100 protein-coding genes and 2 pseudogenes (2 of these 102 cut by a window edge) are annotated in these 114,304 nt (G+C 71.8%); 53 read left to right on the top strand and 49 right to left on the bottom strand.

All coding sequences use genetic code 11. From position 1 onward, the window contains the following. Both ACLJQZ_RS30580 and ACLJQZ_RS30575 read right to left on the bottom strand, forming a co-directional pair. A protein-coding gene (locus ACLJQZ_RS30580; RefSeq protein ID WP_410623309.1) for a GNAT family N-acetyltransferase crosses the window boundary here: on the bottom strand, positions 1-328 show its beginning. 887 nt of this gene lie to the left of the window's left edge; the window shows 328 of its 1,215 coding nt (coding positions 1-328); its start codon is at positions 326-328; its stop codon lies off the left edge, out of view. 98 nt (positions 329-426) lie between these two features. Next, positions 427-2,595, bottom strand: a complete 2,169-nt coding sequence (locus ACLJQZ_RS30575; protein WP_410623308.1) for a TerD family protein — start codon at positions 2,593-2,595, stop codon at positions 427-429. A gap of 428 nt (positions 2,596-3,023) precedes the next feature. Here ACLJQZ_RS30575 and ACLJQZ_RS30570 point away from each other — a divergent pair, with 428 nt between their 5' ends. From ACLJQZ_RS30570 to ACLJQZ_RS30550, 5 genes are read left to right on the top strand one after another with little or no spacing between them, the layout of a single operon-like run. Beyond that, a complete protein-coding gene (locus ACLJQZ_RS30570) occupies positions 3,024-6,914 on the top strand; it encodes a Pls/PosA family non-ribosomal peptide synthetase (RefSeq protein WP_410623307.1) in 3,891 nt (1,296 codons plus the stop codon). Then, positions 6,911-7,714 (top strand): dimethylarginine dimethylaminohydrolase family protein, encoded by an 804-nt coding sequence (locus tag ACLJQZ_RS30565; RefSeq protein WP_410623306.1) that lies wholly within the window; start codon positions 6,911-6,913, stop codon positions 7,712-7,714. Before ACLJQZ_RS30570 ends, ACLJQZ_RS30565 begins: the two co-directional genes overlap by 4 nt. Continuing rightward, on the top strand, positions 7,711-8,376 hold the full coding sequence (locus tag ACLJQZ_RS30560) for a BPL-N domain-containing protein (protein WP_410623305.1): 666 nt from the start codon (positions 7,711-7,713) through the stop codon (positions 8,374-8,376). Before ACLJQZ_RS30565 ends, ACLJQZ_RS30560 begins: the two co-directional genes overlap by 4 nt. After that, entirely contained in the window at positions 8,373-9,560 is a 1,188-nt protein-coding gene (locus ACLJQZ_RS30555; RefSeq protein WP_410623304.1) for a heparan-alpha-glucosaminide N-acetyltransferase domain-containing protein, read from the top strand. Before ACLJQZ_RS30560 ends, ACLJQZ_RS30555 begins: the two co-directional genes overlap by 4 nt. Continuing rightward, positions 9,557-10,291 carry a BPL-N domain-containing protein gene (locus ACLJQZ_RS30550; RefSeq protein ID WP_410623303.1) on the top strand — a complete coding sequence of 245 codons (735 nt, stop codon included), beginning with the start codon at positions 9,557-9,559 and terminating at the stop codon, positions 10,289-10,291. Before ACLJQZ_RS30555 ends, ACLJQZ_RS30550 begins: the two co-directional genes overlap by 4 nt. On the opposite strand, the gene ACLJQZ_RS30545 is transcribed toward ACLJQZ_RS30550, so the two are convergent. Continuing rightward, positions 10,281-10,712 (bottom strand): MerR family transcriptional regulator, encoded by a 432-nt coding sequence (locus tag ACLJQZ_RS30545; RefSeq protein WP_326947198.1) that lies wholly within the window; start codon positions 10,710-10,712, stop codon positions 10,281-10,283. The genes ACLJQZ_RS30550 and ACLJQZ_RS30545 overlap by 11 nt on opposite strands. A 25-nt stretch (positions 10,713-10,737) precedes the next feature. Between ACLJQZ_RS30545 and ACLJQZ_RS30540 the strand changes: the two genes are divergently transcribed. Then, positions 10,738-12,090, top strand: a complete 1,353-nt coding sequence (locus ACLJQZ_RS30540) for a DHA2 family efflux MFS transporter permease subunit (RefSeq protein WP_410623302.1) — start codon at positions 10,738-10,740, stop codon at positions 12,088-12,090. 122 nt (positions 12,091-12,212) lie between these two features. Then, positions 12,213-12,593, top strand: coding sequence for a YciI family protein (locus ACLJQZ_RS30535; protein ID WP_410623301.1), 381 nt, complete (start codon positions 12,213-12,215; stop codon positions 12,591-12,593). 90 nt (positions 12,594-12,683) lie between these two features. Here the strand turns inward: ACLJQZ_RS30535 and ACLJQZ_RS30530 are convergent, their stop codons facing one another. Next, entirely contained in the window at positions 12,684-12,878 is a 195-nt protein-coding gene (locus ACLJQZ_RS30530; RefSeq protein ID WP_410623300.1) for a hypothetical protein, read from the bottom strand. Positions 12,879-13,195: 317 nt separating this feature from the next. On the opposite strand from ACLJQZ_RS30530, the gene ACLJQZ_RS30525 reads away from it, so the two are divergent. The 3 genes from ACLJQZ_RS30525 to ACLJQZ_RS30515 all read left to right on the top strand — a co-directional run bounded on the left by ACLJQZ_RS30525 (position 13,196) and on the right by ACLJQZ_RS30515 (position 15,775). Next, entirely contained in the window at positions 13,196-14,077 is an 882-nt protein-coding gene (locus tag ACLJQZ_RS30525) for a M48 family metalloprotease (RefSeq protein WP_410623299.1), read from the top strand. A 100-nt stretch (positions 14,078-14,177) separates the two neighbouring features. After that, positions 14,178-14,528, top strand: coding sequence for a YciI family protein (locus tag ACLJQZ_RS30520; RefSeq protein WP_410623298.1), 351 nt, complete (start codon positions 14,178-14,180; stop codon positions 14,526-14,528). Positions 14,529-14,551: 23 nt separating this feature from the next. After that, positions 14,552-15,775: an RNA polymerase sigma factor gene (locus tag ACLJQZ_RS30515; protein ID WP_410623355.1), complete on the top strand. Its 1,224-nt coding sequence runs from the start codon at positions 14,552-14,554 to the stop codon at positions 15,773-15,775. Positions 15,776-15,890: 115 nt separating this feature from the next. On the opposite strand, the gene ACLJQZ_RS30510 is transcribed toward ACLJQZ_RS30515, so the two are convergent. Then, positions 15,891-16,508 carry an enoyl-CoA hydratase/isomerase family protein gene (locus tag ACLJQZ_RS30510; protein WP_410623297.1) on the bottom strand — a complete coding sequence of 206 codons (618 nt, stop codon included), beginning with the start codon at positions 16,506-16,508 and terminating at the stop codon, positions 15,891-15,893. Further along, the gene (locus tag ACLJQZ_RS30505; RefSeq protein ID WP_410623296.1) at positions 16,505-17,098 is read right to left on the bottom strand and encodes a TetR/AcrR family transcriptional regulator; all 594 of its coding nucleotides are present in this window, start codon (positions 17,096-17,098) and stop codon (positions 16,505-16,507) included. Before ACLJQZ_RS30505 ends, ACLJQZ_RS30510 begins: the two co-directional genes overlap by 4 nt. Positions 17,099-17,151: 53 nt before the next feature. Here ACLJQZ_RS30505 and ACLJQZ_RS30500 point away from each other — a divergent pair, with 53 nt between their 5' ends. Then, on the top strand, positions 17,152-17,505 hold the full coding sequence (locus ACLJQZ_RS30500; RefSeq protein ID WP_410623295.1) for an arsenate reductase family protein: 354 nt from the start codon (positions 17,152-17,154) through the stop codon (positions 17,503-17,505). On the opposite strand, the gene ACLJQZ_RS30495 is transcribed toward ACLJQZ_RS30500, so the two are convergent. Next, on the bottom strand, positions 17,502-18,713 hold the full coding sequence (locus tag ACLJQZ_RS30495) for a threonine synthase (protein WP_410623294.1): 1,212 nt from the start codon (positions 18,711-18,713) through the stop codon (positions 17,502-17,504). The genes ACLJQZ_RS30500 and ACLJQZ_RS30495 overlap by 4 nt on opposite strands. A 16-nt stretch (positions 18,714-18,729) precedes the next feature. Beyond that, positions 18,730-19,221 carry an EXPERA domain-containing protein gene (locus ACLJQZ_RS30490; protein ID WP_410623293.1) on the bottom strand — a complete coding sequence of 164 codons (492 nt, stop codon included), beginning with the start codon at positions 19,219-19,221 and terminating at the stop codon, positions 18,730-18,732. A gap of 30 nt (positions 19,222-19,251) precedes the next feature. On the opposite strand from ACLJQZ_RS30490, the gene ACLJQZ_RS30485 reads away from it, so the two are divergent. Both ACLJQZ_RS30485 and ACLJQZ_RS30480 read left to right on the top strand, forming a co-directional pair. Next, positions 19,252-20,046 carry a DUF1295 domain-containing protein gene (locus ACLJQZ_RS30485; protein WP_410623292.1) on the top strand — a complete coding sequence of 265 codons (795 nt, stop codon included), beginning with the start codon at positions 19,252-19,254 and terminating at the stop codon, positions 20,044-20,046. After that, positions 20,043-20,864 carry a carbon-nitrogen hydrolase family protein gene (locus ACLJQZ_RS30480; RefSeq protein ID WP_410623291.1) on the top strand — a complete coding sequence of 274 codons (822 nt, stop codon included), beginning with the start codon at positions 20,043-20,045 and terminating at the stop codon, positions 20,862-20,864. Before ACLJQZ_RS30485 ends, ACLJQZ_RS30480 begins: the two co-directional genes overlap by 4 nt. 17 nt (positions 20,865-20,881) lie before the next feature. On the opposite strand, the gene ACLJQZ_RS30475 is transcribed toward ACLJQZ_RS30480, so the two are convergent. The 3 genes from ACLJQZ_RS30475 to ACLJQZ_RS30465 all read right to left on the bottom strand — a co-directional run bounded on the left by ACLJQZ_RS30475 (position 20,882) and on the right by ACLJQZ_RS30465 (position 23,889). After that, a complete protein-coding gene (locus tag ACLJQZ_RS30475; protein WP_410623290.1) occupies positions 20,882-21,628 on the bottom strand; it encodes an SDR family NAD(P)-dependent oxidoreductase in 747 nt (248 codons plus the stop codon). A 96-nt stretch (positions 21,629-21,724) separates the two neighbouring features. Beyond that, entirely contained in the window at positions 21,725-22,627 is a 903-nt protein-coding gene (locus ACLJQZ_RS30470) for a LysR family transcriptional regulator (protein WP_410623289.1), read from the bottom strand. Beyond that, entirely contained in the window at positions 22,627-23,889 is a 1,263-nt protein-coding gene (locus tag ACLJQZ_RS30465; protein ID WP_410623288.1) for a cytochrome P450, read from the bottom strand. Before ACLJQZ_RS30465 ends, ACLJQZ_RS30470 begins: the two co-directional genes overlap by 1 nt. A 46-nt stretch (positions 23,890-23,935) precedes the next feature. On the opposite strand from ACLJQZ_RS30465, the gene ACLJQZ_RS30460 reads away from it, so the two are divergent. After that, positions 23,936-24,664: an alpha/beta fold hydrolase gene (locus ACLJQZ_RS30460; RefSeq protein WP_410623287.1), complete on the top strand. Its 729-nt coding sequence runs from the start codon at positions 23,936-23,938 to the stop codon at positions 24,662-24,664. A gap of 243 nt (positions 24,665-24,907) precedes the next feature. Further along, positions 24,908-28,174 (top strand): tetratricopeptide repeat protein, encoded by a 3,267-nt coding sequence (locus ACLJQZ_RS30455; RefSeq protein WP_410623286.1) that lies wholly within the window; start codon positions 24,908-24,910, stop codon positions 28,172-28,174. Here the strand turns inward: ACLJQZ_RS30455 and ACLJQZ_RS30450 are convergent. Both ACLJQZ_RS30450 and ACLJQZ_RS30445 read right to left on the bottom strand, forming a co-directional pair. Then, on the bottom strand, positions 28,147-28,338 hold the full coding sequence (locus ACLJQZ_RS30450) for a hypothetical protein (protein ID WP_326947216.1): 192 nt from the start codon (positions 28,336-28,338) through the stop codon (positions 28,147-28,149). The two genes, ACLJQZ_RS30455 and ACLJQZ_RS30450, sit on opposite strands and share 28 nt — an antisense overlap. Beyond that, positions 28,335-29,135, bottom strand: a complete 801-nt coding sequence (locus ACLJQZ_RS30445) for a methyltransferase (RefSeq protein WP_410623285.1) — start codon at positions 29,133-29,135, stop codon at positions 28,335-28,337. Before ACLJQZ_RS30445 ends, ACLJQZ_RS30450 begins: the two co-directional genes overlap by 4 nt. A gap of 28 nt (positions 29,136-29,163) precedes the next feature. Between ACLJQZ_RS30445 and ACLJQZ_RS30440 the strand changes: the two genes are divergently transcribed. From ACLJQZ_RS30440 to ACLJQZ_RS30420, 5 genes are all read left to right on the top strand, one after another. Continuing rightward, positions 29,164-30,624, top strand: a complete 1,461-nt coding sequence (locus ACLJQZ_RS30440) for a PLP-dependent aminotransferase family protein (protein ID WP_410623284.1) — start codon at positions 29,164-29,166, stop codon at positions 30,622-30,624. 167 nt (positions 30,625-30,791) lie between these two features. Further along, on the top strand, positions 30,792-32,561 hold the full coding sequence (locus ACLJQZ_RS30435; protein WP_410623283.1) for an MFS transporter: 1,770 nt from the start codon (positions 30,792-30,794) through the stop codon (positions 32,559-32,561). A gap of 316 nt (positions 32,562-32,877) precedes the next feature. Next, positions 32,878-34,818 (top strand): tachylectin-related carbohydrate-binding protein, encoded by a 1,941-nt coding sequence (locus ACLJQZ_RS30430; protein WP_410623282.1) that lies wholly within the window; start codon positions 32,878-32,880, stop codon positions 34,816-34,818. Positions 34,819-34,920: 102 nt separating this feature from the next. Beyond that, positions 34,921-44,058: a DNRLRE domain-containing protein gene (locus ACLJQZ_RS30425; protein WP_410623281.1), complete on the top strand. Its 9,138-nt coding sequence runs from the start codon at positions 34,921-34,923 to the stop codon at positions 44,056-44,058. 6 nt (positions 44,059-44,064) lie between these two features. Continuing rightward, positions 44,065-44,331 (top strand): DUF6959 family protein, encoded by a 267-nt coding sequence (locus ACLJQZ_RS30420; protein ID WP_410623280.1) that lies wholly within the window; start codon positions 44,065-44,067, stop codon positions 44,329-44,331. Positions 44,332-44,485: 154 nt separating this feature from the next. Here the strand turns inward: ACLJQZ_RS30420 and ACLJQZ_RS30415 are convergent, their stop codons facing one another. Next, a complete protein-coding gene (locus tag ACLJQZ_RS30415) occupies positions 44,486-45,148 on the bottom strand; it encodes a peptidylprolyl isomerase (protein WP_410623279.1) in 663 nt (220 codons plus the stop codon). Positions 45,149-45,174: 26 nt separating this feature from the next. Further along, a complete protein-coding gene (locus tag ACLJQZ_RS30410; RefSeq protein ID WP_247062457.1) occupies positions 45,175-45,429 on the bottom strand; it encodes a DUF2631 domain-containing protein in 255 nt (84 codons plus the stop codon). A 265-nt stretch (positions 45,430-45,694) separates the two neighbouring features. Here ACLJQZ_RS30410 and dxr point away from each other — a divergent pair, with 265 nt between their 5' ends. The 3 genes from dxr to ispG all read left to right on the top strand — a co-directional run bounded on the left by dxr (position 45,695) and on the right by ispG (position 49,385). Further along, positions 45,695-46,897, top strand: a complete 1,203-nt coding sequence (dxr, locus tag ACLJQZ_RS30405) for a 1-deoxy-D-xylulose-5-phosphate reductoisomerase (protein ID WP_410623278.1) — start codon at positions 45,695-45,697, stop codon at positions 46,895-46,897. 3 nt (positions 46,898-46,900) lie between these two features. After that, entirely contained in the window at positions 46,901-48,115 is a 1,215-nt protein-coding gene (locus ACLJQZ_RS30400; RefSeq protein ID WP_410623277.1) for a M50 family metallopeptidase, read from the top strand. A 118-nt stretch (positions 48,116-48,233) separates the two neighbouring features. Continuing rightward, positions 48,234-49,385 (top strand): flavodoxin-dependent (E)-4-hydroxy-3-methylbut-2-enyl-diphosphate synthase, encoded by a 1,152-nt coding sequence (gene ispG, locus ACLJQZ_RS30395; protein ID WP_247062463.1) that lies wholly within the window; start codon positions 48,234-48,236, stop codon positions 49,383-49,385. A 5-nt stretch (positions 49,386-49,390) separates the two neighbouring features. Here ispG and ACLJQZ_RS30390 read toward each other — a convergent pair whose 3' ends face one another. Further along, positions 49,391-49,645, bottom strand: coding sequence for a hypothetical protein (locus ACLJQZ_RS30390; protein WP_410623276.1), 255 nt, complete (start codon positions 49,643-49,645; stop codon positions 49,391-49,393). A gap of 83 nt (positions 49,646-49,728) precedes the next feature. Between ACLJQZ_RS30390 and ACLJQZ_RS30385 the strand changes: the two genes are divergently transcribed. Both ACLJQZ_RS30385 and ACLJQZ_RS30380 read left to right on the top strand, forming a co-directional pair. Continuing rightward, a complete protein-coding gene (locus ACLJQZ_RS30385) occupies positions 49,729-50,535 on the top strand; it encodes a helix-turn-helix domain-containing protein (protein WP_410623275.1) in 807 nt (268 codons plus the stop codon). Then, the gene (locus ACLJQZ_RS30380) at positions 50,532-50,921 is read left to right on the top strand and encodes a VOC family protein (protein WP_410623274.1); all 390 of its coding nucleotides are present in this window, start codon (positions 50,532-50,534) and stop codon (positions 50,919-50,921) included. The genes ACLJQZ_RS30385 and ACLJQZ_RS30380 overlap by 4 nt, the downstream gene beginning before the upstream one ends. Before the next feature lie 307 nt (positions 50,922-51,228). Here ACLJQZ_RS30380 and ACLJQZ_RS30375 read toward each other — a convergent pair whose 3' ends face one another. Beyond that, entirely contained in the window at positions 51,229-51,435 is a 207-nt protein-coding gene (locus ACLJQZ_RS30375) for a DUF4177 domain-containing protein (protein WP_247062471.1), read from the bottom strand. Positions 51,436-51,535: 100 nt separating this feature from the next. Between ACLJQZ_RS30375 and ACLJQZ_RS30370 the strand changes: the two genes are divergently transcribed. From ACLJQZ_RS30370 to map, 3 genes are all read left to right on the top strand, one after another. Further along, positions 51,536-52,390: a GNAT family N-acetyltransferase gene (locus ACLJQZ_RS30370; RefSeq protein ID WP_410623273.1), complete on the top strand. Its 855-nt coding sequence runs from the start codon at positions 51,536-51,538 to the stop codon at positions 52,388-52,390. 61 nt (positions 52,391-52,451) lie between these two features. Next, entirely contained in the window at positions 52,452-54,248 is a 1,797-nt protein-coding gene (locus ACLJQZ_RS30365) for a penicillin-binding transpeptidase domain-containing protein (RefSeq protein WP_410623272.1), read from the top strand. A gap of 23 nt (positions 54,249-54,271) precedes the next feature. Then, positions 54,272-55,129 carry a type I methionyl aminopeptidase gene (gene map / locus ACLJQZ_RS30360; protein WP_410623271.1) on the top strand — a complete coding sequence of 286 codons (858 nt, stop codon included), beginning with the start codon at positions 54,272-54,274 and terminating at the stop codon, positions 55,127-55,129. A 57-nt stretch (positions 55,130-55,186) separates the two neighbouring features. On the opposite strand, the gene ACLJQZ_RS30355 is transcribed toward map, so the two are convergent. From ACLJQZ_RS30355 to ACLJQZ_RS30335, 5 genes are all read right to left on the bottom strand, one after another. Continuing rightward, entirely contained in the window at positions 55,187-55,990 is an 804-nt protein-coding gene (locus ACLJQZ_RS30355; protein ID WP_247062480.1) for an ABC transporter permease, read from the bottom strand. Continuing rightward, entirely contained in the window at positions 55,990-56,964 is a 975-nt protein-coding gene (locus ACLJQZ_RS30350; RefSeq protein ID WP_410623270.1) for an ATP-binding cassette domain-containing protein, read from the bottom strand. The genes ACLJQZ_RS30355 and ACLJQZ_RS30350 overlap by 1 nt, the downstream gene beginning before the upstream one ends. Before the next feature lie 28 nt (positions 56,965-56,992). Further along, the gene (locus tag ACLJQZ_RS30345; RefSeq protein WP_247062484.1) at positions 56,993-57,835 is read right to left on the bottom strand and encodes a DUF4097 family beta strand repeat-containing protein; all 843 of its coding nucleotides are present in this window, start codon (positions 57,833-57,835) and stop codon (positions 56,993-56,995) included. A gap of 67 nt (positions 57,836-57,902) precedes the next feature. Further along, entirely contained in the window at positions 57,903-58,391 is a 489-nt protein-coding gene (locus tag ACLJQZ_RS30340) for a hypothetical protein (RefSeq protein ID WP_326947230.1), read from the bottom strand. Between the two features lie 92 nt (positions 58,392-58,483). Beyond that, a complete protein-coding gene (locus tag ACLJQZ_RS30335) occupies positions 58,484-59,167 on the bottom strand; it encodes a FadR/GntR family transcriptional regulator (protein WP_410623269.1) in 684 nt (227 codons plus the stop codon). A 49-nt stretch (positions 59,168-59,216) separates the two neighbouring features. Between ACLJQZ_RS30335 and ACLJQZ_RS30330 the strand changes: the two genes are divergently transcribed. The 3 genes from ACLJQZ_RS30330 (at position 59,217) to ACLJQZ_RS30320 (ending at position 63,310) form a co-directional block, all read left to right on the top strand. Continuing rightward, positions 59,217-60,446 carry a CynX/NimT family MFS transporter gene (locus tag ACLJQZ_RS30330; protein ID WP_410623268.1) on the top strand — a complete coding sequence of 410 codons (1,230 nt, stop codon included), beginning with the start codon at positions 59,217-59,219 and terminating at the stop codon, positions 60,444-60,446. Between the two features lie 51 nt (positions 60,447-60,497). Next, on the top strand, positions 60,498-61,406 hold the full coding sequence (locus tag ACLJQZ_RS30325; protein WP_410623267.1) for an XRE family transcriptional regulator: 909 nt from the start codon (positions 60,498-60,500) through the stop codon (positions 61,404-61,406). Between the two features lie 83 nt (positions 61,407-61,489). Next, positions 61,490-63,310, top strand: a complete 1,821-nt coding sequence (locus ACLJQZ_RS30320) for a proprotein convertase P-domain-containing protein (RefSeq protein ID WP_410623266.1) — start codon at positions 61,490-61,492, stop codon at positions 63,308-63,310. A 76-nt stretch (positions 63,311-63,386) separates the two neighbouring features. Here ACLJQZ_RS30320 and ACLJQZ_RS30315 read toward each other — a convergent pair whose 3' ends face one another. Together ACLJQZ_RS30315 and ACLJQZ_RS30310 are read right to left on the bottom strand one after the other, a co-directional pair. Next, on the bottom strand, positions 63,387-64,781 hold the full coding sequence (locus ACLJQZ_RS30315; protein ID WP_410623265.1) for a mycothione reductase: 1,395 nt from the start codon (positions 64,779-64,781) through the stop codon (positions 63,387-63,389). A 108-nt stretch (positions 64,782-64,889) separates the two neighbouring features. Then, on the bottom strand, positions 64,890-65,762 hold the full coding sequence (locus tag ACLJQZ_RS30310) for a M15 family metallopeptidase (RefSeq protein WP_410623264.1): 873 nt from the start codon (positions 65,760-65,762) through the stop codon (positions 64,890-64,892). Positions 65,763-65,931: 169 nt separating this feature from the next. Here ACLJQZ_RS30310 and ACLJQZ_RS30305 point away from each other — a divergent pair, with 169 nt between their 5' ends. Both ACLJQZ_RS30305 and ACLJQZ_RS30300 read left to right on the top strand, forming a co-directional pair. Then, positions 65,932-66,747: a S1 family peptidase gene (locus ACLJQZ_RS30305; protein ID WP_410623263.1), complete on the top strand. Its 816-nt coding sequence runs from the start codon at positions 65,932-65,934 to the stop codon at positions 66,745-66,747. 17 nt (positions 66,748-66,764) lie between these two features. Then, the gene (locus ACLJQZ_RS30300; protein WP_410623262.1) at positions 66,765-67,196 is read left to right on the top strand and encodes a GNAT family N-acetyltransferase; all 432 of its coding nucleotides are present in this window, start codon (positions 66,765-66,767) and stop codon (positions 67,194-67,196) included. A 70-nt stretch (positions 67,197-67,266) separates the two neighbouring features. Here the strand turns inward: ACLJQZ_RS30300 and ACLJQZ_RS30295 are convergent, their stop codons facing one another. The 3 genes from ACLJQZ_RS30295 to ACLJQZ_RS30285 all read right to left on the bottom strand — a co-directional run bounded on the left by ACLJQZ_RS30295 (position 67,267) and on the right by ACLJQZ_RS30285 (position 71,327). Continuing rightward, complete coding sequence (locus ACLJQZ_RS30295) at positions 67,267-68,442, bottom strand: 8-amino-7-oxononanoate synthase (protein ID WP_410623261.1); 1,176 nt, start codon at positions 68,440-68,442, stop codon at positions 67,267-67,269. Between the two features lie 102 nt (positions 68,443-68,544). Beyond that, positions 68,545-70,155: a DEAD/DEAH box helicase gene (locus ACLJQZ_RS30290; RefSeq protein ID WP_410623260.1), complete on the bottom strand. Its 1,611-nt coding sequence runs from the start codon at positions 70,153-70,155 to the stop codon at positions 68,545-68,547. A 326-nt stretch (positions 70,156-70,481) separates the two neighbouring features. After that, positions 70,482-71,327: a serine protein kinase RIO gene (locus ACLJQZ_RS30285; RefSeq protein WP_410623354.1), complete on the bottom strand. Its 846-nt coding sequence runs from the start codon at positions 71,325-71,327 to the stop codon at positions 70,482-70,484. A 628-nt stretch (positions 71,328-71,955) separates the two neighbouring features. On the opposite strand from ACLJQZ_RS30285, the gene ACLJQZ_RS30280 reads away from it, so the two are divergent. After that, positions 71,956-73,491 carry a phytoene desaturase family protein gene (locus ACLJQZ_RS30280; RefSeq protein WP_410623259.1) on the top strand — a complete coding sequence of 512 codons (1,536 nt, stop codon included), beginning with the start codon at positions 71,956-71,958 and terminating at the stop codon, positions 73,489-73,491. Between the two features lie 30 nt (positions 73,492-73,521). On the opposite strand, the gene ACLJQZ_RS30275 is transcribed toward ACLJQZ_RS30280, so the two are convergent. Continuing rightward, positions 73,522-74,076, bottom strand: a complete 555-nt coding sequence (locus tag ACLJQZ_RS30275) for a suppressor of fused domain protein (RefSeq protein ID WP_410623258.1) — start codon at positions 74,074-74,076, stop codon at positions 73,522-73,524. A gap of 84 nt (positions 74,077-74,160) precedes the next feature. Here ACLJQZ_RS30275 and ACLJQZ_RS30270 point away from each other — a divergent pair, with 84 nt between their 5' ends. Continuing rightward, positions 74,161-75,243 (top strand): NAD(P)/FAD-dependent oxidoreductase, encoded by a 1,083-nt coding sequence (locus tag ACLJQZ_RS30270; RefSeq protein WP_410623257.1) that lies wholly within the window; start codon positions 74,161-74,163, stop codon positions 75,241-75,243. Positions 75,244-75,594: 351 nt separating this feature from the next. Here the strand turns inward: ACLJQZ_RS30270 and yaaA are convergent, their stop codons facing one another. After that, entirely contained in the window at positions 75,595-76,341 is a 747-nt protein-coding gene (gene yaaA, locus ACLJQZ_RS30265; RefSeq protein WP_247062505.1) for a peroxide stress protein YaaA, read from the bottom strand. A 55-nt stretch (positions 76,342-76,396) separates the two neighbouring features. Here yaaA and ACLJQZ_RS30260 point away from each other — a divergent pair, with 55 nt between their 5' ends. Next, on the top strand, positions 76,397-77,362 hold the full coding sequence (locus tag ACLJQZ_RS30260) for a GNAT family N-acetyltransferase (protein WP_410623256.1): 966 nt from the start codon (positions 76,397-76,399) through the stop codon (positions 77,360-77,362). On the opposite strand, the gene ACLJQZ_RS30255 is transcribed toward ACLJQZ_RS30260, so the two are convergent. Then, entirely contained in the window at positions 77,340-78,245 is a 906-nt protein-coding gene (locus tag ACLJQZ_RS30255) for a 2-hydroxyacid dehydrogenase (RefSeq protein WP_410623255.1), read from the bottom strand. The two genes, ACLJQZ_RS30260 and ACLJQZ_RS30255, sit on opposite strands and share 23 nt — an antisense overlap. A gap of 65 nt (positions 78,246-78,310) precedes the next feature. Beyond that, positions 78,311-78,529: pseudogene (locus ACLJQZ_RS30250) on the bottom strand (VOC family protein); the annotation flags it as partial. Positions 78,530-78,668: 139 nt separating this feature from the next. On the opposite strand from ACLJQZ_RS30250, the gene ACLJQZ_RS30245 reads away from it, so the two are divergent. Together ACLJQZ_RS30245 and ACLJQZ_RS30240 are read left to right on the top strand one after the other, a co-directional pair. Then, positions 78,669-80,417, top strand: coding sequence for a proline--tRNA ligase (locus tag ACLJQZ_RS30245; protein ID WP_410623254.1), 1,749 nt, complete (start codon positions 78,669-78,671; stop codon positions 80,415-80,417). Further along, positions 80,417-81,415, top strand: a complete 999-nt coding sequence (locus ACLJQZ_RS30240; RefSeq protein ID WP_410623253.1) for a hypothetical protein — start codon at positions 80,417-80,419, stop codon at positions 81,413-81,415. Before ACLJQZ_RS30245 ends, ACLJQZ_RS30240 begins: the two co-directional genes overlap by 1 nt. A gap of 196 nt (positions 81,416-81,611) precedes the next feature. Here ACLJQZ_RS30240 and ACLJQZ_RS30235 read toward each other — a convergent pair whose 3' ends face one another. Beyond that, complete coding sequence (locus ACLJQZ_RS30235) at positions 81,612-83,738, bottom strand: bifunctional lysylphosphatidylglycerol flippase/synthetase MprF (RefSeq protein ID WP_410623252.1); 2,127 nt, start codon at positions 83,736-83,738, stop codon at positions 81,612-81,614. Between the two features lie 123 nt (positions 83,739-83,861). After that, entirely contained in the window at positions 83,862-84,557 is a 696-nt protein-coding gene (locus ACLJQZ_RS30230) for a haloacid dehalogenase-like hydrolase (RefSeq protein WP_410623251.1), read from the bottom strand. A 205-nt stretch (positions 84,558-84,762) separates the two neighbouring features. Here ACLJQZ_RS30230 and ACLJQZ_RS30225 point away from each other — a divergent pair. Next, a pseudogene (locus tag ACLJQZ_RS30225) lies at positions 84,763-85,296 on the top strand (ABC transporter permease); the annotation flags it as partial. Here the strand turns inward: ACLJQZ_RS30225 and ACLJQZ_RS30220 are convergent. From ACLJQZ_RS30220 to ACLJQZ_RS30210, 3 genes are read right to left on the bottom strand one after another with little or no spacing between them, the layout of a single operon-like run. Further along, a complete protein-coding gene (locus tag ACLJQZ_RS30220; protein ID WP_410623250.1) occupies positions 85,234-85,644 on the bottom strand; it encodes a secondary thiamine-phosphate synthase enzyme YjbQ in 411 nt (136 codons plus the stop codon). The pseudogene ACLJQZ_RS30225 and the gene ACLJQZ_RS30220 overlap by 63 nt on opposite strands. Positions 85,645-85,654: 10 nt before the next feature. Continuing rightward, positions 85,655-86,875, bottom strand: a complete 1,221-nt coding sequence (locus tag ACLJQZ_RS30215; RefSeq protein WP_410623249.1) for an MFS transporter — start codon at positions 86,873-86,875, stop codon at positions 85,655-85,657. Further along, on the bottom strand, positions 86,872-87,264 hold the full coding sequence (locus ACLJQZ_RS30210; protein WP_410623248.1) for a cupin domain-containing protein: 393 nt from the start codon (positions 87,262-87,264) through the stop codon (positions 86,872-86,874). The genes ACLJQZ_RS30215 and ACLJQZ_RS30210 overlap by 4 nt, the downstream gene beginning before the upstream one ends. A gap of 53 nt (positions 87,265-87,317) precedes the next feature. Between ACLJQZ_RS30210 and ACLJQZ_RS30205 the strand changes: the two genes are divergently transcribed. Then, on the top strand, positions 87,318-87,968 hold the full coding sequence (locus tag ACLJQZ_RS30205) for a TetR/AcrR family transcriptional regulator (RefSeq protein ID WP_410623247.1): 651 nt from the start codon (positions 87,318-87,320) through the stop codon (positions 87,966-87,968). On the opposite strand, the gene ACLJQZ_RS30200 is transcribed toward ACLJQZ_RS30205, so the two are convergent. The 5 genes from ACLJQZ_RS30200 to ACLJQZ_RS30180 all read right to left on the bottom strand — a co-directional run bounded on the left by ACLJQZ_RS30200 (position 87,953) and on the right by ACLJQZ_RS30180 (position 92,538). Beyond that, positions 87,953-88,597, bottom strand: a complete 645-nt coding sequence (locus ACLJQZ_RS30200) for a response regulator transcription factor (RefSeq protein WP_326947256.1) — start codon at positions 88,595-88,597, stop codon at positions 87,953-87,955. The genes ACLJQZ_RS30205 and ACLJQZ_RS30200 overlap by 16 nt on opposite strands. A 10-nt stretch (positions 88,598-88,607) precedes the next feature. After that, the gene (locus ACLJQZ_RS30195; protein ID WP_410623246.1) at positions 88,608-89,918 is read right to left on the bottom strand and encodes a sensor histidine kinase; all 1,311 of its coding nucleotides are present in this window, start codon (positions 89,916-89,918) and stop codon (positions 88,608-88,610) included. 199 nt (positions 89,919-90,117) lie between these two features. Further along, positions 90,118-90,327: a hypothetical protein gene (locus ACLJQZ_RS30190; protein ID WP_410623245.1), complete on the bottom strand. Its 210-nt coding sequence runs from the start codon at positions 90,325-90,327 to the stop codon at positions 90,118-90,120. Positions 90,328-90,340: 13 nt separating this feature from the next. Then, entirely contained in the window at positions 90,341-91,456 is a 1,116-nt protein-coding gene (locus ACLJQZ_RS30185) for a fatty acid desaturase family protein (protein WP_247062532.1), read from the bottom strand. A gap of 11 nt (positions 91,457-91,467) precedes the next feature. Beyond that, positions 91,468-92,538, bottom strand: a complete 1,071-nt coding sequence (locus ACLJQZ_RS30180) for a ferredoxin reductase (RefSeq protein WP_410623244.1) — start codon at positions 92,536-92,538, stop codon at positions 91,468-91,470. A gap of 91 nt (positions 92,539-92,629) precedes the next feature. On the opposite strand from ACLJQZ_RS30180, the gene ACLJQZ_RS30175 reads away from it, so the two are divergent. The 5 genes from ACLJQZ_RS30175 to ACLJQZ_RS30155 all read left to right on the top strand — a co-directional run bounded on the left by ACLJQZ_RS30175 (position 92,630) and on the right by ACLJQZ_RS30155 (position 97,001). Then, positions 92,630-93,283, top strand: a complete 654-nt coding sequence (locus ACLJQZ_RS30175) for a TetR family transcriptional regulator (protein ID WP_326947260.1) — start codon at positions 92,630-92,632, stop codon at positions 93,281-93,283. Between the two features lie 121 nt (positions 93,284-93,404). Then, positions 93,405-94,517: a Re/Si-specific NAD(P)(+) transhydrogenase subunit alpha gene (locus tag ACLJQZ_RS30170; RefSeq protein ID WP_410623243.1), complete on the top strand. Its 1,113-nt coding sequence runs from the start codon at positions 93,405-93,407 to the stop codon at positions 94,515-94,517. Beyond that, positions 94,514-94,828, top strand: coding sequence for an NAD(P) transhydrogenase subunit alpha (locus ACLJQZ_RS30165; protein WP_247062553.1), 315 nt, complete (start codon positions 94,514-94,516; stop codon positions 94,826-94,828). The genes ACLJQZ_RS30170 and ACLJQZ_RS30165 overlap by 4 nt, the downstream gene beginning before the upstream one ends. Beyond that, a complete protein-coding gene (locus tag ACLJQZ_RS30160; RefSeq protein WP_410623242.1) occupies positions 94,825-96,213 on the top strand; it encodes an NAD(P)(+) transhydrogenase (Re/Si-specific) subunit beta in 1,389 nt (462 codons plus the stop codon). Before ACLJQZ_RS30165 ends, ACLJQZ_RS30160 begins: the two co-directional genes overlap by 4 nt. Beyond that, complete coding sequence (locus ACLJQZ_RS30155) at positions 96,210-97,001, top strand: lipoate--protein ligase family protein (protein WP_410623241.1); 792 nt, start codon at positions 96,210-96,212, stop codon at positions 96,999-97,001. The genes ACLJQZ_RS30160 and ACLJQZ_RS30155 overlap by 4 nt, the downstream gene beginning before the upstream one ends. A 32-nt stretch (positions 97,002-97,033) precedes the next feature. Here the strand turns inward: ACLJQZ_RS30155 and ACLJQZ_RS30150 are convergent, their stop codons facing one another. Next, the gene (locus tag ACLJQZ_RS30150; RefSeq protein WP_410623240.1) at positions 97,034-97,522 is read right to left on the bottom strand and encodes a histone-like nucleoid-structuring protein Lsr2; all 489 of its coding nucleotides are present in this window, start codon (positions 97,520-97,522) and stop codon (positions 97,034-97,036) included. Positions 97,523-97,661: 139 nt separating this feature from the next. On the opposite strand from ACLJQZ_RS30150, the gene ACLJQZ_RS30145 reads away from it, so the two are divergent. Continuing rightward, positions 97,662-99,056: a dihydrolipoyl dehydrogenase family protein gene (locus tag ACLJQZ_RS30145; protein ID WP_410623239.1), complete on the top strand. Its 1,395-nt coding sequence runs from the start codon at positions 97,662-97,664 to the stop codon at positions 99,054-99,056. Position 99,057: 1 nt separating this feature from the next. Here the strand turns inward: ACLJQZ_RS30145 and ACLJQZ_RS30140 are convergent, their stop codons facing one another. Beyond that, a complete protein-coding gene (locus tag ACLJQZ_RS30140) occupies positions 99,058-101,511 on the bottom strand; it encodes a hypothetical protein (RefSeq protein ID WP_410623238.1) in 2,454 nt (817 codons plus the stop codon). A 265-nt stretch (positions 101,512-101,776) separates the two neighbouring features. Between ACLJQZ_RS30140 and ACLJQZ_RS30135 the strand changes: the two genes are divergently transcribed. Continuing rightward, positions 101,777-102,280, top strand: coding sequence for a DUF3145 domain-containing protein (locus ACLJQZ_RS30135; RefSeq protein WP_247062565.1), 504 nt, complete (start codon positions 101,777-101,779; stop codon positions 102,278-102,280). A gap of 52 nt (positions 102,281-102,332) precedes the next feature. Further along, the gene (locus tag ACLJQZ_RS30130; protein WP_410623237.1) at positions 102,333-102,926 is read left to right on the top strand and encodes a hypothetical protein; all 594 of its coding nucleotides are present in this window, start codon (positions 102,333-102,335) and stop codon (positions 102,924-102,926) included. A gap of 51 nt (positions 102,927-102,977) precedes the next feature. Here the strand turns inward: ACLJQZ_RS30130 and ACLJQZ_RS30125 are convergent, their stop codons facing one another. The 5 genes from ACLJQZ_RS30125 to ACLJQZ_RS30105 form a co-directional block, all read right to left on the bottom strand. Beyond that, complete coding sequence (locus ACLJQZ_RS30125) at positions 102,978-104,228, bottom strand: beta-ketoacyl-[acyl-carrier-protein] synthase family protein (protein WP_410623236.1); 1,251 nt, start codon at positions 104,226-104,228, stop codon at positions 102,978-102,980. 28 nt (positions 104,229-104,256) lie between these two features. Then, positions 104,257-104,502 (bottom strand): acyl carrier protein, encoded by a 246-nt coding sequence (locus tag ACLJQZ_RS30120; RefSeq protein ID WP_004559006.1) that lies wholly within the window; start codon positions 104,500-104,502, stop codon positions 104,257-104,259. 70 nt (positions 104,503-104,572) lie between these two features. Then, positions 104,573-105,556, bottom strand: coding sequence for a beta-ketoacyl-ACP synthase III (locus ACLJQZ_RS30115; protein WP_410623235.1), 984 nt, complete (start codon positions 105,554-105,556; stop codon positions 104,573-104,575). Next, positions 105,553-106,476, bottom strand: a complete 924-nt coding sequence (locus ACLJQZ_RS30110; RefSeq protein ID WP_410623234.1) for an ACP S-malonyltransferase — start codon at positions 106,474-106,476, stop codon at positions 105,553-105,555. The genes ACLJQZ_RS30115 and ACLJQZ_RS30110 overlap by 4 nt, the downstream gene beginning before the upstream one ends. Positions 106,477-106,681: 205 nt before the next feature. Beyond that, positions 106,682-107,893, bottom strand: a complete 1,212-nt coding sequence (locus tag ACLJQZ_RS30105) for a PucR family transcriptional regulator (RefSeq protein ID WP_410623233.1) — start codon at positions 107,891-107,893, stop codon at positions 106,682-106,684. A gap of 121 nt (positions 107,894-108,014) precedes the next feature. Here ACLJQZ_RS30105 and ACLJQZ_RS30100 point away from each other — a divergent pair, with 121 nt between their 5' ends. The 5 genes from ACLJQZ_RS30100 (at position 108,015) to ACLJQZ_RS30080 (ending at position 112,723) form a co-directional block, all read left to right on the top strand. Beyond that, a complete protein-coding gene (locus ACLJQZ_RS30100; RefSeq protein ID WP_410623232.1) occupies positions 108,015-108,923 on the top strand; it encodes an ABC transporter ATP-binding protein in 909 nt (302 codons plus the stop codon). Then, positions 108,920-110,140, top strand: coding sequence for an ABC transporter permease (locus ACLJQZ_RS30095; protein WP_410623231.1), 1,221 nt, complete (start codon positions 108,920-108,922; stop codon positions 110,138-110,140). Before ACLJQZ_RS30100 ends, ACLJQZ_RS30095 begins: the two co-directional genes overlap by 4 nt. Positions 110,141-110,463: 323 nt before the next feature. Beyond that, entirely contained in the window at positions 110,464-111,240 is a 777-nt protein-coding gene (locus ACLJQZ_RS30090; protein ID WP_410623230.1) for a mechanosensitive ion channel family protein, read from the top strand. Positions 111,241-111,309: 69 nt separating this feature from the next. Beyond that, entirely contained in the window at positions 111,310-112,023 is a 714-nt protein-coding gene (locus ACLJQZ_RS30085; protein ID WP_410623229.1) for an MOSC domain-containing protein, read from the top strand. 55 nt (positions 112,024-112,078) lie between these two features. Continuing rightward, entirely contained in the window at positions 112,079-112,723 is a 645-nt protein-coding gene (locus ACLJQZ_RS30080; RefSeq protein WP_410623228.1) for a nicotinamide riboside transporter PnuC, read from the top strand. Here the strand turns inward: ACLJQZ_RS30080 and ACLJQZ_RS30075 are convergent. Then, a protein-coding gene (locus tag ACLJQZ_RS30075) for an L-lactate permease (protein ID WP_410623353.1) crosses the window boundary here: on the bottom strand, positions 112,704-114,304 show its 3' portion. The gene runs 10 nt beyond the window's last position; only the last 1,601 of its 1,611 coding nucleotides appear in the window; the start codon falls outside the window, past its right edge; the stop codon is at positions 112,704-112,706. The genes ACLJQZ_RS30080 and ACLJQZ_RS30075 overlap by 20 nt on opposite strands.

Genomic DNA, 114,304 nt, shown 5'->3' with positions numbered 1-114,304 from the left:
CGCGGGCCCGCACCTCGGCGAGCTGGTGCCGCATCATCGCGGTGAGCACGCCTTGACGCCGGTGCGTGGGGACGACGCCGACGGCGGTCACGCCCGCGGCCGGCGCGAGGGTCCCGCCGGGCAGGGTCAGCTCGAAGGAGTGCGCGGCAGCGGTGCCGACCGGCCGGCCGGCCGGCGTGACGGCGAGCAGGCCGCGGTCCATTTCGAGCGCCGACCACCAGAACCCGGTGCCCTCGGCCGGGGTCTCGCGGAAGCGCGCGAACGCGGCGTGGAGCGTCTCGAGGAAGACGTCGAGATCCTCGTCGGTCGTGGAACGGATCTCCGGCATCGAGCGGCCTTTACGAGGAGAGGGAGGGGACTAAGAACCATTACAAGGAGTAGAAGGAAGTCCTCTCATGGCCTCGCACGTCCAGGCTAGCGGGCGGCTCAGTTCGGCACCAACCGGTTTAGCCGGTCGAGGGTGATCACCTCGGACGCGTCCGGCAGGCCGTCGGGCCGGTGCACGCCGAGGAACGTGACCGGTCCGTCGAGTTCGACGCCGGGCTCCCACTCGGTGACCTCGGTACCCGCCGCGCGCATCAGGCCGACCAGGTGCGCGACCGTCAGGTACCGGCGCCGCAGCATGCCGCGCACCAGCCCGGCGGTGCCGGCCTGGTTGGCCTCGACGCGGTTGAAGTTCGGCGAGCCGGTCAGGTACAGGTGCAGCCACGTCGCGGTCCACGATCCGTCGTGGCAGCGGGCGAAGACGATCGGGAGCGCGACGCGGCCGCCGCCGCGCATGTCCGAGCGGGTCCGCACGGTGCGGGCCTCGAACGGCGCCCCGGCCTGCGCGCGGTCGCGCGTCATCCAGCCGAACACCGACTCCGCGACTTCGTCGAAGCCTTCGCCGGAGTAGATGTTGACCTGCGGCACGACGTACGCGGCGGAGACCGAGTCCCGCGGGATGTCGATGAACTCGCTCGCCCCGTCCCGCGCGTCGGTCACGTCGCCCGAGTACACCGCGCCGCCGTCGCGGAGGTTCGTCCACGAGACGTGCCCGGCGTAGTGGAAGTCGGCGTCCAGCAGCAGCGCGGACAGGTCGAAGTCGGTGCTGCGGCCGGTCTGGCGCCAGTGCGTGAAGAACCGCAGCACCTCCCCGTCGACGTGACTGCGGGAACCACGCGGCAGCACGGCGAAGCCGTCTTCGCTCGCCTTCCCCGACAGCGGCAGCGCGACGTCCAGCACGGCCGGGTCGACGACCAGGCGCTCGTAGCGGGGGAGCCGGGTGGTCAGCTCGGTGTCGATCAGCGCGCAGGCGCGGGTGACGACGTCGCCGGGCAGCGGCGGCCGCGTGTCCTCGGTGACCCACGCGCGGCGGCCGCGGGTGGCGAACACCCGGGCGGCGTCCGGCTCGGCGCGGTTGCCGAGGTGCTCGCGCACCGAGCACAGCACGCGCCCGGACACCGAGCCGAGGACCTTGGCCGCCGCGTCGAGGACGTCGTCCTGCTCGGCTGCGGAAGCGTTGCGCAGCAACCGATCCAGCGAGCGCAGCAGCATGCCCGGCGCGGCCGTGAGGATCGCCGCCGCCCCGGCGACGTCGTCGGCCGCGAACGCCGCCTCCGCGCGGCCCGCCGTCGACTGCGCCGTCTTCTCGCCGCGGGCGACCGCGAACACGTCACGGGCGTTCGGGAACCGCGGGTACTCGTGCGGGTGCAGGTACTCGCCGAGGCGCTTGAAGCGGCGCGAGAAGCGGTTGACGTCGCCGAGCTTGCCCTCGTTGCCGGCGACGACGCGGTCCAGCGCGGCGAGCAGGACACGCCGTTCACGGCGGGAGAAACTGCGGAACCGCGTCGGTTCGGCCAGGGTGACGTCGCCACCGCTGGCCTGGCACGCGGTGCGCAGCACGTCGAGCACGGTGTCGACGTCGACCAGCGGCCGGCCCGCGGTGAGCCGGGCGGCGTTGAGCACGGCCCGGTTCTCCCGCACCGGCACGGCCGCGAGTTCGACGTCGGCGCAGCCGCCGGCCAGTTCGGCGAGCAGCCCCAGGTCCGCCTCGCCCAGTGGCGTGGCCGACTCGGCCAGCTTCCGGTACAGCGCGTGGGTCTCCTCCTCGAGGCTGCCGCCGAGCCGCAGGAAGGTGACGCGGTCCTTGACGGACGCGATCAGCTCGTCGTGGGCGGCCAGCAGTTCGGCGTAGGTGTGCTGGTAGCGGCCGTACCGCGGCAGGTCGAGCAGCCCGACCAGGCCGTCGCCGAGGAGCGCTAGCAGCTCCTTGTCGGTGGCCTTGCGCTTCTTGCCCGGGACGAAGGCCGAGCGCAGGCAGCTCACCCAGAACTCGACGGTGTCCGGCACGCCGCGCGGGAAGTCGATGAAGTACGCGTTGTGCCGCACGTGGTCGCCGACCAGCGCGCGGGCGGCGCCGACGACGTCGACGGCCAGGTCCGTCGCCGCCCCCGGTTCCAGGCCGGCGACGTGCTCCAGGAGCTCGCGCGTGGCCTTGTACCCGGCGGTGGCCAGGACGGCGTCCATCTGCCGGGCCACGACGGCACCGTCCCCGGCCGGTGCGGCGCTCCGCGGCACACACAGCGTCTTCCGGATGATCGTCGACACGTCCATGGGTCCATCTTCGGCTATCGGCCCGCGCGGGTGAAAAGGGTTTTCGGACGTCCCCGGTCATTTCGCGAGCGGCAGGCGTCAGGTGAATGGCGGGCGAACAGCCGGTGGTCGGCGGCGAATTCCGCGAGGACGAATAGCGCACTCCGGCCGAAATGAACACCCTTCGCCGCGGATTGGTCGAAACGCTGTGGGATATGTCACCGTTGGTGAGTTGCCAACTTCGTTGATCTCCGTGAAACATGGACGTCATGCCAATGGGTGAATGAGCTGCGCCGTATGTCGCAGATCGTCGCCAATGTCGAGCGTGATCGTCACCTTTAGGGTTACGACAGGGACATGGAGGATCTTCGGTGGTGTTCACGGACTTCACGTCCGATTTCGCGGTCGGGACCACAACGCCCACACGGGTGCGGAAACCGATTCCGCGGATGCACCACATTTTCGAACGGACCGCCGACGTCGTTCCGGACGCGATCGCCGTCGAAGCCGGCGGCGAGTCTCTGAGTTACGCGGAATTGGACCGGCGGGCCAACCGGCTCGCGCACCACCTGCGCGCTTCCGGCGTCCGGCGCGGGTCCCGGGTCGCGATCCTCGTCGAACGCAGCGTGCACACCTACGTCTGCCTGCTCGGCATCGGCAAGGCCGGCGGGGTCTTCGTGCCGATCGACCCGGCCTCGCCCGCGGACCGGATCGCCTACATCACCGAGGACTCCCGGGCCGACCTGCTCCTGACGACGGCCACGCTCGCCGGGCGCACCGGGGACGCCGCCTGCCCGGTGCTCGACCTCGCCGACCTGCCGGACGGCGGCCGCGACGACCGGCCGGACCTGCGTGAAGACGACCTGCTCGACCCGGACCCGAGCGCGTACATCATCTACACCTCCGGCTCCAGCGGCCGGCCGAAGGGCGTCGAGGTCGCGCAGCGCAGCATCCGCAACTTCCTCGACGTCGTGCCGGAGCTCTACGACGTGCGCCCGGACGACCGCGTTTACCAGGGCATGACGATCTCCTTCGACTTCTCGATCGAGGAGATCTGGCCGACCTGGGCGGTCGGGGCGACGCTCGTGGCCGGGCCCGAGGACTCCCGGCGGCTCGGCGCCGAGCTGGCCGAGTTCCTCACCGAGCGGCGGATCACCGTTCTCTACTGCGTGCCGACGCTGCTGGCGACCATCCCGCACGAGCTTCCCCTGCTGCGCAACCTGCTCGTCGGCGGGGAAGCCTGCCCGCGGCAGCTGGTCGACCGGTGGGCGAGACCCGGGCGTCGGATCCTCAACACCTACGGCCCCACCGAAGCCACCGTCACCGCTACCTGGTGCGAGCTGCTCCCGGGCCGGCCGGTCACCATCGGCGTGCCCGTGCCGACCTACTCCGTGGTCCTGCTCGACGACGACCGCCGCCCGGTGCCGGACGGCGAGGTCGGCGAGATCTGCATCGGCGGTCCCGGTGTGGCGAAGGGGTACGTCGGGCGCCCGGAGCTGACCGCGGACAAGTTCTTCCAGCACGACGGCGAGCGCGTCTACCGCACCGGTGACCTCGGAAAGCTTTGGGACAACGGGGAAATCGAGTACCTGGGCCGCGCCGACGCCGAGGTCAAGATCCGCGGTCACCGCGTCGACCTCGGCGAGATCGAGAGCGTGCTGCTCGCCGACGCGCACGTGTCCGCGGCCGCCGCGGCGATGGTCGAGGTGACGCCCGGCGCGCCCGAGCTCGCCGGCTACGTCGTGTCCACTTCGGACGAAGACGAGACCGAGCTGTTCCGGCGCCTGCGGGAAACCCTGCGCGAGCAGGTGCCCGCCTACATGGTGCCGGGCTTCTTCGTGACGCTCCCGCAGCTGCCGATGATGCCCAGCGGCAAGGTCGACCGCCGCGAGCTGCCCGTGCCCGAAGGCCGGAAGCGGACGACGGACGGCCCGGTCGTCGCGCCGGAGGGCGACGCCGAGGAGCTGCTCGCGCGGGTGTGGGCCGAAGCGTTCGCCATGGCGCCGGAGGACCTTTCGGTCACCGCGGACTTCTTCACGGACCTGGGTGGCCACTCGCTGCTCGCCGCGACGGTCGTGTCCCGGCTGCGCGAGCACGACGCGGGCGCCGGCATCGCCGTCCGTGACCTGTACGCCCACCCGAAGGTCCGGGATCTGGCCGCCCACCTGGGAAAGCCCGCGGCGGCGCCGGCGGGCGAGCCGCGCTACGAGCCGCTGCGATCCGGCGCGCGCCGGATCGCGGCCGCCGGTGCGGCGCAGACCGCGGTGATCTACCTGCTGCTGCTGGTGATCACGCTGCCGGTCGCCTACGTCTACACCTGGAACAACGGTGACGTCTCGGTCCCGGTCCTCGCCCAGCTGCTGGTCGCGATCCTGGTCAGCTACCTCGGCGTCCGCTGGCTGGTGCCGCTGCTGGTGGTCCGGCCGCTGTCCGCGGGCATCCGGCCCGGCCGCTACCGCCTGTGGGGCCCGACGTACCTGCGGCTGTGGACGCTCGACCTGCTGCTGAGCGTCGGCCCGCTGCCGGTGGTGAGCGGGTCCGGGCTGATGCCGCTGTACCTGCGGCTGCTCGGCGCGCGTGTCGGCAAGCGCGCGGTGATCGCCACCAGCTCGGTCTCGCTGCCTGCTCTCGTGCACATCGGCGACGACGCGGCCATCGGCTACGGCGCCGTGCTGCGGCCGTGGCGGGTCGAGGACGGCTGGGTCACCGTCGGCGAGATCACCGTCGGCGACCGCGCGTTCGTCGGGGCGAACGCCGTGTTGGAGCCCGGCTCCTCGGTCGGGGCGGACGCCGCGCTGGCCGAGCAGTCGATGCTCGGGCGCGGCGAGTCCGTGCCCGACGGCCAGCGCTGGTCGGGCTCGCCGCCGGAGCGCGTCGACGCCCTTTCCCCCGCGGTCGAGGACATGCTGGGCGAGACGCCGGTGGCGCGCGGCTGGCGCGTCCACCAGATCCTGCTGACGCTGCTGGGGCTCGGCGCGCTCGAGGTCGGCGCGATCTGCCTGATCCTGCCGAGCGTGGCGCTGGTGTGGTGGGCGCTGCTCGGCTGGGGCGTGCTCGCCGGCGTGGTGGCCACGCTGCTGGCCGGCCCGGTCTTCGTGCTGACGGTCTGCGTGGTCGTCGCCCTCGGCCGCCGGCTCGTGCTGCCGGCCACGCCGGTCGGGGTCCACCCGGTCCGGTCCGGGCTCGGCGTGCGCAAGTGGGTCGCGGACAAGCTCCTCGAGTTCAGCCTGACCTTCACGAACTCGCTGTACGCCACGCTGTACACCGTCCCGTGGCTGCGGCTGCTGGGTGCCCGGATCGGCCGCGGCGCCGAGGTGTCCACCGCCGGGCACCTCGACCCGGACCTGCTCACCCTGGGCAGCGAAAGCTTCGTCGCGGACATGGCGACCGTCGGCGCGGCGACCTTCGCCCGCGGCCGGGTCGCGTTCCTCACCACCGACGTCGGCCGGCGCGCGTTCGTCGGCAACGCGTCGGTCGTCCCGGCCGGGACGGAGCTGGGGGACGGCTCCCTGGTCGGCGTCGGCACGGTGCCGCCGGGGCAGCACGTGCCGGACGGCTCGTCGTGGCTCGGCTCGCCCGCGATGCACCTGCCGCGGCGGCAGGACAGCGGCGACTTCCCGGAGGAGCAGACGTTCCGCCCGCCGCGTCGCGTGGTCCGGCAGCGGCTCGCCATCGAGTTCGCGCGCGCCACGCTGCCCGCGTCGCTGCTGGCCTTGAGCTTCTACCTGTTCCTGCTGACGTTGTCCGGGCTCGCGTTCGGCCGGGACCTGCCGGTGCCGGCCCTGGTGTCGCCGCTGGTCGCGATGGCGTCGGGGCTCGGCGTGATCGGGTTCTGCGCGGCGACGAAACGCAACGTCATCGGGGAGTACACCGCACGCGTCGAGCCGCTGTGGAGCCCGTTCGTGCGGCGCAGCGAGTTCGTCACCGGCCTGTACGAGTCGGCCGCCGTCCCGGCTGGGCTGGGCATGCTGGCCGGGACGCCGATGCTGCCGCCGCTGCTGCGCTGGTTCGGCGCCCGGATCGGCAGGCGGACGTGGCTCGGCACGACCTACCTCACCGAGTTCGACCTGGTGCGTGTCGGCGACGACGCCACGATCGGTACCGAGGTCTCGTTGCAGACTCACCTGTTCGAGGACCGGGTGATGAAGATGTCCGTCGTCACCGTCGGCGACGGCGCGACCGTGGGCACCCGCGCGATCGTGCTCTACGACGCGGTCGTCGGCGACGGCGTCTCCCTCGGGTCGCTGTCGCTGCTGATGAAGGGTGAGCACCTCGGCTCGCGCACCTCCTGGCGCGGCATCCCCGCGCAACTCCTTACGCTGAAAGGACTACCGGCATGAACACCGCACTGCTGATGTCGGGCGCCCACCACTTCCGCGTCGACTACGAGATCAACCCGTACATGGACACGGCGGTCCAGCCGGACGTCGCGGCCGCCGTCGCCGAGCACGACGCGCTCGTGGCCGCGCATCTGGCCGCCGGGCGCAAGGTGGAGTTCCTCGACCCGGCGCCGGAGTGCCCGGACATGGTCTACACGGCTAACGCCGCCGTCGTGCGCGGCGGCCGGGCCGTGCTGGCGAACCTGCCGCCGGAGCGTCGCGACGAGACGCCGTACCACCGGGAGTGGTTCCGCGCCAAGGGTTTCGAGGTCGTCGAGAGCCCGTACGCGTTCAGCGGGCAGGGTGACGCGCTGGCGTACGGCGACCTGCTGCTGGCCGGCTACGGGCAGCGCACCGACCGCCGCGCGCACGACGTCGTCGCCGACGCGCTCGGCTACGACATCGTGCCGCTGCGCACGACCGGCCCGCGCTGGTACGACCTGGACCTCGCGGTCGCCGTCGTCACACCGGACGTGCTCGCGTACTGCCCGGCGGCGCTCGACGAGCCGAGCCAGGCCCGGCTGCGGGAGCTGGGCGGCACGCTCATCGAGGTCACCGAAGCCGAGGCCGAGCGGTTCGCGCTGAACCTCGTCAGCGACGGCGCCACGGTCACGATGACCAGCGGCGTTCCGGAGCTGGCCGCGACCCTGCGCGAGCGCGGGCTGACCGTCGTCGAACTCGAGACGACGCAGCTGCGCAAGGGCGGGGGCGGCGTGCGGTGCACCGCGTTGACGCTCGACAACCCGGAGCGGACGGCGTGAGGCCGCTCGCCCTCGTCTACCGCGGTCCCGCGTCCCTGCCGGGCTGCCCGGAAGCCGTCGCCGACCTGCTGAAGTCGAGCAAGCACGGCTTCGACGTCCGCTTCACCGGGCTCGACGAGAAGTTCAAGCTCGGCGAGGCGGCCCTGGCCGGTGCTGCGCTGTACGCCCAGCCCGGCGGCGGAACTCTCGGGAGCGCGTACCGGAAACTGCGCCGCCACCGCGACGACGTCCGCGCGTTCGTCGAAGGCGGCGGGCGCTACCTCGGGTTCTGCCTGGGCGGCTACCTCGCCGGTGCGACGCCGGGGTTCGGCCTGCTGCCCGGCGACACCGACCGCTACATCGACACCGAGGACGCGACCGTCGACCACGACGAGGACGCCGTCGTCAAGGTCCGCTGGCGCGGCCGCCGGCGGAAGCTCTACTTCCAGGACGGCCCGGTGTTCCTGCTGGACCGGCCCGCCGCCGCCGACGTGCTGGCCACCTACCCGAACGGCACGGTCGCCGCGCTCGTCGCGCCGTTCGGCGCCGGGCGGGTCGGCGTCGTCGGACCGCACCCGGAAGCCACCCGGGACTGGTACGCCGACGGCGGGCTGCGGCCGCCGCTGCTGCGGTACGGCCACGACCTCGGGCTCGACCTCGTCGACTCGGTGATGGCCCGATGACCGCCCCGGCGCCCAAGGTCCGGTTGACGGCGGTCGACGCCACCCGCGGGATCGCGCTGCTCGGCATGATGGCCGTGCACTCGCTGATCGAGGAAAGCTCGCCCGGCCACCCGTCGACGGCGTTCGCGATCTTCGGCGGCCGCGCGGCGGCGACGTTCGCCGTGCTGGCCGGGCTCGGGATCGCGTTCATGACCGGCCGCCGCCGGGTGTCGCGGGCGGACTTCGGGCCCACCGCGGCGATGCTGGCCGTGCGTGGGCTGGCGATCGGCGCGATCGGCCTGGCGCTCGGGTACACCGACGCCGAGCTCGCCGTCGTCATCCTGCCGTACTACGCGATCCTGTTCCTGCTCGCGATCCCGCTGGTGCTCCTGCCGAGCTGGGCGGTCGCCGGGGTGGGCGTGGCGGTGGTGGCCGGCGTCCCGCCGCTGACCCACCTGCTGCAGCCGCACCTGGCCGAGCCGACCCTGCTGAACAACGGTTTCGCTTACGCCGCAGAGCATCCCGTGCGGCTGCTGACCGAGCTGACGCTGACGGGGGAGTACCCGGCCCTCTCGTGGACCGCGTACCTGTGCGCGGGGATCGTGATCGGCCGCCTGACGCTCAGCCGCGTCAAGGTCGCGGTCACGCTGCTGGTCACCGGGGTCACGATGGCCGTCGGCGCCGCCGCGGTGTCGTGGGTGCTGCTGAACCGCTTCGGTGGGTTGGCGGCGATCTGGGCCGCGCAGCCGGGCAGCGTCCTGACCGCGCCGGAGACCACCGAACTGCTCAACCTGGGCGGCGACGGCACCACGCCGACGTCGACCGCCTGGTGGCTCGCGGTCGACGGGCCGCACACCGGCACCGCGCCCGACCTGATCGGCACCACGGGCGCGGCGATGGGCCTGCTCGGGCTGCTGCTCCTGCTCGGCCGCCTGCGGGTGGCGAAGATCGTCTTCGCGCCGCTCGCCGCGGCCGGGAGCATGACGCTCACCTTCTACACGGCGCACATCATGTTCCTGAACTCCGACTACGACGTCTACACCTCCGGCGTCGGCTACGCGCTGCAGGTCGCCGGAGTCCTCGTGGTGGGCCTGGCCTGGCGGGCGACGGCCGGGAAGGGCCCGCTGGAAGCCCTGGTCACGGCGCTGGCCACGCGCGCGAAACGGCGGCTGGCGGCCGCGCCCCGGTTGCGGGTCGCGACGTGACGGTCTCCCGCCGGCTGGTCTTGACGGGCGCTGTCGCGGCCGGACTGCTCGCGGCGTGCGGCGCGCCCGGGCCGGACACCCGGCCGCTGGCGCTGGTCTACCGCGGGAAGGCGTCGACCGGCGCCTGCTCGGACGCCGTCGCGGACCTGCTGCGCAATCGCTTGCGCGTCGAGTTCTGCGGCCCGGACGAGAAGACCCCGCTGACGGCCGCGGCGCTCGCGACGGCGGCGGTGTACGCGCAGCCGGGCGGCGGTTCCCTCGACGACGGCTGGCGCGCGATGCGCCGCTACGCCGACGTGATCACCGGCTACGTCCGCGGCGGCGGGCACTACCTCGGGTTCTGCCTGGGCGGCTACCTGGCGGGCGCGACCCCGGGGTTCAGCCTGCTGCCGGGCGACACCGAGCAGTACATCGGCACGTCGGGGGCCGAAGTGCGGTCGACCCGGGACACCGTGATCCCGGTCGACTGGCAGGGCAAGCGCCGTCGGATGTACTTCCAGGACGGCCCGGACTTCGTCCTGCGGTCCGGCGCGCAGGCGACCGTGCTCGCGCGGTACACGAACGACAAGATCGCGGCTTTGGTCGCGCCGTACGGGAAAGGCCGCGTCGGCGTGGTCGGCCCGCACCCGGAGGCGCCGGAGTCCTGGTACCGCGACGTGCGCCTGACGAACCCGGACGGCGTGACGCCGGACCTCGGGCTCGAGCTGGTGGACCGCACGCTCACCCCCTAGGCGCCCACAGCCGGTCCGCGTCACCGGCTTCCAGCCGGCCCCGGTAGACGTCGATCTTGTGGTCGATCAGCTGCAGGTTCTCCTGCAGCTCGGCCAGCTTCGCGAGCACCTCGGCGCGGTGGGCCTCCATCAGCGCCAGCCGGTCCTGCTCGTTGCCGCGCCCGGCGGCCACCAGTTCGGCGTACTCGCGGATCGTCTTGATCGGCATGCCGGTGGCGCGCAGGCGGGTGCAGACCGTGATCCAGTCCAGGTCCAGCTTCCGGTAGCGGCGCCGGCCGCCGGCGGTGCGGTCGACGCGGGTGACCACCAGGCCGGCGCGTTCGTAGTAGCGCAGCGTGTGCGCGCTGACCCCGGTGCGGCGGGCGGCGTCGGCGATCGTCAGCCCCGCCGCCGGGATGGGCGGTGATTTGACTTCGAGCACACTCTAAATCCTAGCGTCGGAACCCATGAACGCTCCGACAGTCAACCGGGGACTCGTGCTGGCGATCTGCTGCGTCAGCATCGTCGTCGTGGTGATGGACATCTCCGTCGTCAACGTCGCCCTCCCGTCGATCCGCCGCGATCTGCACGCCTCCCTGGCCGGGCAGCAGTGGGCGATCGACGCCTACACGCTCGTGCTGGCCGGGTTCCTCGTGCTCGCCGGATCCACCGCCGACCGCGTCGGCCGCAAGCGGGTCTTCCTGACCGGGCTCGCCGTCTTCGGCGCCGGGTCGCTGCTGTGCGGGCTCGCGCCGGGCATCGGGTGGCTGATCGCGGCCCGCGCGATGCAGGCCGCCGGCGGCACCATGCTCAACCCGGTCGCGATGGCCATCGTCGCCACCGCCTACCCCGTCCCGGCCGAGCGGGCCCGCGCCATCGGCGTCTTCGGCGCCATGTCCGGGCTGGCACTGGTCATGGGGCCGATCCTCGGCGGCCTCCTCGTCGACGGCTTCGGCTGGCGTGCGGTCTTCTGGGTCAACGTCCCGATCGTCGCCGGCGCGATCGTGGCCACCGCGCGGTTCGTGCCCGAGTCCCGCGCCGCTCGTGCCCGCCGGTTCGACCCGGTCGGGCAAGTCCTCGTGGTGCTCGTGCTCGGCGGCGTCGTCGCGGCGACCATCGGGTCCCGGGGGCTCGGCTGGTCGTCGCCGGTGGTCCTCGGCCTGCTCGCCGTGGCCGCGCTCGGCGTCGCGGGGATCCTCGCGTACGAGCCGCGACGCGCGGATCCGCTGCTCGAACTGCGGCTGTTCCGCAGCGTCTCGTTCAGCGCGGCGATCGTGATGGCGGTCTTCGCGCTGTGTGGCTTCGGCGCGTTCCTGTTCGTGACGACGCAGTACCTGCAGGACGTCCGCGGGCTGTCGGCGCTGGACGCCGGGTTGTGCCTGCTCCCGGTCGGAGCGCTGGTCCTGGTGCTGTCCCCGGTCACCGGCCGGCTGGTCGGCACGCGCGGGCCGCGGCTGCCGCTGGTCGTGGCCGGGAGCGCGCTCACGCTGGGCGGCGTCGCGTCGGCCTGGCTCGGGCCGGCCACCCCGCTGGTCGCCGTGCTCGCGGTCTCGCTGCTCTTCGGCGTCTTCCTCGGCACGGTCAACCCGCCGATCACGACCACGGCGATGGCCGGGATGCCGGGGTCGATGGCCGGGGTGGCGGCCGCCCTGGCCTCGACCGGGCGGCAGACCGGCACCACGCTGGGCGTCGCGATCGCCGGCGCGGTGCCCGGCGTGGGCTGGGTGGAGGCCGGGCTCGGGGCCGGTCTCGTCGTGTTGGCCCTGGTCAGCGCGGCCGTGAAGCGCGTACCGGTCGAAGTGACGCAGGTCACACGGTAGTCTGCGGAAGATCTTCCCGGGGAAATGTCGAACGCCGCGAGCGCCCGATCGACGCGGGGGTGAAGGCCGGTCATCGCGTCCGAGAGAACCGGACCCCGGCTGAGAGAACCAGGGAGTCAGCCATGCGTTTCCTCATGATGCACCGCCTCGACGAGAGCGCCCCCGAGGCGTGGGACCCCGCCCCGGAGTTCATCGAGAAGATGGGCGCGTTCATCCAGGAGTCGATGGGCAACGGCCGCCTGATCACGGCGGAGGGCGTCCACCCGTCGGCGACGGGCGCGCTCATCCGCAAGCCTCGCGGCGCCGGGGTCCGCGGCGCCGCGGTCCGCGTCACCGACGGCCCGTTCGCCGAGGCCAAGGAGGTCATCGGCGGGTTCGCGCTGATCAACGCCGAGGACCGGGCGGACGCCGTCGAGTTCGCGAAGTCGTACGCCGAGCTGTTCGAAGCCGAGGTCGAGGTCGAAGTGCGCCAGGTCGTCGAGTTCGACGAGATCCCCGGCTGACGCCGTGCCCGGCGGCGGGTGCGCTCCGCCCGCCGCCGGACGGCCGCCTGTCTCACGGTGACCTTCTGCGCCGACCGGACCCCGGCTGCTTCAGCAGCAGACGACGGTCTTCCCGTCGTCGCCAACGGTCGACACGACCAGTGAAAACGAATACTCGCCAGGGCGGTCGCCGATCACTTCCCAGGTCCACTGCGCTTCCGGTCGGGTGTCGTCGAGGGCCTGGACGTCGGAGCCGATCAAGGTGGCGTGCCCGGGGAACGACGGTGAGCTCAGCACGGCCTTCACTTGGGTGCCGATCCGCAGCGGCGTGACAACCTCGCCGGGGCCGGCGTCGCAGGCGGTCCTGGCGCGGATGACGACATCGACCTTTACGGCGTGGCCGGGGTCGGCGTTGACGGACCTCGGCGCCTCCCCGCACCCGGACTGCGTGCACGGCCCCGATGGACCACGGGGCGAGGAAGTATTCACGGGAACACCTCCATCGTCGACTCGTGTCGCGGCGACAGTCCGTGACCGCTCAGTCGCCGGAGTAGCTCGTGCTGGTACACCGGCGCTGGATCGGCCGTTGTGCTCGGCCGGGTGACCCGCCAAGGTGAACTTTCGTGGGCGAACGATCCAGGACACGGCCGGACCTGTCCGCCGTCGTGAGTGTCGTGCTTTCCGTGCCCGTCGTCGCCAGCAGCGGGCTCGTGCTGGTCCTGCTCGGGAAGCTCGTCTGGCCCGCGTACTTCTGGGTCGTGCCCGCCGGGTGGGTGGTCGCCGGCGGGATCACGTTCGTACCCGCCTTCGAGCACTTCCTGCTGCCGCTGATGTTCGGGATGCGCTCGCCCACCGCCCGCGAGCTGGCCCGGCTGACGCCCTGCTGGCAGGCGGTCTGCGCGGCCGCGGGCGTCGACGGCGGCCGGTACCGGCTGTGGGTCGAACGCTCCCGCGAACTGAACGCCTTCGCCGCCGGTGGCCGGACCGTCGCGGTGACGCGGACCGCGCTCGACCTGCCGCGGGCCGGTCTCGAAGCGATCCTCGCGCACGAACTCGGCCACCACCTCGCCGGGCACACGCGGATCTCCCTGCTGATCTGGTGGCTGGAGCTCCCGGCCCGGATCCTGACCCGCCTGGTCCGGCTGCTCGCCCTGGTCGTGCCGTACGTCGGCCGCGCGTTCGCGGCCTTCGGGCGGGCGGTCGCCGTGCTCGTCACCGTGCTGCTGACCCTGGGGATCCTGACGGCGCTCGCGTTCCTCGACCCGTGGCTGCTGCTGGCGCCCCTGCTCGGCCCGGTGCTCGCCTGGTCGAAACGGCTCGGCGAGTACCGGGCCGACCTGATGGCGGCGCGGCTGGGCTACGGCCCGGAGCTGATCGGGCTGCTCAAGGAGTGGATCGCCCTGCACCGCGGCGACGAGCGGCGGCTGTGGGCCCGGCTGCTGGCCGGGCACCCGGCCCACATCGACCGGATCAAGCGGCTGAAGGAGCACGGCGGCGGATTTTGAGCACGAGAGGCAGAATCTCCGGCGAAGGTGTCCACGGCGCCGCGGGCCGTTCGTAGTGGTGGCGTACGGCAACCGAGCCACGACACGACGGAGGAACACCGTGAAGTACCTGATGCTGATCAACGCCTCGCTCGACGCGGACGGCCAGGCCAAGGGCGACTGCACGCCCGAGGACTGGATGCTCTACGACAAGTCCCTGAAGGAGGCCGGGATCTACGTCCACGGGAACTCGCTCGCCGATTTCACCACGGCCACCGCGATCCGCGTGGACGACCGCGGCGAGCGGATCGTCACCGACGGGCCGTTCGCCGAGTCCCGCGAGGTGCTGGGCGGCTACTTCGTCGTCGACGTGCCGGACCTCGACGTCGCGCTCGACTGGGCGGCGCGCTGCCCGGGCGCCCTCGGCGGCGGAAACATCGTCGTCCGGCCGCTCGCCTCGTACGGGGACTGACGACGGTGCCCGAGCAGGTGGAGATGTCGGTCGAGGCGGTGTTCCGGGAGGAGCGCGGGTTGCTGCTCGCCGCGCTCGTCCGCCGGTTCGGCGACCTCGACCTGGCCGAAGAGGTGACGTCGGAGGCGATCGAGGCCGCGCTGGTGCACTGGCCCGTCGACGGCGTGCCGCCGAAGCCGGGCGCGTGGCTGATGACGACGGCGCGGCGCAAGGCCGTCGACCGGCTGCGCCGCGACCAGGCCTACGCGGCCCGGCTCGCGGTGCTGCAGGTCGAGGCCGACCGCGCCGCGCCCGCCCCGTCGCCCGACGGCGAGCTGCCGGACGAGCGGCTCCAGCTGTTCTTCACCTGCGCCCACCCGGCGTTGCCGGCGGAGGACCGCACGGCGCTGACGCTGCGCTGCCTCGCCGGGCTGACGACGCCGGAGGTGGCGCGCGCGTTCCTGGTGCCCAGCGCGACGATGGGCAAGCGGATCGTGCGGGCGAAGAACCGGATCCGCACGGCCCGGATCCCGTTCCGGGTACCGGACGCCGCCGAGCTGCCCGGCCGGCTGCCGGGCGTGCTCCAGGTCGTCTACTCGATCTTCACCGAGGGGTACGCGGCCAGTTCGGGCCCGGACCTGCAGCGGCTCGACCTGGCCGAGGAGGCGATCCGGCTGGGCCGGATCCTGCGCCGGCTGCTGCCGGCCGAGCGCGAGGTCGCCGGCCTGCTCGCGCTGATGCTGCTGGTCCACGCGCGGCGTGACGCCCGGACCGGCGGCGACGGCGACGTCGTGCTGCTCGACGACCAGGACCGCGGCCGCTGGGACCACGCGCTGATCGAGGAGGGCGCCGCGCTGGTCGTCGTCGCGCTGACCGGCGGCCCGCCCGGGCTCTACGGCGTCCAGGCGGCGATCGCGGCACTGCACGACGAGGCGCCGGACGTGGCGGGCACGGACTGGCCGCAGATCGTCGCGCTCTACGACGTGCTGCGCGGGCTGGCGCCGTCCCCGGTGGTCGAGCTGAACCGCGCGGTGGCCGTGGCGATGCGCGACGGCCCGGCCGCGGGCCTGGCCCTCCTCGACGCCCTCGCCGAGGAACCCCGCCTCCGCGACTACAGCCCGTTCCCGGCGGCGCGGGCCGAGCTGCTCAGCCGTCTGGGCCGCCTGCCGGAAGCAGCGTCGGCCTACCGCGACGCCCTCGCCCTGGCGGGCACCGAACCCGAGCGCGCCCACCTGCGCCGCCGCCTCGCCGACTGCCAAAAGCCGTGAATGGCACATTGAGGGACTCAGAGTCCCTCAATGTGCCATTCACGGCTTTCAAGCCGCAGCAAGCCGGCCGAACTGTCGGTGACCCCCGGTAAGCTGGATACCGGGGGGCGGAGGCCTAAGCCGGGGTGCGCAGCGCGGTGACGGCCAGCGCGAACATCGTCGCCTTGATCGCGCCCAGGGTGCCGCGGTCCTTGCCCGCCAAGGCGGCGACGCGCTCCGAAGCCACCTTCACCACGTCGCCTTCGGGAGCAGTTTCGTCCACCAGGCCGAACGCGAGCGCGTCCGGGCCGCCGAACCGGCGGCCGGTGGTCATCGACGCGATCGCCGCGGCCGGGGTCAGCTTGCCCTGGATCAACGCCGCCATCCCCGGCGTGAACGGGATGTTGATGTCGGCCTCCGGGAAGCAGAAGTAGCCCCGGTCGGCGCGCATCACGCGGAAGTCGTGCGCCATGGCGAACATCGCGCCCGCGCCGAACGCGTGGCCGTTGACCGCGGCGACCGTCGGCACCGGCAGCGTCAGGATCCGGGCGAGCAGCTCCTGCACTTCGGCGACGTACTTCGCCGCTTGGTCGCCGTTCGCCATCAGCCAGTCGAGGTCGAGGCCGTTCGAATAGAACTTGCCGCTGCCGGTGGTCACCAGCGGACCGTCGACACCGTCCACAAAGGAGTGCACGCGCTGCAGCCAGTCCGGCGAGAAGCGGTTTTCGTCGTCACCCAGGTGCAGAACGGTCACGGTCGGTCCTTCTCTCGAGGGGGCACGGTCAGCACGGCCCGCACGGCGGCGGCGAGCCGCTCCCGCACCAGGGGATCGGTGATGTCACGGCGGAAGAACGCGGTCGGCAGGTCGACGACGCAGGTGGTGATCACCTCGACGGCCAGGCCGTCACCGCGGTCCCACACCAGCCGCGCGAGCCGGACCAGCAGCGCGATCAGCCGCTTGTCCAGCGCGTGCAGGGCGTCCGCCAGCTCGTCGGGCAGCTCCGGCCCGAACAGCCGGTCCGCCTTGACCCGCAGCAGCATCCGGGCCCCGTCGGGCCGCACGGAAACGAACACCGCGGGCGTGTCGGCCGCCGCGACGACCGCTTCCACCGGAGAGGAAGCCTGGTCCACGCGCGCGGTCTGGAGATCGAGGAACGCGGTCGCGGCGCGCAGCCAGACCCGGGCCAGCAACGCGCTGAGCGAGCCGAACGCGTGGTAGATCGTCCCGTTCGGCACGCCCGCGGCCGCGGCCAGGCCGCGCACGGTGACATCCGACGACGAAGCGACGAGCCGTTCGGCGACGTCGAGCAGCTCGTCGAGGTCGTGGACGCGGGGGCGGGGCATACCGCGACCGTAACAGAACGCGTGCTCCAAAACCATCGCGGTAGGCTGCGCCGGTGGAGATCTGGGTCAACCCGGCGTGCGCGAAGTGCCGGTCAGCGGTGTCGATGCTCGACGAAGCCGGCGCGGAGTACACCGTGCGCCGCTACCTCGACGACCCGCCGACCGCGAAGGAACTGAAGGCCGTCCTGAAGCGGCTCGGCCTGGAGCCGTGGGACATCACGCGCACCACCGAGCCGGTCGCGAAGGAACTCGGCCTCAAGACGTGGGGCCGCACCCCGGCCGACCGCGCGCGCTGGATCGAGGCCCTGGAGCAGCACCCGAAGCTGATCCAGCGCCCGATCATCACCGCGGACGACGGCACGACCGTCGTCGCCCGCACGCCCGAAGCGGTGCAGTCGGTCCTTTAGGGGATCGAGTCGGTCTTCGCCAGCAGCGGCACGTCCAGCGGCACCGTCTCCGGGTACTTGATCCCGGCGCCGGTGTTGAGCACGACGACGTCCTCATCACCTTCGAGCCAGCTGGACTCGCGAAGGTGCCGCAACGCGGCGAAGCACGCTCCGCCCTCAGGGCAGACGAAGGCGCCTTCGCGCTCGGAGAGTTCCCGTTGCGCCGCAAGCAGTTCCTCGTCGGTGACGGCCACCGCGGTGCCGCCGGTCGCGTAGACGGCGTCGAGCACGAGGAAGTCGCCCAGGGCCTTGGGCACGGTGATGCCGAAGGCGACGGTCCGGGCGTCCGGGAACGGCACGCTCTCCCGGTCACCGCGCGAGAACGCTTCGACGATCGGGGCACAGCCGGTGGCCTGGACGGCGACCAGCTTGGGCAGCGCGCCGGTGACCCAGCCCATTTCCCGCATTTCCAGCAGGGCCTTGTAGATCCCGATGATCCCGACGCCGCCGCCGGTCGGGTACAGGATCACGTCGGGCAGCCGCCAGCCGAACTGCTCGGCGATCTCGTAGCCCATCGTCTTCTTGCCCTCGATGCGGTACGGCTCCTTCAGCGTCGAGACCTCCTGCACGCCCGGACGCCGCTGGACCGCCGCGGCGACGAGCTTCCCCGCGTCGCCGATGAGCCCGTCCACCCGGTACAGCTCGGCACCGGCCGCGACGCACTCGCGCATGGTGATCGACGGCGCGTCGTCCGGCATCGCGATCAGGCTCGTCAGCCCGGCGCGGGCCGCGTACAACGCCCACGCCGCGCCCGCGTTGCCGTTCGTCGGCATGGCGATCCCGCGCACGCCCAGCTCGGCCGCCCGCGAGACGCCGACCGCGGCCCCCCGCGCCTTGAACGAGCCGGTCGGCACCAGGCCTTCGTCCTTCATCCACAGCCGGGACAGGCCCAGCTCACGGCCGTAGCGCGGCAGGCGCAGCAGCGGCGTCATGCCCTCACCGAGGCTCACGACGTGCTCGGCCGACCGCACCGGAAGCACCTCGTGGTAGCGCCACAGCGTCGGCTCGCGCCCGGAGATCTCCTTCGGCGTCACGGCTTCGCGGACGCGGTCGAGGTCGTAGCGCGCGAGCAGCGGCGCGCCGGCCGGGGACACGCCCTGGACGACGTCGGCGTCGAGGCGCTCGCCGGTCCGGGAGCATTCGAGGTGGCTGAGGAACGAGTACGGCACGGTGTCTCCGGAAGCGTCAGAAGCGGCGGGTGAACGGCTTCGGCGCGCGCATCCGGATCAGCAGCAGGAGCGGCACCAGGACGTAGGGCAGGTTGAACGCGAGGAACTTCACCGGGTTGCCGGTGCGCATGGCCGGGTCGCCGAAGAACTCGACGCCGAACACGACGACCCCGGTGAGCGTGACGATCATCGTCGCGTAGATCACGGCCGGCAGCTGGATCCAGTTCTTGCCGCTGAGCAGCGCGAACACGAGCACGACGTAGAACGGCATGTAGCCGAACGCCGAGAGCCCGGTGACGATCCGCATCCAGTCCGGCGGGTGCATGAACAGCGGATCCGCGTCGTGGGCGTACCACCAGTTCGAGTTGACGAAGAAGTTGCTGGACGGCCGGGAGAAGTCCACGCCCACGGTCGGCAGCAGGTCACTGATCAGCGAAGTGATCGTGAAGGCCGAGAACAGCACCGCGAAGAAGATGTCGATCTTCCGGTCCCGCAGCGGCAGGTTCATGTGATCGATCCTAGGTCTTATGGTGAGCGCATGGACGCGCTGCGGGTCTGCCTGTACGTCTTCGCCGGAGTGACGCTCGGCACGTGGTTGCTGTCGGTGCTGACCAGGGAGTACTCCTGGGTCGACCGGATCTGGTCGATCGTGCCGGTGGCCTACCTGGGGATCTTCGCCGGCGCCGCCGGGTTCGCCGACGCGCGGCTGGACGTGATGTTCGCGCTGGTCCTGGCGTGGGGCGTCCGGCTGACGTTCAACTTCGCCCGGAAGGGTGGTTACGCCCGCGGCGGCGAGGACTACCGCTGGGCGGTGCTGCGGGAGAAGCTCGCGCCCTGGCAGTTCCAGGTGTTCAACTTCTTCTTCATCTCGCTCTACCAGAACGCGATCCTGCTGCTGATCACGCTGCCCGCGATGACGGCCCTGGACCACCAGGGCGCGTTCGGCGCCTGGGACGTCGTCGTCGCGGTGATCTTCGCGGCGTTCCTGGCCGGGGAGACGGTCGCCGACCAGCAGCAGTGGACGTTCCACCGCGAGAAGCACGCGGGCCGGGCGTCGACGCGCTTCCGCCAGGACGGCCTGTTCCGCTACTCGCGGCACCCGAACTTCTTCTTCGAGCAGGCCCAGTGGTGGGTGATCGCGGCGTTCGGCGTGGTCGCGGCGGGTCTCACGTGGACGGTGCTGGGCGCGATCCTGCTGACGCTGCTGTTCGTGGGATCGACGAAGTTCACGGAGAGCATCACGCTGGGGCGCTACCCGGAGTACGCGGACTACCAGCGCCGCACGTCCGCAGTGGTGCCGTGGCCGCCCAAGCGCGAGCCGGTCCGCGGGTGACGACGTCCGTCGTCGCCGCGCTCCAGACCGGGGCCGTGGGCCTCGAGGGGCTGCTGGGCCGGGAGGACGAGATCCGCGCGTCGGGCGCGGCGCTGGTGGTGCTGCCGGAGGCCGTCCTCGGGGGCTATCCGCGTGGGGAGCCGTTCGCGGACTACTTCCGCGCGTCGGTGACCGTGCCCGGGCCGGAGACGAGGGAGCTGGCGGGACTGGCGGCGCGGACCGGCGCGAGCCTGGTCGTCGGCGTGATCGAGCGGGACGGCTCGACGCTGTACAGCACGGTCGTGTTCCTCGACCCGTCGCTCGGGCTGGTGGGCAAGCACCGCAAGCTGGTCCCGACCGCGCGCGAACGCCTGGTCTGGGGCCGTGGCGACGGCTCGACCCTCCCGGCGATCCCGACGGCGGCGGGCCTGGCGGGAGCGGCGATCTGCTGGGAGAACCACATGCCGCTGTTCCGCGCGGCGATGTACGCGAAGGGCGTGGAGCTGTGGTGCGCCCCGACGGCGGACGACCGGGACGTCTGGCAGGCGTCGATGCGCCACATCGCCGACGAGGGCCGGTGCTTCGTGATCTCCGCCTGCCTGTACGAGGCTTCGGGTGACGATCCGTTCCGCGGCGGAAGCGTGATCGTCGGCCCGACGGGCGACGTCCTGGCCGGTCCACTGTGGACCGGAGAAGGCTTGATCACGGCGGAAATCGACCTCGAAGATGTCGTGACGGCCCGCCACAACCTCGACGTCTCGGGCCACTACGCGCGGCCGGACGTCTTCGCGCTGTCGGTGGACGAGCGGCCGCGGGACGGCGTCACCTTCCTGCGGTGACGCCGTCCCGCGGAGGCTCACACCGCCACCCGGCCGCCGTCCACCGGGAGGATCGCGCCGTGGACGAAGCTCGAGCCCTCCGCCGCCAGGAAGGCGATCGCCGACGCGATCTCCTCCGGGGATGCCGCCCGGCCCGCCGGCGCCGCCGACGCCAGCTGGTCCAGGGCGTCGCCCATCGCGGCCGTGCCCTCGGTGCGGGTCGGGCCGGGGCTGACCGCGTTCACGCGGACCCCGGACGGGCCGAACTCCGCCGCCCACGCCTTCGTCAGCAGCTCCAGCGAAGCCTTCGACGCGCCGTAGAGCGCCATGCCCGCCAGGCCGATCTTCGCGACCATCGTGGACACGTTGACGATCGAGCCGTGCCCGCGCTCGGCCATCTCCGGGGCCAGCTCGGCCACCAGGAAGAACGCCGCCTTCACGTTGGTCGCGAAGACGCCGTCGAACTCCTCCTCCGTCGCGGATCCGGTGGGGCCGAAGGGAAAGACGCCGGCGTTGTTCACCAGCACGTCCACCTGCCCGCCCGCTTCCCGCGCCCGCGCCGCCAGGGCCCGCGCCGACGCGGCATCCGTCAGATCGGCCGCGACGAAGTCGGCCTCGCCGCCCGCCGCGCGGATGCGCTCGACGACCTCGGCGCCGCGCGTGGCGTCCCGGCCCGACAGCACGACGTGGGCGCCGAGCCCGGCCAGCGCGACCGCCGTCGCCCGGCCGATCCCGCTGGTTCCGCCGGTCACCAGCGCCGTGGTGCCGGACAGTTGTGCAGTCATGATCTCGTCTCCTGCTCTCGTTCGGGTGATTCCCCGGGTTCAAGCGGGAGCGGCCGCGCGGCCTTCCGGATCGGCGTTCGGCACTGCTTATGGCGGCTATCGGCCGGTTCGATGCCCCGCGTCTTCCAGGGCCGCCACGAACTTCCCGAGGTCGCGCCGGTGCGACGCGGCGGGCCAGACCGCCCAGGTGCGCCGGACGATCGGGTGCCCCGCCAGCGGCACCCACGTCACCGTCTCCGGCAGCGGGTACGGCCACTCCGGCGGCGCCAGCGCGAACGCGCCGCCGGTCGCGACCGCCGGCAGCTTCAGCTCGACGATCAGGGTCCGCTCCGCCGGGACGTCCGGGCCGAGGTCGAGGCCGTGGCTGCGCAGGATCGCGGTCAGCTCGTCGAACCACGCCGGGCTGCCCGACCGCGCGAAGCCGAACCAGTCCAGCCCGGCCAGTGCCTCCAGCCGGACCGGCTCGCCCAGCTTCTCCGCCAGGTCCGCGGCCAGCAACACGCCCAGGTTCTCCGAGACGACCGGCACCGCGTCGAGGTCCGGGCCGAACGGGCGCTCGCGCACCAGCCCGACGTCCAGCTCACCGGCCCGCAGCGCGGCCACCTGCGCCGCGGTCGACAGGTGCCGGGCCCGCACCCGCGTGTCCGGGCAGGCATCCGCCACCGCCGCGAGCGCCGTCGGCAGCAGCTCGGACGGCAGCTCCAGCGGGACGCCCACCCGCAGCACGCCGCCGCCGGCCGTGGTGTGGCGGGCGAGTGCGGCCAGGGCCTGGTCGTGCCGCGCCAGCACCGCGCGGGCCTCGGTCAGCAACGTCGTCCCGGCTTCGGTGGCCCGCACACCGGTGCTGGCCCGTACCAGCAGCTGCACCCCGAGCTGCCGCTCGAGCGCGGTGATCGTCTGGGACAGCGCGGGCTGGCTGACGTGCAGCTCGCGCGCCGCCTTCGACAGCGTGCCCGCCTCGGCGACGGCGACGAACGCCCGCATCTCGCGCAGCTCCATCAGGGCGTCCAGGTGATCGGCAGGGACTTCAGCCCGTTCTGGAAGTTCGACCGCAGCCGCACCGGCTCTCCGGCCGGCGAGACCTCGCCCAGCAGATCCAGCACCGCCGTGAACATCGCCCGCAGCTGCACCCGGGCCAGCTGCGCCCCGAGGCAGAAGTGCGGGCCGTGGCCGAAGGTCAGGTGGTCGTTGGGCGTCCGCGCGATGTCGAACGCGTCCGGATCGTCGAACGCCGCCGGATCACGGTTGGCCGACGAGAACCACACGACCACCTTGTCCCCGGCCCGGATGTCCACACCGGACAGACGGACGTCGGAAGTGGCCGTACGCCGGAAGTTCATCACCGGCGTCCACCAGCGGAGCATCTCCTCCACCGCGGACGGCAGCAGCGACCGGTCGGCCAGCAGCCGCCGGTACTGCACCGGGTGCGACAGCAGCGCGGACATCCCGCCCGGCAGGCCGTTGCGCAGGGTTTCGTTGCCCGCCACGGAAAACAGCCAGAACAGGTTCTCGAACTCGGCCAGCGAGACGCGGCCGCCGTCGTCGCCGACGTGCCGCATCAAGGTGCTCATGACGTCGTCGCCCGGGTGCTCGCGCTTGTACTCGCCGAGGGCGTTCGCGTATGCGTAGAGGTCCGGCATCCCGGCGCGCGTGCGCGGGTCCGGCATCACGCCGTCCGGGCCCGGTGCCGGCCGGACGGCCAGCGCGGCCCGCGCCAGGTCGGTCACCGCCGCCGGGTCGACCGTCGAGCTGACCGCGTATTCGGCGTCCTGGTAGCCGATCACGCGGTTGCTCCAGTCGTACATCAGCCGCCGGTCGCGCTCCGGCACGCCGAACACCGCGGCCAGCGTGCGCAGCGGCAGGTCGGCCGCGACCTTCGCGAAGTCGCATTCACCCTGGTCGGCGACGTCCGCGACGAGCTCCCGCGCCGACGTCTCGATCTGCTGGGTCAGCTTCGCGATCGCGCGCGGGGTGAACGCCCTGGTCAGCAGCCCGCGCAGCCGGCCGTGCTCCGGCGGGTCCATGTTGAGCATCATCCGGCGCACGTACGCGAGGTCGCGGCCGGTGGCCGGGTCGCGGATCTGCGTCCCGCCGAGCTGGGAGGAGAACCGGCCCGGGTCGCGCAGCACCGTGCGGACGTCGGCGTGGCTCAGCACGGCCCAGAAGTCGTCGACGCGCACCACCGGCGTCTCGCGCCGCAGCCGCGCCAGCTCGTCGTACGGGACGCCCCGCACGTAGCCGTCCGGATCGGTGATCCCCACGCGCCCGACCCTAGCCCGGCGCCACGACGTAGGGGAGGCTGCTGCGATGGACACGCTGAACATGCGCACCGGCGGCGAGGGCGAACCGGCCATCCTCTTCCTGCACGGGCTCGGCGCGACCGGCGCCGTGTGGGCCCACCTGACCGAAGCGGTCCCGCGGCGCGTGCTGGTGCCCGACCTGCCCGGCCACGGCCTCTCGGCGCCCCTGCCGCACTACAGCTTCGAGACGCTGGCGGCCGCCGTCGCGCGGGCGTTGCCCGGCACGGGCCCGCTGATCGTCGCCGGGCACTCGCTCGGCGGGGTGCTCGCGCTCGAGCTCGCGTCCGGGAAGTACGACGTCGAGGTCACCGGGGTGCTGGCGCTGGGCGTGAAGGTCGAGTGGAGCCAGGACGACCTGGGGCGGGCGGCGTCGTTCGCCGTGCGGCCGCCGCGGGTGTTCGAGACCCAGGCCGACGCCGACCAGGCGTACCTGAAGGTCTCCGGCCTGCTCGGGATCGCGCCCGCCGACCCGGCCGGGCTCCGCGAGACGGAGGGAGGTTGGCGTCTCGCGATGGACCCGGCCGCGTTCGGCGTGGGCGCTCCGGACATGGCTGCCCTGCTCGCCGCGGCGCGGTGCCCGGTCGTGCTGGCGGCGGGCGAGCACGACCCGATGAGCCGCCAGGAGCAGCTGCGCGCCCTGGACCCGGACTCGGTCACCCTCGCCGGCCTGGGGCACAACGCCCATGTCGAGGACCCAGCCGCCGTGCGCGCCCTGCTGGAGCGCCTCGGCGTCTGAAGGCCCGGGTGCAGCCGTCGTACCCCACGCGACGGCTGAACCGCGAACCCCTCGCCACCACCGGACCCGCACAGCCTAGAAAGCCTCGGTGGACGAACGGCTGTACTCGACCCCGGATGCGCAGTCACCCCCTGTCACCTGCGGAAACAGGGATCTTCGCCGTTCGGTGGTACAGCCTGACCGGCACGTTGGCGATGCTGGAGGGGTACGTTCGGCGCGAGGGGCACGCGGGGAAGGACGCTTGTGGACGATGGCCTGCCGTTCGCCGGATGGCTGCGCGACGAGCGGGTGCGCGCCGGGCTGACCCAGGCGGAGCTCGCCGAACGCGCCGGGTTGAGCCTGCGCGCGATCCGCAACGCCGAGCGCGGCAGCGTCCGGCGGCCCCGGCCGGAGACCGAGCGGCGGCTGCGGGAAGCGCTGGCCGAAGCGCCGCCGGAGCCGGTGCGGATCGACGTGCTCGGGCCGCTGGCCGTCCGCTTCGGTGACCGGCCCGTCGAGATCGGCGCGGAGAAGCAGCGCCTGCTGCTCGCGCTGCTGGCCCTGCAGCCGAACCGGACCGTGCGGCGCGAGGACCTCGTCGACGTCATCTGGGACGAGCCGCCGCCGTCGTGCCTGGAGCTGGTCCACACCTACGTCGCGCGGCTGCGGCGGGCGTTGCGCCCGGCCGGCCTGATCACCACCGACAAGGGCGGCTACCGGCTGTCCGTCGGTGAGGACGAGCTCGACCTCCTGCGCTTCGACGCGCTGGTGGAGCGGGCCGAGCGGAAGCCCGAGGCGGCCGAAGAGGCCTACCGTGACGCGCTGGCGCTGTGGCGCGGCCCGGCGCTCGCCGACGTCGAACGGCTCCGGCAGCACCCGGTCCGGCTGGCGCTCGCGATGCGGCGGGCGCAGGCCGTGCTGGCCTACGCCGGAGCCGCGGCGGCCCACCCCGAAGACGCGGCCGTGCAGCTGCGGGCGCTGACCGCGGAGGAGCCGCTGAACGAGTCGGCGCACGCCCGGCTGATGCTGGCGCTCGCCGCGTCCGGGCGGCAGGCCGCCGCGCTGGGCGTCTTCGACGAGGTCCGGCGGCGCCTCGCCGACGAGCTGGGCATCGAACCCGGCCCGGAGCTGCGCGAGGCGCAGCGCCAGGTGCTGGCGCAGGACTTCGGCGTCCCCGAGCAGCCCGCCTCGGTGCCGGCGCAGCTGCCCGCGGACGTCCACGGGTTCCGCGGGCGCACGGCCCAGCTCGGCGAGCTGGACGCGCTCCTGCGCCGCGGCGAGACCGACACCGGCGCGCGCATCGCCGTGCTGTCCGGGACGGCGGGCGTCGGCAAGACGGCGCTGGCCGTGCGCTGGGCGCAGCGGGCGCGGGCGGAGTTCCCCGACGGCCAGCTGTACGTCGACCTGCGGGGGTACGGCACGGTCCGGCCGGTGGAGCCGGGCGACGCGCTGTCCGGCTTCCTGCGCGCGCTCGGCGTCGACGGCGCGGACATCCCCGCCGAGCCCGACGAACGAGCCGCCAAGTTCCGCACGGTGCTCAACGGCCGGCGGATGGTGCTGCTGCTGGACAACGCCGGCTCGGTCGGGCAGGTCCGCCCGCTGCTGCCCGGCTCACCGTCCTGCCTGGTGCTCGTGACCAGCCGGGACGCGCTGCCCGGGCTGGTCGCCCGCGACGGCGCCCGCCGCGTGCTCGTCGACCTGCTGACCGACACCGAGGCCCGGGACCTGCTCCGGACCCTGGTCGGCCGGCGTGTCGACGACGAACGGGCGGCCACCTCGGCGCTGATCGGCTACTCGGCCCGGCTGCCGCTGGCGTTGCGGCTGGTCGCGGAGCTGGCGCTGAGCCGCCCGGGGGAGCGGCTGGCCGCGCTGGAAGCCGAGCTGGCCGACGAACGGCGGCGGCTGGACCTGCTCGACGGCGGTGGTGACCCGCTGACGGCGGTCCGCGCGGTGTTCTCGTGGTCCTACCGGCACCTGGCGGCCGACGCCGCGCGCGTGTTCCGGCTCTGCGGCCTGCACCCGGGCCGCGACCTGACGCCCGCCGCGATCGCCGCGCTCGCGGAGCTCCCGCTGCCGGAGGCCGAGCGGCTGACCGGCACGCTCGTGCGGGCCCACCTCGCCGAGGAGACCGGCCACGACCGCGTCCAGCTGCACGACCTGCTGCGCGTCTACGCCGCCGAGCTGGCGGCCGAGGAGCCGGGGGAGAGCCACGACGCCGAGGAGCGGCTGTTCGACTTCTACGTCCGGTCGGCCGCGCAGGCCATGGACGTCGTCCTGCCGCTGGAACGCCACCTGCGCCCGCAGGTGCCGGACCCGGACGTCAAGGTGCTCGACGCGCCGGCGTGGCTGGAGGCCGAGCGCCGCAACCTGCTGGCCGTCGCGGCGCACGCGACCCGGCACGGCCGCCCGGAGCACCTGCGGCTGCTGTCCGGGATCCTGTGGCACTACCTCGACGTCGGCGGGTACCACGAGGAGTCACTCGTGCTGCACACGCACGCGTCCGTGCTGGCCCAGGACGCCGGCGACCGGGCGGCCGAAGCCGACCCGCTGACGCTGATCGCGCTGGGCCACTGGCGGGTCGGCCGCTCCCGGGAAGCCGTGCGGTACCTGGAAGAAGCGCTCGTCATCGTCCGCGAGTCCGGCAACCGGGTGACGGAGATCCACGTGCTCAACACCCTCGGCCTGGCCTGCCGCGCGCTGGGCCGGTTCGCCGAGGGCATCGGCTACTCGACGGAAGCCCTGGCCCTGGCCCGGAAATCGGGCGATCAGACCAGTGAAGGCCTGGTGCTGGTGGTGCTCGGCTGCAGCTGCCGCGGCATCGGCCGCTACGGCGAAGCGATCGGCTACCTGAGCGAAGCCCTCGACCTCGCGCGGGAGATCGCCGACCGCACCAGCGAGGGCTACGCGCTTGTGAACATCGGCGACGCGCTGTCGGCGCTGGGGCGCTACGACGAGGCCGTCGGCTCGATTTCGGCGGGGCTGGAGCACTTCCGTGCGATGGGCGTGCGCGTCAGCGAGGGGTACGCGCTGGGCATCCTCGGCGACATCGAGCACGCGCGCGGCCGGTACGCCGAAGCCGAGGCGCACCTGGAGCGGGCGCTGGAACTCGCGCAGGAGACCGGAAGCCCGACCAACCGCAGCGTCGCGCTCAAGCACCTGGGTGACGTCAGGCTCGGGCAAGGCCGGCACGACGAAGCGGCCCAGCACCTCGAAGAGGCACTGGGCATCGCCCGTGAATGCGGGGACCTCGGCGTGCAGTCCCGCGTGCTGAACAGTCTCGGCTTCGCCGCCGCCGCGCGTGGCCGCGACGACCAGGCGTTGACGTACCACCGCGAAGCCCTTGCGGCGGCGAAGGAAACGGGCTGCCTGCCGGAGCAGGGCCGGGCCCACCTCGGGCTCGGCGAAGTCCACTGTGGACTCGGCGACCCGGACGCAGCGCGCGAACACTGGGAACGCGCTTCGGTTTGCTACTCAGCGGAACCCGTGCCCGGCGCGGACGTCGTTCAGGAGCGGCTGCGCGCTGTCGAGTAGAAGTGACGCTCTTCGGCGACCAGGTCACCTTCGAGGCGCTGGGCGTCGCGGTCGTAGACGTCCATGCTGCCGGCCAGCCGGTTCCGCGGGTACGGGCGGCGGCGGTAAGCGTGATCCAGTGCCCAGACGAGAAGTCCGGCGGCGACGAGAACGGCGATGATCATGACGCTCCTCCCGGAGTGCGGTGTGCTGTTGCCTTGTAGAACGCGTAATGGAACGTCCCGTATTCCCTTGTGGTGCGGTAAAGATCGGCTACGCCGCGGTTCCACTCGGATGCCGTGGTGAGCCCCCGCGCGATGGCGTTCTCCTCGACGCCTTCGACCATCGCGATGAACGTGTCCCGGGTGAACCCGGCGACCAGGTCGGGCCGGGACGCGTCGACGTAGACGGTCCGGGGTTCGACGGCGACGTCGTCGAACCCGGCGCCGGCGAGCAGGGGGTAGAGGCGGCGGCCGAGGAGCGCGTCACCGCCGGCGTCGGCCTGCAGCCGGACGAGGCAGTCGATGGCGGCTTGGGCGTGGTCGCTGCGGGGGTGGAAGAACGCCGAGCCGTGGTCGCCTTCGATCACCGTGATGGTGCCGCCCGGGCGCAGCAGGGTTTTCAGGTGCGCCAACGCTTTCCCGGGTTCGGGAAGGTGTTCGAGCACGAAGCAGACGAAGATGTGGTCGAAGGTCTCGTCGAGGTCGAACAGGTCGGCCCGCCGCCAGTCGACGGCGTCGCCGACCTTCGCTTCCGCTTGCGCCAACGACGCTGCCGAGACGTCGATCGCGGTCAGGTGCGCGCCCGGGCTGCGGGCGACGAGGTGACCGGTCTGGGCGCCGACGCCGCAGCCGACCTCCAGGACGCGGCTGCCCGCGGGGTAGGCCGTCCCGGCGTGCAGCAGCTCGGCCAGGGTGTCGGCCTGGTCGCCGAGGCGGCGGGCCTCGGGTTCGGCGTATCCGTGCACGTAACTGGTGTCCATGAAGCCAGCGTGCTGCGACAATGGCCCGATGGACAGGGCCAAACCGGACCCGGCGGAAGGGACCATAACCGCCGGCTCCGACTTCCTGCAGCTCGACGTCCGGGCCGCGCCGCCGGGCGGGCTCGCGGACTGGCTCGCCGGGCAGCTGCGCGCCGCGGTCGCCGACGGCCGGCTCCCGGTCGGCGGGCGCCTGCCCGCGTCCCGGGTGCTGGCGGCCGAGCTGCGCGTGTCGCGGGGCGTGGTCACCGAGGCCTACCAGCGGCTCATCGACGACGGCCACGCGGCGGGCCGCGGCCGGGCTGGCACGGTCGTGGTGGCGGCGCCGGTCCTCGCACCCCCGCCGGTGCGGCGGCCGGTGCCCGCGAAGGTCATCACGGCGTTGCCCGGCGCCGACGTCTTCGACGAGGTCCGCGCGACCCCGGCCCGGATCGACCTCACGCCGGGCGTGCCGGACCTGACGGCCTTCCCGCGCGCGGCGTGGCTGCGGGCGGAGCGCGCGGTACTGGACGAGCTCGAGCCGGCCCACTTCGGCTACGGCGACCCGCGCGGGGCGCCGGCGATGCGGCTGGCGGTGTCGCGCTGGCTGGCGCGCAGCCGCGGGATCCGCGCGGACCCGGGCGAGATCATCGTGGTGTCGGGGGTGGCGCAGGGGCTGACGCTGCTCGGCGAGGTGCTGCGGCAGCGGGGCGTCGACGAGATCGCCGTCGAGGACCCCGGCTCGCTCGGCGCGCGGCAGCACCTGCACCACAACGGCCTGGCGACCCCGCCGATCACGGTCGACGACGACGGCCTGCGCGTCGACGAGCTGCGGGCGAGCGGCGCGCGGGCGGTGCTGCTGACGCCGGCCCACCAGTTCCCGACGGGCGTGGTCCTGGGCGGCGAGCGCCGTCGCGACCTGATGCGCTGGGCGGGCGAGGGCGGCCTGGTCGTCGAGGACGACTACGACGCCGAGCACCGCTACGACCGCGCGCCGGTGCCCGCGGTCCGGTCGATGCTGCCGGAGGTCTGCTACACGGGCAGCGTCTCGAAGCTGCTGGCCCCGGCCCTGCGCGTCGGCTGGCTGCTTCCGCCGCCGGGGTTGCGCGAAGACCTCGTCGCGGCCAAGCGGTTCGCCGACCTGGGCAACGCGGTGCTGGCGCAGCTGGTGCTGGCCCGGCTGATGGAGACGGGCGAGCTGGAGCGTCAGCTGCGTTCGGTGCGGGCCCGCCACCGCCGTCGCCGCGACGCGATGATCCGCGCGGTGACGGCGTCGCTCCCGGCCGCGCGCGTCCACGGCGCGGCGGCGGGCCTGCACCTGACGATCACGTTCGGGGCGGGCTTCGACGACGTCGCGCTGGCGGCGGCCGCGCTGGCGGAGGGGGTGAAGGTCCAGCCGCTGTCGTGGCACCGGCAGCGGCCGGGGCGGCCGGGCCTGGTCATGGGCTACGCGGCCCGGACGGCGGGGGAGATCGCCGACGGCGTGGGCGTGCTGGGGCGGCTTCTCCGTTAGCGCGGGGTTACGGCGGCGTCACTTCGCGGCGTCACCTTAAAGAGTCCACAAAGGATATTCAGGTCGATGTGATCATGCTCTCGCAGGCGATTCCCCGTGATGGTTGCCATACGCAAGCAAGTTGCTTAGCCTAGCTAAGGGACTTGCGAGTGGAAGGTTTACACACAGTGGCGAAAAGCCGGACGTATTCGATCGAGGAACTGGGGCCTCGGTACAAGTGGATCGCGCTGTCCAACACGACGCTGGGCATGCTGATCGCCACGATCAACTCGTCGATCGTGCTCATCGCGCTGCCCGACATCTTCAAGGGCATCGGGATCAACCCCCTGGAACCCGCCAACACCAGCTACCTGCTGTGGATGATCATGGGCTTCCTCGTGGTCACCGCCGTGCTGGTGGTGAGCTTCGGGCGGCTCGGCGACATGTACGGCCGCGCCCGGATGTACAACCTGGGCTTCGCCGTCTTCACGGTTTCTTCCGTCATGCTGGCCATCACCTGGTTCGACGGTGACGCGGCCGCGCTGTGGCTGATCGGCTGGCGGATCGTGCAGGGCGTCGGCGGCGCCTTCCTGATGGCGAACTCCTCGGCGATCCTCACCGACGCCTTCCCGGCCAACCAGCGCGGCCTCGCGCTCGGCATGAACGGCGTCGCGGCCATCGCGGGCTCGTTCCTCGGCCTGGTCGTCGGCGGCGTGCTCGCGCCGATCGACTGGAACCTGATCTTCCTGGTCTCGGTGCCCTTCGGTGTGATCGGCACGATCTGGGCGTACCTCAAGCTGCACGACACCGGCGTCCGCAAGCACGCGCGGATGGACTGGTGGGGCAACATCACCTTCGCCGTCGGCCTGATCTCGGTGCTGGTCGGCATCACCTACGGCATCCAGCCCTACGGCACCTCGGCGACCGGCTGGGGCAGCCCGATGGTGCTCTCGTGCCTGATCGGCGGCGTCGCGGTGCTGATCGGCTTCGTGGTCATCGAGACCAAGGTCGACAACCCGCTGTTCCGCCTGTCGCTGTTCAAGATCCGGTCGTTCACCTGGGGCAACATCGCGAACCTGACGGCGTCGCTCGGCCGTGGTGGCCTCCAGTTCATCCTGATCATCTGGCTGCAGGGCATCTGGCTCCCGCAGCACGGCTACACGTTCGAGCAGACGCCGTTGTGGGCGGGCATCTACATGCTGCCGATGACGGTCGGGTTCCTGCTGGCCGCGCCGACGTCGGGCATCCTCGCCGACCGGATCGGCAGCCGCATGCTGGCCTCCACCGGCCTGGCGATCACGGCGCTGACGTTCCTGCTGCTGATCATCCTGCCGGTGAACTTCGACTACTGGGCGTTCGCCGCGATCCTGCTGATCAACGGCATCGGCATGGGCATGTTCTCCTCGCCCAACCGCGCCGAGGTGATGAACAGCCTCCCGGCCGACTCCCGCGGTTCGGGAGCCGGGATGATGACGACGTTCCAGAACGCGGCGATGGTCCTGTCGATCGGCTTCTTCTTCAGCCTGATCATCTCGGGCTTGTCGAGCAGCCTCCCGTCGACGATGCACGACGGCCTGATCGCCCACGGCGTCCCCGAGGCGGCGGCCACGCAGGTCGCGCACCTGCCGGCGGTGGCGGTGCTGTTCGCGGCATTCCTGGGCTACAACCCGATCCAGCAGCTCCTGGGCGGCCAGCTCTCGTCGTTGCCGCCGGACCAGGCCCAGTTCCTCACGGGCCGCAGCTTCTTCCCCAACCTGATCTCGGGCCCGTTCCAGTCGGGCCTGGCGGTGGCCTTCGGTTTCGCCATCGTGGTCTGCCTGATCGGCGCGGTGGCATCGTTGCTGACGAAGGACGCGAAGAAGCCGAAGAGCCAGTCGGTGGGCGAGGAACTGGCCGCGGTGGCCGGCGAGTCGGGCACCGGCCCGAGCGAACTGGTGGCGCCGGCCGGCGAGCGCTGAGCCACACCCGAAGGGCCGGGTGTCACCGATTGGTGACACCCGGCCCTTTGCCGTGCCCGACGTGAGAAGTAGGCCGAACGGCGCAACTGCAAAAGAACGAGTAACGGGTTCGTCAGAAGATCGATGTGAAGATCGAACGGCTCGCGGGAGGGCGAGCTCGTCATCGCGCGGCGCGTTGAATCGCGCCCAGGGGAGGAACGCTGCCGGTCCCGGCCGACCGGCGCCGCTCATGCTTTCACGATCACCGGCTGCCCTCGGGCGGCGGGGCGATCGATGCTGCCCAAACGCTTTCACGATCTTCAGACAAGGGAAGTCCATGCGCCAGAGACGGTCCGTCCAGAGACCCGCGGTCCTGTGTTCCGCGTTCACCATCGCGTTCGGCGCGACGGTGGCCGTGGCCGGGACGAACGTGGCCGCCGCCGCCGACACGATCACCTGCCGCGCCAACGCCGCGGTCTTCTACACGCTCCCCGACACCCATCTGGACCTCGACCGGCACAACGAGCCCGAGACCGGCGCCACCTCCTGGACAGGTCGGACGACGATCGGCAACACGTGGACGGGCAAGACCCTCACCGGCACCGACGGCCGGATCTACTCCATCCTCGACAACGGTGACGTCAACAGGCAGCGCCGGCTGGCCACCAGCTGGGAGAACGGCGGGGTCAGCCAGAAGATCGCCACCGGCTGGTTCGGCGTCACGCTGGCTTCCCAGCGCAACCGGATCACCGTCGACTCGACGGGCGACTTCTACTGGTCGCACGACAACATCCTCGCCTGGATGCGCTACGACGAGACGGCCAAGACCTGGACCGACCGCCTGATCGACACCGGCTGGACGACCGCCAAGTACGACCTGATCGTCGGCGCGGGCGCCGGGGTGTTCTACGCCCGCACGCCCGCCGGCGACCTCTACCGGTTCCAGTACGACCCGGCCAGCCAGCGGTGGCTCGAGTACGCGCGGCTGGTGGGCAGCGGCGGCTGGCAGAACTTCGCCCAGATCGCCTCCGCCGGCGGCGACGTGCTGTACGCGCTCGACAAGAACAACGGCCAGATCAAGTGGTACCGCTACCTCGGCGCCGGCAGCTGGACGGGCCCGAAGGTGGTCGGCACGATCGGCACGGACTACCAGCTGAGCGTCACGACCGACGACTGCAAGCTGGTCGATCCCGGCCTTCCGGTCCGCCCGGCCGTGCCGAACGGCGCCGATGCGCCCAGCGCGGTGATCGAGGGGGCCGGCGGAAAGCTGCAGCACTTCTACGTCGACGGTTTCGGCCGGCTTGTCCATGGCCGGCAGCGGTCCGGTGACATCACCGTCGTCGACTTCGCCGTCGTGCCCGGTTACCAGCAGTACACCGGTAGCCCGAGCGCCCTGCGGCTCGCCGACGACAGCCTGACCGTTACGGCGCTCGGACAGGACAGCGAGACGCGGAACAGCACCCAGGCCCCGGCCACGACGACCTGGGCGACCGCGAGCGGGTTCGGCGGGTGGACCCCCGGACCGGCCGTGCTGGTGCAGCGTTCCGGCGTCGGCAGCGCGTTCGCCGTCGACGGGGCGGGCCGGCTGCTGGTCCGTCCCCAGGACCCGGCGAGCAAGCAGTACCTGCCGTGGCGCGTCCTGCCGTCGTCCGGGCTGACCGCGGACCTGACCGCGGTCGTCCAGCCGGACGGGATCGACCTCGTCGCCAGGACCACGGGAGGTGCCTACACCAAGGCCACCTACATCGACGGGACCTTGAGCTCCTGGATCCCGGTGCCGGGCACCGGCTGGACCGGGAAGCTCGCCGCGACCGCGAACCCCGATCAGAACCTCGAGGCCTTCGCCGTCCAGCCGGACGGCGCCGTCGTCAACCAGCGCGAGCAGGCCGCGGGCTTCACCGGGACCTGGAAGCCGCTCGCGGGAGTCACCGCGCAGGGGTCACCCGCCGCCGCGGTCGACACGGGCGGTGTCGTGCACGTGGCCGTCCGGGCGACCGACGGCTTCATCTACGTGACGGAGCAGAAGGCACCGGGCAGCACCGGGTACAAGGATTGGCAGCGGCTGGTGGACTCCCGGACCGGAGCGGCCTACCAGGCCGCGACGGATCCGTCCTTCGTCGCTCTCTCCGGCGGCGGTGTGGTGGTGACCTACCGCGACAGCGACGGCGTCACCTACGCCTACGGCTCGGGTGCCCCGGCGGCGGCCGCGCGCAGTGCGCGCACGGCGCCGGATTCGACGACGTTCAGCGGCGGTCCGCTGCCCAAGCCGTCCTTCTGACGGATTCCCGTACGGGGCGGGTGACGCGGTTCGCGGCACCCGCCCCGGCCGGGTGCTGCTCCTTTGCCGTGCTGTGGTTCGACCGACGAGGGCGGGTTTCCCATGTTTTCTCCCCGACGCAAGTCCGGGCACGCGAGCCGAGCCGCGTTGCTGGTCCTCGTCGTCGCGCTGACGGCGGGAGTGGTCGGACCGTCGATCCCGGACGGCCCGGGCACCGGCGCGGACGCGGACCTGCTGCGGCAGGCGATGGCGCTCGCTCCGCAGCAGCCGGCGGGTACCGCGGGGGAGCAGGGCAACGAAGCGGGCGGCAAGGCCAACGTTGCCGCGCCGAAGTCGCTGCAGTCGAAGTACCCGGCCGTCGCCGCCGGCGCGGAGAACGTCCGCGCGAACGCGGTCCGGGTCGAGAACGCACCCGTCCACGGGACCGGGTTCGACGAGAAGACCAGCAAGGAGCTTCCGGACCGGCGCACGGCGACCGACCGGACCTTCGCCAACACCGACGGGACCCTCACCACCGAGTTCGGCCAGGAGCCGATCAACTACCGCGCGGCCGACGGCGCCTACCAGCCGATCGATCCGACCGTCGTGCCGAACGACCGGGGAGCCGGGTGGCGCAACGCGGCCGACGCCGAGCGGCTCGTCTTCGCGCCGGACGCCGCTTCGGACCAGGTCGTCGGGGTCGGCCTCGACGACGGACACCAGTTCGGGTTCGGTGTCGCCGGCGCCACGCCCGCGGCCGGTGTGGTGTCCGGCAGCCGGGTCGTCTACCCGGGCGTGCGCGCCGGGGCAGACCTGCGCCTCGACGTGGTGCCCGGCGGCGTCAAGGAAACGCTGGTCCTGAACTCGCCTCAGGCACCGGCCGCGTGGGAGTTCCCGTTGCGGTTGAAGGGACTCCGGCCGTCGCTCGTGGACGGGCGGATCGCGCTCTCGGACGCCGAAGGGCACGAGCGCGCCCGGATCCCCGCCGGGTTCATGACCGATGCCCGCCGCGATCCCGCGACCGGTGAGCCCGCTCGTTCCGAGGGGGTGGTCTACCGGCTCCTGGAACGGGACGGCGGCTTCGTGCTGCGCGTCGAACTGGACGCGAACTGGCTGGCCGATCCGGCCCGGGCCTACCCCGTCGAGGTCGATCCCAGCGTGGAGACGACCGCGTCGGACGGTGGCGCGGTGTTCCAGAACGGTTCCCGTCTCGACGGATCGACCGAGCTCAAGATCGGGACGACCGGCGCGCTGAAAGCCGCCAGCTACCTGTCCTTCGGCGGCGTGGAGAACCGGCTCCGCAACCACAAGATCCTCGGCGCCCAGCTCACGCTGAAGAGCACCTGGTCCTGGTCCTGCCAGCCGCGGCCGGTGACCGTGCACGGCGTCACCGCCCCCTGGACGAGCGCGTCCGGTTTCCCCGGTCCCGCCTACGGTCCCGCGCTGGCTCAGGAATCCTTCGCGCACGGGTACATCGCACTCTCCCAGCACGCTTCGAGCTGCCCGTCGGCGACCGAGCTGATCCCGCTGGGCACGGGTGGCCGCGACCTCGTGCAGCGCTGGGTGACCGGCGCGCAGCCCAACTACGGCCTCGCCGTCCGTGCTTCGGAGACGGATCCTTACGGCTGGAAGAAGTTCACCGGGAACCGGACGGCGAACCCGCCCCGGCTGTTCGTCACGCACACGCCCTACGACGCCGAGTACCGCGTCGACAACGGGGTTCCCACGCCGCCCGTGACCCGGACCCAGGCCGGCAAGGTCAAGATCACCGTCACCAACCGGGGTGCGGACACCTGGACCGCGGCGGACTACGCGCTCGGCTACCGCGCGTTCACCGCCGCCGGTGCGCCGGTGGGTGCGCTCGAAGCGGCTTCGCTGCCGCGGGACGTCCCGCGTGGCGACTCGGTGACGCTCGACGCGACCATCAAGGCCATCGAGCCGGGGAACTACCTCTTCGACTTCAGCATGCTGCGCCGCGGCGGCGCGTGGTTCACCGACGAACAGATCCCGCCGACGCGGCTGTCGATGACGGTGTTCGACGTTCCCCCGATCGTCAAGGCGCAGTACCCGCCGAACGGCTATTCGGCGCCCACCCTCACCCCGCAGCTCTGGGCCGACGCGGTGGACGTCGACGCGCCGGTCTCGTCGAACCTGAAGTACCGCTTCGAGGTCTGCGAGAACTACGTCGCCAAGCCGGACGGCACCCTGTCCGGAGTGTCCTGTGTGGACTCGGGTTACGTGACCAAACGGACGTGGACCGTCCCGGTCGGCGCGTTGCGCTGGAGCAAGGACTACCAGTGGCGGGTCTTCGCCTTCGACGGGAACGCCGAGAGCGAGAAGCTCACCCCCAGCCACCTCCTGACGGCGGTCCCGCAACCGGAGATCACGTCCCACCTCGCGAACGCGCCCTACAGCGGTGCTCAGCAGGACTTCGACCCGCAGACCGGGAACTACTTCTCCAGCGCGGTCGACGCGGCGCTGCAGGTGACCGGGCCGGAGCTGACCGTCGCCCGCACGTACAACAGTCTCGACCCGCGCACCGACCTGACGTTCGGCGCGGGCTGGTCGACGCGGTACGACATGCGGGTCGTGCCCGACAACGACGGCTCGGGCAACGTCGTGGTGACCTACCCGGACGGCCAGCAGGTGCGGTTCGGCCGCAACAGCGACGGCACCTTCGCGCCGCCTCCGGGCCGCCAGGCGAACTTCCGGATCGAGGTCGAGGCCGCGGGCGGCGGCTGGGTGCTGACCGACAAGGCCTCCACCCTCTACCGGTTCCGGCCCGACGGCCGGCTCATCGACATCTACGACCAGGCCGGCCACCACGTCGAACTCGACTACGGCACCCCGGAGCACCTCCGGCGGGCGATCAGCCGGACGAGCGACCGGATCCTGTACTTCAAGTGGACCGGGAACCACGTCACGTCCGTCAGCACCGACCCGATCGACGGCAAGCAGCTCACCTGGACCTATTCCTACGACGGTGACCGGCTGACGAAGGTCTGCGACCCCGACAACGGGTGCACGGGTTACGACTACACCCCGGCCTCGCACTACCGCAGCTCCGTCGTCGACGCCCGCCCATCGTCGTACTGGCGGTTCGCGGAGACGTCCGGCACCACGGCCGGCAGCGAGAACGGGCTCAAGCTCGGCAAGGATGCCGGAACTTACAAGGACGTCGTCCTCGGGCAGCCGGGGCCGCTGGCCGGCACCGGGACCGCGGCGACGTTCAACGGCACGTCGTCCGTGGTGACCCTGCCCGACGGCCTGGTGCGCAAGAACCGCGACCTCGCGGTCGAGATGTGGTTCAAGACCGCGTCGGGCGGTCCGCTGTTCGGCTACCAGAAGGCGCCGATCAGCGGAACACCCACGGGTGCCGTGCCCGTGCTCTACGTCGGCACGGACGGCAAGCTGCGCGGGCAGTTCTGGAACGGCACCGCGGCACCGATCACCTCGTCCACCACGGTGAACGACAACGCCTGGCACCACGTCGTGCTGTCCGGCGCGCTCGCCACCCAGACGCTGTACCTCGACGGGCAGGCCGTGGGCAGCGTCCAGGGCGAGATCACGCACGACGACGTCGTCTACGACCAGATCGGTGCCGCGTACACCGTCCCGCCGTCGGCCTGGCCCGGCTGGGGCACGGACCCGCGCCGCTTCTTCTCCGGCCAGATCGCCGAGGCGGCGTTCTACGAGTACGCCGTCGGGCCGACGACCGCCGCGGCGCACTTCCAGGCGCGGGCGGCGGCCGGTTCGCTCGCGAAGATCACCCTGCCCAGCGGCCGCGTCGCCGCGCAGCTGAGCTACGACACCGCGGCGGACCGGCTCACCGAGGTCGTCGACCGCAACGGCGGGCACTGGCGACTCGGACGTCCGGTCGTCACGGGCACCGAAACCAACCTGATCCGCACGACCCAGGTCGTCGATCCCGGGAACCGGCCGCACTTCTACGACTACGACCCCGTGCGCGGCCGGATCCTGCGCTACGTCGCGCCGTTGGGTCAGGGCATCCGCCCGGAGGACCGGCGGGACGGCGACGGGAACCCGCTTCCCCCGGACAACCCGACCTGTGACCCCTCGGTCCCGCAGAACCCCGGCGACCCGTCGTACTGCGGCGGGCCGGTCGGCGGCGACGGCACGTGGGTCGGCGGGCCGGTCAACGGCCAGGGCGTGCGGACCTACGACTACGACGACAAGGGCTTCCAGACCACCATCGGCGACGAGCTCGGCAACGTCGTGGTCCTGACCAACGACGAGCGGGGCAACGTCGTCGCGCGCAAGACGTGCCGCGTCGCGCCCGGCGACTGTCAGACGGCGTACTACAGCTACTACCTCAACGCGGCCGACGTCACCGACGCCCGCAACGACAAGCTGCTGTCCTCTTCGGACGCGCGCTCGGCGAACGCGGCCGATCCGGCGTACGCGACGAAGTACACCTACACGGACGTGGGCGTCCGCGGTCTGCTGCTGACGGAGACCACGCCCGACGGTGCGGTCACCCGTCACCAGCACGCGGACGGAACCGAAGCGGCGGTGGGCGGCGGCAACGTCCCGGCCGGCTTGCTCCTGCAGACGACCGACCCGCGCAACGGCGTCACGAGCTACTCCTACTACCGCAACGGCGATCTCGCGAAGGTCGTCGACCCAGCGGGCTTGACGACCTCGTACACCTACGACGTCTTCGGTCGCAAGAAGACGGAGACGCGCAGCAGCGCCTCCGATCCGGCCGGCGCGACGACGACCTACGCCTACGACGCCCGGTCGCACCAGACCGTGGCCACGAGTCCCGGTGCGGTCAACTCCGTCACCGGCGTCACGCACACCGTGCAGACGCTCACCGGCTACGACGCCGACGGCGATGTCGTGCGGACCGAAAACCGCGACCTGACCGGCGGCGACACCGCACGGGTCACGACCACCGAGTACGACGACTTCGGCAGGCCGAACCGGGTCGTCGACGCCGAAGGCGGGGTGACCTCGTCCGGCTACGACGGCTTCGGCAACCGCACGTGGATGGTCGACGCCGGCGGCAACAAGTACGAATACGGCTACACGGCGCGCAACGCACTGGCCGAAGTGCGGCTGCGGGCGTGGAACGGCCAGGCCACCGATCCCTCGACCGGTGGTGGCGACACGGATGGCGGCGGTGACACGACGTCGGCCCCGACCTTGGTGCTCGCCTCCTACGCGTACGACCTCGCCGGCCGGCGGGTCCGCGAGACCGACTCGATGGGCCGCACCACCCGCTACCAGTACTTCGGTGACGGGAAGGTCTGGAAGGTGATCGCCCACGACCTGCGCGATCCCTTCAACCCGGCGGCGCCCAAGCGGGATGTCACGCTCCAGGAGTACACCTACGACGCCGCGGGGCAGAAGACCAAGCTGACCGAGCCCGGCGGTCGCGTCACGACGTTCGAATACGACGCTTCGGGGCGCGGCACGGCGCAGACCGTCGATCCCGCGGGCCTGGCGAACCGGACGGAGTGGACCTACGGCCCGGGCGGCGACGTCCTCAAGACCGTCCACACCGGACAGAGTTCGAACAGCACCCGGCTTGACCTGGGCAACCGCGAGACGATCGAGTACGGCTACGACGTCGCCGGCCGCCAGACCAGCCAGTCCGTCGTCAAGAGCGCGACCGAGAAGCTGACCACGACCTACCGGTACGACGAGCGCGGACTCACCACCTCGGTCACGTCACCGCGCGGCAACGCCCGCGACGCCGATCCGGTCGCGTTCACGACCGATCTGACGTACGACAAGCTGGGACAGCTGACCCGGACCACCCAGCCACTCGTCGCCACCGAGTCCGGGGGAGCGGCCGCGGTCGCGGCGCGCCCCCAGGTCCTCAGCGGCTACGACAGCTTCGGTGAGCAGACCGACACCCGTGACCCGAACGGCAACGTCGGGACCGTGACCTACGACCGGGCCGGCCGGGTCGTCAAGACGGCGTCCCCGGACTACCGGAAGCCGGGCGAGACCACCGCGGCGAAGGTCGCGACGGTCAACCAGTACGACGCCCTCGGCAACGTCCTGAGCGTGACCGGCCCGGACGGCGTCGTCACCCGCTACCGGTATGACCAGCTCAACCGGCCCGTGGAGCGCGTCGACCCCGATCCGGCGGCCGGTGACCAGCGCGGCGGGGTGTGGCAGTACGGCTACACGACCGAAGGCGAGCTGCTTTCGACCACGGACCCGACCGGTTCCCGGGTGGAGGCCACCTACGACGACCTCGGGCGCCAGGTGACGGCGACCCGGCTGGAACGTCGTCCGGCCCCGGCCGCGTACACGACGAAGCTTCGGTACGACGACGCCGGGAACCTCCTCTCGTCGACTTCCCCGACCGGTGACCTGACGAAGAACGAGTACGACGTGCTCGGGCAGCTGACCGCCACCACGGATCCGGCGGGTGTGGTCTCGCGCTTCGGCTACGACTTCGCCGGGCACCAGGTGCGGCAGTCCGACGGCCACGGCCGGACCGGCTACGTGAGCTACGACCCGGCGGGCCGGGCGACCGGCTTCTACAGCCTGGCCCCGGACGAGCACGTCCTGCGCAAGAGTGCGCTCGGCTACGACGCCGACGGCAACAAGGTGTCTGCGACCGACGCGCTCAACCGCACGACCCGCTTCGACTACGACTCCCGCGGCCTCCTGGTTCGGCAGCAGGAGCCCGTCACCGACACGTCGTCGATCACGACGTCGTTCGGCTACGACCCGGCCGGGAACCGGACCCGGTCGACCGACGGCCGCGGCAACGCCACGATCCAGACCTACAACGTGCTGGGCCTGCCCGAGTCGGCGATCGAAATGGCCACCGCGGCCCACCCGGCCGCGGCCGACCGCACCTGGACGACGTCGTACGACGTCGCCGGGCGACCGGTACGCGTCCAGGCTCCTGGCGGCGTGGTCCGCCAGCGGACGTTCGACACGCTCGGCCGTCTCACGCTGGAGACGGGGACCGGAGCCGCGCAGCCGACCCCGGATCGCGTCCAGCGGTTCGACCAGGTGGGCCGCCTGCTGGGGGTGAACGCACCCAACGGCGAGAAGACGTTCACCTACGACGACCGTGGCGACCTGCTGACCAGCAGCGGACCGCTCTCGGGCACCTCGACGTACGCCTACGACGGTGCGGGCCGGCTCACCCAGCGCGTCGACGGCGCGGGCACGGCGACGTTCGGCTACCTCAAGGGCCGGCTCTCGACCCAGCAGGACGGCCTGACCGGCGTCAAGCAGACGCTCGGCTACGACGACGCGGGCAACGTCGGCTCGATCGACTACGGCGCCGGCCGCGTCCGCACTTACGGTTACGACGACTTCGGCCGCCAGACCGGCGACGAGCTCAAGGGCACCGGCGGCGTGTCGCTCGCCGCCATGGCCTACAGCTACGACCTCGACGACCGGCTCACCGGCAAGAAGACGACCGGGGTCGCCGGAGCCGGGGACAACACCTACGGCTACGACCAAGCGGGCCGCCTGACGTCGTGGACCGCCGGCACCCAGACGACCGGGTACGGGTGGGACGCGTCGGGCAACCGAGTCAGTGCGGGCGGCCGCACGGCCACGTTCGACGAGCGCAACCGCCAGCTGACCGACGGCACCGACACGTTGACGTGGAGCGCGCGGGGAACGTTGGACGCGCGCACGGGCCCGGCGGGAACGGTGACGTCCGGCTTCGACGCTTTTGACCGGGCGGTGAAGCAGGGCCCGGTCACGTACGCGTATGACGGCCTGGACCGGGCGTCGTCGCGCAACGATCAGACGTTGACGTACGACGGCCCGAGCCTGGACCTGACCTCCGACGGCACGTCGAACTTCGCCCGGGGTACGCAGGGTGACCTGCAGGCTCAGAGCACCAGCGGGGCATCGCAGGTCGCGATCACCGACCAGCACTCCGACGTCGTCGGCGGCCTCGCCCCCTCGGGGACACTGACCGGCTCGGCGAGCTTCGACCCGTTCGGCGCGAAGATCACCCAGTCGGGCGCGACGTCACCGTTGGGCTTCCAGTCCGACTACACGGACCCGGCCACGGGCGCGGTAGACATGGGCGCCCGCTGGTACTCACCGGGTACGGGGACATTCGGCGCCCGAGACGGCGTATCGCTCCCAGACGTTCCTTCGGCGGCCGCGAACCGCTTCACCTACGGCAACGCGAGTCCGGTCAACGGGATCGACCGGGACGGTCATTCGGTGGATGTCATTAGTCCGTCGGGCACCGGTGGAAAGGTCACCGAAAAGACCGTCGAGAAGATCCTCGGCCGGCTGGGCGGCCGAATTTTCGGACCGATCGGAAATCTCTACAACTTCTTCTGGAACGTGGACCCGGCCGGCAACTCATGCGAGATCAGCGATTCGTCCGGGCAGCCGTGTCCGGGGCTGAGCCCGATCAAGCAGCGGGAGTACTGCCGCACTCACCCGTCTTCCTGCCAGTCCACTGCCTCCTCAAGTGGCTACAGCAAGAGCGATCGCGGTTGGAACCCGTCCTGGAGGCCTGGTACCACGAGTCCCCCCGCACCCGGCGGCTGCCGGACCTGTGCGCCGCCACCTCCAAGGGGCTGCTGGTGCCCGCCTCCGCCCCCGCCCCCGCCGCCGGGCATCCAGGCGCGGATCGACCAGAACGAGAAGGCCCGCAACGTCGCCGACCCCATCCCAGACGGCGCGAAGAACCCGTACTTCGGTGGGAGCGGAGTCTCGTCGGACCCCAACCTGCCGGCGAGCATGGTGGCAGGCCTCCTCGGCGGCCTGCAGGACCTGGTCACCATCTACCAGGGCTTCCTCAGCCAGATCCTGGACCCGAAGAACCCGGTGGTCCACGACGTGGATCCGCCGATCCCGTCACCGTTGCTGCCCGCGCAGGCTTCGGCCTGGGACAACTGCGGCGGCGGTGTGCTTCGCGATGACTTCAACGGCGGTACGAGGAGAACGGGCTACGCCTGCGACGACCCTGTTAGAGATAGCGGCGTCGAGTATGGCTTTGGTGGGAAGATCTCGGCGTTGACAGGAAGTGAACGCGCTCGCATTCAGAACGTGGCGAATAGACTGCAAACACCGGTTTCAGTGGTGGGATCCAGGGCGACCGGCGAGGCTGGACCGCTCTCGGACTGGGACTACGTTATAACTGGCATCAGTAATCGCAATAGGAGTCGCGTGCGAACGTCCCTTCCATCTGGCGATGTTACACTGGGGCCGATCAGGAGTAGAATTGATATTTTTAAGGGCGACGTAAATGCAGGATTCCCGTTTATCACGTTTTACCCGGAATGAGGTAAGTTGAACGACAATACTGCGAAGGTTCATGGGCGGCATGGAAACTATGCCTTAGTTCAACTGCTGGGGCGGAGTTATCCGGGTCTTTTGGTTCAAGGTGATTCTTTGAAGCAGGTAGGAGATATTGCTGACGAACTGGCGGAACTTCGTGAGCAAGGTCGAGACGGTGAGTTCGATGAGGCTCTGAACGAGATTGTCGAGGTGATCAAAGGGCTTACTTACTCCTATGAGTCGATGATGCGCGAAGCGCAGCTCAGCTTGCCCTACTGAGCATGTCGGATTCCGGGATCACGTTATGTCCAACGATTTGGGATCTTTGTGCAATGCCCATCGATGATGTCGTGATGAGTTGAGGCTTCAAATGGTTGACTTGCGCCTTCGCGAGCTTGCTCGAAAGTCGCGGTACGTCAGGAGGCTGACCGGATTACCGGCCGAGTGCGGCGCGCTGGATCTTCACCGGCTTGGCCGGTGCGCCGTCCAGCGGCCCATTCGGATCCGTGGGGATGATCCCGTCCGCCACCATGTGGTCGATCGCCGACATTCCGCTCACCACGCGACCCAGCACCGAGTAGTTCGCCGGGATGTTCGCGAACGAATGCACGATGAAGAACTCCGACCCGTTCGTCCCGGGCCCCTGGTTCCCCATGGCGATCGTCCCGCGCGGGTACGTCTCCGCGCCGGACACCTCGTCCGGGAACTTGTACCCCGGGCCGCCCTTTTCGACTTCGTAGATGTCGCCGCACTGCAGGACGCCCAGCCGGGCCGAGTTCGACAGCCGCCAGCACTGGGAATGGTCGTAGAACCGCTGCAGCACCAGGGAAGCCATGTTGTGGACCGCGCACGGGGCCGCACCTGCGCGGTCCAGGCGGACCGTCACCGGGCCGTAGTTGAAGCGGAACGTGACGTCGACGGTCCCGCGCGTCAGCGCGAACGGCAGCGGGCGAATCACCGGACGGGCCGCCGGGTTCGCGGGCGTCGGCGTGAACTGGCACGGGACCACGATCGAAGACGCCGAAGCCGGGACGGCCGGCGCCACCAGCAGGGCACCCAGGACACCGACGAGAGCCAAACCCCAGCGCAGCTTCATGGGCCGGGAGGTTAGCGGGTCACCAACTACTTGCGCCAGGCCGTGCGGCGCTTGCGGATGTCGAGGACCAGCAGCAGGACGAGGAACGCCGCCAGGCCGACCAGCCAGACGTTCTCGGTGTTGTTCTCGTGGTTGCCCTTGATCATCACGAGCAGGATGACCGCGCTGACCCAGCCGGCGATCCGGGTGCCCTTCGGAAAGGAGCCGTGCCAGCCCCAGGCCGCGGACGGCTCGTCGCGGGGGTCGACCTCGGGCCGCTTCTCGACCGCCTTGCCTGCCACGATGAACTCCCTCAAGACCCATGAACCACGTACCCCGCGATGATCCCACACCTCCGCGTGCGCCGCGGAGACGGCCCGCGTGGCTTGCGTCTCCCGCTCGCGAGCGATCGCGACGGGCTTCCGGGCGGCCGCGGCTCATCCGGCGAGGGAACCTCCGCGGAGACGGCCCGCGCGATTGTCGGAGTCCCGCGTGGTCCCCGCGGTCCGCACGGCCAGAGAACCTCCGCGTGCGCCGCGGACACGGCCCGCGCGACAATGGCCCGCGATGACTACCTCGCGAAGCGTCCTCGTGCTCGGCTCGACCGGGTCCATCGGAGTGCAGGCCCTCGACGTCGCGGCGCGCAACCCGCACCTGTTCCGGGTGGCCGGGATCGCCGCGGGCGGCGCCGATCCCGCGGCGCTCGCCGCGCAGGCGCTCGCGCACGGCGTCGAGGCCGTCGCCGTGACCAAGGCCACGGCCGCCGAAGACCTGCAGCTCGCGCTGTACGCCGAAGCGCAGAAGCGCGGCTACTCCCGGGGGGACTTCAAGCTCCCGCGGCTCTTCGCCGGCTCCGACGCGGTCACCGAGCTGATCGACGCCGTGAAGGTCGACACCGTCCTCAACGCGCTGCCCGGCTCCCGCGGCCTCGAACCGACCCTCAAAGCGCTCGCCACCGGCGCCACCCTCGCGCTGGCCAACAAGGAGTCGCTGATCGCCGGCGGGCCGCTGGTGCTCGCGGCGGCCAAGCCCGGGCAGCTCGTGCCGGTCGACTCCGAGCACTCGGCCATCGCGCAGGCGCTGCGCGCGGGGCACAAGAGCGAGGTCGCGCGGCTCGTGCTCACCGCGTCCGGGGGGCCGTTCCGCGGCCGCAAGCGGGCCGATCTCGCCGACGTCACCGTCGAGCAGGCGATGGCCCACCCGACCTGGTCGATGGGCCCGCTGATCACCATCAACTCGGCCACCCTGGTCAACAAGGGCCTCGAACTGATCGAAGCCGCCCTGCTGTTCGACGTCCCGCCGGAGAAGATCGACGTCACCGTGCACCCGCAGTCGATCGTGCACTCGATGGTGACCTTCACCGACGGCTCGACGATCGCCCAGGCCAGCCCGCCCGACATGCGGCTGCCGATCGCGCTCGCGCTGCACTGGCCCGATCGGGTGCCCGAAGCCGCCGCCGCGTGCCGCTGGGACACGGCCGCGACCTGGACGTTCGAGCCGTTGGACGACGAAGCCTTCCCAGCCGTCGAGCTGGCCCGGCACTGCGGCACCGCGGGCGGCTGCCTGCCCGCCGTCTACAACGCCGCGAACGAGGAGCTCGTCGCCGCCTTCCTGGCGCAGAACACCCGCTTCACGTCGATAGTGGACACTGTTTCCGAGGTGGTGGGAGCCGCCGACGAATGGCGTCGCGAACCTCGCGACGTCGAGGACGTTCTCGCGGCCGAGCGCTGGGCTCGCGCCCGGGCCGGTTCGATCATCGAGGGGAAGTAGCGGGTGCTCGCCTACATCATCGGTGTGGTGCTCTTCGCGCTGGGGATCTGCATCTCCGTCGCACTGCACGAAGCCGGTCACATGGTCACCGCGAAGGCCTTCGGCATGAAGGTCCGCCGGTACTTCGTGGGCTTCGGGCCCACGGTGTTCTCCTGGCGCCGCGGGGAGACCGAATACGGCCTGAAGTGGATCCCGCTCGGCGGGTTCTGCGACATCGCGGGCATGACGGCGCTCGACGAGGTCACGCCGGACGAGGCGCCGCGCGCGATGTGGCGGTTCAAGACCTGGAAGCGCACCGTCGTGATGTGCGCCGGGTCGATCACGCACTTCATCCTCGGCTTCGTGGTGCTCTACCTGATGGCCGTCACGATGGGGCTGCCGAACCTGACCGCCGCCGACCCGTCGCCGGTGCTGGCCTCGACGTCCTGCGCGCGGTCGGCGACGACCGAAGAGCAGGCCAAGGACACCACCTGCCCGCCGGGTGCGCTGCGCCCGGCGCAGGCGGCCGGGCTGCTGGCCGGCGACAAGATCCTCTCGGTCGGCGGCAAGCCGGTCGCGAGCTGGACGGAGATGCTCGCGGCCGTGCAGGCCACCAGCGGCCCGACCGAGTTCGACGTCGTCCGCGACGGGCAGAACCTGGCGCTCGTGGTCGACGTGCCGAAGGTGCAGCGGTGGAGCAGCGCGGGCGTGCGCGAGGTCGGCATGATCGGCGCGTCGCCGGTGACGCCCGCGATCACCACGCAGTACGGCCCGGTCGCCGCGGTCGGCGCCACGTTCGGCTTCACCGGCACGATGTTCGCCGAGACGGCGCAGCGGCTCGTCCAGTTCCCCGAGCGCATCCCCGCCGTGGTCTCCGCGATCTTCGGCGGCGAACGCGACCCGAACACCCCGGTCAGCGTCGTCGGCGCGAGCCGGATCGGCGGCGAGGCCGTCGAGCAGGGCATCTGGGTGCTGTTCTTCTTCCTGCTGGCCAGCCTCAACTTCTTCATCGGCGTGTTCAACCTGCTGCCGCTGCTCCCGCTGGACGGCGGGCACATCGCGGTGGTCTGGTACGAGCGGATCCGCGACTGGATCCGCGGCCTGCGGGGCAAGGCCGCGGGCGGCCCGGTGGACTACACGAAGCTGTCCGGGCTCACGATGGTCCTGGTCCTCATCGGCGGCGCGGTGACGCTACTCACCGTGACGGCCGACATCGTCAATCCGATTCGCTTGCAGTAACGCCACGCCACGGAGGGGTCGCGGCCCCTCCGTGGCGTGGCACACACGCCGTAATGCTGCTCACCGTGACGGTTGACATGGTGCGGGTGGCCCACTCGGGGTAGGTACGCTGAAGACCGTGACCGTCGCACTCGGTATGCCCGCCCTGCCCCCGCCCGTCCTCTCCGAGCGCCGCAAGACCCGCCAGCTCCAGGTGGGCTCGGTCGGTGTGGGGAGCGACTTCCCGATCTCCGTCCAGTCGATGACGACGACACTCACCTCCGACGTCAACGCGACCCTTCAGCAGATCGCCGAGCTGACCGCCGCGGGCTGCGACATCGTCCGCGTCGCCTGCCCGTCGGCCGACGACGCCGAGGCGCTGCCCGCGATCGCGCGCAAGTCGCAGATCCCCGTCATCGCCGACATCCACTTCCAGCCGAAGTACGTCTTCGCCGCGATCGAGGCCGGCTGCGCCGCGGTGCGCGTGAACCCGGGCAACATCCGGAAGTTCGACGACCAGGTCAAGGAGATCGCGCAGGCCGCGAAGGACCACGGCACGCCGATCCGGATCGGCGTCAACGCCGGCTCGCTCGACAAGCGGATCATGGACAAGTACGGCAAGGCGACGCCGGAAGCGCTGGCCGAGTCGGCGCTGTGGGAGGCGTCGCTGTTCGCCGAGCACGACTTCCACGACATCAAGATCTCGGTCAAGCACAACGACCCGGTCGTCATGGTGCGCGCCTACGAGCTGCTCGCCGAGCAGTGCGACTACCCGCTGCACCTCGGCGTGACCGAGGCCGGCCCGGCGTTCCAGGGCACCATCAAGTCGGCCGTCGCGTTCGGTGCCCTGCTGCGGCAGGGGATCGGCGACACGATCCGCGTCTCGCTGTCCGCGCCGCCGGTCGAAGAGGTCAAGGTCGGCATCCAGATCCTGCAGTCGCTGAACCTCAAGCAGCGCAAGCTGGAGATCGTGTCGTGCCCGTCGTGCGGGCGCGCGCAGGTCGACGTCTACACGCTCGCCGAGCAGGTCACGGCCGGGCTCGAGGGCATGGAGATCCCGCTGCGCGTGGCCGTCATGGGCTGCGTCGTCAACGGCCCGGGCGAGGCCCGCGAGGCCGACCTGGGCGTCGCGTCGGGCAACGGTAAGGGCCAGATCTTCGTCAAGGGCGAGGTCATCAAGACCGTGCCGGAGCACGCGATCGTCGAGACGCTGATCGAGGAGGCCATGCGCATCGCCGAAGAGGCGGGCGAAGGCCTCGGCGAGGGCGCCCCGGTCGTCACCGCCGGCTGAGGTCGCTAGCCCTGCAGGTGGTGCTGGGCGGCGTCGCGGATCTGCAGGAGGACGTTCTCCAGCGCCGCCGCGACCTCGTCGATCTGCTGGGACGCGAGCTGGATCGAGCCCTGGATCGCGGTCGCGGTCGACGTCTCCCCGAGCAGGCCCATGACCTGGGCCTGCAGGTCTTCGAGGTCGCTCTTCGTCGCGAGCGCGATGCCGGTGGGCACCTGGTCGGCGAGCAGTTCCAGCTGCTGCGCCTGCTCTTGGATCGTCATCGGTGGTTCCTTCCGCGGTGGGGGACGCACCTCCGTGTTAGCAGAAACCGGAACTGTCGGTGGTGACGTTTACGCTGGCATTCGTGAGCGTGGGCTGGGCCGTCGGCGAGCCGCACCCGGTGGTGCGGCCCCTGGTCACGCGCTACATCGGGTACGCGCAGGACGACGTGACGCTGGCCGTGCACCGCGGCCTGCCGTCCCGGTACGTGACGCTCGTCATCAGCCTGGCCGGGCCCGTCCGGATGGCCGGGCACCGGCTGCAGGCCCTGGTCGGCGGGCTGCACACGAGCGCGGTGCTGATCGAGCAGGACCGCACGCAGGAGGGCCTCCAGCTCGAGCTCGACCCGCTGGGCGTGCGCACCCTGCTCGGCGTGACGGCGGCCGAGCTGAGCGGTGCCGTCGTGGACCTGGCCGAGTTCGGCCTCGGCGACCTTCCGGAGCGGCTGCGGGAGCGGCCGACGTGGCCCGAGCGGTTCGCGCTGCTCGACGACGTCCTGGCGGCGCGGGCGGTGGACCCGCGCCGGCCGCCGCCCGAGCTGGGGGAGGCGTGGCGCCGGATGCGCGGCGCCGACGGCCGGGTGCGCGTCGCGGACCTCGCCGGCGAGGTCGGCTGGAGCCGGCGGCACCTGGGCGAGCGCTTCCGGGCGGAGCTGGGGCTGGCGCCGAAGCAGGCGGCGCGCGTGCTGCGGTTCGAGCGGGCCGGCCGGCTGTTGCGTGGTGGCCACTCCGACCTGGCCGCGCTCGCCGTCGAATGCGGCTTCTACGACCAGGCGCACCTGAGCAACGAGTGGCGGGCGCTGGCCGGGTGCACCCCGGGTACGTGGATCGCCGAGGAGCTCCCGTTCCTCCAAGACGGGGAGGTCGCCGCCGGGCAAGACTCACCGGCATGACTCCCGCACCGAACGTCTGGCCGGCCCTGCGTTACGACGACGCCCCGGCCGCGGTCCGCTTCCTCGTCGACGTCCTGGGCTTCACCGAGACGCTGGTGGTGCCCGACGGCGACCTCGTCGCCCACGCCGAGCTGCGCCGGCCCGAGGGCGGCGCCGTGATGCTGGGCAGCGTCCGGCCGCCCGACGGCGTCCACGACGCCATGAAGCCCGGCACCGGCGCGGTCTACGTCGTCTCGGACCACGTGGACGACGTCCACGCGAAGGCGAAGGCCGCCGGCGCCGAGATCACCGCCGAGCTGACGGACACGGACTACGGCTCGCACACGTTCAGCCTGCGCGACCCGGAGGGCAACGCCTGGACGTTCGGCACCTACCGCGGCGCGTGACGGCTCCACGCCACCGCACGCAGCGGCACGCCGCTGCGTGCGGTCAGGTCGTGGCCGCCAATGCCCGTGTTGGCCGTTCCGGTCAGCGTGTTGGCCGTTCCGGTCACTGTGTTGGCCGGTGGAGGGCGCTGGTTCGTTCGCGAACGGCCCACCACGGCGACCGGACGGGCCAACACGGCGACCGCAGGGGCCAACACGGTGACCGGAACGGCCAACACGGCGACCGCAGGGGCCAACACGGTGACCGGAACGGCCAACACGGCGTGCCGGACGCTTGCCGTGGCCGGGCCGCCGTTGTGTCTCGCCGCTACTGGACGGGGCGTTCGAAGGTGACCAGCAGGCCTTCGACCCCGCCCGGGCCGACCCGGCCCTTGACCTCGGCCGACGTGATGGCCTTGAGCTGCCACCCGTCCCCGGCGTGGTCGTTGAGCAGCTTCTCGAGCTTGTCCCCGGACATCTTGCCGCCCAGGAGCTTCTCGCGGACCTCGACGACCTTGTACGCGTAGCGCTGCATGACTGCGATTCTGCCCGGTTCGCCGGACACCGGCTGTTCATCTGAGCGTGTCGAGAGGCTCGCGTTCCGTTTCGGCTGTTCATCTGGCACCCTGGTCTCTGTGTTGCGGCTTGCAGGTGCACGGCTGCTCGATGATCGGGACTATCCGGCGGTCCGTGGGGCGCTCGCCGCCGACCCGGTGGGCAGCTGCATGGTCAGTGCCAGGGTGGAGGCCGCGGGCCTCGATCCCTGGCGGCTCGGTGGTGAGCTCTGGGCCGCCGACAACCGCCCGGTGCGCGCCGGGCGGCTCCAAGGGCTGTGCTTCTCCGGTCCCAACCTGATCCCCCTGCGCGGCAACGCGCCCGCGTTGCGCTCCTTCGCCGACCGTGCGCTGCGCCGGCAGCGGACGTGCTCGTCGCTGGTCGGCCCGGCCGAGCAGGTCCTCGGCCTGTGGGACGAGCTGGCCGACGAGTGGGGCCCGGCCCGCGAAGTCCGTGACGACCAGCCGCTGATGGCGCTCGACACAGTGCCGCTCATCAAAGCCGACCCGGGAGTCCGCGCGGTCCGCCCGGACGAGCTCGAGCGTTACCTGCCCGCGGCCGTCGCGATGTTCATCGAAGAGGTCGGCGTCGACCCGCGCAGCGGCGACGGCGGCGCCAGCTACCGCGCCCGCGTCACCGAGCTGATCGGCGCCGGGCGCGCGTTCGCCCGGTTCGAGCACGGCGAGGTCGTGTTCAAGGCCGAGATCGGCGCGATGTCGGCGTCCGTCGGCCAGATCCAGGGCGTCTGGGTGCACCCGGAACGCCGTGGTGACGGCCTCGGCACCGCGGGCACGGCCGCCGTGGTGAACCGGCTCGTCCGCGGCCTCGGCCGCACCGCGAGCCTCTACGTCAACGGCTACAACAAACCCGCCCTCGCGGCCTACCGCAAGGTCGGCTTCCAGCAGGTCGGCCAGTACGCGACGGTGCTGTTCTAGCACTCTTCCGTGGCGGCGTTTCGGCCCCGCCGCACCGCCCTGACCAGGGCATCATCCCGCCATGAGTGCACGTCGAAGCGGTGCCGTGCTCGCGGTGCTGCTGCTCGCCGCCTCGACCGCGGCGGGCTGTTCGGGTGACGGCCCCGAGGACGCCCTCTCCGCGTTCCTCGACGCCGTCGCCACCGGAGACGTCGCCGCCGCGGCGGCGGACACCGACTCGCCGGACGCGGCGAAGACCGTGCTGACGCAGGTCCGCGGGGCCCTCGACCCGGAGTCCCTGGACGTCGAGGACGAAGAGGTGAAGGAGCCGGCGGACGGCGACACCGTCACGGCCGGCTACCGGCTCACCTGGCACCTCCCGCACGGGCGCACCTGGTCCTACCGCGCCGACGCCCAGCTGCGCGCGGCCGAGAACGGCTGGCAGGTGCACTGGCAGCCGACGGTCGTGCACCCGCAGCTCGCGGTCGGCCAGACCCTCGGCGTGCTGCCGCAGCTGCCGGAGACGGCGCCGGTCCTCGACCGCGACGGCGTGCCGCTGATGCGCCCGCAGACCGTGATCGGCGTGGTCGTCGACCCGGCGAAGACCGGCGACGCGGGCGCGGTGGCCAAGTCGCTCGCCGCCGCGCTGCACCGGTACGAGCCGTCGGTGACCGGCCGCTCGCTGCTGGACGGGATGGGCAAGACCAAGCCCGGCGCCACGTTCCCGGTGATCACCCTGCGCGCCGGCGACTACCAGCGCGTCAAGCCGGTGATCTACGACCTGCCCGGCGTCCGGTTCGCCAGCCAGGAACGGCTGCTGCCGGTGACGCGCGGGTCCGGGGCGCAGGTGCTGCCGGCCATCCGCGCGCTGGTCGAGCAGGAGCTGGCCGGGGCGGCGGGCTGGCGGATCGTCACCCAGGACGTCACCGGCGGCGAGGTGTCCGAGCTGCAGGCCGAGCCGCCGAAACCCGGGCCGGCGATCACCAGCACGCTCAGCGCGCGGATCCAGGACGCCGCCGAGAAGGCCCTCGCACCGGCCGAGTACCCGGCCGCGCTGGTGGCGATCCAGCCGTCGAGCGGGGACATCCTGGCCGTGGCGCAGAACGAGGCGGCCGACGCCGAAGGCTCGCTGGCGCTGTCCGGGCGCTACCCGCCGGGCTCGACGTTCAAGATCATCACCGCCTCGGCCGCGCTGGCGGACGGCGACGTCGAAACCGGCAGCCCGGTCGACTGCCCCGGCACCACGACGATCGAGAACCGCGTGGTGCCGAACGAAGGCCGCTTCGACCTGGGCCGGGTCTCGTTGAAGACGGCGTTCGCGAAGTCCTGCAACACCACCTTCGCCCGGCTCGCGGCCGGGCTCCCGGGGTCGGCGCTGACCGACACGGCGAAGTCGTTCGGCATCGGCGCCGACTTCGTCGTCCCGGGCCTGACCACGGTCACCGGCGCGGTCCCGGCCACCGACTCCGCCGTCCAGCGCGCGGAGAACGGCTTCGGGCAGGGGACGGTGGTGACCAGCCCGTTCGGCATGGCCCTGGTCGCGGCGACCGTGCAGGCCGGGAAGGTGCCGACGCCGTCGCTGGTGAAGGGACGCCCGGCGACCACCCGGAACGTCGGCGACGCGCCGTCGGACGACGTCCTCGACGCGCTGCGCGGGATGATGCGCGAGGTCGTCACGTCGGGGACGGCGACCGGCCTGCGGGACATCCCCGACGTCGCGGGCAAGACCGGCACCGCCCAGTTCGGCGACGGCTCCCGCTCCCACGGCTGGTTCGTCGGCTACCGCGGCGACCTGGCGTTCGCGGTGCTGCTGACCGAGGCGGGGTCCTCCAAACCGGCGGTTCAGGCGGCACACCGGTTCCTGGCGGCGATCGGCTGACGCGGCCGTCGTAAGGTGGAGGCATGTCCGTTCGTGCCCCCCTGGTTCCCGGCGTCCAGACGCCGCGCCGTGACGTCCCCGCTTCCATCGCCCGTCCCGAATACGTGGACAAGCCGGCACCGAAGCGGGACACCGGCAACGGCGTGCGCACGCCCGAGGTGATCGAGGCGATGCGGATCGCGAGCCGGATCGCGGCGCAGGCGCTGGAGGAGGGCGGCAAGGCCGTCAAGCCGGGCGCGACCACCGACGACATCGACAAGGTGGTCCACGAGTACCTGCTCGACCACCACGCCTACCCCTCGACGCTGGGCTACCGCGGCTTCCCGAAGTCGTGCTGCACCTCGCTCAACGAGGTCATCTGCCACGGCATCCCGGACTCGACGGTGCTCGAGGACGGCGACATCTGCAACATCGACGTCACCGCGTTCATCGGCGGCGTGCACGGCGACACGAACGCGACGTTCCTGGCGGGTGACGTCTCCGAGGAGGTCCGCCTGCTGGTGGAGCGCACCCGCGAGGCGACGCTGCGCTCGATCAAGGCGGTCCGCCCGGGCCGCCGGCTCAACGTGATCGGCCGCGTCATCGAGGCCTACGCCAAGCGCTTCGGCTACGGCGTGGTCCGCGACTTCACCGGCCACGGCGTCGGCCCGTCGTTCCACACCGCGCCGACCGTGCTGCACTACGAGGAGCCCACGGTGGAGACGGTGATCGAGGAGGGCATGACCTTCACGATCGAGCCGATGATCACCCTGGGCACCATCGACTACGACATCTGGCCGGACGACTGGACCGTCACCACGAAGGACCGGAAGTGGACGGCCCAGTTCGAGCACACCCTCGTGGTGACGGCCGACGGCGCCGAGATCCTGACCCTGCCGTAGCCCCTCGTGAGTGTTTAGGGCGGTTAGAACCGCCCTAAACACTCACGAGGGGTGGGGTCAGTGGCTCGTGGCCTTCTGGTAGCAGCGCACCGAAAGCGGCACGAAGACCGCCAGCAGCACCACGATCCACAGCACCGACGCCAGCACCGCGTGCTGCATCGGCCAGACGTCGTGCGGGGGCAGGGCCGGGCTCGTGTTGCCGAACAGGTCCCGCGACGCCTGCGTGATCGCCGAGATCGGGTTCCAGTCGGCGATCACCCGCAGCGGGGTCGGCAGCCGGCCGCTGTCGACGAACGTGTTGGCCAGGAACGTCAGCGGGAAGATCGCGATGCTCGAGACGTTGTTGAACACCTCCGGTTTGCGCACGGCCAGCCCGATCGTCCCCATCACCCACGACAGCGCGTAGGCGAAGGCGAGCAGCAGGAGCACGCCGCCCAGTGCCTCGAAGACGCCGGTGTGGATCCGCCAGCCGACCAGCAGCCCGACCAGGCCCATGATCAGCAGGCTCGTCACGTTGAGGATCAGGTCGGCGGTGGTCCGCCCGATCAGCACCGCGGCGGGGGACATCGGCAGCGAGCGGAACCGGTCGATGATGCCCTTCTGGAGGTCGTCGGTCAGCCCGTAGCCGGTGACGATGCTGCCCATGGCCACCGCGAGGGTGAAGATCCCCGGCAGCATGAACTCGCGGTAGGACAGGCCGGGGATGTCGATCACGCTGCCGAACACGTAGCCGAAGAGCAGCACGAACATCACCGGCAGGAACACGATGGACCCGAGCAGGTCCAGCGACCGGACGATCTTGATCGAGTTCCGCTTGGCGACGGTGACGCCGTCGGTCACGGCCAGTTGCACCGCGTTCATCACACGGCCTCCTTCGCGGGTTCGGCGGTCTCGGCTGTGTCGGACACGTCGTGACCGGTGAGGGTGAGGAAAACGTCGTCGAGGGTGGGGCGGCGGAGGCCGACGTCGCGGACGTCGACGCCGTCGGCGGAGAGCAGGGCCAGCGCTTCGGTAAGCGCTTTCGCGCCGTGGGTCACGGGCACGGTGAGCCGGAACCCGTCGGCCTGCGGCTCGCCGCCGCCCAGCCCGGCCAGCGTCGCCCGCGCGCGGGCGACGTCGTCGTGGGTGCCGACGGTCAGCTCGATCCGCTCGCCGCCGACGAGGTCCTTGAGCTCGTCGGAGGTGCCGCGGGCGATCACGCGGCCGTGGTCGACGACGGCGATGCTGTCGGCGAGCCGGTCGGCCTCCTCGAGGTACTGCGTGGTGAGCAGCAGCGTCGTGCCGCCCGAGACCAGCTCGGTGATGACGTCCCACAGGTCCGTGCGGGCCCGCGGGTCGAGCCCGGTCGTGGGCTCGTCGAGGAACAGCACCGGCGGGTTGGCCACGAGCGCGCCGGCCAGGTCGAGCCGGCGCCGCATACCACCCGAGTAGCCCTTCACCGGCCGGTCGGCGGCGGCTTCGAGGTCGAACCGGGCCAGCAGCTCACGGCCGCGGGCCTTGGCCCGCTTGGTGCCGAGGTGGTAGAGCCGCCCGACCATCTCGAGGTTCTCCGCCCCGGTCAGCTCCAGGTCGACGGCGGCGTACTGCCCGGACGCGCCGATGTGCGACCGCAGCGCGTGCGCGTCCCGCACGACGTCGAACCCGGCGACGGTCGCATATCCGGCGTCCGGCTTCTGCAACGTGGTGAGGATCTGGACGGTGGTGGTCTTCCCGGCGCCGTTCGGCCCCAGCACCCCGAGCACGGTGCCTTCCGGCACCCGCAGCGACATACCGTCGAGCGCGGTCACGCCGCCGTACTTCTTGACGAGTCCTTCGGCCACGATGGCGTCTGGCATCGGATTCCCCTTCTGTATCAACGAAAGTTCAGGCCCGGCGGATGACGATGTCGCCGGTGTAGCTGCGGGCCTTGATCTGGACCGTCTCGGCGGTCCCGCTGGGCCCGTCGGACGCGGCGAGCGAGTTGCGCACGGCTCCGGTCAAGGAACTGAGCTCGAGCCACGCGGCGCTGCCCTCGCGGATGCCGACCTCGATCTCGCCGACCGCGGTGTCGAGCACGACGGCGTCGCGGATGACCTCGCCGATCCGGACGTCGCCGGCGGCGGTCTTCGCGTGTACCCCGGCGTGGGCGAGGTCGACGAGGATGTCGCCGTTGGCGGTGGAGACGCGCAGGTCGCCGGTGACTTCGCCGACGCGGGTCTCGCCGTTGGAGTTCTTCAGCTCGGCCGTGCCGTCGATCTCGCGGATCCGCAGCTCGCCGGTGCCGGTGCCGAGCTCGGCGTGCCCGGTGGCGCGGCCGACGAAGATGTCGCCGGTCGCGGTGTTCGCCTCGATCCGGGAGGCCTCGTCGACGTGGATGTTGCCCACGGACGTCTTGACGCGGCTGTCGCCGACGCGGCCGGACACGTGGTAGTCGCCCATGGCGGAGACGGCCCGGACGCGGGACCCGGCCGGCAGCTCGACCGTGACGTGCAGCGCGCCGCCCTTGCCGAACAGCTTGGTGGTGTACTTCGGGCCCTTGACCAGCAGCACGCCGTCGGTGAACTCGACGCGGGTGCGGCCGGCGGCCTTGATGTCGTCGTTGTCGGACGGGTCGGCCGGCTCGACCTCGACGGTGGTCTCGGTGCGCTCACCGGCGACGATCCGGACGTCGGCGACGCTGACGTCGATCGTGGCGGTGATCGGCTCGGGGGTGGCGAAAACAGGCATGGCTGTGCCCTCCTGGGCGGTTCGGGTGGCGTCTCCGCAGGTCGGAGCCGTGAAGGAAGAAGAAGGGTTACTGAACCCAGCCGGTGTACTTGTCGCCGTAGACCGACCGCTGCCGGGGCTGGGCGCTCCCGGAACCGAGCGCGGCGTTCGCGGCCCGGACCAGCCAGGCGTTGGTGGAGAGCCGGTCCCGGTTCGCCGCCTCCTCGACGCGCTGCTTGAGCTGCTCGGGCAGGCGCAGGTTGATCCGGGAGACGGTGCCGTCGTCCGGCTCGGACGGTGGTGGCGGGGTCTGCTGGGGCGCCGGCTCGGGTGCGGTGGGCAGCGAGACGGCGAATTCGGCGTCCCGGCGGCGAAGGCGGACTTCGACGGAGCCGGGTGCGAGGTCGCGGGTGATCTCGTCGGCCGCGGCCGACAGGGCGTCGAGCAGGGTCAGGCGGATCGCCGATTCGAGCGGCGCGGTGAGCCGCTCGGCGAGGGCGACGGCTTCCTCGCCCGCCGACTCGGCGGCGACCGCGAGCTCCCGCCGGAGTTCGTCTACGAAGGGCGTCAGGTCCATGGCACAACTATGGCGCCATCGTGGCACCACGACAACCCTGAATTGGCACCCTTAGGGGTCACGAGTGGTGCCAGAATGAGGAAAAGCCCAGCTCAGGCCGGTTCGATGCGCTCCAGCAGCTCGTCCAGGAAGCCGCAGGCCTCGGCGGCGGCCCGGTCCGCGTCGCGCTCGGCGATGGCGTCCGCGAGGCCTTCGTGGCCGATCTCGGGCACGTGACCGGCACCCGGCGTGATGCTGGAAGTCGCCGCGACGCTCGCCGTGATGACCTCGGTCAGCCCGCGGTACAGCTCGGTGAGCAGCCGGTTGTGGCCGCTGCGGACGACGGTGCAGTGGAACTCGGCGTCGGTGCGCGCGAAGTCCTGCCAGCGCCCTTCGTTCAGCTCGACCTCGCGGCGGGCCAGCAGCGCGCGCAGCTCCGCGACGTCCTCGTCGGTCCGCTCGGCCGCGGCGAGCCGGGCGCCCTCGACCTCGAGGGTGCGCCGGACCTGCAGCACCTCGCGCAGCTCGTCACCGCAGAGCCGGCGGATCGCGCCGGAGACCTCGCTGGTCGCGCGCACGTAGGTGCCGTCGCCCTGGCGGACCTCGAAGATGCCGGTGTGCGCGAGGGCGCGCACGGCCTCGCGGATGGTGTTGCGGCCGACGCCGAGCTGGTCGCCCAGCTCGACCTCGGTGGGGATGCGCTCGCCGATCGGCCATTCGCCCTGCGTGACGGCGGTCCGCAGCTGCTCGATGACCTGGTCGACCAAGCCTGTCCGCCGGGTGGTGGCCAGAGGCACAGGAATTATCCCTTCATCCAATCATCCTACGTATGCGATAGTAGCTCGTATGCCCGTCGAATCCCGTGAATCAGCACTCGAACCCGAGCTGGACGGCGCGATCGAGACGCGCACGCCCGGCGTGGTCGCCGGTGGCGCGCTGCTCGCGGTCGCCGTGGTGCTCACGGCGCTCAACCTGCGCCCGGCCATCACCGGGGTCGGCCCGATGCTCGCCGAAATGCGCGCCGGCCTGGGCGCGTCCGTGCTCTGGGCGGGCGTGCTGACGACATTGCCGACCCTCTGCTTCGCCGGCGCCGGGCTCGCCGCGCCGCTGCTGGCCCGCCGCGCCGGGATCGGCGCCGCCATCGCGGTCGCGCTGACCGCGATCGCCGCCGGCCTCATGCTGCGCGTGCTCGACGGCCCGTACGTCGTGCTCGGCGGGACGCTCGTCGCGACCGCCGGGATCGCCCTGATCAACGTGCTCATCCCGGTGGTCATCAAGGGCTCCTTCCCGGCTCGGATCGGCCTGATGACCGGCGTCTACACCGCCGCTCTGCAGGGCGGCGGCGCGCTCGGGTCGGCCGTGACCCCGCAGCTGGGCGACGCCTTCGGCGGCTGGCGCCCGGCGCTGGGCAGCTGGGCGATGGTGGCCGTCGTCGCGCTCGCCGCGTGGATTCTCGCAGCCCGCGGCACCGGCCGGGCACCGCGGCACACCGACGCCGCCGAGGGCGGCCGCTCGCTGCTGCGCAACCGGCTGGCCTGGATCGTCACGGCCTTCTTCGGCCTGCAGGCCTTCTACGCCTATGCGGCGATGGGCTGGTTCCCGCAGGTGCTGATGGACGCCGGCGTGTCGCGCGCCGACGCGGGCCTGCTCTTCGGCCTGGTCTCGCTGATCGCCGTGCCGATCAGCCTGGTCGTGGCGCCGATGGCCGCCCGGCAGCGCGGCCAAGGTGCGTGGATCGTGACGTTCGGCGTGTTCGGCCTGGCCGGGACGGCCGGGCTGATGCTCGCCCCGGCGTGGTCGCCGCTGCTGTGGAGCCTGCTGATCGGCCTCGGGATGAGCGTCTTCTCGCTGGCCCTGACCGTGATCGCGCTGCGTGCGAAGACCGGCGCCGACACCGCCCGGCTGTCCGGGATGGCCCAGGGCTTCGGCTACCTGTTCGCCGCGCTCGGCCCGTTCCTGTTCGGCCTGCTGCACGACCTCGCGGGTGGCTGGACGGTGCCGCTGGCGATGCTGCTCGGCCTGCTCGTGGTCCAGATGGGCTTCGGCGCTCTCGCGGGACGCCACCGGTTCGTCTGATTCTTAACTGTTAATACCGTTCGCGGCCGTTCGGCGGCCTAAGATCGTTCGATGGCGGTTCCGTCGCCGGCCCTCGGGACGTTGCTGCGCACCGGCCCGTTCGACGCGGCCCTGCGCGCGGCGATCCGTGCCCGCGGCCTGAGCCTCGATCGCCTGCGCGAACACCTGCACGCCCGCGGCGTCTCGGTCACGACGGCGACGTTGAGCTACTGGCAGTCCGGCCGCAGCCGGCCGCAGCGGCGGGACTCGGTGCGCGGGGTGCGGCAGCTCGAAGTCGTCCTCGACGTGCCGCCGGGGTCGCTCGTCGCGCTGCTCGGCTCGCCGCGGTCACGCCGCTCCACGGCCGCCGAGATGGGCCGGTTTTGGCCCGACGGCGGGCGCATCGACGCCGCGGTGTCCGATGTGGACACCCGATGGGACGAGCGGCTGACCCGGATCAGCCAGCACGACGTCGTGACGGTCGGCCCGGATCGCGAGGAGCTGGCGTTCCATTCGCGGCAGGTGCTGCGCGCCGAGGCGGACGGCCCGGACCGCTGGGTGGTCATCCTGCACCTGGACGAGCACGACCGGCCACTGCCGGAGGTGCGTTCCCTGCGCGGCTGCCAGGCCGGGCGCAGCGTGCACAAGCCGGAGGACGGCCTGCTCGTCGTCGAACTGCTCTTCGGCCGGCCGCTCGTCCGCGGCGAAACGGTGATCACCGAGCACACGCTCGTGAATCGGGCGCCGCATCCCCTGGCGACGAACTATGAACGGAAGTTCCGGCTGCCGGTCCGCGAATACGTGCTCGAAATCCGCTTCGACCCGGCGGCGGTACCCGCGGTGTGCCGGCGGATCGTGGAACACGACGGCCAGCCGGCCGAATACGCCGACGTCGTCCCGGAATCCGGTGCGGTTCACGGCGTCGCGCTCAATTTCGGGCCCGGCCGTTACGGTTTCGATTGGGAATGGGACGCCAGTTAACTGTTAAGGCCCTGCGGATCTTCAATTCGGTGTTCCCCGGGAACTACCGTCGGCGAACCGAATCCCGATCCGAGGAGAACCTCATGCGCAGACTGGTTTCCGTCGCGGGTGTCGCCGCGCTCGCCGCATTGGGACTGGGCTTCCAGCCCGCTCAAGCCGCGCCACCGGCACCTCCGGCCCATCCGCAGGCCGAGGTCGACGGCGTCGCGGCCGCGTTCGGCCTGCCGGCGGACCAGGCCCGGGGCCGCCTCGCCGCCCAGGACGACGCCCACCGCCTGGCCGCCGCGCTGCCCGCCGCCGTCCGGCAGCAGTCGGCGGGGGAGTGGTTCGACGCGGCCGCCGGAAAGCTGACCGTCGCCGTCACCACGCCGGCCGCCGCGGGTCAGGTCCGCGCCACCGGGGCCGCGGCGCAGGTCGTGGCCCGCAGCCAGGCCGAACTGGACCGCACCGACGCGGCCGTCCGCACACTGGTCGGCCAGGGCGTACCCGGCGTCTACGGCTGGGGCGTCGACGTCCGTGGCAACGAGGTCGGCGTCTCCGTCGACCGGACGAAGAAGACGGCCGCGACGGAGAGTTTCCTTTCCAGCGTCAAGGAACTCGGCGTCCGGATCACCGAGACGACGACGTCGCCGAAGCAGCAGTCGGGCACGATCCAGACCGGTAACCCGTGGTGGCCGGGCAGCGAATCGAACTGCTCGGTCGGCTTCCCGGTCACGGATTCCAGCGGTGCCAAGCACTTCCTGACCGCGGGCCACTGCACGAACGACAGCAACCAGGCCGCCTACGGCGCTTCGGGCCAGCAGAACAAGGTGGGCACGTCGAACGTCGGCGGCACGCACAGCGTCAACGGCCAGGAAGGCGACATGGGCCTCGTCGCGGTGACGGAGGCGGGCTGGAACCTCTCGGCGTCGGTCAACACCTGGGGCCAGCCGGCGGTGACGCTCTCCGGCGCGGCCGAGGCCATGGTCGGCGACAGCGTCTGCCACTCCGGCAACACTTCGCACTGGCAGTGCGGCGAAGTGAAGTACACGCACAAGTCCGCCGACTACGGCAACGGCCTCATCATCGGCGACCTGACCTGGACGACGGCGTGTTCGCTCGGCGGCGACTCCGGCGGCGGCTGGCTGCTCGGCAGCAAGGCCACCGGCCTGCACGACGGCGGCCCGTCGCAGTGCGTCCAGAACCCGAGCGACGGCGATATGTCGCTGTTCCAGCCGGTGATCGAGGCGCTGAACAAGTGGCAGCTCACGCTCGTCACCAGCGGCGGCACCGGCGACACGACGGCGCCGAGCGCGCCCGGCAACCCGCGGTCCACCGGCACCACGTCGAACAGCGTCTCGCTCGCCTGGGACGCGTCGACGGACAACACCGGCGTCACCGGTTACGACGTCTACAACGGCTCCACGCTGGCCACGAGCGTCGCGGGCACCAGCGCCACGGTCTCCGGGCTCAACCCGGACACGGCGTATTCGTTCACGGTCAAGGCGAAGGACGCCGCCGGGAACGCTTCGGCGGCCAGCGCGGCCGTCAGCGCGCGGACCCAAGCGGGTGGCGGCGGCTCCCGCACGCTGACCAACGACACCGACTACGCGATCCGTGACTACCAGCAGGTGCTCAGCCCGATCAGCTCGACGCTGACCGGCAGCGCGGCCGCCTCGATCGGCGTCTCGCTGACCATCCGCCACACGTGCGCCGAAGACCTCGGCATCACGCTGCTGGACCCGAAGGGCAAGGCGTACGCGCTCAAGTACAGCGGCGGCAGCACCTGCACGCCGTGGAGCGGCGCCCGGACGTTCACCGTGCCCGCCTCTGCCACCCCGGCCGCTGGTCGCTGGCAGCTGCGCGTGACCGACTACGGCCCCGGCGACACCGGGACCCTCGACACCTGGTCGATCACCCTGTGAACATCATCCGGTGAACGCCGTGAGGGGCACCTTCAGGGACTTGTAAGCCCTGAAGGTGCCCCTCACGGCTTTCGGCTCAGTCCAGGGGCAGGTTGAGCAGGGCGTTCTCGATCAGCTCCGGCATGGCCGGGTGGATCCAGTACTGCCCGCGCGCCGTCGCGTGTGCGTCCAGGCCGAAGCTCATCGCCTGGATCAGCGGCTGGATGACGCTCGACGCCTGCGGCCCGATGATGTGCGCGCCGAGCAGCTGCCCGGTGGCGGGGTCGGCGAGCAGCTTCGCGAAGCCGGTGGTGTCCTCCATCGCCCAGCCGTAGGCGATCCCGGCGTAGTCCTGCTTCGAGACCACGTAGGACACGCCCTGCTCGCGCGCCTTCTGCTCGGTGAGCCCGACGGACGCGATCTGCGGGTGGGTGAACACGGCGTGCGGCACGAACCGGTGGTCGGCCTCGATCCGCTCGTCCGGGTGCAGCAGGTTGTGCTGCACCACCCGGGCTTCGTGGTTCGCGACGTGCTTCAGCTCGTGCGGCGAGGAGAGGTCGCCGAGCGCGTAGATGCCCTCGACGGCGGTCTCCTGGTAGTCGTCGACCACGACGTGCCCACTGTCCATTGTGGTCACTCCGGTGGCGGCGACGTCGAGCAGGTCGGAGTTCGGCTTGCGGCCGGTCGCGACGAGCAGCAGGTCGGCCTCGACGGTTTCGGCGCCCTGCGGCCCTTCGAGGTCCAGTGCGACGCCGTCGGCCGTCTTGCGCGCCCGCACGGTCTTGCGTTCCAGGCGGACGTCGAAGCGTTCCGACGCCAGCTCGGTGAAGCGGGCGCTGACGTCCTCGTCCTCCGAGCGCAGCAGCCGCGCGGACCGGTTGACCAGCGTGACCCGCACGCCGAAGGAGGCGAAGACGTGCGCGAACTCGGCCGCGATGTACCCGCCGCCGAGGATGACGATGCGCTCGGGCAGCTCGTCGAGCCGCATCACCGTGTCGGAGGTGTAGTAGCCGGTGTCCTCGATGCCGGGGATGTCCGGGATCACCGGACGGCCACCCGCCGCGAGCACGAACCTGTCCGCGGTCAGCACCTCGTCCGGACGCCCGTCGGGGAAGCTGACGCGCAGTTCCTTGGTCCCGGTGAAGCGCCCGGTGCCCTCGTAGACGTCGACGTTCTTGTTGTCCTCGTGGCTGCGGCGGTATTCCGCGCCGCCCGCGGCGATCGGGTCGATCCGCCCGAAAATGCGGTCGCGGATGTCGCGCCAGCGCACGCCCTTCAGCTCTTCGTCGACGCCGTACTTCGCGCTCTCGGCGGGCGTGTAGGCGACGTCGGCGGCGTAGACGAACATCTTCGTCGGGATGCAGCCGACGTTCAGGCAGGTCCCGCCGAAGGTGCCCTTCTCCACGATGGCCGTCTTCTTGCCGGCGAAACCGGGGCCGAGGATCGAGTTCCCCGATCCCGTCCCGACGATCACCAGGTCGTAGTGGGGCACTTCATCCTCCGCGGGCTCGTTCCGGTCGGTTCACCCTAGCCAACCTGCTGCGTGGAGCAGGTGTTCCCGCGTGTGCTTAACGTCGTATTACGTACTCAGTGCCCGCGGTCAGTGCCCGGTCGCGGTGAAGTGCATCCGGTCCTTCGGGCTGGTCCACGCCCCGCCCCAGCTCCAGCCGATCGCCGCGAACGCGCGGACGGTGGCGTCGCCGGCCAGGACCATGCCGGGGCGTTTCCGCGAGCGGTCGACGTAGGCCGAGGCCAGCTCGGGCAGCACCAGGTCGCCCTGGGTGTAGGGGTTGCAGAACGGGTTGACGTCCACCGCCAGCCCGTAGGCGTGCGCCGACCAGGTCGTCTGGCCGCGTGCCGGGCGGCAGACGAACGCGCTGGTCGAGTTGCCGTCGCCGGTGGGCGCCAAGGTCAGCTCGGCCGGGCTGGTCACGCGCATTTCCTCCAAGGGGAAGTGCGCGGCGAAGAGTTTCCCGAACGCCTTCGTGATCCCGGCGGCGCCGGACGCGTTCACCAGCATCTCGCCGGTGTGCGCGCGGCCGTCGAACCCCCAGAACGCCATCGTGAGGTAGCGCAGGTCGGTGGCCTTGACCGGGCAGGCGGCCTGCCAGGTGCTGCGCGCGAGGACGGCGGCGGGCACGGCGCTGATCGTCGAGGCGTAGGCGTTCCCGGCCGGTGGGGGAAGGACGTCTTTTGTCGGAAGTGCCCGATTCACCAGTTCGGGCGGCGTCGGCTCGATCTCGCCGAAGCCGTCGGAACGCAGGGGGAGCGGGCGGGCACCCACCTGCCAGGTGACAACAGGCGCGCTCGACGTCTTCGGCGGCGCCGGTTTCACCGGGGAGGGGGGTTTGGACACGGTCGTCGTGACCGGCGTCGCGGCGACCGGCTGGGGCGCCGAGGGGACCTCCGACGTGCAGGCGGCCAGCGTGAGGGCCATGACCGCCCCGAGCGCCGCCGTCGCTGTCCGTCGCATTCCGCAAGCTTGACATAAACGGTCGGTGAGCGCGGAGTCCACCCGTTTCAGTGACACCGCTTCGGGCTCACTCCGATTAGGGTATTCAGGGCCACCTGTTCACGCTGTGGAGTCGCGTGAGTGCCGTGCGCAGTGCCTTTTGCCTGGTGTTCGAAGAGGGGAACGACCCATGTCCGTGAAGTCCCGCCGATCCCTGCTGCTCGTGAGCGGCGCGCTCCTCGCGGTCGCGGCGGTCGCCGTCCCGGTCGTGGTGAACACGGCTTCGGCGGACCCGGCGTCCGCCAACCAGCCCCGGATCGTCGGCGGCAACAAGGCTTCGCTCGACGACCACCCGTACGCGGTGTACCTCGCCGACCCGGGCGGGAACCAGTACTGCGGCGCGGTGATCGTCAGCTCCACGGCGGTCGCGACCGCGGCGCACTGCGCGAAAGCCGTGGCGAAGCAGGACGTCCGCGTGGTGGCCGGGCGCGAGGACAAGCGCACCGGTGACGGCCAGGTGCTGAGCGTGTCGAAGATCTGGATCAGCAAGGGGTACAGCGACCCGACGGCGGGCAACGACGTCGCGGTGCTGACCGTGCGCGGCCAGCTCGGCTACCGGCCCGCGAAGCTGCCCGACAGCGGCGATTCGGCGTCCTACCGCGAAGGCACGCAGGCGACGGTGCTCGGCTGGGGCCGCGTCGCCGACGGCGGCGACCGGTCCGATTACCTGCGCAGCGCCCAGGTCCCGGTGATCGGCGACAAGGACTGCAGCTCCGACTACGACGTCTACGACCCGAAGACCATGGTGTGCGCGGGTTACGCCGACGGCGGCGTCGACGCGTGCCAGGGCGACTCCGGCGGCCCGCTGGTCGTCGGCGACACCCTGATCGGTCTCGTGTCCTTCGGCGACGGCTGCGGCAAGGCCGGCAAGCCGGGCGTCTACACACGGGTTTCGGCGTACGTCAACGACATCCAGCAACAGGCCAACCCGCGCCTGCTCGGCTGAGCGTGGTAAGCAGGGGTATGCCGACCCTGCACGACGCGACCGGCCCGGAGCTGACCGCCGCCCAGCTGCACGACATCCTGCGCCTGCGGGTGGACGTCTTCGTGGTGGAGCAGAAGGCCGCGTACCCGGAACTCGACGGCCGCGACCTGCTGCCGGACACCCGCCACCTCTGGTTCTCGGACGACAGCGGGGTTACGTCCTACCTGCGAGTCCTGCTGGACCTGGGCGGCATCCGCCGCATCGGCCGCGTCGTCACCGCGGCCCAGTCCCGAGGCGCCGGCCTGGCGGCCCGCCTGATGGACGCGGCGCTGACGATCCCCGGCGAGTACGTCCTCGACGCCCAGACGTACGTCCAGGGTTTCTACGCGCGCTACGGCTTCGTCACAGAAGGCCCCGAATACACGGACGACGACGGAATCCCCCACATCCGCATGCGCCGCCCCGCCTGACCACGCGAGCCGACCCTCCAGGTACGCGAGCCGACCGTCTGGGTACGCGAACCGACCGTTCCGGTACGCCTCAGTCGGTCGCACCGCGCGGCGCGGTCGCCGTGATCACCTTTACGGCACGGTCCACATCGGACTCCGTGAGGTCGGCCCGCACCGTCAGCCGCAGCCGTGAGATGCCGTCCGGCACCGACGGCGGCCGGAAGCACCCGACGCGGATGCCCTGCTCGGCGCACGCCGCGGCCCACGCCACGGCCGTCTCCGCGGACGGCGCCTGCACCGAGATCACGGCGGCGTCCGGCACGCTCGCCTTCAGGCCCGCCGCCTTCAGCTGCATCGCGAGGTTCCCGGCGTTCTCCTGGACCTTCTCCGCCAGCCCGGGCTCTTCTTTCAGCGCGTGCAACGCGGCGAGCGCGGCGGCGGCGCTGGCCGGCGCGAGCGCGGTGTCGAAGATGAAACTGCGCGCGGTGTCGATGAGGTGCTTGATCACGCGACGCGGCCCGAGCACGGCCCCGCCTTGCGCGCCGAGGGCCTTCGAGAGCGTCAACGTCGTGACGACGTCGGGGGCGCCCGCGAGCCCGGCGGCGTGGACCGCGCCGCGGCCGCCTTCACCCAGGACGCCGAAGCCGTGCGCGTCGTCGACCAGCAGGCCGGCGCTGTGTTCGCGGCAGATCCCGGCCAGCTCGTCGAGCGGGGCGAGGTCGCCGTCGACCGAGAACACCGAGTCGGTCACCACCAGGGCCCGCGGCTTGCGCCGGGTCGACAGCGCGTTCTTGATCGCAGACGGCGTCGCGTGCGCGACGGCGGCGATGTCGGCCCGCGACAGCCGGCAGCCCTCGATGAGGGACGCGTGGATGTACTTGTCCGTGACGATCGCGGCTTCGCTGCCGGACAACGCCGTCACCGCGCCGAGGTTGGCCGTGAAGCCCGACGAGAACACGAGCGCGGCCTGCACGCCGCAGAACCGGGCGAGCTCCATCTCCAACTCGGTGTGCAGCTCGGTCGAGCCGGTCACCAGCCGTGAGCCGGTCGAGCCCGCGCCCCACCGCAGCGCGGCGGCCGCGGCGGCCCCGGCGACGCGCTTGTCGTGGGCCAGCCCGAGGTAGTCGTTGCCGGCCAGATCCAGCTCATCGGTTTTGGCGGGGCGGGGCCGCAACTGCCGCACCAGACCCGCGCCCGCACGCTTTTCCGCCTCGACATCGAGCCAGTCGAAAACCTGGTCGGGCGGAAGTGTCGGCGGCGTAGTCACATCCCGCAGTCTCCCACCCGGGCCTCGCGCGGCCGTGAAGCGGGCCTGGAAACGCCGGAAGCCCCGGACCGGCGAGTGCCGGTCCGGGGCTTCCGGGAGAAATCAGCTGTCGTAGCCGCGACGCGGGCCACGGCTCGGCCGGCCGTAGCCGCCACCGCCGCCCGAACGCGGCTGACGGCCGCGGCCGCTGAAGCCGCCGGAACGGCCTTCGTGCGAGCCCTGGCTGTAGCCGCCACGGTCGCCACCGCGGTCACGGTCACCGGCGTAGCCGCCACCGCTGCCGGCGTGGCTGCTGCTGCTGCCGCCGCCACTGCCGCCGCGGTAACCGCCACGGCTCGAACCGCCGAAGCTGCCGCGGTCGCCGCGGAAGCCACCGCCGCCGCCACCGCGACGCGGGCTCTCACGCCGACGCTCGATGACCGGCTCGCCGCTGGGCTCGCGGGCACCGGTGATGCGGGTCAGCGCGTCGTCGCCCGGGCGGACCATCGTGGACTCGGCGCGGACGCCGGCCCGGTCGGTCATCCGCTTGACCATGCGGCGCTGGTCGTTGGTGACCACCGTGACGACGACCCCGGACGCCCCGGCGCGCGCCGTGCGGCCCGCGCGGTGGAGGTAGTCCTTGTGGTCGGCCGCCGGGTCGACGTGCAGCACCAGCGAGATGTCGTCGACGTGGATGCCGCGCGCGGCGACGTCCGTGGCGACCAGCACCGGGGTGTGGCCTTCCTTGAAGTCCGCGAGCACCCGGTTGCGCTGACCCTGGGTCTTGCCACCGTGCAGCGCCGCCGCGTTGACACCCTGCTCACGCAGGCGCTCGGCGAGGCGGTCCACGTGGTGCTTGGTGCGCACGAACATGATCGTGCGGCCCTCACGGGCACCGATGTGGGTGATGACGTCCTGCTTGTCCTGGTGCGAGACCTGCAGCACGTGGTGGTCCATGGTGGTGACGCTGGCGGTCGACGGCGCGACCGAGTGCGTGACCGGGTCGGTCAGGTACTGCTTGACCAGCCGGTTGACGTCACCGTCGAGCGTCGCGGAGAACAGCAGCCGCTGCCCACCGGACGGGGTCAGGTCGAGGATCTCGCGAACCTGCGGCATGAAGCCCATGTCGGCCATCTGGTCGGCCTCGTCGAGCGCGATGAAGTTGCAGTCGCCGAGGTTCGCGGTGCCCTGCCGGACGTGGTCGGAAAGCCGGCCGGGGGTGGCGATCAGCAGGTCGACGCCACGGGAGAGCGCGTCGGCCTGACGGGCGAAGGCCATGCCGCCGACGGCGGTGCGGCACCACAGGCCGAGCGACCTGGCCAGCGGGGTCAGCGAGTCGGCCACCTGCATGGCCAGCTCGCGGGTCGGCACCAGGATCAGCGCGCGGGGGCGCTTCGGGCGGGCCTTGCCGTCGGCGAGCCGGGCCAGCATGGCCAGGCCGAAGGCGAGGGTCTTGCCGGAACCGGTCTGGGCGCGGCCCAGCACGTCCCGGCCGGCCAGCGCGTCCGGGATGGTCGCGGACTGGATCGGGAAGGGGCTGTTGATGCCGGCCTCAGCCAGCGCGCGGAGCAGCGGCTCCGGCAGGCCCAGCTCGGCGAAAGTCCTGGTCGCCACCGTCTCGACCGCGTCGTCGCGCAGCATGTCCCCACCGGCGGGGCGCTGACGCGGCCGGCGGTCGGGACGGTCCGCGTGCGCGGACGTCGAGGTGGTACCAGAGTTGAACGTGACTGTCACAAATGCCTCTCGGACATGGTTCGTCACAAGGAGGCCCGGGCTCCCCGCGCGCAGGCAGGGCAAGATGGTGTGCGGTGGGCGTTCACAGGGACGGACCCCGGCGCACTGTGTCTTGTCGCTTCACGACACTGCGAGCCGCTTTGGGATTACGGATCACCGCGAGCCTTCGGTGGCTCTGGAGGCGACGGACACCAACTCATCCACGCCGCCGGTTGCGGTCTGTACATACTGTACCCGAGGTGGGGCCGGGACTACTCGTTGAGGTCACCTGTTGTGGGCGGCGTCGCAGACGTGTCCCACGCCACATCCGCGACGCCGCCACGCGATCACCCGATCCCGGCGCCGGACACGAGTTCCGCCAGCAGCTCATCGGGCCTGGTGACGTGCTCGCCGAGGCCCCGTGAGTGGAACCAGCCGGCCAGGTTGCGCACGTCCCGCGCCAGGAATTCGACCCCGCCCGGGTTGGCGACGACGTCGACGACCTGGGGCAGGTCGATCACCACCAGCCGCCCCCGGTGCACGAGCAGGTTGTAGGCCGAGAGGTCACCGTGCGCGAGCCCCTCGGACGCGAGCAGCTCCAGCGCCGCGGTGGCCTGGAACCACAGGTCCTTCAGATCGTCGGGCTCCGGCCGGACCTGGGCCAGCCGGGGAGCCGCGGTCCCGTCGTCCTCGCCCAGGAACTCGAGCAGCAGTTCGGTCCCGTTGCGCTGGACGGGGTACGGCACCGGCGCCCCGATCGTCCACAAGCGACTCAGCGCGGCGAACTCCGCGACGGCCCACTGTTCGGCGATCAGGTTGCGGCCGAACGCGGTGCGCTGGGCCATGGCCCGGGTCTCGCGGGAGCGGCGCATCCGCCGTCCTTCGAGGTAGCCCGCGTCACGGTGGAACAGCTTGTGCTCGTCACTGCGGTACCGCTTCGCGGCCAGCAGCCCGCCGGGCGTGCCGGGCAGCCCGCGCCGCAGCAGGTGGACATCGGCCTCCTTGCCGGTCTTGAGGACGCCGAGGTCGGTGTCGACCGCGGCGAGCTCGGTGACGACCCAGTCCGGCCGGGGCAGCGGGCCGTGTTCGGCGTCGTCCCAGGTCGACCAGTGATCGGCGCCGTCGGGCAGCTGGTTTTCGGTGTAGGCGTCGTCCCGCAGTTTCGCGAGCCGGACGCGTTCGCCTTCGGTCAGCCGCCCGCGCCGGGTGGGCTCGGGTTCGTCGTCGAACCGAGCACGCCGGGAGGACCGCTGGTCGCTCTCGTCCCCGGCCCGCGCCCGCCGACGTGCGGTGGGTAGGTCGTCTTCGTCGTCGAGCTGCCCACGGCGGTGCGAGGGCTGTAGGTCGTCTTCGTCCTCGAACGGCGTGTGGCGGTCCGAGGGTTGCCGGTCGGGCTCCTCGTCGAGCCGCGAGGGCGGTCGGTCGCTTTCGTCGGCGAACCGCGAGAGGAGCGGGGTGCGGTGGTGGTGGTCGTCGCCGAACCGCTCGCGGTGGCGCGAGGGGCGTTCGTCGAATCGGTCGTGATCTTCGAAGTCGTGCAGTCGCACTGGTGGGTTCTCCTGGTTCAGGGATGCCCCACCGGGCGCGTGATCAGCCTCGGGGGGCGGGTGGGCTTGGGCGCAGACGGGCCCGCACAGTCATCACCACAGGCACCTCCCCGCTCGCTCACACCCCGGCTCCCTGCCGGACGTCTCCCAGCTTGCCCGGCCGCCCCGGCGCCGCGCAACCGAATTGCGCGAACGGTCCGTTCGTGCCCTTTCCTTGAATTCCGGCCGCCGCGGTGGTCACGATGATCAGGCAGGCCGAACGAGGAGGAGCGGGATGGATGCGTACGACGTCGTGGTCGTCGGTGGCGGGCACAACGGGCTGGTCGCGGCGGCCTACCTGGCGCGGGCCGGCCGGTCGGTCCTCGTGCTGGAGCGGCGCGGCGAGACCGGTGGCGCCGCGGTGTCGTTCCGCGCGTTCGACGGCGTCGACGTCCGGTTGTCGCGCTACTCGTACCTGGTCAGCCTGCTGCCCAGGAAGATCATCGCGGACCTCGGTCTGGACGTGGCGCTGCGGCGGCGCCGGATGTCGTCGTACACGCCCTCCGGCGACTCGGGTCTCCTTGTCGACACGGGTGACGACGCCCGGACCGCCGAGTCGTTCCGGGCCCTCACCGGATCCGCCGCGGACTTCGCGGCGTGGCGCCGGTTCTACGAGCTGACCGGGCGAGTCGCCGAGCGCACCTTCGGCACGCTCACCGAACCTCTTCTGTCCGAAGTGGACTTCCGGGCCCGGGTCGGTGACGCCGAGGCGTGGTCGATGCTGTTCGAGCGGCCGATCGGCGAGGCGCTCACCTCGTGGTTCGGTGACGACACGGTGCGCGGCGTGGTGCTGACCGACGCGTTGATCGGCACGTTCGCCGCCGCGGGTGCCGAGGATCTCCGGCAGAACCGCTGCCTGCTCTACCACGTGATCGGCAACGGGACGGGCGACTGGGACGTGCCGGTCGGCGGCATGGGCGCGGTCACCGGCTCGCTGGCCGCGGTGGCTTCCGCGGCGGGCGCGAAGCTCGTCACCGGCGCCGAGGTGCTGGCGATCGACCCCGGCGGCGAGGTGCGCTACCGGCACGCCGACGCCGAGCACGTCGTGCGTGGTGGGCACATCCTGGCGAACGTCGCACCGCCCACGCTGGCGCGGTTGCTGGGGGAGGAGAGCGCCGACCGGCCGGAGGGTGCGCAGCTGAAGGTGAACATGGTGCTGTCCCGGCTGCCGAAGCTGCGCGAACCGGGTGTCGACCCGGCCGAGGCGTTCGGCGGCACGTTCCACGTCAACGAGACCTTCACCCAGCTGGAGACGGCGTATCGCGAGGCGGCGGCGGGGAAGATCCCCACGCTGCCGCCGTGCGAGATCTACTGCCACTCGCTGACCGACCCGTCGATCCTGGGTCCGGCCGAGCGGGTGGCCGGCGTCCAGACGTTGACGTTGTTCGGCCTGCACATGCCCGCGCGGCTGTTCGAGGGACGCAACAACCAAGCGCGCGAAGAGGCGTTGCGCGCGACGGTGGCTTCGCTGAACAGCGTGCTCGCCGAGCCGATCGAGGACTGCCTGCTGACCGGGCCGGACGGGAAACCGTGTGTGGAGGCGAAAACGCCGCTGGACCTGGAGGCCGAGCTCGGGCTGCCGGCCGGGCACATCTTCCACCGGGACCTGGCGTGGCCGTTCGCGGCGGACCCGGCGCAGGCCGGCCGCTGGGGCGTCGAGACGGCGCACGAGCGCGTGCTCTTGTGCGGCGCGGGAGCGGTGCGAGGAGGTGGTGTCAGCGGCATCCCCGGCCACAACGCGGCGATGGCCGTGCTGGGAAAGGGTTCCTGACCGGCGACCCGCGCCGACGGCCGGTTCGTGCTAGACCACCGGCGGGCGGCGGACGTCGTAGAGGTCCCAGTCCAGCTGCCAGAACGCCTCGATGCCGTGCTCGCGGATGTACTCCCGCTCGGTGTCGTGCACCGGGAAGCAGCCGGCGATGCTGATGGGCGCGCCACCGCAGTCGAGGAGGGTGTACTGGTCCGCGTCGAGGCCTGCGGGCGCCGAGACAGCGAACGCGGTCATGTCGGACTCCGGCGCGATCGGCTCGCCGAAGTCGATGGTGTCGCCGTAGACGAACGGGCAGGTGCCGCGCAGGTGTTCGGCCAGGTAGCCGATGGCCAGGGCCCAGACCGGGTCGTCGGAGCGGACGCTGATCCACAGCTCCGGCTTCACCCCGTGCCACTCCGCGTGGTCGGCGAGGGAGAGGCCGTAGGTCGCGCCCGTCAGGTAGCGCGGCTCGGGTTCGTCGGCGTAGACGAGCGAGATGACGTCGTCGAGCCCGGCGTGGGTGGACGGGATCGGCTGCAGCCGGGGGTCGGTACTCCCGGTCAGGGTGTCGAGATGGGCGACATACCGCTCGGCACGGCTCGGCATGGCGCGCAGCATACGGCGGTCCGGGTGCCCGCGCGGGGGAATCCGGGTCGCCCGGGCGCGGCACGGTCGGGCAGGGTGGGGAGCATGCGAGTGCTCGTGATCGGAAGCGGAATCGGCGGTGCCGCCACGGCCTACCACCTGGCGGGCCGGGGTGCGGAAGTGATCGTGGCGGACGCGGCCCGTCCCGGCACGGCCACCGAGGCCGGCGCCGGGATCGTCAGCCCGTGGACGTCACGCTGGGAGGACGCGCTGTACCCGCTCGCGGCGGCCGCGGGCCGGTACTACCGGGAGTTCACGGCCGAACTGGCCGAGCTGGGCGAGGAGTCGTCGTTCGAGGTCGTCGGCGGGATGATCGTCTCGGCCGAGGAGTCCGAGCTGGCCGAGGCGCGGGAGCGGCTGGCCGCGCGGGCGGCGGACGCGCCGGAGATCGGCGAGGTCCGCTCGCTCGACCCGGCCCAGGCCCGGGAGCTCTTCCCGGCGCTGGCGCCCGGGCTGAGCGCGGTGCACCTGTCCGGCGCCGGCCGCGTCGACGGGCACCAGCTGCGCCGGGCCCTCTTGGCCGCCGCCGAGCGGAAGGGCGCGAAGTTCGTCGAAGGTGAGGTCGCCTTCCGCGCCGACGGCACGGTGGCGGGCGAAGCGGGCCCGCTCGAAGCGGACAGCGTGGTGGTCGCGGCCGGCGCGTGGAGCCGCGAGCTGCTGGCGCCACTGGGCGTCGACGTGCCGGTCACGCCCCACCGCGGCCAGATCAGCCACTTCGACCTGCCCGGTACCGACACGTCGGCCTGGCCGGTGGTCCTGCCGCGCACCAGCCACTACCTGCTGGCCTTCGGCGGCGGCCGGGTGGTCGCGGGCGCGACGCGCGAGGCAGAGTCCGGGTTCGACTACCGGGTGACCGCCGCCGGCCAGCGTGAGGTGCTGGACAACGCCCTGACGATCGCACCCGGCCTGGCAGACGCCACCCTCGCCGAGACCCGGGTGGGCTTCCGTCCGGGCACCCCGGACGGCCTCCCGGTGCTGGGTAGCATCCGCCCGGGCCTGACGATCGCGACGGGCTTCGGCGCGGGCGGCCTGACGAACGCCCCGTACGCCGGCAAGCTGGTCGCGGCGGTGGCGCTGGGCGAGGATCCGGGCTTCGACCTGAGCCCGTTCTCCCCGGACCGCTTTTAGCTGTGGACTGCTTCCGCCTGCGGGCTACGTTCTCCTGCGGGCTGCTTCCGTCTGCACTGGCCCAGGCCCAGGCCCAGGCCCAGGCCCAGGCCCAGGCCCAGGCCACGGGCCGGTCGCGGACCGCTTGCGGTCCTGGATGTCTCGTCCTCGGATCGGCTCTGCCCGACCAGGCGGCTCTCGACGGATCCGTCCGGCTCGCGGCCGGCCGCGCCGAGTCGCGGCCGGTTCGGGTGTCGGATCGGCGGCGCCGGGTGGCGGCCACGTCCGGTTCGAGTCAGCGGGCGTCGCGGCAGAGACGACCGTGTTGTGCCGCGATCGGCGCTGTGGTGTGGCCCGGCGTCGGCGGGAGCGTCAGCCTTCGGTGATCAGGTCCAGGGCGTGGTCGCCGGTGCGTTCCACCACCAGGCCCGCCTTGCGGATCACCTTGGCCAGCTGGTCCACAGTGGACGGTTCGGCGCGGGTGACCGCCAGCACGTGGGCCAGACGGCCCTTGTACGCCTTGTTGAAGTGGCTGACCGTCCCGCGCTCGCCGTTGGCGTTCTCGGTGACCACGCGGACCGTCACGGCGTCCGGGCGGAGGTTGGCGAACGCCGAGTAGGTGCCCGAGCGGAGGTCGACCACCAGGTCGTCGATGTTCTGCAGCACCGGCTCGAGCACCGGCTTCCACATGGCGCGGATGGTGCCGAGCGCGGGCAGGGAGTTGCCGCCCGAGAGGCGGTACGCCGGGATCGGGTCGGTCGCCGAGACCACGCCGAACAGTGAGGACGTCACCGCCAGCCGGCGGTGGGCCTTCGCCAGCCCGGCCCTCGTGAAGCTCTTGACGTCGAGCGCGTCGTAGAGGACGCCGGTGTAGCGGCGCAGGGCCGGCATCGTCGGGGACGTCCACAGCTGCGCGTTGCGGATGACCTCGCCGGCCTGGCGCTCGGTGATGCCCAGGGCCGCGATGCTGGCCGGGACGTCGCCCGCCAGCTCGACGAGCGCGTCGGCGAGCTTCGCGCGCGTCGGGTTCAGCTCGGGGAACGACAGCGCGGCGTGGTCCAGCGGGGCGCCGCGGCCGCCGTCGGCCTTGGTCTCGGAAGGAGGGAGGAGCACCAGCACGCACTGAGCGTAAATCGGGATGCGTGGCCCGTGCCGCCCGGCCTAGCCTCGGCGCATGGACCTGACCTGGCGTCCCCTCACACTCGACGACGACGCGGCCCTCGCCCGGCTCTACGCCGCCGCCGAGGAGGTCGACCGCACGGGTGAGCACTTCAGCACCGAAGACCTCCGCGAGGAGCTCGAAGGGCCCAACATCGACCTGGCCACGGCCAGCACCGGCGCCTGGGCGGACGATCGGCTCGTCGGCTACGGCCTCGTCCGCCGCCGGGACGCCGCGAACCCGGTGCACATGATCCGGCTCCAGTCGGTCGTGCACCCGGACCACCGCGACGACGCCGTCGGCGCGCACCTGGTCGAGTGGTTCACCCGGACGAGTAGTGCGGTCCACGAGCGTGCCTTCCCGGGCGCGCCGCTCGAACTGCACCACGGCAGCCACCAGAACGAGCGCTGGATCGCCGGGGTGCTCGCCGCGGCCGGCTACGAGCACCAGCGGACGATGGTGGACATGCGCGTCGGCCTCGCCGACCTGCCGCCGCAGCCGCCGCTGCCGGACGGCGTCGAGCCCGTGCCGTTCGACTTCGAGTACGACCTCGCGACGCTCGACGCCCGCAACGACACCTTCGGCGACCACTGGGGCAGCACCGCCTACGAGCCCGACGCCTGGCGCCACCTCGTCACCGGTTCCAAGGACTTCCGGCCCGACCTGTCGTTCCTCGTCCTCGACGGCGAGAAGGTCCTGGCCTTCGTGCTCAGCCACTTCTACGCGTCCGAAGCCGAGGCGACCGGCATCCGCGAGCACTACGCGACCTGGGTGGGCACCCGGGACGCGCTGCGCGGCCGCGGGGTCGCCTCCGGGCTGCTCGGCCACACCGTCCTGGCGGCGAAGGCGGCCGGGTTCGAGCGGTCGGCGCTGAACGTCGACGTCGACAACGCGCACCGGGCGCTCGGCGTCTACGAACGGTGCGGGTTCCGCGTCGAAGACGAATGGCACGTGTACGTCAGGCCGGTGGCACGAGGTTGAGCAGCTCCTCGCCCCGCGCGTACCGCCGCAGCTGGTCCGCGGCCAGCTTCTTGGCGCGCGGGTAGAACGACGCCGAGCCACCCGCGATGTGCGGCGTCAGGACGACGCCCGGGACCGTCCACAGTGGATGGCCGGCCGGCAGCGGCTCCGGGTCCACGACGTCGAGGGCGGCACGGAGCCGCCCGGCTCGCGTCTGCGCCAGCAGGGCTTCCGTGTCGATCGCCGTGCCCCGGCCGACGTTGACCACCAGGGCGCCGCCGGGGAGCGCGGCCAGCTCGGGGGCTCCGAGCAGGCCGCGCGTCGCCGGGGTGTCGGGCAGCACGAGCACCACGATGTCGGCCTCGGGCAGCAACGAGGGCAGCTCGGCGACGCCGTGCACGCCCGCGTCCGGACGCGCGCGGCTCGCCACCCTGGTCACCAGCGCTTCGGCCGCCAGCAGCTGACGCTCGATCGCCTGCCCGATCGAGCCGTAGCCGACCAGGAGCACCCGGCTGTCCGCGAGCGACCGCGTGTGCTCGCGGAACCACTCCCGGCGCTCCTGCTGGGCGAACCAGCGGGGCAGGTCCCGCTGGCTCGCGTGGATCAGCGCCAGGGCGTGCTCGGCGACGCTCAGGTCGTGCAGGCCGCGTCCGTTGGCCAGGCGGACGCCGGCGGGCAGCAGCGGGACCAGGTTCTCCACCCCGGCCGACAGGGCCTGCACCACGCGCAACGAGGGCAGGTCCTTGATCAGCCGCGGTGGCTCCGGTCCGCGGTCGTACGGCAGCACGTAGAACTCGACATCGTCGAGGGCCGGCGGAGGCGCGCCAAGACCGTCGTAATACGCGGCCTCGATCCCCTCCGGCACTTCGATGTCGGTCCACGGCAGCAGTACGCGAGCGCTCATGCCGCCAGTTCTACCCGCGTCGCCGCGGCGACGCGGAGTGGACCGGCAGCCGGGAACCACCCGTCGTGCGAACCGGACACGCAGAACTCGTTGCCCTCGGGATCCGAGAGCACCGTCCACGCGAAGCCCGGCACCTCGTGCTGCGCCTGCTCGGTCGCGCCGAGCGCTACCAGCCGTTTCACCTCCTGTTCCCGGTCTTCGGCACCGAGGTCGATGTGGACCCTGTTCTTGCCCGCGCGTGGTTCGGGCACCCGCTGGAGCCCCAGCGACAGCCCGCCCTCCGGTAGGGCGAGTTTCATGACCGGAACGCTAGCGAGCACCACCGACAAAAACGGGCGCTCGGCTAACCCGTTGGAGTCACGGCGGGGGGAGTGACTACCCTGAGCGGGACTTTCATACCCGCTTGGCGCAGGGAGCCCCGCAGTGATCACCAGGACTTCGTCGTTGTTCCTTCGCACGTTGCGCGAGGATCCGGCGGACGCCGAGGTACCGAGCCACCGGCTCCTGGTACGCGCCGGCTACGTCCGCCGGGTCGCCCCGGGCGGGTACTCGTGGCTGCCGCTGGGCCTGCGCGTGCTGCGCCGCGTCGAGGCCGTCGTGCGCGACGAGATGAACGCCATCGGCGCGCAGGAGATCCAGTTCCCCGCGCTGCTGCCGAAGGAGCCCTACGAGGCGACCGGCCGCTGGACCGAGTACGGCGACAGCCTCTTCCGCCTGAAGGACCGCAAGGGCGCCGACTACCTGCTCGGCCCGACCCACGAAGAGCTCTTCACCCTGACGGTCAAGGGCGAGTTCAGCTCGTACCGCGACTACCCCGTCACGCTGTACCAGATCCAGACGAAGTACCGCGACGAAGCGCGCCCCCGCGCCGGGATCCTGCGCGGCCGCGAGTTCGTCATGAAGGACTCGTACTCCTTCGACCTCGACGACGAGGGCCTCGAGCGCTCCTACCAGGCGCACCGCGCCGCCTACACCAAGCTGTTCGACCGCCTCGGCCTCGAGTACGTCGTGGTCAAGGCGACGTCGGGGGCGATGGGCGGCTCGGCGTCGGAGGAGTTCCTCGCGGTCGCCGAGACCGGTGAGGACACCTACGTCCGCAGCACCGAGTCGGGCTACGCGGCGAACGTCGAAGCCGTCGTGACGCCCGCGCCGGCCGCGCAGCCGACCGAAGGCCGGCCCGAGGCGCAGGAGCACCACACGCCGAACACGCCGACCATCGAGTCGCTGGTGAACTTCCTCAACGCGGCCGGGCTCGGCCGCGAGTTCACCGCCGCCGACACGCTGAAGAACGTCATGCTCAAGACGCGTCAGCCGGGTGCGAAGGAGTGGGAGCTGGTCTGCGTCGCGCTCCCCGGTGACCGCGAAGTGGACATGAAGCGCCTCGAAGCGTCGCTCGAGCCCGCCGAGGTCGAGCTGCTCGACGAGGCCGACTTCAAGGCGAACCCGTTCCTGGTCAAGGGGTACATCGGCCCGAAGGCGCTGCAGGACAACGGCGTGCGCTACCTCGCCGACCCGCGGATCGCGCCCGGCACCGCCTGGGTCACCGGGGCCGACAAGGCCGACCACCACGTCGTCGACCTGCTCGCCGGCCGGGACTTCACCCCGGACGGCACCATCGAGGCCGCCGAGGTCCGCGAGGGCGACGCGTCGCCGGACGGCCACGGCACCCTGGTCGCCGCGCGCGGCATCGAGATCGGGCACATCTTCCAGCTGGGCCGCAAGTACGCCGACGCCTTCGAGCTGGACGCCCTGGGCCCCGACTCGAAGCCGATCCGGATCACGATGGGCTCCTACGGCGTGGGCGTCTCGCGGCTGGTCGGCGTGCTCGCCGAGCAGAACCACGACGACCTCGGCCTGATCTGGCCGCGCGAGGTGTCGCCGTTCGACGTGCACATCGTCATCGCGGGCAAGGACGACGCGGTGCGCGCCGGCGCCGAGAAGCTCGCCACCGAGCTCGACACGGCCGGTCTCGAGATCATCCTCGACGACCGCAAGGCGACCCCGGGGGTCAAGTTCGCCGACGCCGAGCTGGTCGGCGTGCCGACCATCCTGGTGGTCGGGCGTGGCCTGGCCAACGGCGTCGTCGAGGTCAAGGACCGGCGCACCGGCGAGCGCGAAGAGATCGCGGTCGACGCCGTCGTCGAGCACCTGGTCAAGCTCGTCCGGTCGTAATGGGCCGGTTCCGGCGGCGTGACGAGACAACGCCGGGGTACGAGGACAACGCGGCGCTCCGCGGGTTCGGTGGTTACGAGCCCGCGGACGCGCCGCGCTTCCCGTCCGGCGGCTTCGGGACTCCACCGGCCGAAGCGCCCCACGTCGAGACTCCGCACATCGAGACCCCGCACTTCGAGACTCCGCGTGCCGAGCCGAAGCGGATCCGTCCCGCCGCGAAGCCGCCGAAGTGGCGACGCTCGTCGCGGGCGCCGTGGGTCGGGCTGGTCCTGATCGCGCTGATCGCCGGGGTGCTGAACGCTTTCGGCGTCGGCAAGCCGCACCGGCCGTCGTCGACGCCGGCGCCGTTACCGCCGCTGGTCGTGACGCCGTCGCCGCGGGTGACCGTGCCCGCCGCGGTGAGCGGCTGGCAGTCCGTCGCGGGCAAGGACGGCTCGTACGCCTACGACGTGCCGCCGAACTGGGAACCCGCGCCCACCACCGTGCACGGCTGGGAGAAGACCGGCGCGGCCCCGGGCATCACTCTCGTCACGAGCGCGTTCCTGGGCCGGAACTTCTGCCAGAAGAGCGATCTCGGCGGCGCGGGCGTCAAGACCGAACCCCTGGGAGAACCCGACGCCGCGGCCCGCAAGGTCGTGACCGACCTCGGCGTGAGCGCGTACAGCCCGGACAACGGGCCGCCGGCCGCGGTGACGCCGGACGCGGGCACGGACGCCCAGGTCACGAAGGCCGACGGCACCAAGGCGCCCGCCCGGATCGTCGTCGCCGACGTGATCCCGTCGGACACCGGGGAATGCGCGGCGAAGCACGCGGTGGTCGCGGCCATGGCCTTCACCGGCGCCGACGCCGTGACGTCGGGTGTCGTGGTGGCGTACGCGGACGCCGACCGTTCCGGGCCCACGATCCGCGAGGACCTGCTGGGGATCCTCAAGAGCTACCGGTTCGTCCCGGCGGCGGACCGCGGCACGATGACGCCGCCGCCGACCACCTACCGCTGAGTGCCGGGGTCCGGCGGGCCGGCCAAGGTCTGGGGCTGGACGACGCGGAGCCACAGTCCGGAGTGCTGGGTCGCGGCCGGGGGCTGTCGGGACCGTCGCGCGCTGGATCGCCATCCGGGCCGGCCGCCGGACCTGCATGGTCGTGGCCAGCACGTCTACGTCGTCAGCCGCCGGAGGATCCTTTTCCCGCAACGGATCAGCGTCCCCGAGAGCTACTGACCAGCTTCGCCAGCTCGCGCAGCCGGACGTCCGGCAGGTACGCGCGGCTCAGCGCCAGGCCGATGCGCGGCAGGTCGGCTTCGTCGCGGAACGCCAGGTACAGCGGGACGTGCCGCGGCTGGAACTTCGCCTTGAACGCGTGCAGCGAACGGAACCCGTAGTACGGCTCCATCACGCGGCCCAGCGACTCCAGCGTCCGGTCGATCGTGCGCGTGGGTGCCCCGCCGGCGCTGCGGGCCAGCGGAGCACCGGACAGCGAGACGAACCGGGCGCCTTCTTCGCGGAAGGCCAGGCAGGCCGACGCGATGAGGAACTCCATCACCGGCCGGAAGCCGTGGGCGCTGCGGCGCATGACGTCCAGCGTCCAGCCGCCGACCTTGCCCGCGCCCGTGTAGACCGGGAGCCAGGACGTCACGCCGTGGACGACGCCCTCGGCGTCCACCGCGAGGCCGACGCGGGTCGCCGGGTCCATCGCCTCGTCGAGGCCGCCGAGGGTGAAGCCCATCTCCGGCATGGCCTTGTCCGACATCCACTCCTCCGACAACGCCCGGACCTGGGCGAGGATGGGTTCCGGCTGGTCGGCCAAGCGGACCAGCCGGAAGTCGATGTGCTGCTTGGCGGCCTTGTTCAGCGCGGAGCGGACGTCCTGCCACGCCTTGCCGCGGAACTCGAGGCCGTCGAGGTCGAGCACGTTGTCCTCGGCCACCTGGACGTGCTGCCAGCCCAGCTCGCCGGTCGCCGCGACGGTGGCTTCGGTCGCCGAGAACACGCACGGCACCAGGCCGGAGTTCTCGCACATGGCGGCGAACTCGGTGACCGTCGCCGCCGCGGTGCCGTCCGGCGCGATCGGGTCGCCGAGGGCGACGGCGACCCCCGCGTGCCGGCGGTAGGCGAGGTAGGAGCGGCCGTCTTCGCGGACGAAGTACGTGTTGCGCGGCCACGTGGTCATCCACGACAGCGTGCTGCCGCCGTGCCGCCCGAGCAGCGTGCGGGCCATTGCCACCCCCGGGCCCTGGGCGTGGCGCCGCAGCCGGCGTCGCGAAGGCACCCGGAAAGCGTGACGCCCGGCGGTCAGGACGATCAGCTCGACCGTCCACAAGAGATTGTCCACGAAGAACAGCGGCAGGCCGGCGGTGTCGTAGTCGCCGCCGAAGACGTCGGCCAGGCCGATCAGGGTGGCGGTCGCGAGCCCTTGCAGCGTCACGAACACCGAGAGCGCGACGGCCCAGCGCCACGCGACCCGGCCGCCCTTGCGCAGGCCGTTGAGCATCGGCACCACCAGCAGGACGAGGATCGCCAGCTCCGGCGCCGTCAGCGAAACCCCTTCCGCGGACCCGAACGGGCCGTCGCCGGGCACCAGGAACATCACGACTTCGGCGACGGTGAGCAGCAGCAGGCCGGCGACGGTCAGCAGCCGCCACTCCCGCACGTTCGGCCCCGCGGTGTCGGTCGTGCCGCGCGGGCCGACCAGCCGTTTCCCGAGCGGGATGGCCAGCGCCAGCGCGAAGAAGTGGACGAGGTCGGCGAGCGTGCCGACGTAGATGATCGCGACGCCGGCGTACACGCACAGCCCGGCCCGCAGCCGCAGGCGCCACGGCGGCCGCAGCGTCGCGCTGGCGACCGCGACGGCGGCGAGCGCGCCGCCGGAGAACCCGACGTCGAGACTGCCCGCCATCCGCTCGGCCCACAGCCAGCCGGAGTTGCGGCTCAGCGCGAGGAACTGGGTGGCGACGAGCACCGAGACGAACTGGCCGCCGATCGTCACGGCCATCGCGCGCCGCGTCCCCAGCTGCCACTCGGCGAAGCCCGCGAAGAGCGCGAAGCTGCCGACCATCGGGAGGTAGTACCAGGGGATGACGGCGAAGAAGGGCCCGGTGAGCATCGTCCACCACCGGCCCACCTCCAGCGACGGCAGCCCGTAGGCGACGAACGGGTAGGCCGCGCGGTCTTCGGCGGCGCTCCAGAGCGCCCCGGTCGCGACGGCCAGCAAGAGCATGGCGAGGACGACGCTGCTGGTGAACGGCAGTCGTCGCCTCAGTACCGCGACCGTGCCGCGGATGCGTCCCCCTCCGGCGGGCAGGCCCGCCGACGCTGTTTCAGTCATGCTCAGAAGTCTGGCGAGCGCGGCCGCTCCGGACATCCGACGGCAGAGCGAGATTTCCCCTAGGGGAGTCCTCCTCCGGAGTGAGGGTCATCCCGGTCCCGAGGACGACGACCTTCGGGGTCGTCAGCCGAGAACGGCACTCCGGACGGCGTCCGTGTCGGCCAGGTCCGGCAGCACCGTGTGCGCGCCCGCCGCCCGTAGCTCCGCCGCTGGGTAGTGCCCGGTCGCGACGGCGACCGCGATCGCGCCGTGGGCGAGCGCGGCTTCGACGTCGCTCGGGGTGTCGCCGATGACGACCACGGCGTCGGCGGCGAACGGCGCCCCGTGCTTGGCCACCGCCTGCGCGACGGCGTGCGGGACCAGGTCCGGGCGGTGCGCCGAGAGCGTGCCGTAGCCGCCGATCTCCAGGTCGAGGTGCTCGTCCAGGCCGAACGCGGCGAGCTTGTGCCGCGAGATCTCCGGCAGGTTGCCGGTGACGAGGGACTGGACGACTTCATCGTGCCCGGCGAACGCGGTCAGCGCCGCCGCGGCGCCCGGCAGGGCCCGGCCGCTGGTCGGGAGGTGGACGACGGCGCGCTCCGACTCCGCGATCAGCGCCTTCCAGAGCGCTTGGAGCAGCTCCTCGGTCGGTTCGATGCCGTGCGCGGTGAGCAGGTCGCTGCTGATCGCCCGCTCGGTGCGGCCCCCGAAGTCGGGGTAGGTCTTCAGCTCGGCGCCGGTCGTCGCGGCCAGGGCCGCGGTGTACCAAGCGGCGCCGAGGCCGGTGTAGTCCACCAGCGTGTGGTCGATGTCCCAGAGCACCAGCCGCGTCTTCGTCACGAGTCCGAGGTTACCGGCGTCACTATTCAACACGCGTTGACTTCTTCGGCGACGACTCTTACCTGGAGATTAATTCAACGCCCGAAGAATAAGTGGAGGGTGTCATGACCGGTCCTGTCCGGCGCCCCGCCGGGGCTCTCGGCCGGCTCGAGTGGACCGTCGTGACCCGGCCGACGCGCGGAAGCTGTGGGAGAAGAAGGTCTACGGCGTGCTCGTCGCCGGGCTCGCGGTGACGCAGCCGGCGAAGCGCACCGGACGCACCCTCGGCGCGGGCGCCCGGCTCTTGCAGATCACCGGGGCCGGCGTGCTGATCACGGCCGTGGTGGCCGGGTTCTTCGCGCTGTCGGACGCCGCGCTGCCGCTGACCACCGGCGTCCTCGCCGCGACGGCGTTCGCCGCCGTGCAAGCCGGCCTGCTGCGCTTGCTCGAGCTGCGCGCGATGGCCGGGCTCGGCCCGCTCTACCTGGTCGCGCCCGCTGTCGCCGGGCAGGTGCCGGAGCTGCTGAACCCGGCCTACCGCACGCTGCTCTGGTCGTGGACGCCGTTCCGCTTCTCGGCCGAAGGCCTGCGCAGCCTGCTGCAGGGCGTACCGGACGCGCCCGACGTCATCGCCGGCGTCCGGGTGCTCGGTGCCCTGCCGGCCGCCGGGCTCGCGGTCGCGCTCTGGCCCGGCCGGTCAGCCCGCGAGGAAGCTGAACCGCACGCGGCGGACCGGGTTGTCGAGGTTGGTGTCCACTAGGCAGATCGACTGCCAGGTGCCCAGCGCGAGCACGCCGCCGAGCACCGGGACCGTCGCGTAGGGCGGCACCAGAGCGGGAAGCACGTGGTCACGGCCGTGACCCGGGCTCCCGTGCCGGTGCCGCCAGCGGCCGTCGCGGGGGAGGATCTCGTCGAGCGCGGTCAGCAGGTCTTCGTCGCTGCCCGCGCCCGTCTCGAGGATCGCCAGGCCCGCGGTGGCGTGCGGGACCCAGACGTGCAGCAGCCCGTCGTGCGCGTCCGCGTCGCGCAGGAACGACTCGGCCTCGTGCGTGAGGTCGTGGACGACGGCCTCGGCGCCGGTGCGGACCTCGATCTCGGTGGAGTACATGGACTCCAGCCTAAGGAGCGGCCACCAGTTCCGCGGGTTGCCGGGCCAGGGAGCCGAGGCGGGTGAAGGCAAAGACGGCCAGCCCCGCCAGCAGCACCGCGCCGGCGGCGTACGGGACCGTCGGCGAGATCTCGTACAGCCCGGTGCCCAGCAACGGCCCGCCCATGAACGCCAGCGCGCTGGCGGACCCGACCAGCCCGGCGACGGCGCCCTGCTCCTCGCGCGTCGCGAGCAACGTCGGCGCGGACATGAACCCCGGGGTGGCGAACCCCATCCCCGCCCCGAGCACGGCGACGCCCGCCCCGAGCAGGAGCCCGCCGGAAGCGACGGTCACCAGCAGCATCCCGCCGGTCATGACGACCGCGCCCACCCGGATGAGCCGCACCGGTGTCCACTTCAGCCGCGGCACGGCCAGCACCTGGACGAGGATGATCAGCCCGGCGCCGGCCAGCATGACCAGGCTGGTCACCCGGCTCGTGTCCGGCGCGGCCAGGCCCAGCCGGTCCTGCACCAGGAAGCCGACGGTCATGAGCACGATCGCGAGCGCGAGGTACAGGCCGAACCCGATGAGCAGGAACGGCCACATCCGCCGGTCGGCCGGGCTGAGCTTCACCAGGGGAGCGCGCACTTCCCGCGCCGGCGGCTTCGGCAGGCCGATCGCGACCAGCACGGCGATCACGGCCAGGACGACCGGCGCGACGTAGATCGGCACGGTCAGCCCGGCGAAGCTCAGCACCCCTCCCAGCGCCGGCCCGACCGCGAGCGCGAGCGCTTGTGCGGCACCGAACATCGACATCCCCCGCACCCGCTCGGCGGGTCCCGACGTCAGGTCGGCGATGTACGACTGCGCTGTCACCGGTGTCGCGGCCCACGCGAGCCCGAACACGACCCCGCGGGTGAGCAGCACCAGCGTGAACAGCACCGGCACCGCCAGGGTGCCGCCGAGCCCGAGCCGGGCGACGAACGCGAACGCCAGGAGCGCGATCGTCGCGCCGGCCAGGGAGATCAGCAGCACCGGCCGGTGGCCCCACGACGCGCCGCGACGCCCCCAGAACGGGCTCGCCAGCACGACGCCCGCCCCGCCGACGGCCCACACGGCGCCGAGCGCCAGCTCGCTGAACCCGAACTCGCGGGCCAGCGGCGGCAGGATCGGGTTCAGCATCTGCTGCCCCGCCATCAGCCCGAACACGGCGAGGCACACCACCAGAATGCCTCGCCGGTTCGCGCTCACGCCGCGGCCCGTTCGTGCTCGGTGCCCGACCGCGGCGTGATGGACAGCAGGCCGGCGGGCTCTTCGACGGCCAGCCGGTGCCACCGGCCGGGCGGGACGATGAACGACTGCCCGGCTCTCAGCGTGGTCACGGGCTCGGGCCCCTCGTCTCTCAGGTAGACGCGCAGCGCGCCGGCGAAGACGAAGAGCACCTCGTGCCCGTTCGGGTGCCGCTCCCAGTGGTCGGCGTGCACGGCGGTGTCGCTCTCGGCGTGGAACGCGCCGAGGCTCCACAGGCTCGCAGCGTCACCCGCCAGTGCTTCGCGGCGGTCGCCCGGGCCGGACGCCTCGACGACGCCGCCGGGTCGTAGGTGGATCATGGTCTTGAACAGGTCGTAGTTTTCGAACATGTTCCGAAAGTAGCACGCGCGCCGGACGGGTGTCGACCGGCATGATGGAAGGCATGCCACGACCCATCGGCCGTCCGCCGACGACCTCGCGCTCGCAGATCCTCGAAGCGGCGCGGGTGATCCTCGACGGCGAGGGCTGGCACAAGCTCACGGTCCGCCGGCTGGCCACCGAGCTGGGCGTCGGCGCGACGACGCTCTACCACCACGTCCGCGACAAGGACGACCTGCTGATCCAGCTGCTCGACTACTACGCCTCCCGGCTCAAGCGACCCGAAATGCCGGAAGACCCGCGCGAGCGGATCGTCGTCGCGGCGACCGTGATGCACACCGCGCTGGCCGCCTGGCCGGAGGCGGTGGAGGTCCTGACGGCCGACGACCTGCTCGGCGAGTCGGCCCTGTGGATGGTCGACGCCATCGTCGGCGGGGCGATCGGCTGCGGCCGGACCCCGGAGGAGGCCGTGGAGCTGTACCGGAACATCTGGTACTACACCGCGGGGGAGATCCTGGTCCGCGTGCGCGCCGCGCGGCGCGCCGCAGCGGGCCGGCCGCGCTACCGCGACACGGTTTTCGAGAAGCTGGACGCGACCCGGTTCCCCAGCCTCTCGGCGATCGGGGAGCGCTGGCCGGAGCTGGCCGAACGCGACACCTTCGCGCGCGGCCTACGCGCGTTCGTCGACGGGATGCTGGCTCAGGAGTCCAAGTAGCGCAACACGGCCAGCACCCGGCGATTGTCCCCTTCGGACGGTGACAGCCCCAGCTTGCCGAAGATCGACGTCACGTACTTCTCCACCGAACCGGCCGAGAGGAACAGCTCCGCCGCGATCGCGGAGTTCGACCGGCCTTCCGCCATCAGGCCCAGCACCTCGCGTTCGCGTGGGGTGAGCCCGCTCAGCGCGTCCGTCTGGCGCGTTGCCGCGAACAGCTGGCGGACGACTTCGGGGTCCAGGACGGTCTCGCCGTCCGCGACCCGGCGCAGCGCGTCCAGGAAGTCCGACACCTCGGCGACGCGGTCCTTCAGCAGGTAACCGACGCCGCCCGCGCGGTCGGCCAGCAGCTGCGACGCGTACTTCGTCTCGACGTACTGGGAGAACAGCAGGATCGCGCAGCCGGGCAGTTCGCCGCGCAACGCGATCGCCGCCCGCAGGCCCTCGTCGGTGTGCGACGGCGGCATCCGGATGTCCACAATGGACACGTCGGGCGCGTGCTCGGTCACCGCCGCGCGCAGGGTCTCGGCGTCCTTGACCGCGGCGACGACCTCGTGGCCGCGGAAGGTCAGCAGCTCCACGAGGCCCTGGCGCAGGATGGTGGAGTCCTCCGCGATGACGATCCGCATGCCGCCGACCCTAGCGGGGCAGCGGCACCCGCGCGGTCACTTCGGTCGGACCGCCGGGCGGGCTGGTCACGGCCAGCTCGCCGTCGACCGTCCGCAGCCGTTCGGCGACCCCGGCCAGCCCGCCGCCGGGCACGATCCGGGCCCCGCCCGCGCCGGCGTCGCGGACGAGCAGCCACAGCACGTCCCGGTCCTCGCGGATCTCGACCAGCGTCACGCCGCCGTGCTTCGCCGCGTTCGTCAGCAGCTCGGCGGCGCTGAAGTAGACGATCGTCTCCAGCGACGGCGGTGGCCGCCGGGGGAGTTCGACGGTGACCCGCGCGTCCATCCCGGACGTCGCGACCAGCGTCGCCAGCGCCACGTCGAGGCCCGCGTCCAGGGCCGCCGGGTGGATGCCGCGGGCGAGGTCCCGCAGCTCGGTGAGGGCCTGCTTCGCGTTGGCGTGCGCCGCGGTGACCAGCTGCCGGACCTGGGCGACGTCGAGGTCGTCGGCCTTCAGCTCGTCCTTGGCCAGCCCCAGTTTCATCGCCAGCGCCACCAGCTGGGCCTGGGCGCCGTCGTGCAGGTCGCGCTCGATCCGCCGCAGCCGCAACGCCGAGTCCTCGACCGCCGTCGCCCGGCTCGCCTCCAGGTCGCGGACGCGTTCGGACAGCACGCGCTCACCGAGCAGCCCGACCACGAGTAGCCGGTCGAGCGCGACGAAGGCGTGCACCACCCACGGCAGCGCCACCAGCACCAGCAGCCCGGACGCCGACCACGCGAGCGCGCCGGCCCAGCCCTCGGCGCGGATGCCGAAGACCGGCAGGTGCTGCTCGCCGAGCGGGAACCAGAGGAAGGCGTAGCTGGTCGCGGTCAGGCCGAAGAGCGTCGCGGAGAACACCGTGAGCAGGCCGGCGAAGCTCAGCGGGAGCCGCAGCAGCAGGTAGCCGGCCGTCCGCCAGCCCGCCGGGTCGCCGACGCGGGCCTTGACCCAGCTCCAGAGCCCGGGTTTGAGCTCGGGACGGCGCGGGGCGGGCACGCTCACGCCGAGCAGCACCCGCGCCAGCCAGCGATGGGCGGCGCCGAGGCCGCGGGCGTAGAGCAGGGCGCCGGCGAGCACGAGGAAGCCGATGAGCACAGGCGTCAGCCACAGGCCGAGCGCGAGCACGACGAGCACGCTGACCAGGGAGAACAGCGTCAGTGGAGCGGAAAGCCACAGCCACGCGTACTCGGCCCAGAAGTCCCGCGCGGCCAGCGGCCCGAACACCCGCCGCAGCGGGTGGGGACGGGGCAGATCAAGGCTGGTCACGGCTCCAGTCTCACCGGTCCGCCCCGCGCTGCCCATCCGGATTTCCCCCATGACCGGCGGGGGCGCCCCCGAATTCCACGCTACCCGGCGGCACCGACAGTTCCGGTTGCCGGAAAGCCGTGAGGGGCACCTTCAGGGACCTAGCGTCCCTGAAGGTGCCCCTCACGGCTTTGGTGAAGCGCGCGAAAGCCGCTTCGAGGACTCTGCAGCCCTCAAAGCGGCTTCGCGGAAACTCTCAGACGTCGAGTTCCGGGTCCTCGTGGTCTTCGCGTGCCTTCTGCGCCGCTTCGCGCATCTCGATGACGTCGGTGAGCCAGTCACCGGTCTCGCGGGCGATGTCGCGCACCGCGCCGGTGATGATGGTCGCGATGTTGCCGATGTGGGTCGCGGCCGACTCGGTGATCACCTGGACCGTATCCTTGCCGCTCTCGAACTGCCCGACCATGAGCATCGTCCTTCTATGCCGCGCGGAGTTCCTGGTCGCGCTCTACCGTAGCGCGTGCGCGCGGGGCGCCGTTCCACGGCAACGCGAGCTTCGTGAGCTTCTTCGCCACCGACCAGAGCTGCTTGTGCAGCGGGCCCGTGTGGTACGGCAGGCCGTACTTCTCGCAGAGCGCGCGCACCTCGCCGGCGATCTCCGGGTACCGGCGGGCCGGGATGTCCGGGAACAGGTGGTGCTCGATCTGGTGCGACAGGTTCCCGCTCATGATGTGGAACAGCGGGCCGCCGGTGATGTTGGCCGAACCGAGGATCTGGCGCAGGTACCACTGGCCGCGCGACTCGTTCTCGGTCTCCTCCTCGGTGAAGCTCTCGACGTCGGCGGGGAAGTGCCCGCAGAAGATGATCGAGAACGACCAGAGGTTGCGGACCAGGTTCGCGGTCGCGTTGCCGGCGAAGGTCAGCGGCGCGAGCGGGCCGGTCAGCAGCGGGAACAGCACGTAGTCCTTGCCGACCTGCCGGGACGCCTTCTTGACCATCTTCCGGACGACCCCGGTGGTGTCCGACCACGTGCGCTCGCCCTTGACGATCCGGTCGAACTCCAGGTCGTGCAGCATCACGCCCCACTGGAAGAACACCGCCAGCGCCACCGCGTACGCCGGGTTGCCCAGGTAGTACGGGTGCCACTTCTGAGCGGGGTCCATCCGCAGGACGCCGTAACCGATGTCGCGGTCTTTGTCGAGGATGTTCGTGTACGTGTGGTGGATGTAGTTGTGCGAGTGCCGCCAGTTCTCGGCGGGCGCCACGTTGTCCCACTCGAAGCGCTGCGAGCTCAGCGCCGGGTCGCGCGTCCAGTCGTACTGGCCGTGCATGACGTTGTGGCCGATCTCCATGTTGTCGAGGACCTTCGCCAGCGACAGCGCGCCGACGCCGGCGAGCCACGCGGGCGGGAAGAACCCGGCGAACAGCAGCGCCCGGCCGGCGACCTCGAGGCCGCGCTGGGTCTTGATGACGTTGTGGATGTAGTCGACGTCCTCCTGGCCGAGGTCCTCGACGACCCGCTGCCGAAGCGCGTCGAGCTCGCGGCCGAACTCCTCGACCTGGGCCGGGGTGAGTCGGTCCTGCAGACCGGTCATGGCGGTACTCCTTAAGCGTCGATCTCGACGTCCCCGACGGGGACGGAGATGCAGAGCTGGATCTCTTCGTCTTCTTCGCCGGAAACCTCGCCCGTCTTGGCGTTGCGGACGCGGCCGGCGGTCTTGAGCTGGGTGCAGGAGAAGCAGATGCCCATCCGGCAGCCGTGCTCCGGCGAGAGCCCGGCTTCCTCGGCCTGCTCCAGCAACGGCTTCCCGGAGTTGGCGCACTCGCGGCCGCTGCGCTTGAAGCGCACCTGGCCCTCGGCGTTCCCCGTGTCGAAGGTCAACGTGGGCGGCGTGAACTCTTCGGTGTGCACGCGTTCACCGAGCTGCTCGCGGACGGCGTCCATGAGCGGCTTCGGGCCGCAGACGAACGTTTCCGCGTCGCGGTACCACGGCGCGGCCTCCTCGAGGTGCGCTGGCGAGAAGAACCCGCGCAGGTCGCCGCCGGTCTTCGCGTGGGTGTAGGCGTGCACGACCCGCAGCCCGGGGTGCCGGGCGGCGAGCTCGGCCAGCTCCGTGCGGTAGAGCACGTCGGACGGGCCGTTCGAGTAGAGCAGGAACACGATCTCGCCGGGGTGACGCTCGTCGACGAGGGTGCGCGCCATGGCGAGCACCGGGGTGATCCCGCTGCCGCCGCCGATCAGCAGCACCCGCTCCGGCCGGGTGGCGGGCAGGGTGAACGTCCCGTCCGGTGTGGACAGTCCGACCACGGACCCGACGCCGATCTCGCGGTTCAGGTGCCCGGAGACCAGGCCCTGCTCCTTGACCGTGAACTCGAGTTCGCCGGTGTACTGCGACCCGCAGGGCGAATAGCAGCGCGTCCGGCGGACGCCGTCGATCGCCACCTGCAGGCGGACGTACTGGCCGGCGGTGAAGCCGGGCCACGCGCGGCTCGGCTGCACGGTGAGGGTGACGCTGTCGGGTGTCTGCTTCCGCACGGCCGTGACCAGTCCGCGGACCTCCCGGCGGACCAGCATCGGGTCGACGAGCTCGAGATACCGGTCCATTCCGTGGGGCGTGAGCAGCGCCTCGGCGAGCGAGGCGAGCCGGCGGACCCGCTTGGGCAAGAGCGCCGTCATCGGACCTCCTCGATTACAGTGAACGACTGTGCACTCAACAGTGCACGGCATGAGTGGACGACCTGTCAACGCGAGAGGCGGAGGATGTGACGTGAGCAACGCGGTGGACATCCGTACGCTGGACGACGTGCCCGAGGAGCCCGTAAGCCGTCAAGAGCGCAAGCAGCGCACGCGCCAGGCGTTGCTGGACGCGGCCCTCGAACTGCTCGCCGACCGCCCGTTCGCCAGCCTTTCGCTGCGCGAGGTCGCGAAAGGCGCGGGCCTGGTGCCGACGGCGTTCTACCGCCACTTCGCGTCGATGGAGGAACTCGGCGTCGCGCTCGTCGAAGAGGCGACCCGCACGCTGCGCGGCATGATCCGGTCCGCGCGCACCGACCCGGACACCTATCACGGGATGATCAGCGCGTCGGTGGCCACGCTCCACCAATTCGTGCGCGCCCACGAGGACCATTTCCGGTTCCTCACGCGCGAGCGGTACGGCGGCGGCCCGCTCGCCCGGGCCATCGGCGTCGAGCTGCGGATGTTCTCCGGCGACCTCGCGATCGACCTCGCCCGGTTCGCGACGCTGCGGTCCTGGACGACCGACGACCTGCACATGCTGGCCGACTTGATCGTTTCCGTGATGCTGGCGACGATTGTCGAACTGCTGGAAGCACGGCCCGGTGAAGATCCGAAAATCACCGGAATGGCGGAAAAACGGCTGCGTTTGATCTTGCTGGGCGTTCCGCACTGGAAGACTCGCTGAACATTTTCCGCACAACACCCGGATTACCGGACAACTGCGAGACTTCCGACTCAGGTCAGTGGGGACTGTCGGTCCGGCGTGGTACAACCCACGGATCGTTCCTCGCCGATGAGGAGGTCGTGTGGCGGACAGCGAACAGCATCAGCAGCTCACCGTGGGTGTGGTGACCGAGTCACGCCCCGGGGAGCGCCGGGTGGCCATGGTGCCGAAACTCGTCGGGAGGCTCGCGCAACGCGGTCTGCGCGTCCTCGTCGAGCCGGGTGCCGGGGCCGGGGCGTACCTCAGCGACGACGCGTTCATCCAGGCCGGCGCCGAACTCGGCGACGCCTGGAGCGCACCCGTCGTCGTCAAGGTGAACCCACCCGCGCCGGGGGAGGTCGCGAAGCTGGGCCGGGGCACCGTGCTCATCGGCTTCCTCGACCCGCGCGGCAACCCGGACGGGCTCGCGAAGCTCGAGGAGGCCGGTCTCCGCGCGTTCGCGATGGAGGCGGTCCCGCGGATCTCCCGCGCCCAGGCGATGGACGCGCTGTCGTCCCAGGCCAGCATCGGCGGCTACCGCGCGGTGCTGCTCGCGGCCCAGAAACTCCCGCGGTTCTTCCCGATGCTCACCACCGCGGCCGGCACCGTGCCCCCGGCGAAGGTGCTGGTGCTCGGCGCCGGCGTCGCCGGGCTGCAGGCACTGGCCACGGCGAAGCGGCTCGGCGCGCAGACCACCGGCTACGACGTCCGGCCCGAGGTCGGCGAGCAGGTCAAGTCGCTCGGCGCGCAGTTCCTCGACCTCGGCATCGAAGCGGTCGGCGAAGGCGGGTACGCCCGCGAGCTGACCGCGGAGGAGCGCGAGGAGCAGCAACGCCGGCTCACCGAGGCGATCACCCGGTTCGACGTCGTGATCACCACGGCGCTGGTGCCCGGGCGCAAGGCGCCCACCCTGGTCACCGCGGACGCCGTCAAGGGCATGCCCGCTGGGTCTGTCGTGATCGACCTGGCCGGGGAGAGCGGCGGCAACTGCGAGCTGACCAAGCCGGGGGAGGACGTCGTGGAGCACGACGTCACCATCTCGTCCCCGCTGAACCTGCCCGCCGAGATGCCTTCGCACGCCAGTGAGCTCTACGCCCGCAACGTCACCGAGCTGCTGGAACTGCTCGTGACGAAGGAAGGCGAGCTGAAGCTGGACTTCGAGGACGAGATCGTCGCCGGTGCCTGCGTGGCCGGGCGCGAAGGGAGCGTCGCGTGAGCCCACTCGTGCAGAACCTGGCGGTGCTCGTGCTCGCCGGGTTCGTCGGCTTCGCCGTCATCTCCAAGGTGCCCAACACCCTGCACACGCCGCTGATGTCCGGCACCAACGCGATCCACGGGATCGTGCTGCTGGGCGGGCTGGTCGTGCTCGGCCTCGGCGTCGACGGCGTGTTCAACAAGATCCTGCTGGTGATCGCGATCGCCTTCGGCACGATCAACGTCGTCGGCGGCTTCCTGGTCACCGACCGGATGCTCTCGATGTTCAAGGCCAAGAAGCCCGCACCCGCCGACGAGGAGGACGAGAAGTGACCGACTTCGTCGCGATCCTCTACATCGTCGCGTTCGCCCTCTTCATCTACGGCCTGATGGGCCTCACCGGCCCGCGCACCGCGGTCCGCGGCAACTGGATCGCCGCGGTCGGCATGGGCGTCGCGGTGCTCGCCACCCTGCTCACCCCGGGCATGGGCAACTGGCTGCTCATCGTCCTCGGCGTCGCGATCGGCGCGCTGGTCGGCGTGCCGTCCGCGCGCAAGGTCAAGATGACCGCGATGCCGCAGATGGTGGCGCTGTTCAACGGCGTCGGCGGCGGCGCGGTCGCGCTCATCGCGTGGGTCGAGTTCAACTCCACGGATGGTTACGCGCACGAACCCATGTACATCGCGATCGCGTCGCTGTTCGCCGCGATCATCGGGTCGATCTCCTTCTGGGGCTCGAACATCGCGTTCGGCAAGCTGCAGGAGCTGATCAGCGGCCGCCCGATCAGCATGGGCAAGCTTCAGCAGCCGATCAACGCGCTGCTGCTGCTGATCGCGCTGGGCTGCGCGGTGGTCATCGTCGCCGGCGGCGACTCCTGGCTGCTGATCGTCGGGCTGCTCGTCGCGGCGGGCATCCTCGGCCTCACCGTGGTGCTGCCGATCGGCGGCGCGGACATGCCGGTGGTGATCTCGCTGCTCAACGCGTTCACCGGGCTGTCGGCCGCGGCGATGGGCCTGGCGCTGGACAACACGGCGCTGATCGTCGCCGGGATGATCGTCGGCGCGTCCGGCTCGATCCTGACCAACCTGATGGCCAAGGCGATGAACCGGTCCATCCCGGCGATCATCGCGGGCGGCTTCGGCGGCGGTCCGGCGATCGCGTCCGGCGGGGGCGCGAAGGAAGAGCGCCCGGTGCGGTCGACGAGCGCGGCCGACACGGCGATCCAGATGGCGTACGCCAGCAAGGTCGTCGTGGTGCCGGGGTACGGCATGGCCGTGGCGCAGGCGCAGCACACCGTCCGCGAGATGGCGAAGCTGCTGGAGAAGAAGGGCATCACGGTCGAGTACGCGATCCACCCGGTCGCCGGTCGGATGCCCGGGCACATGAACGTGCTGCTCGCCGAGGCCGACGTGCCGTACGAGCAGCTCAAGGAGATGGACGAGATCAACTCCGAGTTCGCCCAGACCGACGTCGCGCTGGTGATCGGCGCGAACGACGTCACCAACCCGGCCGCGCAGACCGACCCGACCTCGCCGATCTACGGGATGCCGATCCTCAAGGTCAACGAGAGCCGGTCCGTGATCGTGTTGAAACGCGGCATGAGCTCGGGCTTCGCCGGGATCGACAACGACCTGTTCTACGATCCGAAGACCAGCATGCTCTTCGGCGACGCCAAGACGTCGGTGGGCGAGATCGTGGAGGAACTCAAGGCGTTATGACGAGCGGGTCGGATGTGCGTGCGGCGTTCACCGACCCGGCCGAGAACCTCGCGTTCGACGAAGCGCTCCTCCGGGTCGCGCCGGAGTCACCGGTCGTGTGGCTCTGGCGCAACCCGGTGTGCGTCGTGGTCGGGCGCGGCCAGCGGATCGCGCGTGAGGTGCACGTCGAGGCGTGCGAGCGTGACGGCGTCCCGGTGCTGCGGCGCGCGAGCGGCGGCGGCACCGTGTTCCACGACCCGGGCAACCTCAACGTCACGCTGGTCCTGCCGCTTTCGGGGGTCCGGGTGGCGGAGCCCCCGGCCGGGGCGAAGCCCCGAATGTCACAGCCCGGTCCGCCCGAGCGGCCCCTCGAAGCGCTCGGCCAGGTGATGAGCGCCGCCGTCGACCAGCTCGGGCTGGTGCCGCGGATCGGCGACCGCGGCCTGTTCGTCGAGGACGCGAAGCTGTGCGGCTTCGCCGTGTTCCGCACCAAAGGCGGGCTCCTGGCCCACTCGACGTTGCTGGTCGAGACGTCCGCCGCCCTCGTCGGCCGGTACCTGACGAGCGCGCCGCCGGACCCGCGCCCGCTCGACTCCCACCGCAGCCCGGTCGCGTCACTGGCCGACCACGGCCTCCGGCCCGGCTTCCCGGCGGTCGAAGCCGCGGTGCGCGCGGCGGCGTCGCAGCTGCTCGGGACGTTCGTGCCGCGCCCGCCGTCCGCGGCCGAGCTGACCCGGCAGCGGACTCTGCTGCACACCCGCTACCGCTACCCGTCCTGGCACGCGGACGGCGCCCAGCGCGCGGCCTGAAAGCCGTGAAGGCCCTTCCGTCTACTGTGGACTTACTTCTCGGCCGCCGAGAACGTCACGGTCGGCACCTTGCGGGCGGACGCGCGGGTCGTCTTCTTCGGCTCCGCCGTCTTCCGGGCGCGAGTGGGCTTCGCGGGCTCGGCGGCGGTGGTCTTCGCGCGGGTGGCCGCCTTCACCGGGGCGGCTTTGGCCGCGGCGGCCTTCGGCGTCGCCTTGGTGGCACGCGCCGGGGAGGCCTTCGTGACGACGGCGGTGCGACGTCCGGCGACCGGCTTCGCGGTCTTCGGGGTGGCCTTCGCACGCGGCTTCTTCGCGCCCGGGACGAGCCGCGGCCGGCGCTTGCGGCCACCACTGCGGCGGCCGGCGTCGGCGTAGCGCCGCAGGAGCACGCGCAGCGCCTCGGCGTTGGCGAAGGAGAGGTCGATGTCGTAGTCGATGCCGTCCAGCGCGAACCCGACGGTCTCCCCCGCGGCCTCGCCGGTCAGGTCATCCAGCACCCGCACAGCCGTGTTCCTGGCCACGACAAACCTCCCGTACTCGAACGTGTGATGCGCGGCACCCGGGATTCGGCGACACTCCGGGGCCGCCGACAGCTTGCGGCTTCCTGACGAGGATAGCCGTTGGCTTGCGTGATCCCGCGTGGTGGTGTGCGCTGATGCCATGTCCGGACAGACTTTTGACGTAGTGGTGATCGGCGCGGGCCCGGTGGGCGAAGTGGCCGCCGAGCGAGCGGCTCGCGGGGGCCTGAAGGTCGCGCTCGTCGAGCACGAACGCTTCGGGGGCGAGTGCTCCTACTGGGCCTGCATCCCGAGCAAGGCCTTGCTGCGGCCGGGAAATCTCCTCGCCGCGGCGAAACGGATCCCGGGGGTGCCCGTCGGCGACGCGGTCGACCCGGCACAGGTGTTCGCCCGCCGGGACTGGTTCACCGGCAAGGGCGACGACGCGGGCCAGGTCGAATGGGCCCGCGGTGCGGGCATCGAGCCGGTCCGCGGGCACGGCGTCCTCACCGGTGAGCGCGAGGTCACCGTGGACGGCGACCGCGTCCTGACCGCGCGGCACGCGGTGATCGTGTGCACCGGCAGCGTCCCGAACACCCCGAAGATCCCGGGGATCGACACGATCCGGCCGTGGGGTTCGCGCGAGGCGACGTCGGCCTCGGCCGTGCCGGCCCGGCTCGGCGTCCTCGGCGGCGGCGTGGTCGGCGTCGAGATGGCGCAGGCCTGGGCGACCCTCGGCGCGGAGGTGCACCTGGTGATCACCGGCGAGCGTCCGCTGCCGCGCAACGCGGAGTTCGTCGGCGACCTCGTGCTGGCTGGCCTGCGGGAGGTGGGCGTGTTGGTCCACACGATGTCGGGTGTCGAGCGCGTCGCCGCGGGTGAGAGCGGCACCGAGCTGACGCTGAAGAACGGCGAGGTGCTCGTCGTCGACGAGTTCCTGGTGGCGACCGGACGGCGTCCCGGCACGGCCGGGCTCGGCTTGGAGAAGTTCGGCGTCGAGGCCGGCGGCGCGCTGACCGTCGACGACACCGGCAAGGTGTCCGCAGTGGACGGTGACTGGCTGTTCGCGGCCGGCGACGTCACCGGCCGCGCCCCGCTGACCCACCAGGGCAAGTACGGCGCCCGCGCGGCGGGCGACACCGTGGCGGCGCTGGCGAAGGGCGAGAAGGTCGACACCTCGCCGTGGAGCCCGTTCACCGCGACCGCCGACCACCACGCCGTGCCGCAGGTGGTGTTCACCGACCCGGAGGTCGCCTCCGTCGGCCTGTCGGACGCCCGCGAGGGCTCGAACGACCGCGTCGTCGACATCGACATCGCGGTGGCGGGCTCGTCGTTGCACGCCGACGGGTACCAAGGCAAGGCGCGGATCGTCGTCGACACCGAGCGGAACGTGCTGCTCGGGGTGACGTTCGTCGGCCAGGACGTCTCGGAGCTGCTGCACTCGGCGACGATCGCGATCGTCGGCGAGGTGCCGCTCGACCGGTTGTGGCACGCGGTGCCGGCGTTCCCGACGATCAGCGAGGTGTGGCTGCGGCTGCTCGAGGCCTACGGGCTCTGAGCTACCGCGCGGGCAGGTCCAGGGCGGCCTTCGCTGCCCGGACCAGGCCGGGATCGTCCGCAGTGGACGGTCCCGGCACCCACACCGCCTGCACCACCCGGACGGACGTGCCTTCGAGCCGGCTGGTGTAGGCGGCGTTCTCGAACCGCGGCGCCGGCGTGCCCCACTTGCCGGTCTCGGCGGCGAGGTCGAGGATCCCGCCGCCGCCCGGAGTGTCGGCGACGGCCTTGAAGGCGGCGGCCTGCGCGGCGTCGGGGAAGGCGACGATGCCGATGGTCACCGCGCCGGCCCGGCCGTCGACGGTCGTGGCGTAGCTCGCCCGCCGCACGCCCGAGCAGCTGGTCTGCTGCAGGCTGGCCTGCGCGTCCCCGAAGGCGTGCGACGCGCACCGCTGGTCCCCGTCGGCGGCGCGCAGCGAGAACTGCAGGCTTTGCGCGGGAGCGACACTGGCCGGCTGCTGCGAGACCGGCCGGCCGGCGGGCGTCGGCGGCGAGGTGACGGGCGCGGCGGCGGTGTCGTCCCCGCGAGTGGCGACGACCACCGCGGCGACGACCAGCGCGACCAGCAACCCGATCGCCCCCAGCGGCAGCCACCGGACGGTCCGCGAGGTGGGCGCCGCGGGTTTCTGCCGCGGGGCGGGGCTCGGCCGGGAGTGCGGGTAGGACTCCGGCGGGGGAGGTGGGGCAGCCGTCGGGTGCGGGAGCGTCTCGGTGCTGGTGCTGGTGCTGGTGGGCGGGTCGAGGGACTCGGTCCGCTCGGTGTCCGCGCCCGGGCGGTAGAGCGGGATCTGGTCGGCCCCGGGGAAGACGGGCAGGGCCGTGAGGGGTTTGGCGAGGGTCTCGGTGCGTTCGGAGTCCGCAAAATCCGAAGAGGTCTCGGGTTCGGCGGATTTCGTGGGGCTGGTGCGGGTTGCGGCGCTCGAAATCGTCGCGGAGGTAGGTGCCGGGATGGAAACCGTGGAGGCTGTGGCGTCGGCGAAAGTCGCGGTCACCTTTTGAGCGGTGGCCGGAGCGGTGCCGCCTCCGGTGGACTGCGCAGCGCCAGAGGCCACGGACGTGTTTTGCGCGGCGGCAGCGGACTGCGCCAAGGCGGAACCGTTGGCGGCGCCAGGCTCGGCGGCAGATTTTGTGGCGCCGACGGCCGCGACGGTGTGTTGAGCCGCGGCGGGAGTCTGCGCCGGGGCGGAAGTGGTGGGCTCGGCGGTGGTGTCCGAAGTCATCGCGGAGGTCTGCGTCGGAGCGGGATCCGTGGGTGTGCTGGTCGCCGCGGCTGTGTTCTGGGCCACGGCAAGGGTCCGTGCCGGGGGAGAACTCGCCGAAGTGTCGGTCTCGGCCGCGGATTTCGTGGTGTCGGGAGCAATCGCCGATTCCGAAACCGTTGCGGAAGCCTTCACCGGGGCGGAATCCGCGGACACGCTGGGCTCGGCGGACTTTGGGATGCCAAGAGTGCCAAGGCCTTCGGCTGCGGCGGAGTCTGTGGCCGTGCCGGGCTCGTCCGCGGGTGCAAGCCTCGGGCTCGGCGCGCGATCCTGGGTGGCAGTCGCGTGATCCGGTTCGACACTCGCGTGATCCAGGGCGGAACTCGCGGGCTCCGACTCCACGCTCGCGCGCTCCGAACCGGAACTTGCGTGATCGGGCGCGGAACTTGCGTGATCCACGCCGGAACTCGCGTGATCCAGGACGTGATCGGCCTCGGCCGGCGTTGCCGGCGGGTCGGCCAGTTGCGTTCGGCCACTTGCAGTCGGCGTCACCGGGGTCTCGGTTCGCCAGCCCGCGGGTGGCCGGGCGGTGGCCACGGTCGCGGCCGACCGGGGCGCAGTGTCCCAAAGGGACTCCGGCGGCGTGTCGTCACTGAACCGGCTGAATCCCTCACCCAGCAGGATTTCGTCCGAGAAGTCGGGCACGTCGGGGGCCAGGCCGCGGATCAGCGCGCGCACCTGGTCGACCGAACGGGGGCGGTGGGCCGTCGCCAGGGAGACCGCCGCCGCCAGCATCGTCGTCGGGGTGGGGTGCAGGACCCGCACCGGGCCCGCCAGGTCGCTCGCGGGCTGGTCGACCGTCTCCACGTACGGGCCGACCGCCACGATCGTGCCCACCGGCGCCGTGCCGGGGACCAGTTCCGCGATGCGGCTTTCGCACACCTGGGACAGGTCCAGGGCCTCCGTCGCCGGGTTGATCGCGTCGTCGTCGGCCACCAGGGGCCAGCCGTCGGCCTTCCATTCCGCGCCCAGCGGGGCTTCCAGCCGCAGCGCCGGGTCCGGCAGGTCGACGCCGATGACGATGATCACGCCGTGGGGCAGCAGAACCACCGCCTCGACCGGGCGATCCGTCACCGTCCCGACGCCGATCAGCGCGATCCCGCCGACGACGGTGCTGCCGCGGCCCAGGGACGCCAGCGCCGCCCGGATGTCGTCCGCCACCCGGGACTGCTGCCGCTCGAGGCGCACCAGTCGCACCGAAATCTCCCCTGCTCGTCGTTCCGGAGCATCACGCTAGCGCGCCCGGTCGTATCCGAGGCGCGACACGGGGACGACGCGGCCGCGTCCCACCGAAAGTGGTGCTGCGGGTGACTTGTGGTGTTCATGTGGCCAAACAGCACGGTTGGGGTGCAGAATGTGCTACAACGCATCGGAGGCGGTATTCGGGAGCCGCACTGAGGCCACGCAGCTCGATTTCAGGGCGTAGGGGAAGACGTCCCTCGTCGAGCAAGCGGAGGTAGCAGTGAGCACCCGTGGCAGCACCCGAGGTGTGGTGTACGTCCACTCGTCGCCGTCTGCGGTGTGTCCGCACGTCGAGTGGGCTATTTCGGGCACCCTCAACGCCCGAGTCGACCTGAAGTGGACGGCGCAGCCGGCCAGTCCGGGTCAGCTTCGCGCCGAATGCGGCTGGCGCGCGCCCGCGGGCACCGGCGCCAGATTGGCGGCGGCCCTCAAGGCGTGGCCGATGATTCGGTTCGAAGTCACCGAAGAGCCCAGCGCGGGCGTCGACGGCGAGCGGTTCTGTTTCGCGCCCGGGCTCGGCCTGTGGCACGGACGGACCAGCGCCAACGGCGACATCGTGGTGGGCGAGGACCAGCTGCGCGCACTCGTGAGCATGACCCGCGGCGGCGAGTCGCTGGCGCACAAGCTCGACGAACTCCTGGCCGCGAGCTGGGACGAAGCGCTCGAGCCGTACCGTCACGCCGGTGACGGTGCTCCGGTGACCTGGCTGCACCAGGTCGGCTGACACCGGACTCCGGCAGCACGGGACCGGTGGCGGGGCCGGTACGCTCTTCCGCGTGACGACCCCCGCCTCCAGCCCCCGCCAGCGCTGGCTGGTGCCCGTCGTGGTCGTGGTGCTGTCCGTGACCGTGGGCGGCGGCCTGCTCGCGCGCGAGCTCTACCGCCGTCCCGACCAGCCCACCGGCGACACGTCGGCGCCGGTGACGGTGCCCCAGCCGGCGACCGGCAGCCAGCCGACCGGTGCCGACATCGTCGGGATGACGCCGGACGCGCAGTCGCACCCGCGGGCCGACGAGGTGCGCAAGGTGCTGGAGACGTACTTCTCGGCCATCAACACCCAGCAGTACTCGAGGTGGATGACCGTGGTCACCACGGAGCGGGTGGCGCAGCAGCCGCTCGGCACGTGGAAGGACGGCATCAAGACCACAAAGGACAGCGAAGCCGTCGTCTACCGGATCGAGCGCGGCTCCGGCACGTCGCTGCGGGTCCTGGTCGGCTTCCGGAGCCGGCAGGCGGTCGAAGACGCCCCGGCGTGGTTCCCGGAGCCGTGCATCCAGTGGCGGCTCGTGCTGCCGATGGTCATCGAGAAGTCCGCGCTGAAGATCGCCGCCGTCGACAACGGCCCGCCCCCCGAACACCAGAAGTGCTGAAACGAGAAGGGGCCCGGCCGAAGCCGGGCCCCTTCTCGTTTGTCAGCGTGCTCAGGCCGCCGGGGTGAACAGCAGAGCGGTGTTGTGCCCGCCGAACCCGAACGAGTTGCTGATCGCCGCGGTCAGCTCGACCTTGCGCGGCTCGCCCGACACGACGTCCAGCTGCACCCGCGGGTCCAGGTCGGTCAGGTTCATCGTGGCCGGCACGATGCCGTGGTACAGCGAGAGGATCGTGATGATCCCCTCCACCGCGCCGGCCCCGCCGACCAGGTGACCCATCGAACCCTTCGGTGCCGTGACGATCGCGTGGTCGCCGACCGCCTTGCGGATCGCCGCCGCCTCGCCGATGTCACCGACCACAGTGGACGTCGCGTGCGCGTTCACGTGTCCGACCTCCGCCGGGGTGACGCCGGCCATCTTCATCGCCGCGCGCATCGCGGCGATCTGGCCGATGCCCTCGGGGTGGTTGCCGGTGATGTGGTAGGCGTCCGAGGTGATGCCGTGCCCGGCGATCGTCGCGTAGACGCGCGCCCCGCGGGCCTTCGCCAGGTCCGCGCGCTCCAGGATGACCACGCCCGAGCCCTCGCCGAGGACGAAGCCGTCCCGGTTCGCGTCGAACGGCCGCGACGCGGCCCCCGGGTCGTCGTTGCGCGTGGACACCGTGCGGGCCTGGGCGAACCCGGCGAGCGTGATCGGGTGGATGCACGCTTCGGCACCCCCGGCGACCACGACGTCGGCACGCCCGGAGCGGATCATCTCGACCCCGCTCGCGATGCCCTCGGCGCCGGAGGCACAGGCCGAGGCCGGGGAGTGCACCCCGGCCCGTGCCTTCAGGTCGATGCCGACGTGCGCGGCCGGGCCGTTCGGCATCAGCATCGGCACGGTCAGCGGCGACACCTTGCGGAGACCCTGCTGGTGCAACAGATCGTTCTGGGTGAGCAGGGTGACCGGACCGCCGACGCCGGTACCGATCGACACGCCGAGGCGGTCGGGGTCGACGTCGGTGTGCTCGTCCGTCGGTTCGGTGAAGCCGGCGTCGGCCCACGCCTGACGGGCGGCGATCATCGCGACCTGCTCGCAGCGGTCCATCCGGCGGGCCTGGACCCGCGGCAGGACTTCCGAGGGATCGACGGCCAGCATGCCGCCGATCTTGACCGGCAGCTGCAGCTCCTCGACCCAGTCGGCTTCGATCGTCCGGACCCCGCTCCGCCCGGCCAGCAGACCGTCCCAGGTGGACGTCACGTCCCCGCCGAGCGGTGTGGTGGCGCCGAGACCGGTGATCACGACGTCGATGTTGCTCATGGGTGTCTCCTCAAGGAGGGAAGAGGACTTACTTCGAGTTGGCCGACACGTAGTTGACGGCGTCGCCCACGGTCTTCAGGTTGGCGAGCTCGTCGTCCGGGATCTTGACGCCGAACTTGTCCTCGGCCTGCACGGCGATCTCGACCATCGACAGCGAGTCGATGTCCAGGTCGTCGACGAACGACTTCTCGGCGGTGACGTCGTCCTGAGCCACACCGGCCACCTCTTCGACGATCTCGGCGAGGCCGGCGAGGATCTCAGCGTTGTCAGCCATGGGGTAGTTCCCTTCTCGGTCTTACTTGGGGTCTTGTCCGGTGGGCGAGTGCCCGCCGGGAGCGTAACGGTCAGGGGCAGATGAACGCCTGCCCGGCGTAGGACAAGCCCGCGCCGAACCCGACGGCCAGCACCACGTCGCCGGACTTCGCCGTCCCGGCCTTGCGCATGTGGTCCAGCGCGAGGGGGATGGACGCCGACGAGGTGTTGCCGGAGTACCTGATGTCGTCGGCGACGACCATGTCGTCACGGGCGCCGTTGGCCCGCAGCTTCTTCGCGATCGCCTCGACGATGCGCAGGTTCGCCTGGTGCGGGATCAGCACGTCCACATCGGACGCCTTCAGCCCGGCGACCTCGAGCGCGCGCAGCGCGATCGGCGCGATCTGGGTGGTCGCCCACCGGAAGACCGACTGGCCCTCCTGGTAGATGAACCTGTCCTCGGTCATCCCGATCAGGTCGACGAGGTCGCCGGCACTGCCCCAGGAGACCGGGCCGATCAGCGGCTCGTCGGACGCGCCGACGACCGCGGCGCCCGCGCCGTCGGCGAAGATGATCGCGTTGGCGCGGTCGGCCGGGTTCACCGAGTCGGTGAGCTTCTCGGCGCCGATCACGAGGACCTTCTTGGCGGAGCCCGCGCGGATCAGGTCCGACGCGACGCCCAGGCCGTAGCAGAACCCGGCGCACGCGGCGTTGAGGTCGAACGCGCCGGGGCTCGGGATGCCGATCCGGGCGGCGACCTGCGCGGCGGCGTTCGGGATCTGCGTCGGCATCGTGCAGTTCGGCAGGATCACCGTGTCCACTTCGGACGGGTCGACCCCGGCGTCGGCCAGCGCGGCGGTGCCGGCGGCGACCGCCATGTCGGTGAGCAGCTCGTCCTTCTCGGCGAAGCGGCGCTCGATGATGCCGACGCGGGTCTGGATCCACTCGTCGTTGGTGTCCATGGTCTTCGAGAGGTCGTCGTTGGTGACGATCCGCTCGGGCTGGTAGCTGCCGACGCCCAGCACGCGGCTGCCGCGGGAGCCCGGGTTGAGGCTCAGGGCCGGTCGGTCGGTCACGAGGCGTCCTCCTGGCGCAGCGCCGCCAGTTCGGCCGGCGTCTTCAGCGCGGTGGTAGTGGTGACGACGCCCTTGAGCTGCCGCTTGACCAGGCCGGTCAGCGTGCCCGCGGGCGCGAGTTCGACGGTGCGGGTGACGCCGAGCGAGACCAGGCCGTCCATCGTCAGGTCCCACCGGACCGACCGGGTGACCTGCGCGACGAGCCGCTCCAGGTACTCGGCCCCGCTGGTGACGACGGCGCCGTCCGCGTTGGACAGTAGCGGGCGGGTCGGATCGGCCGGCGTCAGCTCGGCGGCGTGGGCGCGCAGCGCCTCTTCGGCGGGCGCCATGTAGCGCGTGTGGAAGGCGCCGGCGACCTTGAGGGCGCGGATCTTCGTGCCTTCGAGGGGCTCGGCGACGATCTTCGCGATCGCGTCGGCCGCGCCGGAGGCGACGATCTGCCCCGCTCCGTTGCGGTTCGCCGCGGTCAGGCCCCGCTCGCCCAGCCACGCGACGACCTGCTCGGGGTCCCCGAGCATCACCGCGGCCATCGACGTCGGTTCGATCGCGCACGCCTTCGCCATCTCGGCCCCGCGGACGGCGGCGAGCGCGACGGCCTCTTCGGGCTTCAGCACCCCGGCGATCGCGGCGGCGGCCAGCTCCCCCACCGAGTGCCCGGCGACCGGCGCGTCATCGGGGACCGGCGCGGTGGCCTGGAGGTGCTCGAAGGTGAGCAGCGACAACGCGACGATCAGCGGCTGCGCGATCGCGGTGTCCTGGATCTCCTCGGCGCCGGCTTCGGTGCCGAGGCGCAGCAGATCGAGCCCCGCGCGCTCGGACCACTGGGCGACGCGCTCGCGCGCGCCGTCGAGGTCGAGCCAGGGCGTGAACATACCGGGGGCCTGGGATCCCTGGCCGGGAGCGAGCACTGCTGACGTCACCCTCTAAGACAACACGGCGCGGGCACTTTCGCGGGATGCCGACGCTCACAGTGTCTGCCCGGCGTCTTTGTCGGAACCCTCCAAAGACGCGCCGCACCACCTCGCGCGTAACCCGGAAGCCTTGTCGGGTTCAATCACCTTTCGCTGTTAAGTCCATCACGTGACGGGGCTCTCGTGAGAGGGTCGCGGACGGCGCGGGGAGCGGTCACCAGAGGCCGCGGGCGCGGGCCAGCCGGCCCACCGCCAGCGCGATCCGCAGCACCAGCGCGTCCCGGGGGTCGGTCGGCTGGCAGCCCGTCAGGTCCGCCGCCTTGCGCAGGCGGTAGCGGACCGTGTTCGGGTGGACGAACAGCGTCTTCGCGCACGTCTCCAGCACCCCGCCGCTCTCGAGGTAGGCCTCCACCGTGCGCTGCAGCGTCGGGCCGGCCTCCTCCAGCGGGCGGGCGATGGTGTCGACCAGCAGCCGCTCGGCTTCGGCGTCGCCCGAGAGCGCGCGTTCCGGTAGGAGGTCCGCCGAGCGCACCGGGCGGGGCGCGCCCGGCCAGCCGACCACCGCCCGCAGACCGGACAACGCCTCCGTCGCGCTGTGGTGCGCCTCCGCGAGCGTCGGGACCGTCGGGCCGGCCACCACCGGGCCGTCGGCGAAGGCCACCGACATCCGGCCGAGGATCTCGCGTTCCTTCACCCCGCCTTCGGTCGCGCCGCCGATGACGACCACGAGTCGCGAGCCCTGCACGGACAGCAGCACCGGCCGGCCCACGCGGGCGGCGCGGCTGCGGACCTCGAACACGACCGTCGGCGGGTCCTCCGACGGCGGGTTGCCCACCAGGACCGTCGCCGCGGCGGTCGGGTCCCAGCCCAGCGCCGTCGCGCGCGAGAGAACGGACTCTTCGGCGTCGCCACGGACGATGCCGTCGACGACCAGGGCCTCCAGCCGGGCGTCCCACGCGCCGCGCGCCTCGGCCGCGGCGGCGTAGGAGTTGGCCGCGGCGAAGGCGATTTCCCGGCCGTAGCGCAGGATTCCCTCGATCAGCGCGGCCCGCTCGCCCTCGTTCGCCGCGAAGTCCGGCAGCTGCTCCTCGAAAACCTCGATGGCGAGCCGGACCATGCCGACGGCCTGGCGCAGGCTGACCCACCGCGACAGCTCGGCCGGCGCGTCGCGGAACGCCTCGGTGGTGAGCTTCAAGGCCTCTTTGGAGTCCCGCAGCCAGCCGACGAATCCCGCCGCGCCGGCCTGGGTGATCAGCAGAACGCTCGCGCGCTGGTCGGCGGGCAGCCGGGCGAACCACGGCAGCCGCTGTTCCATGACGGCGATGCTGGCGCTCGCCAGGCTGCCGGACGCGTGCTCCAGCCGCCGGAGCGTCTTCGCGGACAGTCCGTGGTGCTTCGGCACACGCCGTGTGGTGGGTTCGGCCATTTCGACGCGATCCTACGGGGCCCGCAACTTTCGTAGCCCGCGATGGCAACGCGGGTCGCTATGCGGCGCGTGTACCCGCTGCCTACGATCGCAGCCAAGCGGAGGAAATGGGGGCACCGGGATGACCGGTCTAGAGATCGACGCGATCTCCAAACGCTACGGCGACGTGGTCGCTCTGCGCGAAATGACGTTCGACGTCCGGCCGGGCGAATTGTTCGGCTTCGTCGGCAGCAACGGCGCCGGGAAGACGACGACCATGCGCATCGCGCTGGGCGTCCTTTCCGCCGACGCCGGCGAAGTGCGCTACGCGGGTGAGCCCGTGACGCACGAAACGCGCCGCCACATCGGTTACATGCCCGAGGAACGCGGGCTGTACCCGAAGATGAAGGTGGGGGAGCAGCTCACGTACCTGGCCCGGCTGCACGGGATGTCCGCGTCCGACGCCAAGACGTCGGCGGAGAAGTGGACGGAACGGCTGGGCGTGGCCGCGCGCCGCGACGACGAGGTGCAGAAGCTCAGCCTCGGCAACCAGCAGCGCGTCCAGCTGGCCGCCGCGCTGGTGCACGAGCCGCGGATCCTGGTGCTCGACGAGCCGTTCTCCGGCCTCGACCCGGTCGCGGTCGACGTGATGAGCCAGGTGCTCAAGGAGAAGGCCGCCGACGGCGTGCCGGTCGTGTTCTCCAGCCACCAGCTCGACCTGGTGGAGCGGCTCTGCGACCGGGTCGGCATCGTCCGGAGTGGACAGATGGTGGAGGTCGGCACGGTCGAGCAGCTGCGCGCCGGCGGCGCGGTGCGGCTGCGCGTCGACGTGCCCGGAGCCGGTGACGACTGGGCCGACGGCCTCGCCGGCGTCAAGGTGCTCGGCCGGAAGGGCACCGCGACCGAGCTGGAGCTGGCCGACGGCGCCGACGACCAAGCCGTGCTCCAGGCCGCGCTGGCCACCGGGCCGGTGCGCGAGTTCGCCCGCGAGCAGCCGACGCTGGCCGACCTGTTCCGTTCCGTCGTGACGACCGAGGAGGTCCCCGCATGAGTACCCCGGTTCCGGACGTCCGGATGAGCGCGGCGGGCGCCGTCGGGCTGGTCGCCTCGCGCGAGATCGGCACCCGCGTCCGCTCCAAGGCCTACCGGGTCACCACCGTCGTCATGCTGCTGCTGATCGTCGTCGGCATCGTCGTGATCAAGCTGATCTCGGGCGGCGGGGGCGCCGACGCGACGATCGGCTACACCCCGGCCACCGCCGGGTTCAGCGCGCCGCTGCAGGCGAGCGGCAAGGCGGTCGACGAGAGCATCGACCTCACCCAGGTCGCCGACGAGGCCGCCGGGCGCGCGAAGCTGGCCGACGGCTCGATCGACGCGCTGCTCACCGGCGACGGCAAGAGCGTGCACGTCCAGGTGAAGAAGGACCTCGACGGCAAGCTCGCGAACGTGCTGCAGCTGCTGTCCCGCCAGGTCGCGCTCGACCAGCAGATCACCACGCTCGGCGGCAACCCGGCCCAGTTCGAGGCCACCGTCTCGGCCGCGAAGTTCGTCGAGGACCCGCCGCTGGAGGAGCCGTACGACTACAACGGCCAGCAGCTGGTGCTCGGCATCGTCGCCGGCATCCTGATCTACCTCTCGCTGATGATCAACGGCCAGAGCGTCGCCCAGGGTGTCGTCGAGGAGAAGACGTCCCGCGTTGTCGAGCTGCTGCTCTCGACGATCAAGCCGTGGCAGCTGATGGCCGGGAAGGTGCTCGGCATCGGGGTGGTCGGGCTGATCCAGATGGTCGTGATCGGGGCCGGCGGGGTGATCGCCGGATTGGCCACGGGCGTGCTCACGGTGTCCGTTTCGGCGGCCGTCGGCACGGTGGTCTGGCTGATCGTCTGGTACCTGCTCGGGTTCTTCATGTACTCGATCGTGTTCGCCGCGCTGGGCGCGCTGGTGTCCCGGCAGGAGGACGTCGGCGGCGCGGTGATGCCGGCGCTGATGTTCGTGATCGCCGGGTACGTGGTGGGGATTTCCGTGCTGCCGTCGGATCCGGGCAACACGTTCGCCGAAGTGCTTTCCGTGATCCCGGTGTTCGCGCCGACGCTGATGCCGATGCGGCTGGCGATGGGCGGGGTGCCGGTGTGGGAAGCCGTGTTGTCGGTGGGGCTGGTGGTGCTGATGATCCCGGTGCTGATCTGGCTCGCCGCGCGGATCTACCGCAACGCCGTCATGCGCAGTGGCGCGAAGGTGAAACTGCGGGACGCTCTGCGCGCCGCCTGACGTTTCCCGGTTGTTCATCCGGCCCTCGGACCGCTTCGGCGTCCGGGGGCCGGTTTGTTCTCGGCCCGTGACACCGGGATTCCCCCAAATGCTCGAGGCCGCCCGGCGCTTGCGGTTTACGCTGCGCCGGACGGCCTCGTCTCCCCGGTCCCCACCGGTAGAACCAGTATGGCTGCCAACGATCTTCGCGCGCCAGTCGTCTCACTCGATCGTGGGGCGCACGAGTTGCCGCCGCCAGGTACCTGATCGACGATCCGGTGCACAACAGCGGCACCACCCGAATCGCGGCGCGATTCGGTGCGAAACATCAAGAGGGAGTCGGCATGGGCCAGCAACTCAAGGACGGACTGGGACAAGCGTGGAACCTCGTGGCCACGTTCGTCCCGAAACTCGTCGGTTTCCTGATCATCCTGCTGATCGGCTGGCTGATCGCAAAGGCCGTCTCGAAGGGCCTGAGCCTCGTTCTCGGAAAGGCCGGGTTCGGCAAGCTGATCGAGAAGACCGGCCTTTCGGCCAGCATCGGCCAGCAGAAGATCGACGCGGCCGGGATCCTCGTGAAACTGGTCTACTACTTCATCCTGCTGATCGCGCTGCAGCTCGCGTTCGGCGTGTTCGGGCCGACGAACCCGGTCAGCCAGCTGCTCAACGACATCATCGCGTTCCTGCCGCGGATCGTGGTCGCGCTGGTGCTGATCGTGGTCGCCGCGGCCATCGCGAAGGTCGTGCGTGACGTCGTCACGTCGGCGATGTCGGGCCGCCCGGCCGGCCGTTACCTGGCCACCGGCGCCTACTGGCTGATCATGGCGTTCGGCATCATCGCCGCGCTCGGCCAGGTCAACATCGCGACCGCGATCACCGGCCCGGTGCTGATCGCCGTGCTGGCCACTATCGGCGGCGTCATCGTCGTCGGCTTCGGCGGCGGCCTGATCAAGCCGGCGCAGGACCGCTGGCGCGGCTGGATGGCGAACATGCAGCAGCAGCTGGCGGAGACGCCGCAGCAGCGCACCGGCGAGATGGGCCGCAGCGAGGCCCCCCACGCGATGGTCGGCGCCGACAACACCCCGACCCCGCCGGTCGGGACCCCGCGCCCGCAGATCTGAGCGGCTGAGTGACGAGACGGGCCCGGCAGACGAGGAAGCTGCCGGGCCCGTTTCGTTACGCTGGGGCGCATGGGGGTCGTGACGGCGCTGTGGCGTTATCCGGTGAAGTCGATGCGCGGGGAACGGCTGGCCGAGGGTGAGTTCACCGCTCGTGGTCTCGACGGCGACCGGTTGTACGCGGTCCGCGATCCGGACGGGAAGTTCGGCAGCGGCAAGAACACCCGCCGCTTTCGCCGGATGGCGGGCCTGCACGAGTTCGCCGCGCGGTACGACGGTGACGTGCCGGTGGTGACCCTCCCGGACGGGCGCGCGATCCGTGGCGACGTCGCCCACGGGGAGATCGCCGCCGCGCTGGGCCGCCCGGGCGTCCGGCTGGTCCGGGAGGCGGACGTCCCGCACCACGACGAAGCCGCCGTCCACCTGGTGACGACGTCGTCGCTGGCCTGGCTGGCCGAGCGCGCTCCCGGCGTCGAGATCGACGCGCGGCGGCTGCGGCCGAACCTCCTGCTCGACACCGGCCCGGCGCCGGAGCTGGCCGAAGAGGCGTGGCTGGGGGAGCGGGTCCGGATCGGCTGGGTCGAGCTGGAGATCCTGCGCCGGGCCGTCCGCTGCGTGATGGTCGGCCTGCCGTGGGACGGCCTCGCGGCCGCGCCCGGCCTGCTGAAGACGATCGCCGACACCAACGACCTGACGCTCGGGGTGCACGCCCGCGTCGTCCACGGCGGCACCGTCCGCGTCGGCGACGTCCACGACGTGGGATGTTCCGCGCCTCACAGTCCCTAGGGAATGCGCCTCTCCCGGAGCATGTTGGTGACCGGTAGGACGAAAGGGGCGTCACGTGAACTACCTGCTGGAACACGGCTTCCGGGTGCTCGGACAGTGGATCTCCATCGCCGAGTTCGCCGGGCAGGTGTTCGCGCTGGCCGTGGTGTTCCTCGCGCAACGTCGCACCTTGTGGACGTGGCCGGTGCAGGTCGGCGCCACGGTGCTGCTGTTCGCCGTCTACGCCTCCGCGCACCTCGGCGGGCTCGCCGCCCGGCAGGTCGCCATCCTCGCCATCTCCGTCTACGGCTGGTGGGCATGGACGCGCCACAAGGACCCCGTGTTCGGCGTCGTCGTGCGCCAGGGCCGGCTCACCGAGCGGCTCGTCATGCTCGGCACGTTCGTCGCCGGCACCACCGTGATGGCCCTGGTCCTCGACGCGCTGCACGCGTCGTGGGCGCCGTGGCCGGACGCCGCGATCTTCGTCGGCACCCTCGTCGCCTTCGGCGCGCAGGGCGCGGGGCTGGTCGAGTTCTGGCTGGTCTGGCTGGTCGTCGACGCGATCGGCGTGCCGCTGCAGATCTCGTCCGGGCTCTACTTCTCGGCCGCGATCTACATCGTGTTCGCCGGGCTGGTCGTGCACGGCTGGTGGACCTGGAACCGCTCGGCCAAGCAGCGCGTCGCGGCCCGCGACCACGGGGTCATGGCAGCATCCAGCTGAGCACCGGCGAGCTCTGCCCGAGCACGATCAGGCACATCACCAGCAGCAGCCCGAGGCTCCACGGCAGGACTTTGCGCAGGAGCTTGCCCTCTTCGCCGGGCAGGTTCGCCGCGACGCAGGCGATGGTGAGGTTCTGCGGCGAGACCATCTTGCCGAGCACACCGCCGGAGCTGTTGGCCGCGGCGAGCAGGTCCGCGGGCAGGCCGGTCTGGTGGGCCGCCGTCACCTGCAGCGCGCCGAACAGCGCGTTCGCCGACGTGTCGGACCCCGAGACGGCGACGCCGAACCAGCCGAGCACCGGGGACAGGAACGCGAGTGCGGCGCCGGCGGCCGCGATGAACGTGCCGATGGTGCTGGTCTGGCCGGACAGGTTCATCACGTAGGCCAGCGCGAGCACGCCGGTGACGGTGAGGATCGCGAAGCGCAGTTCCTTGACCGTGGCCAGCCATTCGCTCAGCGCGCCGCTCGCGGACACGGCCAGCACCGCCGCCGTGATGATCCCGGCGATCAGCACGAGCGTGCCGCCGGTGTTGAGGAACGGCAGCGAGAACGTGTTGCCGGACACCGGTTTCCCGTTCGGCGCGGCGACGTTCAGCCCGAACCAGTGGAACTTCCAGGTCGCCTTGTCCAGCAGGGCCTTGATCGGCGGCAGCTGGCCGAGCGAGAAGATCACGATGATCAGCGCGTACGGCAGGTACGCCTTCACGACGTCGCCGCGGGAATCCTCCGGCGGCGCTTCGGTGGTCGTCGTCCCGCCCAGCCCGACGCGGACGGCTTCGGGCACCGGACGGCGGGTCTGGGGCAGCGCCACCAGCGCGGCCGCGCCGGCGAGCGCGGCGCCGATGTCGGCCAGCTGCGGCGAGACGTAGTTGGACGCGAGGAACTGCACGAGCCCGAACGCGACACCGCAGACCAGCGCGGGCAGCCACGTGTCGCGCAGGCCGCGCTTGCCGTCGACGATGATCACCAGCAGCAGCGGCACGACCAGGGCGAGCAACGGCGTCTGGCGCCCGACGATCGACGACACCTGCTCCAGCGGCAGCCCGGTGACCTGGGCGAGTGTGACGACCGGTGTGCCCATGGCGCCGAACGCGACCGGCGCGGTGTTCGCGACCAGCGCGACGACGGCGGCCTTCACCGGGTGGAAGCCGACGGCCACCAGCATCACGGCGCTGATCGCGACGGGCGCGCCGAAGCCCGCGAGGGCCTCCATCAGCGCGCCGAAGCAGAACGCGATGATTAGCGCCTGGATGCGCGGGTCGTCGGAGATGCGGCCGAACGAGCGGCGCAGCACGTCGAAGTGCCCGGTCCGCACGGTGAGCCGGTAGATCCACAGCGCGTTGACGACGATCCACATGATCGGCCACAGCCCGAACGCGGCGCCGGACAGCGCGCCGGAGACGGCTTGGACGATCGGCATCCCGAACGCGGCGATCCCGACGACCAGCGCGACCAGCAGCCCGATCAGGGCGGCGTGGTGCGCCTTCATCCGGACGACGCCGAGGAGGACGAGCACGGTGGCCAGGGGCAGCACGGCGACGAGCGCGGACAGGCCCAGCGAGCCGAGGGGAGTCACGTCTT

This window comes from Amycolatopsis sp. cmx-8-4, assembly GCF_046548675.1.
Taxonomy (GTDB): domain Bacteria; phylum Actinomycetota; class Actinomycetes; order Mycobacteriales; family Pseudonocardiaceae; genus Amycolatopsis.
This window is presented reverse-complemented; position numbering and strand designations above follow the sequence as displayed.

Coding starts and splice junctions, on each gene's coding strand:
- map (WP_410623271.1), top strand. CDS start 54,272: ATGTCCGTTCGTGCCCCCCTGGTTCCCGGCGTCCAGACGCCGCGCCGT.
- ACLJQZ_RS30205 (WP_410623247.1), top strand. CDS start 87,318: ATGCCACGACCCATCGGCCGTCCGCCGACGACCTCGCGCTCGCAGATC.
- ACLJQZ_RS30540 (WP_410623302.1), top strand. CDS start 10,738: ATGAACGCTCCGACAGTCAACCGGGGACTCGTGCTGGCGATCTGCTGC.
- ACLJQZ_RS30185 (WP_247062532.1), bottom strand. CDS start 91,456: ATGACCGGTCTGCAGGACCGACTCACCCCGGCCCAGGTCGAGGAGTTC.
- ACLJQZ_RS30105 (WP_410623233.1), bottom strand. CDS start 107,893: ATGGCCGAACCCACCACACGGCGTGTGCCGAAGCACCACGGACTGTCC.
- ACLJQZ_RS30145 (WP_410623239.1), top strand. CDS start 97,662: ATGTCCGGACAGACTTTTGACGTAGTGGTGATCGGCGCGGGCCCGGTG.
- ACLJQZ_RS30190 (WP_410623245.1), bottom strand. CDS start 90,327: ATGGTCGGGCAGTTCGAGAGCGGCAAGGATACGGTCCAGGTGATCACC.
- ACLJQZ_RS30180 (WP_410623244.1), bottom strand. CDS start 92,538: ATGACGGCGCTCTTGCCCAAGCGGGTCCGCCGGCTCGCCTCGCTCGCC.
- ACLJQZ_RS30365 (WP_410623272.1), top strand. CDS start 52,452: ATGAGTGCACGTCGAAGCGGTGCCGTGCTCGCGGTGCTGCTGCTCGCC.
- ACLJQZ_RS30380 (WP_410623274.1), top strand. CDS start 50,532: ATGACTCCCGCACCGAACGTCTGGCCGGCCCTGCGTTACGACGACGCC.
- ACLJQZ_RS30255 (WP_410623255.1), bottom strand. CDS start 78,245: ATGAGCGCTCGCGTACTGCTGCCGTGGACCGACATCGAAGTGCCGGAG.
- ACLJQZ_RS30330 (WP_410623268.1), top strand. CDS start 59,217: ATGCCCGTCGAATCCCGTGAATCAGCACTCGAACCCGAGCTGGACGGC.
- ACLJQZ_RS30570 (WP_410623307.1), top strand. CDS start 3,024: ATGCACCACATTTTCGAACGGACCGCCGACGTCGTTCCGGACGCGATC.
- ACLJQZ_RS30310 (WP_410623264.1), bottom strand. CDS start 65,762: ATGCGACGGACAGCGACGGCGGCGCTCGGGGCGGTCATGGCCCTCACG.
- ACLJQZ_RS30475 (WP_410623290.1), bottom strand. CDS start 21,628: ATGACTGCACAACTGTCCGGCACCACGGCGCTGGTGACCGGCGGAACC.
- ACLJQZ_RS30090 (WP_410623230.1), top strand. CDS start 110,464: ATGGGCCAGCAACTCAAGGACGGACTGGGACAAGCGTGGAACCTCGTG.
- ACLJQZ_RS30350 (WP_410623270.1), bottom strand. CDS start 56,964: ATGCCAGACGCCATCGTGGCCGAAGGACTCGTCAAGAAGTACGGCGGC.
- ACLJQZ_RS30270 (WP_410623257.1), top strand. CDS start 74,161: ATGCGAGTGCTCGTGATCGGAAGCGGAATCGGCGGTGCCGCCACGGCC.
- ACLJQZ_RS30555 (WP_410623304.1), top strand. CDS start 8,373: ATGACCGCCCCGGCGCCCAAGGTCCGGTTGACGGCGGTCGACGCCACC.
- ACLJQZ_RS30275 (WP_410623258.1), bottom strand. CDS start 74,076: ATGCCGAGCCGTGCCGAGCGGTATGTCGCCCATCTCGACACCCTGACC.
- ACLJQZ_RS30320 (WP_410623266.1), top strand. CDS start 61,490: ATGCGCAGACTGGTTTCCGTCGCGGGTGTCGCCGCGCTCGCCGCATTG.
- ACLJQZ_RS30485 (WP_410623292.1), top strand. CDS start 19,252: ATGGACGCGCTGCGGGTCTGCCTGTACGTCTTCGCCGGAGTGACGCTC.
- ACLJQZ_RS30445 (WP_410623285.1), bottom strand. CDS start 29,135: ATGGACACCAGTTACGTGCACGGATACGCCGAACCCGAGGCCCGCCGC.
- ACLJQZ_RS30085 (WP_410623229.1), top strand. CDS start 111,310: ATGGGGGTCGTGACGGCGCTGTGGCGTTATCCGGTGAAGTCGATGCGC.
- ACLJQZ_RS30195 (WP_410623246.1), bottom strand. CDS start 89,918: ATGGGCAGCGCGGGGCGGACCGGTGAGACTGGAGCCGTGACCAGCCTT.
- ACLJQZ_RS30220 (WP_410623250.1), bottom strand. CDS start 85,644: ATGTACTCCACCGAGATCGAGGTCCGCACCGGCGCCGAGGCCGTCGTC.
- ACLJQZ_RS30565 (WP_410623306.1), top strand. CDS start 6,911: ATGAACACCGCACTGCTGATGTCGGGCGCCCACCACTTCCGCGTCGAC.
- ACLJQZ_RS30425 (WP_410623281.1), top strand. CDS start 34,921: ATGTTTTCTCCCCGACGCAAGTCCGGGCACGCGAGCCGAGCCGCGTTG.
- ACLJQZ_RS30515 (WP_410623355.1), top strand. CDS start 14,552: ATGTCGGTCGAGGCGGTGTTCCGGGAGGAGCGCGGGTTGCTGCTCGCC.
- ACLJQZ_RS30340 (WP_326947230.1), bottom strand. CDS start 58,391: ATGGACCTGACGCCCTTCGTAGACGAACTCCGGCGGGAGCTCGCGGTC.
- ACLJQZ_RS30155 (WP_410623241.1), top strand. CDS start 96,210: ATGACGAGCGGGTCGGATGTGCGTGCGGCGTTCACCGACCCGGCCGAG.
- ACLJQZ_RS30100 (WP_410623232.1), top strand. CDS start 108,015: ATGACCGGTCTAGAGATCGACGCGATCTCCAAACGCTACGGCGACGTG.
- ACLJQZ_RS30375 (WP_247062471.1), bottom strand. CDS start 51,435: ATGCAGCGCTACGCGTACAAGGTCGTCGAGGTCCGCGAGAAGCTCCTG.
- ACLJQZ_RS30210 (WP_410623248.1), bottom strand. CDS start 87,264: ATGTTCGAAAACTACGACCTGTTCAAGACCATGATCCACCTACGACCC.
- ACLJQZ_RS30280 (WP_410623259.1), top strand. CDS start 71,956: ATGGATGCGTACGACGTCGTGGTCGTCGGTGGCGGGCACAACGGGCTG.
- ACLJQZ_RS30415 (WP_410623279.1), bottom strand. CDS start 45,148: ATGAAGCTGCGCTGGGGTTTGGCTCTCGTCGGTGTCCTGGGTGCCCTG.
- ACLJQZ_RS30505 (WP_410623296.1), bottom strand. CDS start 17,098: ATGCCCCGCCCCCGCGTCCACGACCTCGACGAGCTGCTCGACGTCGCC.
- ACLJQZ_RS30300 (WP_410623262.1), top strand. CDS start 66,765: ATGCCGACCCTGCACGACGCGACCGGCCCGGAGCTGACCGCCGCCCAG.
- ACLJQZ_RS30355 (WP_247062480.1), bottom strand. CDS start 55,990: ATGAACGCGGTGCAACTGGCCGTGACCGACGGCGTCACCGTCGCCAAG.
- ACLJQZ_RS30240 (WP_410623253.1), top strand. CDS start 80,417: ATGGGCCGGTTCCGGCGGCGTGACGAGACAACGCCGGGGTACGAGGAC.
- ACLJQZ_RS30575 (WP_410623308.1), bottom strand. CDS start 2,595: ATGGACGTGTCGACGATCATCCGGAAGACGCTGTGTGTGCCGCGGAGC.
- ACLJQZ_RS30460 (WP_410623287.1), top strand. CDS start 23,936: ATGGACACGCTGAACATGCGCACCGGCGGCGAGGGCGAACCGGCCATC.
- ACLJQZ_RS30535 (WP_410623301.1), top strand. CDS start 12,213: ATGCGTTTCCTCATGATGCACCGCCTCGACGAGAGCGCCCCCGAGGCG.
- ACLJQZ_RS30490 (WP_410623293.1), bottom strand. CDS start 19,221: ATGAACCTGCCGCTGCGGGACCGGAAGATCGACATCTTCTTCGCGGTG.
- ACLJQZ_RS30200 (WP_326947256.1), bottom strand. CDS start 88,597: ATGCGGATCGTCATCGCGGAGGACTCCACCATCCTGCGCCAGGGCCTC.
- dxr (WP_410623278.1), top strand. CDS start 45,695: ATGACTACCTCGCGAAGCGTCCTCGTGCTCGGCTCGACCGGGTCCATC.
- ACLJQZ_RS30305 (WP_410623263.1), top strand. CDS start 65,932: ATGTCCGTGAAGTCCCGCCGATCCCTGCTGCTCGTGAGCGGCGCGCTC.
- ACLJQZ_RS30390 (WP_410623276.1), bottom strand. CDS start 49,645: ATGACGATCCAAGAGCAGGCGCAGCAGCTGGAACTGCTCGCCGACCAG.
- ACLJQZ_RS30440 (WP_410623284.1), top strand. CDS start 29,164: ATGGACAGGGCCAAACCGGACCCGGCGGAAGGGACCATAACCGCCGGC.
- ACLJQZ_RS30430 (WP_410623282.1), top strand. CDS start 32,878: ATGCGCCAGAGACGGTCCGTCCAGAGACCCGCGGTCCTGTGTTCCGCG.
- ACLJQZ_RS30325 (WP_410623267.1), top strand. CDS start 60,498: ATGGCGGTTCCGTCGCCGGCCCTCGGGACGTTGCTGCGCACCGGCCCG.
- ACLJQZ_RS30235 (WP_410623252.1), bottom strand. CDS start 83,738: ATGACTGAAACAGCGTCGGCGGGCCTGCCCGCCGGAGGGGGACGCATC.
- ACLJQZ_RS30470 (WP_410623289.1), bottom strand. CDS start 22,627: ATGGAGCTGCGCGAGATGCGGGCGTTCGTCGCCGTCGCCGAGGCGGGC.
- ACLJQZ_RS30450 (WP_326947216.1), bottom strand. CDS start 28,338: ATGATCATCGCCGTTCTCGTCGCCGCCGGACTTCTCGTCTGGGCACTG.
- ACLJQZ_RS30345 (WP_247062484.1), bottom strand. CDS start 57,835: ATGCCTGTTTTCGCCACCCCCGAGCCGATCACCGCCACGATCGACGTC.
- ACLJQZ_RS30095 (WP_410623231.1), top strand. CDS start 108,920: ATGAGTACCCCGGTTCCGGACGTCCGGATGAGCGCGGCGGGCGCCGTC.
- ACLJQZ_RS30120 (WP_004559006.1), bottom strand. CDS start 104,502: ATGGCTGACAACGCTGAGATCCTCGCCGGCCTCGCCGAGATCGTCGAA.
- ACLJQZ_RS30260 (WP_410623256.1), top strand. CDS start 76,397: ATGGACCTGACCTGGCGTCCCCTCACACTCGACGACGACGCGGCCCTC.
- ACLJQZ_RS30125 (WP_410623236.1), bottom strand. CDS start 104,228: ATGAGCAACATCGACGTCGTGATCACCGGTCTCGGCGCCACCACACCG.